Origin of the sequence: Sphingobium cloacae (assembly GCF_002355855.1) — a bacterium.
Taxonomy (GTDB): domain Bacteria; phylum Pseudomonadota; class Alphaproteobacteria; order Sphingomonadales; family Sphingomonadaceae; genus Sphingobium; species Sphingobium cloacae.
Window position 1 is genome coordinate 1881321 of the sequence record NZ_AP017655.1, and the last position, 106485, is coordinate 1987805.

A 106485-nucleotide genomic window follows, 5' to 3' on the forward strand; every position below is an offset into this window, starting at 1 on the left:
TGGCGGCGCTCATCACCGATCCGGCGGCGCTCGCCACCAGGTCGGCGGACGGCACGCTCAACGGCAATCTCCTCACCGTGCAGTCGACCCTGCGCGGCAATGGCAGCGTCGAGCAGAACTGGACCGCGCTGATCGCGACCCAGGCCAATCTGCTGACCGCGACCAAGGCGGAACAGACCACGGCGCAGGGCCGCGTCGATCAGGCCGTCGCCGCGCGCGAAGCGGTGAGCGGCGTCGACCTCGACATGGAAGCGGCCGACCTGCTGCGCCTTCAGCAAGCCTATGCGGCTTCCGCGAAGATTCTTCAGGTCGCCAAGCAGACCGTCGATTCCATCCTCCAGATCATCTGACCGGAAAGGACTGACCGATGGTCGGCATCACCAACAAGACCCTGACCGCCGAAATCCGCCGCCAGCAGCAGCTGTCGCAGAGCATCATCGCAGGTCAGACCGCCATTTCCTCTGGCGTGACGCTGACCAAACCGTCCGACAACGCATTGGCCTGGGTGCAGGTGTCCGACATCGGCCGCGCTCAGGCGCAGCAGGCCGCATGGCAGGCCAATGTCAGCTATGGCACGACCCGCGCGAGCAATGCCGAATCCAATCTGGACGAAATCAACAATCTGCTGATCCGGGCGCAGGATCTGGTGACATCCGCCCGCAACGGATCGCTGAACGACACGAGCCGCGGCGCGATCGTCGAGGAACTCAAGACCATCCGCACCACGGTCGGCGAACTGCTTAACCAGAAGGATTATCAGGGTGTGCCCGTCTTCGACGACGGGCAGAGCACGCTTGTCCCGGTCGGCCGGGGCCTCAACCTCGCCGTCGTCGGCACGCGCCAGCAAGTGTCCGAAGGCATTGACGTGGGCGGCACGGCGATGTCGCTCGACGGCATCCTGGGCCAGAGCATCACCGCCGTTTCCAGCGGCACGGATGCCGACATCGGCAGCGCGCTGAACGGCATCCAGGCGGGGCAAAGCCATATCGTCGTCGAACTGGCGAAGCAGGGCGTCCGCTCCGACCGCCTTGAGGTCGTGGGCACGCGCCTCACCAATGTCGACCTTGATCTCACGGAACGCCGTCAGACCCTCGAATCGACCAATCTCGCCGAAGTCATCTCCTCGGTTCAGGCCAAGCTGCTGCAACTGAACGCCGCCCAATCGGCCTTCGCGCGCATCAACAAGCAGACTTTGTTCGATCTGATCGGCTGATCGGAAAAAAGGGCGATCGTCCTAAACCGAACGCTAACCAGTCCGTATTAACCAAAGAAGCGGCGACCTGCGGGACGCGAACGGGCTTGGCGCCTTCGGGCAGAATTTTCGGGGATTTTCATGTTCGCAATTATCGGCCTCGTCGTCCTGCTCGTGATGGTTTTCGGTGGGTTCATCTTCACCGGCGGCGACATCGGCCCGGTCCTGCATGCGCTGCCCCATGAAATGCTCATCATCGGCGGCGCGGCCGTCGGCGCGCTCATCATCGGCAACAGCGGCGCGGACCTGAAGGCATTGGCCGGGGGCCTGGGCAAGGTGTTCAAGGGGCCGAAATACAAGAAGCAGGATTTCCTCGACTGCATCTTCCTCGTCAGCCGCCTCATGAAGACGCTCCGCGTCGAAGGGCCGGTGGCGCTGGAACCGCATATCGAGGATCCGGGCAGCTCCACCATCTTCACCGAATATCCCCGCCTGATGGGAGACAAGACGCTGATCCACCTCATCAGCGACACGCTGCGCCTTGTGGTCGTGTCGTCCGGAACGCTCGACCCGCACGCGGTCGAGGAGGTCATGGACAACAGCCTCAAGACCCATCATCACGAAGCGCTGAAGCCTGCCGACAATCTTCAGGGCCTCGCCGACGCGCTCCCCGCGCTCGGCATCGTCGCGGCGGTGCTGGGCGTCGTGAAGACCATGGGCGCGATCGACCAGCCGCCCGCCATCCTGGGCGCGATGATCGGGTCGGCGCTGGTCGGCACCTTCCTCGGCGTGTTGCTGGCCTATGGCATGGTGAACCCCTTCGCCAACCGCTGCCGCTCCGTGATCGAGGCGGACGGCGCCATGTATCATGTGGTCAAGCAGATCATCATCGCCTCGCTCCACGGCCATCCGCAGCCGCTGGTGATCGAGGCGGCGCGCTCCAGCCTCACCCATGCGAACCAGCCGGCCTTCGCCGAAGTGTTCGACGGCATGCGGGGCAAATAAGCCATGGCCGAAAAGAAGCGCGGCGCGAACGAGCCCGAACCAAGGCCGATCATCGTCAAGAAGATCATCGTCGATGGTCATGGCGGCCATCATGGCGGCGCGTGGAAGGTCGCCTATGCCGATTTCGTGACGGCGATGATGGCCTTCTTCCTGCTGATGTGGCTGCTGGGCGCGACCACCGAGAAGCAGCGCAAGGCGCTGGCCGACTATTTCACGCCGACGCTGGTCGAACTGAAGATGGGCTCGGCGGGTGCGACCGGGCTGCTCGGCGGCGACAGCATATTGGGCAAGGAAAATTATCCGACCACCGGCGGTCAGGGCAAGATGGCGATCACCATTCCCCGCGACGCGACCGGGACGAAGGATCAGGGCGGCAAGGCCATGAAGGCGGCCGACCGCGTGAAATTCGAATCCATCAAGAAAGAGCTCGAAGCCCGCATGGCGCGCCGGGGCATGCAGAATCTCCGCAAGAATGTGCGCTTCACAGAAACGCGCGAAGGGCTTCGCATCGACCTGATCGACGAGGCGGATTTCGCGATGTTCTCCATGGGGACCGACCGCCTGCTGCCGCAGGCCCGCGCGCTGGTGGGCGAAGTCGCCCGGGTGCTGGAGACGATGCCCAATCCACTGATCGTCCGCGGCCATACCGATGGCCTGCCCTATGCGGCGGGCCGGACGATGAACAACTGGATGCTCTCCTCCGCCCGCGCCGAAGCCACCCGCAAGGCGCTGTCGGACGAGGGCATCGGCAATGCCCGCTTCGCCCGTATCGAGGGCGTGGCCGACCGCGAGCCGTTCGTGAAGGGCGACGCCTATGACCCGCGCAACCGCCGCATGTCGATCGTGCTGGGCTGGACGCGGGGCGGCGGAACGCCCGACGCCGACGAAGAAACGGACGCGGAGACCAAGGCCGCTATCGAGGAACGCGACAATCCCCTGCGCGTCGCCCGCGAGGAAGCCCTGCGCCTCAATATGGGCGGCACGGGGCTGCCTTCAGGCGCGCAGATTATCAATCCGGCGACGGCGGGCACATCCGGCAAGCCCGGCAAGCATTGAGCGCGGAATAGCAGTGGGGGTGGATTGGCGACGGTCCACTTTCCTCATTCCGTTCGCCCTGAGCGAAGTCGAAGGGCACGGCCGACCGTAGGGAGGCCACTTAGCTCCGCTCAGTGGAAGGCTTCGACTTCGCTCAGCCCGAACGGAGATTGGATGTCCGCTCCTGCCCGAAACCCGCCACCGACATCCACACAGGGCCACCCCATCAGGCAGGCAGGATCAAGCTCGCCTCCAGCCCGCCTTCCGCCCGGTTGGCGAGGCGCAAGGAGCCGCCATGCTCCGCCATGATCGCCCGCACCAGCGCCAGCCCCAGGCCCGCGCCGCCGGTGTCGCGGTTGCGCGACCCTTCCAGCCGGGTGAAAGGCTCCATCATCTCCTCCATGCGGTCCTCGGCGATGCCGGGGCCTTCATCCGCCACGATCAGATGGATGGCTCCATCCCTGCGCGCCACCGAAACATGCGCCCGCTCGCCATAGACGATGGCGTTTTCGATCAAGTTGCGGAGCGCCCGGCGAATCTGTTGCGGACGCACATGGGCGACCGCGCGGTCGCTGTCGGCCATGTCGACCGGCGACCCCAGCTCCAGGAAATCCTCCACCACCGCATCCGCCAGCGCCGAAAGATCGACCTTTTGCGTGGGTGCGCTGCTCCGCCCGGCACGGGCGAGGGACAGGATATCCTCCAGCATCCGGTTCATCTCGTCGATGGTCTCGGACATGCGGGCGCGCTCGCTTTCGTCCTCCACCGATTCGGCACGGACGCGCAGCGAGGCGAGCGGCGTGCGCAGGTCATGTCCGATCGCACCCAGCATCCGGTCCTTTTCGTCCAGCATCAGAAATATCCGCGCGCGCATCGCGTTGAACGCGGTCGTGAGCTGGCGCACGTCGCCCGGTCCGCTTTCGTCCACCGGATCGGCCACGCCCGTGCGCGCGAATTGCTCGGCCGCTCCCGTCAGTTGCCGCAACGGACGCGCCAGACGACGCCCGACCCACAGGAGCGGCAACAGCACGATCACATAAAGGATGGCCGTCTGCCCCACCAGCCAGCCGGCAAAACGCTGCGGCCGCTCGCCGGTGCGGGTCTGGGTCACGACCCACTTGCCGGGCTCATATTCAACCGCCATCACCAGACGCCCGGCATGGCGCAACGCCGGCCCTCCGCCCGCCCGCCCGCGCAGCCGCTCCCAGCGGCGCATGGGCGGCCTTTCCTGATCCTGCACCACGCGGATGGAGCCTATCTGCAATCCCATATCCTCGAACATGGCCGCCGCCCGCTTTTCGACATCGGGGCGCCGGTCACCGGTCACGGCGGGCGGCGCGTCCAGGAAGCGCGCGCGCACCGGCCGGTCGTCATCCCGCCGTTCGCCCCGGCTGTCGAGCGCGTCGACGATGCGGTAGACGCCGGGCGCGGTCTGCCCGGTCAGTTCCAGCCGGTTCCTTTCCCGCAGCAGCAGCATGAAGTTGATCGCCTGCGCCACGAACAGCGCGACGGCGACGATCAGGATGATCTGGCCCACCAGGCTTTGAGGCCACAGCCGCAACCGCTTCACAGCTTCCGTACCTCGGCGGACAAGGTATAGCCGCCGCCCCAGACCGTCTTGATGAGGGTGGGGTTCTTCGGGTCGGGCTCGATCTTCTTGCGCAGGCGGCTGATCTGGTTGTCGATGGCGCGGTCGAAGGCATTGGCTTCGCGCCCCTGCGTGATGTCGAGCAACTGGTCGCGGCTCAGCACCTGGTTGGGCCGCGTGGCGAAGGCCAGCATCAGATTATACTCCGCGGTCGAAAGCGGCAGGCTCACGCCCTCGCTGTCCACCAGCACCCGCTCCTGGGTCTTGAGCAGCCATCCCGCGAAGGCATAGGTCGCGCCGTCCGGGGCCGTCACCCGCTGGCCGCCGGTCGCGACGCGGCGGAAGATCACCTTGATCCGCGCCACCAGTTCACGTGGGGAAAAGGGTTTCAGCACATAATCGTCCGCCCCCATTTCCAGCCCGACAATGCGATCCGTCTCCTCCGATTTCGCGGTCAGCAGGATGACGGGAATCTCGCTCGTCTCGCGGATATGGCGGCATAGCGACAGCCCGTCCTCGCCCGGCATCATGATGTCGAGCACCACCAGATCGATGGCGTTGGCGTTCAGGCGCACCCGCGCCTCCGCCGCGCTTTCGACGGCAGTGACGCGAAAGCCGTTGCGCGACAGATATTGCGCCAGCGGCTCGCGGATCGAACGCTCGTCGTCGACGAGCAGAAGATGGGGTCGTTCGCTCATGTCCTGAACTTCTGTCATGGCCGGGAAGGAAGGGGAAGGGCGAAGGCCGTCGCCTCCCCCTTCCCTGAAGCGAAGATCAGTTGGCAGGCGCGGCCGGCGTCGTGCCCTTCCGGTCCTGCCACGCCTTGCGCATGGCCTGATGCCCCGCCTTCATCTCCTCGGCGGTGACGGTGCCGTCCTTGTTGGCGTCGAGCCGGTCGAACCTTTCCAGGCCGCGGGCGACGAACTGTTCTCGCGTGATCGTCCCATCGCCAGCGCCCTGTCCGCGCCCGTCCACCATGTCCTTGCCGAAGCCGCGATGATGGCGGCCACCCCAATGACGTCCATCCTGTCCATCCGGCTTGCCCGCACCCGCGCGGCGATCATGACCGGCGGTGAACTCGGCCTTGCTGATCTGACCGTTCTTGTCGGTGTCGAGCTGCGCGAAGCGGGCTTCCTGCCTTTGCTGGCGGCGAAGCTCCCGATCTTCCTTGGTCAGCTTGCCATCCTTGTTGACGTCCATCTTCGCGAAGCGCGCCTCCAGGGAAGCGGTCATTTCGGCCTTGGTGAGATTACCGTCCTTGTTGGCGTCGGCCATCATCATCATGCCGCCACGCGGGCCGCCGCGACCGGGACCATCCTGCGCCGAAGCGATGGCGGGAGCGGCAAGGCCGCCCGTCAACAGCGCGCCAGCGGCCACCGTCATCATGAATTTGCGGATCATATCGTCTTTCCTCCAATGTCTGTCACGAACGGCATCGGCCGTCCCTGGAGACGCTTATCGGCAAGACTTGTCCCGCAACTATGTCATGTCACGGGATAAAATGTCGCAAACTGTAACGGCGCGGCTCAGCGGTCCCGCCGGCCCAGCAACCGCAAACGCAGCGCGTTGAGCTTGATGAAGCCCGCCGCGTCGCGCTGGTCATAGGCGCCCGCATCGTCCTCGAACGTCACGACCTTCTCGCTGTAGAGCGAGTAAGGCGACTTGCGGCCGACGACATGGACGCCGCCCTTGTAGAGCTTCAGCCGGACGGTGCCCGTCACCTTCTCCTGGCTGTGGTCGATGGCGGCCTGCAACATCTCGCGCTCCGGCGAGAACCAGAAGCCGTTATAGATCAGCTCGGCATATTTGGGCGCGAGTTCGTCCTTGAGGTGCGCCGCGCCGCGATCCAGCGTCAGTTGCTCGATGCCGCGATGGGCAAGGTGATAGATGGTGCCGCCCGGCGTTTCATACATGCCGCGCGACTTCATGCCGACGAAACGGTTCTCGACCAGATCGAGCCGCCCGATGCCGTGCTTGCGGCCATATTCGTTCAGCGTCTCCAGCAGCGTCGCGGGCGACATGCCGACACCGTCGATCGCCACGCCGTCGCCGCGCTCGAAATCGATGGTGATATATTCCGGCGCGTCAGGCGCATCCTCCGGATTGACGGTGCGCGAATAGACGAAATCAGGGGTTTCCTCCCACGGGTCTTCCAGCACCTTGCCCTCCGAAGAGGTGTGCAGCATATTCGCGTCGGTCGAGAAAGGCGCTTCGCCCCGCTTGTCGCGCGGGATCGGGATCTGATGCTGCTCTGCAAACTCGATCAGCTTGGTGCGGCTAGTCAGGTCCCATTCGCGCCACGGCGCGATGACCTTGATATCGGGCGACAGGGCATAATAGCCCAGTTCGAAGCGGACCTGATCGTTGCCCTTGCCGGTCGCGCCATGGGACACGGCGTCCGCGTTCACCTGTCTGGCGATCTCGATCTGGCGCTTGGCGATCAGCGGGCGCGCGATCGACGTGCCCAGCAGATACAGTCCCTCATACAGCGCATTGGCGCGCATCATCGGGAAGACATAATCCTTCACGAACTCCTCGCGCAGGTCGTCGATGAAGATATGCTCTTCCTTGACGCCCATCAGCCGCGCCTTGGCCCGCGCGGGTTCCAGTTCCTCGCCCTGCCCCAGATCGGCGGTGAAGGTCACGACCTCGCATTGATAGGTCTGTTGCAGCCATTTCAGGATCACGCTGGTGTCGAGGCCACCCGAAAAGGCCAGGACGATGCGGTTGATCTGGTCGGAATGGGAAGCGGACATGGGCGAAACGACCTTCCTTCAGGACTGGCGCGGATATTGGGCGCGCCGGTATCAGGCACGGGCGTTCAGCGCAACCGCATCCATGCGGCGACGGGATATAAGTGGGTTGGCTCTCCCGCCTGCGCAGCCCTATGACGCGCTTCGGAAATCAGGGCGCGTCCGGCTCGTCCCTTTCCCGCATCGCGCCGTCCAAGGCGCGGCCCAGTCGGGCTTCCTCGGCCTTCGCCTCCAGCCGCTCGGCCTTGCTGCGCCCGAATTTGGCGCGATTGGCGGCCGCCAGCCGCTCCTTCTCGCCCCGCGCCTTCGCCTTGCGCGCCTGCCGCAGATTGATGACGTGGCTCATCCGATTCGCCACTCCCTCAGCATTCCGGCAAGGCCCAGTCGATCGCGCCGCGCCCCTTTTCTTCCAGAAAGGCGTTGGCGCGCGAAAAATGGCGGCAGCCCAGAAAGCCATTATGCGCCGACAGCGGCGAAGGATGCGCGGCCTTCAGCACCAGATGCCGGGACGGGTCGACGAACGCCGCCTTGCGCTGGGCATAGGCGCCCCACAGCAGGAAGACGACCGGCTCATCCTTCTGGTTGACCAGCCGGATGATGGCGTCGGTGAACTGTTCCCAGCCCTTGCCCTGATGCGATGCGGCGCGGCTCATCTCCACGGTCAGCACGCTGTTGAGCAGCAGCACGCCCTGCTTCGCCCAATGCTCCAGAAATCCGTGGCGCGGCGGCGCGATGCCGAGGTCGCTGTTCAGTTCCTTGTAGATATTGACCAGCGAAGGGGGCGTCCGCACACCCGGCCTTACGCTGAAGCAAAGCCCATGCGCCTGTCCTTCGCCATGATAGGGGTCCTGCCCCAGGATCACGACCTTCACCTTGTCCAGCGGCGTCAGGTCCAGCGCGCGGAAATATTCCGAGCCCTTGGGAAAGACGCGCTTCCCATTGGCCTTCTCTCCCTCCAGAAAACGCTTGAGCGCCTGCATATAGGGACTCTGGAATTCGCCCAGCAGCGGCTCCCGCCAACTTTCGTGCAGCTTGATGCTATCGCTCATGAGATCATGAAATGAACCAGCGGGCGAACGCCTGTCAACCGCGCCCGGCCAAAGCCTCTTGCCTCGGGCGGCGGGATGAGGGAGAGAATGGCCATGCCGCTTTTCCGCACCTTTGGCGCTGTCGCTGCCGCCCTCGGCCTGTTCCTTGCCCCGCTCCCCACGGCGGATGCCTTCGGCCCGGTCAAGAGCGTCAAGCAGCAGAGCGCCGAAGCGCGGCTTCTCGCCCAGTTCGAAAGCCTCGCGGCGCTGAGCGACGGCACGGTCGGCATCGCCGTGCAGGACCTTTCCACCGGGGAGGAGCAATCGCTGAACGGCGACACGCTGTTCCCCATGGCCAGCACCTACAAGGTCGCCGTCGCGGGCAAGATATTGGCGATGGCCGATGCGGGCGCGCTCAGCTTGCAGGATCAGGTGCCGCTCGATCCGGCGCAGCCCGCCAGGCTGCGCTCCCTCCACGACCTCATCGACCTGATGCTGACCCATAGCGACAATGACGCGACCGACGCACTGGTCGCGCGCGCGGGCGGCCCCGCCACGATCCACCAATGGGTCGCGGCGTTGGGGGTCAAGGGGCTGCGGGTGGACAGCGACACGGCCCATCTGCTCTATCGCGCCATGGGGATCAGCCCCGCCGCGGGCAGCTTCCGCCGCAATGTGGCGGCGGCGCTGGAAGCGGATTCCTCCTTGCGGCAACGCGACGCGCGCGACCTGCCGAATATCGCATTCACGCTCGATCCGCGCGACACCTCGACGCCGCGCGCGATGAACGCGCTGCTGGCCGCGATCCAGCTCGGACAGGCGCTGAAGCCCGCCAGCACCGTCTATCTGCTGGAGATGATGGAACGGTGCCATACCGGCAAGGCGCGGCTGAAGGCTATGCTGCCCCCCGGCGCGCGGATCGCGCACAAGACCGGATCGCTGAACGGCTATGGCGGCGATGTCGGGATCGTCACCCTGCCCGACGGGCGGATGTTCGCCGTCTCCGTCTTCGTGATGAAGGATTATAAGGGCCGGGCGACGCGGGACAGCATCATGGCGCATGCCGCCCGCGCCGCCTACGACTATTTCCTCTTCGCTCCCGCCCGGCGCACGGCCTGACGCATCGGGCTTAACATCCTGGCGGGCGCCTGCTACTCCTGAGCGGGAGAGGTGCGTCGTGAACAGGTTCACCTGCTTTCGGGAATTCTGGCCCTATTATCTTCAGGAACATGCGCGTCCCGGCACGCGGGCGATGCATTATGTCGGCACGACACTGGTGGTCGCGCTGGCGGCAGGCGCGCTCCTGATGGCGGAACGGTGGTGGCTGCTGGCGGCCATTCCCTTCGCCGGTTACGGCTTCGCCTGGCTGGGCCATGGCCTGATCGAGCGGAACCGGCCCGCGACCTTCCATTATCCTTTCTGGTCCCTGCGCGCCGATTTCCGCATGTGGTATCGCTTCCTCACGGGGCGCATGGGACATGATCTGACGGTGGCGGGTGTGCGGGCGGATGGATCGATCGATCCCGGACGACGGCTTCATCCTTGATATGATCCTATCCGCTTGACCCCCGCCGGGCCTTTGCCACAAGGGAAGGCATGGCCCTTCGCGCGCATTTTTCCCGCCTTCCCGACCGAACGACGCTCGAAGCGCGCTGGCGGACGCTGGAAGCCCGGTCCGACGCATCCTTTTTCCTTGGCTGGACATGGATCGGCGCATGGCTGGAGGCTTATGGCGCGCAGCCCGAACTGCTCGCCGTCACCGATGAGGAAGGGCAGGACGCGGCGCTGGCGCTCGTCGGCCATGCGATGACGCCGCGCCTGTTGGGCAAGGCCGCCACGCTCTGCCTCCATCAGGCGGGCGATGCGGACAGGGATCGCCCGTTCATCGAATATAACGGCCTGCTCGCCCTCACCGGACAGGAACAGCCGGCCGTCCAAGCCGCCCTTGCCGCGATAGGCGAACGCCGCGACTGGCGGCTGGTGCATCTGGCGGGCGTCAGACCGGACTCTCCGCTGCTGGACCTGCCGGTCCATCGCAGGACCAAGCTGGACGATTCCCCCGTCTATCAGGTCGATCTCGACGCCGTTCGCGCCGCGCAGGGCAACTATCTTTCCCTGCTCAGCAGCAACAGCCGCAGCCAGATCCGCCGCGCGATGAAGGAACATGGCGATGCCCTTCCGCATATCGCCAAAGCCCGTCCCGCCGACATCGAAGCCTGGCTGGAGGAGATGCGCACGCTCAATCAGGGACGCCATGCGGACAATGCATGGGACAGCGCCACCTTCCGCCATTTCGTCGCCACCATCGCCCGGCACGGGCTGGAGCAGGGCCATGTCGAACTGCTCCGCTTCACGGACGATCGGGGCCCGTTGGGGCTGCTCCTCAATTTCCTCCATCGCGGCGTGGCGATGAATTATCAGTCCGCCTTCGCCGCGCCGCGCTCGGCCAGGGACAAGCCCGGCCTCCTCTGCCATGCGGCCGCCGTCGCCGATTATGCGGCGCGGACCTTCCGTCTCTATTCCCTGCTGGCGGGCAAGGACCGCTACAAGCAGAGCCTCGCCACCTGCGAGGATCGCCTCGAATGGTGGGCGCTCGAACGCTTTTCCCCGCGGCTGGAGGCCGAAGCCCTGTTGCGGCGCGTGCTCAGGCGCCCAATTTCCGCATGACGCGATAGACGAAGCGCCGCGCCATCTGCCTTTCCGGCCGCGCCGTGACTGTCCCGACCGGCATCTTCCAGCGCCGCAACAGCGCGTTGAAACTGTGCAGCTCCCCCTCGGCAACGCTCCGCTCGGACCGCCATGTGACCGACAGGCTGACCGAAACGGCGGGCCCGTTCCGTACGAAATGCGGCGCCTTCACCGGCACATGGATGGCATCGCCCGGCTCCAGCGGAACGGGAACGCCCCGCGCCATGAAGTCATCCCGCCACGACAGGTTGCGATGGCCGCCATTGTGGAAATCCTCGCTCTTGCGGGCGGGCACCAGTTCCTCGTCGCGCGCCGGAAAGACCGTCATCGTCTTGCTGCCACGGATCTGAAGCAGGATATTATGCTCCGGGTCCATGTGAAAGGGCGTGACGCTGCCGGGGGAGGTCAGGAAGATGAAGGCTTCCCGATGCAGCATCGCCCCGGTCCGCCGCGCGACCAGCGGCTCCAGTTCCACCAGCGCCTGCTCCAGCAGCGCGCCATAGGTCGGGTCGCGCTCGACATTCTTGAGCACGGCCCAGCTTCCGTTCGTCTCGATGGTGCGGATCGTCTCGCCCAGCGTCAGGCCGTTGGCAGGCATATCGGCCGGGTCCACGCCCAGCGGCAAGGCGCCCAGATTATATTCCACCCTTTCGGCAGGCATCCGCTCCGCCAGATCGGCCAGCGCCTCCAGCGACAGCAGCGGATGACCGGCAAGGCCGTGCGTGAGCGCCACCGCCTGATCGGGATAGGCGGCAGTGAAAGCGACGCGCGCGCTGTCCGGGAATATCCGGGTCATGGTCTCCCGACCCGGCGCGATCGAACCATGGGCGGTCATGCCTGTCCTTTCATCATCTGGCTGATATGTTCGGCGCCATTGGCCAGCGCGAAGGCAGCCCCCCGCGCCAGACGCCGCGCGCCTCGCCCGCGCAGGGCGATGCGATACTGGACGATGGTCCGCCGCTCCGCCCACAGGCTGTCGATCATGGGATGATCCGCGGCGGCGCAGCTGTCCATCCAGGCTATGCCGGACTCGCCCTGTACCGCACGGAGGTTGGCGATCTCGATCAGCACGCCGGGCGAAAAGCGCCCCAACGCCTCATCGAAGGCGATCTTGAAGGAGAAAGCCCCGTCGCCATGGCGGAAATTGACCAGCATGGCGATGGCGCGCCCGTCCATGTCCATCCGCAGGAAATGCAGCCGCCCTCCTTCCAGGGCGGCGGCGCAGGATGCGCGGAAAAAAGCCTCATCCTCCCGCTTGCAGACCAGCGCGGTTCCGTTCCGGCCCTTCCAGCCCGCGGCCTCCAGCGTCAGGAAATCCTGACACCAGCCCGGCAGGTCCGCCGCATCGACCAGCAGCCGCGTCTCTATCCGCCCCAGTTCCGCCAGCCGCTTTTGCAGACGCCGCAATTCCTTGCGCTTCTTGGCGCGCACATGACTTTCCCAATATTCGTCGGCGGAAAGGTCCGATCGCAGCATGGCGCGGTCGTAGCGATGGATTTCCCGCCGTCCGCGCCGCTGCTCGACGCACAGCGCCTCCAGGGCGGCGGCATTGGCCCCGGCCGCGTCCAGACATTCCACATGCAGGAAACCCGGCGCCCAGTCGGCGCCGTCGAGTTGCGCCAGAAAACCGCGCCACGCGGCCAGTTCATGCCCGCGCCGGATCAGCGGCGCGCCGAAAAAGCAATGGTCGTGCATCCAGTTGACGACGCAGGACACAGGCAGCCGGCCATGGCTGGATGAAACGGCCACCGGCAAGAGGCCGATGGAGCGCCCCTCCTCCTGCACCTCGATCAGCCGCACGCCCCGGTGCGCCGCCAGATGGTCCAGCGCCGCCTCCAGCATGTCGGGCGCGAAAAAGGCATTCGCCTCCGCCGCCGCCGCCGCCAGATCGGCCCAACGCGCGTGACGCAAGGACGCATCGGGATAAGCCGCCGGCACGGAAGGATGCATTGCCATATCCATCTTCATGCCCATAGGCGGCAAAGATTAGGGAATAGCTAAGCCGTGCTCGCCATGGGCCTTCCCATGGACGATATTGGGCGCAAGACCCTTTACATCGGGAACAATGTCGTCTTGACCGGAACGCAGGGAGTCAGCTTCATGCCACGGAATTTCGGCCCATTGCAGCATCGGACATTCGCATGACCATTCTCGTCACCGGCGCGGCCGGCTTCATCGGCATGCAGGTCGCCGACCGCCTGTTGCGGGATGGGCGCGCGGTCATCGGCATCGACAATATGAACGATTATTATGCGGTGTCGCTCAAGCGTGATCGCGTCGCCGCCCTGTCGGAGCGCCACGGCAAGCTGTTCACCTTCGCCGAACTCGATTTTGCCGACATGGCCGCGCTTCAGGCGATGCTGGCCGATCATCCGGTGGAAGCGATCATCCATCTGGGCGCGCAGGCCGGGGTCCGCTATTCGCTGGTCAATCCCCACGCCTATGTGCGTTCCAATCTAGCGGGCCATGTCAACATGCTGGAACTGGCGCGCGAGCGGCGGGTGCGCCACCTCGTCTATGCCTCGTCATCCTCCGTCTATGGCGGCAATGACAGCCTGCCCTTCCGGGTCGAGGACCGGGCCGACCATCCCGTCTCGCTCTATGCCGCCACCAAGCGCGCGGACGAGTTGATGAGCGAGACCTACGCCCATCTCTTCCGCATACCGATGACGGGCCTGCGCTTCTTTACCGTCTATGGCCCGTGGGGCAGGCCCGACATGGCGATGTGGATTTTCACGTCGAAGATCCTGGCCGGCGAACCGATCCCCGTGTTCAACCATGGCCGGATGCAGCGCGACTTCACCTATATCGACGACATCGTCGCCGGCGTCATCGCCTGCCTCGACAATGCGCCGCCCGATGACGGCGCGCTGAAGGCAGGGGGCAGCCGCGCGCCGCATCGCCTTTACAATATCGGCAACAACCGGCCCGAAGAACTGATGCATCTGATCGCCGTGCTCGAAGAAGCCTGCGGCCGGAAGGCGGAGATGGATTTCCAACCCATGCAGCCGGGCGACGTCCCCGCCACCTATGCGGACATCAGCGCCATCGCGGGCGACGTCGGCTTCGCGCCGACGACCGGCATCGAGGCGGGCGTGCCGCGATTCGTCTCCTGGTATCGCGACTATCACCGCGGCCGCGGGTGAACGGCACGCGCGCGGCGGCAAAAGGTTCCGCAGCTTGCCCCGCTTTGGCGGCGTTTGACCGGACTTCGCCCAAAGACGATCCGGATCGGTCCTATCTCCCAAGAGTATAATAGATTGCCATAAGTCACCAAAATGTCGTAAGTCATCTTCTCCCGGCGGGAGATGAGGGCCGGGGAAAAACAAGATAACAGGCGATCCATGCAAAGTGGTCGTCAGCGTGTTTCGTCAACCGGATGGGGCCGGAGCGATACGCGAAAAGGGACGAATGCGTGTCGACAGTAGCCAATATTGTGCCATTCAAATCAGGCGGGCACATCATCGAAACCGCCTGCCGCAGTCTAGCCGTCGCCGCCAGCGGGCTTCATGCATTGGAGGCGCGGTTCTCGGAACGCGACTTCGCAGCGACTTTCCTTCGTCTGGCCGGGATGGTCATGAACGTGCGCGGCCGCGTAATCGTCACCGGCATCGGCAAGAGCGGCATCGTCGCGCGGAAGATGACGGCGACGCTGACTTCCACGGGCACGCCCGCGATCTTCCTGCACCCGGCGGATGCCGGTCATGGCGATCTGGGCATGGTCACACCCGCAGACCTCGTGCTGATGCTCTCCCATTCGGGCGAATCCACGGAACTTGGCCCGATCATCCAATATTGCAAGCGCTTCGCCATACCCCTCGCCGCCATGACGGCGCAGCCGGACAGCACCGTCGCGCAGGCGGCCGACATCTGCATCCTGATGCCTCCTGTGCGCGAAGCCTGCCCCAATTCGCTCGCCCCGACCACCTCGACCACGGTCCAGATGGCTTTCGGCGATGCCCTCGCCGTTTCCCTGATGGAAATGCGCGGTTTTTCCGCCGACGATTTTCATAAGTTCCACCCCAATGGCAGTCTGGGCGCGCAACTGGTCAAGGTACGCGAATTGATGGCCTCGGGCGATGACGTTCCCAAGGTGCGGGAAGACGCTACGCTGCTGGAAGCCACGATCGAAATGACGCGGGGCCGGCTCGGCGGCACGGCCATCGTCGACAGCCGCGACCGGCTGATCGGCGTCTTCACCGACGGGGATTTGCGCCGCAGCCTCACGGCCGGGCAGGAATTGACCACATCCATCGGACAATTCATGACGACCACGCCCCTGTCGGTGGGTCCGGACGAACTGGCATCGGAAGCCTTGCGCCGGATGCACGACAGCAGCGTCATGCTCTTCTTCGTGTGCGAGGAGGAACGTCTGGTAGGCGCGGTCCACATGCACGATCTGCTCGAAGCCGGGGTCGCCTGACCATATTGGTCGTCATTCCGGCGCGGGCAGGATCATCCCGCCTTCCGCGCAAGCCCCTGCGCATGATCGCGGGGCGCAGCCTGCTGCATCGGACCATCGCCATGGCGCGCGCCGCCATGGGGAGCCTGCCGGACATCGATCTCGTGGTAGCGACCGATGATGACGGGATCGCCGGCCACGCCCGCACGGCAGGCTGCGAGGCGGTGATGACGGACAGCGCCATCGCCACGGGATCGGGACGGGCGCTGGCCGCAGCGCTGGCCAGGCCCGTCCCGCCCCGCTTCGTCGTCAACCTGCAAGGCGATTCCCCCTTCCAGCCGGAGGGCGCCCTGTCCGCCGTCATCTCGTCCCTGCGGGCAGGAGCACGGGTGGCCACGCCCGTGATCGCGCTGGATTGGGACGCGCTTGATGCGCTGCGGGGCCATAAGAGCCGTTCGCCCTTCAGCGGCACGATCTGCGCGCGCGCTGCGGATGGCCGGGCGCTCTGGTTTTCCAAGATGATCATTCCCGCCATCCGCGATGAAGCGGCCTTGCGCCGGACGGAGCCGCTTTCTCCGGTCTGGCGCCATGTCGGCCTCTATGGCTATGCGATGGAGGCACTGACACGGTTCGAACAAGCGGCCCCGACCGAACTGGAAAGGCTGGAAGGACTGGAGCAGTTGCGGCTGCTTGAATTGGGCATTGCCGTCACGACCGTTCCGGTCGCCTCTCCCCTTTTCGACAGTTCGGGCATCGATACCGAAGAGGACATCGCCCGCGTCGAAGCGCTGATCGCCATCCACGGCGATCCAACGCCTCCTTTGCCATGACCCTTTGTCCATGACCCGCCGCATCTTCATCGTCCGGCACGGCAATACGTTCGAAAGCGGCGCCCAAGCCCGCCGTATTGGCGCAGGGACGGACATTCCGCTCGTGGCCTCGGGCCGGGTGCAGGCCGATCGGCTGGGCGCATGGTTTGCCGGCCAGTCCATAGCGATCCGGCATATTTTTTCGGGACCGCTCCAGCGCGCGAGGGAAACGGCGGAACGGATAGGCGGCACGCTGGGCAAATCCGTCGATGCCTTCCTGCCATGGCTCAATGAGATCGATCATGGTCCGGATGAAGGGCTTCCCGAAACAGAGGTGCTGGCCCGGATCGGCGCGGACGCCATTGCCGCATGGGACGAGCAGGCCATCGCGCCCAGACACTGGCGTGTCGATGCCGAAGAGCGCATCGCTGCATGGCGGACCTATTTCGCCGAGGAAGGGGAAGGCGCGGATATCCTGGTCACCAGCAACGGCGCGGCACGCTTCGCGCTCGTCGCCCTTGGCCTTCCGCTCGCTTCGTTGAAATTGCGGACGGGCGCTTTCGGCGAACTGACGATCGAAGCGGGAGGACAGATTGACCTGCGACGATGGGATTTCCGTCCTTGATACAAGCAGGTGGCGCGCCATAGGGCAGCTATCGCGCCGACAAGCATGATTTGATTGCCAGAAACAATCTATCGATTAAGTAGAGATGGCTCACGCGGCACGGTTGGTCATCGTGCCGGATGGAAAACATCGGCAGTGGACCCGCGGCTTTTGATCGGGATGCAGCTTGCTCCGCGTCACCAACGGCTAAAGCGCACGATGCCAGGGCGATAACGCCAGTGTCGTGTTCCCCCCACCATGATTGGGGATGATATGATGCGCGATACCATGACAACCGAATAGAGAACCGGTTCACCCGGACTTCCAGCCACATCACCCGGCCGGTACTATCCGCCTCTGGCGCAAGCCATGGGACGGCATTTCCACAGGCCATGCATTCACGCCGTTCCGGCTGACCATCGTCGCCGGGAAAGGATATATCATGCACGATAAATATCGTTCGGGCCATCAGGCCCAGCCCACCTATTCCGTTTCCCTGCTTCAAGCCGCCGCCGCCCTTTACGGCATCGAAGCCGCGGAATTGACCGGGGCTGCCCACAAGGCCGTCAAGGCAGATAAAAAATACGGGAACTAGGCGTTCCATGCCCGGAGCGGCCTTCCCGCTCCGGGCATCCTCCCCTCAAGGGTGGCGGGCGATCTGGAAACCGGCGAAGGATTGGCTGACCGGCATCAGTTCAATGGCATTGATGTTGAGATGGGCCGGCTGTGACGCCACCCACAAAAGCGTTTCCGCAATATCCTCACCCGTCATGGGCGAGGTGCCGTCATATAGCCTTTCGGAGGCGGCTTGGCTTCCAGTACGGATCAGGGTGAACTCGGTTTCCACCATGCCCGGCTCGATGGATGTGACGCGGACCCCCGTTCCATGCAGATCGGATCGCAGGTCCAGGCTGAACTGCCGGACGAACGCCTTGGTCCCGCCATAGACATTCCCCCCCCTATAGGGATAGGTCGCCGCGACCGAACTCAGATTGATGATCCCGCCCCTGCGGGCGATGAGCGTAGGCAACAGCTTGTGGGTGATGGTCACCAGGCCCGTCACATTGGTGTCGATCATCTGTCGCCATTGCGCCAGGTCGGCCTGCTGGGCGGGCGCCGTTCCCAACGCCAGACCGGCATTGTTGATCAGAAGATCGATGCCGGCAAAGGCCGGAGGCAAAGTAGAGACGGCAAGATCGATCGCGGCATCGTCGCGCATGTCGAAGGCGATGGCATGGACCTTGTCCGCGCCCAGTTCCGTCACCAGCGCTTCCAGGCGATCTGCGCGGCGGCCCGTCACGACCACCTTCCAGCCTGCCGCCACGAAACGCCGGGCCGAAGCAGCCCCGATGCCCGCTGTCGCGCCCGTGATGAATGCGGTGCCCGTCATATCTCCACCCTCCTGAACTTGCCCGGCCTATGTCGAAGGACAGGAAAGCTTCATGACGCCGATCACCGGGCCGCGCCATCGAAATATTCGGGGGGCCCGCACAGGACTGGAGGGAGGGAGGGGAAAGGAAGCCGCTTCCTTCCCCTGTCATGCCAAGCTAGTCGGCCTTGCGCGCAGCGGTCTTTCGCGGCGCGCGGGCCTTGGACGGCGCTTTCGCGGCCTTGGGCTGCTTGACGGCCGGCGCGGGGGCCACCGGCGCGGTGGTGTCGACGGATACCGGCACAGTGCGCGGCTTACTGGGTGCCGCCTTGCCTCCATTGACGGATTTCGTCTTTTCCTTCGTGGCTCCAGCCGCCGGCATGCTTTCGGCCCGCCTCTGGCCCAGACCGACTTCCTTCGCAACGGCGCGCCGCCGTTCCGAATAGCTGGGCGCGACCATAGGATAGGTCTTGGGCAAACCGAATTTGGTCCGATATTCGTCCGGGGTCATGCCATGCGTCGCAAGATGACGCTTCAAGGTCTTATAGGGTTTGCCATCGATCATACTGAGAATATGGTCGGCGGAAGCAAGGCTCTTGCGAACCGATACGGCGGCGACCGGCGGCTGTTCGGCAGGCGGCGCCGCTTCCTTCACCGGCTCATCCAATGCGGCACGTGTCGAACGGATGAGTTCCACCAGATCTTCTCGCGGCACTGTATTATTGGCGACATAAGCGCTCAAAAGCTGAACCGCGAGCATGTTGAGGTCAGAATTCACGCCGTCAGTCATAATATGCCGCCTTCTCCATCGAATCGGATGACCTCATGTATTGGAGTTTTCTTGGGCAGAAGTAAATCTACGCGTTGATGCAAATATAATTCGGGGCGCCGCGCGATCCGAATAGGATCAGGGTTCCGCCCTTCAGCGCGATTTCATTCCGCCTTGTCGATCAATTCCATGAAGTTCCGCGCCGCGTCGCGATCCGCGGAATCCGCAAAAGCCGCATCGATGTCCGGCGCGTCCCCCAACAGGAACAGCAGCGACCAGAGAGCGAAACGTCGACTCCGATCCGTTTCCAGACCGAAGTCGACGCGCATTTTTTCGACGCCAGCCGCCATGGCTTCAGGAGTCAGACCGTCCAGTCGCGCGCTTCCGAAATAACGGTGAAGCTGGTCGTCGAAATTCATTTACCGGATCAACCGTTCAACTTGTCCTTCACCGCCTTGGCAGGCGCGAAGCTCAGCTTCTTGGAAGCGGCGATCTGAATGGTAGCCCCGGTGGCGGGATTGCGGCCTTCGCGGGCGGGCGTGTCCTTCACCTTGAACTTGCCGAAACCGTTGAGCGACACTTCCTCTCCCTTGGCCGCCGCATCGGCGATCGCGGCGAACACGCCGTCGACAACCTTGCGCGCATCGGCCTTCGACAGGCCGTTTGCGGCCGCAATGCTGTCGGCCAGATCGCTGTTATTCATTACGATTCCTTTCATGTGCGATTGATGCCCCTCTGCGCATAGCCAGACGCGAAGCCGCGGTCCATATCCCTCCGCGATCCGTGCATTTTCCTGGCTATGTTATTTAGGCCCTGTTTCGGCACCGGACACCCGCTCGCCCGCCTCGACCAACGCCCCGGCCTTGCGCGCGATATGATCCAGAATATCGCGGAAACGGGCCAGCTCCTCCTCTGACAGCGAGGAAAAGACCTGGTCTTCCAGTTCCAGGGCCTTGGGCGCGATCCGTCGATAAAGCGCACGTCCCTCCCTGCTCAGAAAAAGCCTGCGAGACCGCCCGTCGCGAGGATTGGGCGAACGGACGATCAATCCGCGCCGTGCCAGCGCGAGAGCGGCGCGGCTGACCGTCACCTTGTCCATGACGGTTTTCTGGCCGAGTTCGTTCTGCGTGGCCCCTTCGCTTTCGGCCAGCACGGCGATCAGCCGCCATTGCGGAATGCTGAGCGCAAAAAGCCTTTCATAGGCGCCGGCGACCGCATCGCTCACGCGATTGGCCGCGACCGACAGGCGATAAGGCAGAAACTGATCGAGCCGCAGCGTCTTTCGAACCATGGCGAAACGGTATCATTTGACACTATATTGCGCCAGGCGTAAATTGGTTTCAATTGATACCGGTTACAGCGCGGAACCGCGCGAGGAGAGGGTCATGGCCCCGCCATTCAGGATCAGCCGAATCCATCATGCCGCCTATCGTTGCCGCGACGCGAAAGAGACCGTGGAGTGGTATCAACGGGTGCTGGGCATGACCTACACCACCGCTTTTGCCGAAGATCATGTTCCGTCCACCGGGGCTTACGATCCCTATATGCATGTGTTCCTGGATTGCGGCGGCGGCAATGTGCTGGCTTTCTTCGAACTGCCGAACCAGCCCGAAATGGGCCGCGATCCCCATACGCCCGCCTGGGTCCAGCACATCGCCTTCGAAGTGCCCGACATGGATGCGCTGCTCGCGGCGAGGGCGCATATCGAGGCGCAGGGCATCGAGGTGCTCGGCCCCACCTGGCACGGCATTTTCAGGTCCATCTATTTTTTCGATCCCAACGGCCATCGCATCGAGCTGGCCTGCAATATCGGGACGGAGGCGCAATATGCCGAACTGGCGCGCGTGGCGCCCTTGATGCTGGAGGAATGGTCCCGGACCAAAAGAGCCCCCCGCCACGCGGATTGGCTGCACAAGGAAAAGGAGGACGACGTTTGACCCGCTGCACCGATTTCACGCACGATCCCGCCGCCCGCAGCTGGGTCGGGAGCGCGAACGGCCATGGCGACTTCCCGGTCCAGAACCTTCCCCTGGGGATATTCGCGCCGCCCTCCGGCCCGCCGCGCGGCGGCGTCGCCATCGGCTCGGAAATTCTCGACATCGCGGCTATCGCCGCCCTCTTGCCGGACGACGCGCGCGGCGTTGCGCCTTTGGCCGATCGAGCCACGCTCAACGATCTGCTGGGCGTGGGCAACGATGCCCTGCGCGCCCTCCGCCATGGCCTGTTCCGCCTGCTCACCGATCCGGCATCGGAAGAAGCCGTCCGTCCGGCGCTGCATTCCATGACGCGGTGCAGCCTGCATCTGCCCGCCCATGTCGGCGACTATACGGATTTCTATACCGGCATCCATCATGCCGAAAATGTCGGCAAATTATTGCGGCCCGACAGTCCACTGCTTCCCAATTATAAATATGTCCCGATCGGCTATCATGGCCGCGCCTCCTCCATCCGGCTTTCGGGCGAGGATGTGATCCGGCCCAACGGGCAAACCTTGCCGCCAGGAACGCAGACCCCGATATTCGGCCCCAGCAAGAGGGTGGATCATGAACTGGAAATGGCGATCTGGGTCGGACGCGGAAACGCGCTGGGCCAACCCATCCCGATCGCCGGCGCGCGGGAGCATATCGCGGGCCTTTCGATCCTGAACGACTGGTCTGCGCGGGACATACAGGCATGGGAATATCAGCCGCTCGGTCCCTTCCTCGCCAAGAATTTCCACAGCAGCGTGTCGCCCTGGATCGTCACCATGGATGCGCTGGCCCCCTATCGCGTGGCGCAGCCTCCCCGGCCGAAAGGCGATCCCGCGCCGCTTCCCTATCTGCTCGATCCCGCCGACCAGGAAAGCGGCGCGCTGGACGTGACGATGGAGGTCCATCTGTCCACCGCGCGGATGCGCGCCGAGGATCGCCCCCCCCATCGCCTGAGCTGCAGTTCGATGACGGCGATGTACTGGACCGCCGCCCAACTCATCACCCATCATAGCGTCAATGGATGCAATCTTGCCCCCGGCGACCTGCTGGGCACGGGCACCCTGTCGGGCGCTTCGGACGAAAGCAAAGCCTGTCTTCTCGAACTCACCCAGGGGGGCAGGGAGCCTCTTCATCTGCCCGGTGGAGAAAGCCGCGCTTTCCTGGAGGACGGCGACGAAATCATCATCACCGCCTTTGCGGAGGCCCCCGGCTTCGCGCGGATCGGCTTCGGCGAATGCCGCGCCCGCATAGCGCCCGCCCCCGGGCTGGAGCCGTGACATGGCCGGCCTCGTCCTTCACGGCTATTGGCGGTCGGGCACCAGCTACCGGACCCGCATCGCGCTGAACGTCAAGGGGCTGGACTATCGCCAGACGCCCGTCGACCTGCTGAACGGCGAGCAGCGCTCCGCCGCCTACCGGGCGCTCAACCCCCAGGCCCTCGTGCCCGCGCTGGAGGCGGACGGCAGGATATTCACCCAAAGCAGCGCCATCATCGAATGGCTGGAGGAACGCTATCCCGCCCCGCCCCTGCTGCCGGCCAACGCCGATGATCGCGCGATCGTGCGCGCCATGGCGATGATCGTGGCCTGCGACATTCATCCGCTCAACAATGCGCGGGTGCTGAACGCGCTCACCGGCGATCTGGGCGCGGACGACACGGCACGGCAGGCATGGGTCGGGCGATGGATCGCAAGTGGCTTCGCGGCGCTGGAGGAGATGATCCTTCGCCACGGCGGTCTCTATGCCTTCGGCGACGACCTCACCATGGCTGACTGCCACCTCGTCCCGCAGGCCTATGCGGCGGAACGCTTCGCGGTGCCGCTGGACGGCTATCCCGCCCTGATGACGGCCGTCCGCCATGCCCTCGACCATCCGGCGGTCAAGGCCGCGCATCCCGATCTTTCGCCGGGACATCCATGATCTCCCCCGGGCGGTTCTCGGAAAATATCATGGGGCAAGGGGTCGCGGCTCTTGACCGTCGGCCTGCGCGAGGCATAGCCTCAGCCTATATCTTCGGTGCGCCATGGATTCCAACTGCCGACCTGCATGATGATGCGCGATCTGCCCTCGCTGGACTTGCGACAGCTTTATTATTTCCTGACGGTGGCGGAGCAGGGGTCGATCTCCGGCGCCGCGTCGGCGCTGGAAATAGCCCAGCCGTCTCTTTCGGCGAATCTGGGCCGGCTCGAACGCAAGTTGCAGGTCCAGCTCGTCATCCGCACGAGCAAGGGAATCCGGTTGACCCAGGCGGGCCGCCTTCTGAGCGAACACAGCCGCAGGATCGTCGGGGCGGCCGCGCAGGCGATCGATGAGATCCGCCAGACCGATGGCGAGACGCGCGATACGGTTTCCATCGGCCTGCCGCCCTCGCTCGGCCTGCTGCTCAGCGTTCCGCTGGCGGAAACCATCCAGAACGAATGTCCGCACATCCGCCTTCGGATCACGGAAGCCATGTCGGGGGACATATTGGAATGGATGGTATCAGAAAGGCTGGATCTGGGATGCGCCTATGAAGTGCATGACAGCCTTCCCCTCTCCTTCCATCCCCTTTTGACCGAGCAGCTTTTCCTCGTCACGGCCAGCGACAACCTGCCGCCGGGGCTCGAACGCGATGCGGCCGGCATTCCGGTGATCTCCGCCGCGGCGCTGCCATCCCTGCCCCTCGCCTTGCCCGGCGCGTCCCATGGCGCACGCAAGGTCGTGGAGCGTTTCGCCCGTTCGCGCGGATTGCAACTCAACGTGGTGCTGGAAATCGATTCCCTGCCCCAGATCGTCACCATGACGGCGCGGGCGAGCGCCTATACGATCCTTCCCCATGCGGCGGTGATCGATGAAGTCGCGGCGGGGACGCTTTCCCTCGTCAGGATCGTGGAGCCGTCCATGATCCGCACCGCCTACCTCGTCCGCAAGCGAACCCGCCCCGCCGGCCCGGCCATATCCTCGGTCGAGCAGGCGGTGAAGATGATCCTGCGCGAAATGGTCGACCGCTTCCAGCTGGAAGCCGCCGTGCCGTCGGCGGCATCAAGCGATCAACCCGTTTCCCCATAGAGACTGGAACTTCCATGGCTTCACAAGATCGGTCGAAATTCCTGCCCCATGCCGATCCGGCGGCTTTCCCGGACAGCAGCTATGTGCTGGGCGATCTGCTGGCGGAGCGGTTCACCTGCCGCGCCTACCGGCCCGAACCGGTGGAGGAGGCCGTGATCGGGCGGATGCTGGAACTGGCGCAGATGTCGGCGTCCTGGTGCAACACGCAGCCCTGGAACGTCATCGTCACGCAGGGAGAAGCGACGGAGCGGTTCCGCGCCGCGCTGTTCGCCGAAGCGTCGTCGGACGGCCATGAGGGGCAGCCCGGCATCGACTATCCGCGATCCTTTCCCGGCGTCCATGGCGAGCGGCGGCGGGAGGTCGGCTGGCAGCTTTACGACAGCGTCGGCGTGCGGAAGGGCGACAGGGCGGCGTCGAGGGAACAGGCGCTGGAGAATTTCCGGCTGTTCGGCGCGCCGCATGTGGCGCTGATCTGCTGCGAGCGGGAACTGGGGGCTTATGGCGCGATCGATTGCGGCGTTTATCTGGGGACGCTGCTGCTGGCGGCGCAGAGCCTGGGGCTGGGGATGACGCCGCAGGCCGCGCTGGCGGAACATTCGGCCCTGATCCGGCGGCACTTCGCGGTGCCGGACAATCTGATGTTCGTGGTGGGCGCGTCGTTCGGCCATGCGGACCAGGATCATGCCGCCAACAGCTTCCGGTCGCGGCGGGCGCCGGTGGGGGAGAATGCGCGGCTGGTGAAGGCGTGACGGCAAAACCATGAAGGAGATGGCGAAGCGCCGGGGTTTTGGGATGTTTCCTATTTCCTGCCGCGAGCCGGAAATAGGAAAGGGACCGGGACCAAGCCATGCGAACGGGATCGCGCCATCGCCTTCCGCCCGATCCACCGACCGGTCCGCCGATCACCATAGGATCATCCTATGTCCGGGACAGGATCGGCAAGCCCGGCCCTTTTCCCGCGCGCATAAAAAATGCATCGGGGTAGAGAAAACGCCACCAGAGAGGAGTGAGTGAGTCAGTCCCAAGCCCGCCCGTCAGACCGGCCTTCCCCGCGGCGGGATGGCCGATGCGGAGCCGCCCGCGCACGCGCCACTTCCCGCCTGTTTCCGTCCAGCCCTTCAGGGAACCGACCGATGATCCTCAGTCCTTTCGACAATGACGAACATGCCGAAATCCGCGAAGGCGTCCGCCGCCTGTGCGCCGGTTTCCCCGGCGAATATTGGCGCGATCTGGACGCGAAGCGCGCCTATCCGACCGCGTTCGTCCAGGCGCTGACCGAGGCGGGCTATCTGTCGGTCCTGATCCCCGAGGAATATGGCGGATCGGGCCTGGGCCTGGGCGCGGCGGCGGCGATCCTGGAGACGATCCAGGCGGAAGGCTGCAACGGCGGCGCCTGCCATGCGCAGATGTACACCATGGGCACCATCCTGCGCCACGGTTCGGAAGAGCAGAAGCAGCACTATCTGCCCAGGATCGCGACCGGCGAACTGCGCCTCCAGGCGTTCGGCGTGACCGAGCCGGCCAGCGGCACCGACACCACGGCGCTGCGCACCTTCGCCCGGCGCGAGGGCGACGAATATGTCGTCAACGGCCAGAAGATCTGGACCAGCCGCGCCGAGCATAGCGACCTGATGCTGCTGCTGGCCCGCACCACGCCGCGCGATCAGGCGGCGAAGAAGACCGAAGGGCTTTCGACCTTCATCGTCGACATGAAGAAGGCGCTGGCCGACGGATCGCTGACCATCCGCCCGATCCGCACGATGATGAACCATGCGACCACCGAAGTCTTCTTCGACAATATGCGGATTCCCGCCGCGAACCTGCTGGGCGAGGAAGGCAAGGGTTTCCGCTACATCCTGTCGGGCATGAATGCCGAGCGCGTGCTGATCGCCGCCGAATGCGTGGGCGACGCCAAATGGTTCACCAGGAAATCGGTCGATTATGCCAGGGAGCGGCAGGTGTTCGGCAAGGCCATCGGCGGCAATCAGGGCGTGTCCTTCCCCATCGCCCGCGCCTACGCCAATATGCGCGCCGCCGAGCTGATGGTGCATGAAGCCGCCCGCCTGTATGAAAAGGGCATCCCCAACGGGGCCGAGGCGAACATGGCCAAGCTGCTGGCCGCCGACGCGTCGGTCGAGGCGGGCAATGTCTGCATCCAGACCCATGGCGGCTTCGGGTTCGCCGAGGAATATGACGTGGAGCGCAAGTTCCGCGAGACGCGCCTCTATCAGGTCGCGCCGATCTCCACCAACCTCATCATGTCCTTCCTGGCGGAGCATGTGCTGGGGATGCCGAGGAGCTATTGATGCGGAGCGAAGCGGGGATCGCGGCATCGCGGCGCGGCCCCCGGCATGCAAGAAGGAAGGCATGGAGATGGACGATCCGCCCGAAGGCATGAACGCCTTCCCCTATATATGCTGTCCGGGCGGGGCTGGAACAGCGAGGTCCGCAAGCGGCCTGCCTCCTGCGACACCTGCGCCCATTTGCGGGAAATCCTGACGCCGCTCGCCAGCGCGGCGTTCCAGACCATGACCGGCATGAACGGCCCCAGGCGCGACATCAGGGACGCCGATGGCCGCCCCGCCCGGATCGACAGCTGCCACGCCCATGGCGCTTCACGCGAACCGGTGAGGCAGCCCTGGCCGGGATTTCACGAATCCTGGCCCCGACCGCCGCGCCCGGCCTGCGGGCCGATCGGGTTGCGGGGGAGGGAACCGGCGGCGATGCTGCCGTCCACGATCTTCCTGACGGCCGTCTTCCAGCGGTCATTTTCCCGCAGCGTCGTGCGCTGGAACCGCAGCTTGCCGCAACCGGGCAAGGCCCTGATCGCGGACTTGATGCTCTGGAACAGGTTCTCCGGCATCCAGGGGCTGGCGCTGATGCCCTTGATCCAGGCGCGGTCGATGGGAACGTCCAGACGCTGCGCTGCCGGATCGTCGCTTTCGCAGAGCAGGCGGAATTCCCGTTCGTCCCGGAACGCATGGCGCTTGAGGAAAGGCAGGTCGTAGACGTTGATCGCCTCCAGCGCGTCGAGCTGGTCCAGCGTCTTGTACTGCACGTCGTTCCAGACGAAGCAGGGCCGGTCGCGCAGGCTGGTGAGCAGGGCGCGCTTGTCGAGATCGACGCGGACGCCCTCCATGCCCCGGGCGAACACGCCCCAATGGTGGAACGTCTCGGGCGCCTGGGTGAAGCACATCGCGAAGACATGGCGAACGCCGCGCCTCGCCCGATAGGCTTCGAGGAAGGCGATGTCGTTGCGATCCTCCCACGTCGCCGGGCTGAGCAGCGTCAGCCGTTCCGACACCAGCATGTCGAGCGCCACGGCCAGGCTGGTGAAGCGTTTGAGCGTGTTGCTGGTCCATTCCGCCATGGCCGTCTTCCCGTCCCCATGCGAAGCGCCCGCCCGGTGCTGCGGGACGCACGGCCTCTTCATGGACCTGCATGCCCTGCGCCTCCTGCCCGCGCAAGTGCGATCCTCCCGGCCATCGGGCGGCAAAGCGTCATTTTCCAGGAAGTTGACGGTGGAGCGGGTAGCGGGGATCGAACCCGCATCACAAGCTTGGAAGGCTAGTGCTCTACCATTGAGCTATACCCGCCCGTCAGGGGAAGCGCCCTGCCATCATTCGGGGTGTTTCGTCAATATCGCATCGACGGCTTTCCCCAACTTCCCGCTTAACCCGGCGGGGGCTTTGCTTTACACCCCGGTCATGGCCAATCCCTCCCTGCGCCAACTGGACCTTTTCGCGCAGATGGTGGCGGCGGGCAGCATCGCGCGCTGCGCCGGCGACCTGGGCATCGGCGCGGACGAGGTGGCGCGCGGGATCGCCGCGCTGGAGATGCGGCTGGGCTACAGGCTGTTCGACGACCTGCATGGCGCGGCGCGGCTGACGCAGGCCGGGCACAGGACCGCGCAGGCCATGACGCTGCTGGGCGAGGATGACCCCGAACAGGCGCTGGCCGCGCGCGAAGCTGCGGAGGAGGCCGCGCCCCCTCCCCCTCCCCCGCGCTCGCCGCCTGCCGGAGCGGCGCGGCGGCTGGTCGCGCTGGGCGCGCCGCCGCCGGTCTTCGGGCATTTCCAGGAGGCGCTCGCCGCGTTCGAGGAAGCCAATGAGGATGTGGCGATCACGCTGGACCTGCACATATTGCTGGCCGGGCAGGCGCGCGAGGCGCTGGAGCGGGGCAAGGTCGACATCGCCTATTTCTATGCACTGGGGGAAGCGGAGGGGCTGCCGTCGCGCTATGGCTGGTCGGAACCGCTCAGCCTCTATGCGGGGAGCGCGCACCCGCTGGCGGCGCAGGAGACGGTGACGCTGCGCGAGGTGGAGGCCGCGCCGATGCTGGCGATGGAGCCGCGCAACGGGCTGCGCCGGATCAGCGAGGATGCCCTGCAACGCGGCGGCATCAGGCCGGGCCCGCCCGCGCTGGAATCGGACAATCTGTTCGAGATCATGACCGCGCTGCGCAAGGGCGATGGCTGGTTCGCCGCCTTCGGCCCGATGGCGCGGGACATGGGCCGGGTCGAGGGGATCAAGCGGCTGGCGCTGGAGACGCCGCTCCCCGCGATCGAGGTGCGGCAGGCGGTGAGCGCGCGGGCGGCGGAAATGCCGGCGGTGGAGGCGCTGGCGGATTATCTGTTCATGTGAGAGGGCGGATCACCGTCATAACTCACCATGCTCCCGCGAAGGCAGCAGCATGGGACGTCCATCCATGGGCCAGCGCAACGATTGACATTCATTCCGCCGCGATGCCCGCCGACTTGAACATGTCGGGGTCGCTCGCTTCGTCGCTGTTGGCGGGGTCGCCATTCTTGAGCTTCTTGCGGCGGTCGAAGGCGTCCCACACCTCGTTCCACTGGCCGCGCGTCGCGCCCTTGCTATATTCGGTCGCGCGGGTTTCGAAGAAGTTGGCATGCTCCACGCCGTTCAGCAGCGGGGTCAGCCAGGGCAGCGGATGCTCGTCGATCATGTAGATGGGCTTGAGGCCGAGTTGCCCCAGCCGCCAGTCGGCGATGTAGCGGACGTAACGCTTGATGTCCTTGGGCGTCATGCCGGGCACCGGCCCCATTTCGAACACCAGGTCGATGAACGCGTCCTCGATCCGCACCGTCTTGTGGCACATGTCGATGATGTCGTCCTTGACCGAGGGGGTCAGGCAGTCGCGTTCCTTCACGAAGGTGTGGAACAGCTTGATGATGCCTTCGCAATGCAGCGTCTCGTCCCGGACCGACCAGGTGACGATCTGCCCCATGCCCTTCATCTTGTTGAAGCGCGGGAAGTTCATCAGCATCGCGAAGCTGGCGAACAGTTGCAGCCCTTCGGTGAAGCCGCCGAACATGGCCAGCGTCTTGGCGATGTCCTCGTCCGAATCCACGCCGAACTGGGCGAGATAGTCGTGCTTGTCCTTCATCTCCTTATATTGGAGGAAGGCCGAATATTCGGTTTCGGGCATCCCGATCGTGTCGAGCAGGTGCGAATAGGCGGCGATGTGGACCGTCTCCATGTTGCTGAACGCGGTCAGCATCATCTTGATTTCGGTCGGCTTGAACACGCGGCCATATTTTTCGTGATAGCAGTCCTGCACCTCCACGTCCGCCTGGGTGAAGAAGCGGAAGATCTGCGTCAGCAGGTTGCGCTCATGGTCGGAGAGCTTCTGCGCCCAGTCGCGGCAATCCTCGCCCAGCGGCACTTCCTCCGGCAGCCAGTGGAGCTGCTGCTGGCGCTTCCAGAACTCATAGGCCCAGGGATATTCGAAGGGCTTGTAGACCTTGCTGGCTTGGAGAAGGGACATGGCGGTTATCCTTGGGCCTTGAAGAGCGGGTTTTGAGACGGACGGCGGACGGAGCCCGCGACCGGATGGCGTTTCATGCGTTGGGAGCGGACCAACCAAGGAGAAGCATCATGGCTGACCTGTCCCAAGTGAAGGAACATATGAATGTCGTCGGCGCGGACGGCGTGCATCTGGGCACTGTCGATCATGTCGACGGAGACCGCATCAAGCTGACCAAGGCCGACAGCCCGCAGGGGCCGGGCGGCGAAGGGGCGAAGCATCATTATTTCGACGGCGGCCTGATCGCGTCGGTCGAAGGCGACACGGTGCGCCTGTCCGCGACGGCGGCGAACGCGGCCGACCTGTTCGAAGAAACGGACTAGGCGCCGTGTCCCACCCTCTCTCCATGGGGAGAGGGTCTGGGACCGTCCCTTACTGGCAGGCAAGGCACTCGTCATAGTCGGTGCTCCCGCCAGCCAGTTCGAATTTCGGCGCGTCGATGGTGTTGTCCGCTTCCACGCCGCCCGCGAAACCGGCGCGCTGCACCGATTTGGAACGGAGATAGTAAAGCGACTTGATGCCCAGTTCCCAGGCGCGGAAGTGGAGCATGAGCAAGTCCCACTTCTCCACGTCCGCCGGGATGAACAGGTTCAGCGACTGGGCCTGGTCGATATAGGGCGTGCGGTCGGCCGCGAGTTCGAGCAGCCAGCGCTGGTCGATCTCGAAGCTGGTCTTGAACGTGTCCTTTTCCTCCTGGCTGAGGAAGTCGAGATGCTGGACCGATCCGCCGCGTTCGAGGATCGTGTTCCAGACGTTCGTGCTGTCCTTCGACTTTTCGCGCAGGATCTTTTCCAGATAGGGGTTCTTGACCACGAAGCTGCCGGACAGCGTCTTGTGGGTGTAGATATTGGCCGGGATCGGCTCGATGCAGGCCGATGTGCCGCCGCAGATGATGCTGATCGACGCGGTGGGCGCGATCGCCATCTTGCAGGAGAAACGCTCCATCACGCCCATGTCGGCGGCGTCCGGGCATGGGCCGCGCTCGACCGCGAGCTGCATGGACGCTTCGTTCACCTTCTCGTTGATATGCTTGAAGATGCGCAGATTCCACGACTTCGCCATCGCGCCCTCGAAGGGGAGGCCGCGCGCCTGGAGGAAGCTGTGGAAGCCCATGACGCCCAGACCCACGGAGCGTTCGCGCGAGGCGCTGTATTTGGCGCGGGCCATCTCGTCGGGCGCGCGGTCGATATAGTCCTGCAACACATTGTCGAGGAAGCGCATGACATCCTCGATGAACTGTCTGTCTTCCTTCCACTCATCCCATGTTTCGAGATTGAGGGAAGAAAGACAGCAGACCGCCGTGCGGTCATTGCCGAGATGGTCGCGACCCGTCGGCAAGGTGATTTCCGAACACAGGTTGGAGGTGGAGACCTTCAGCCCCAGCTCGCGATGATGCTTGGGCATCGTCCCGTTCACCGTGTCGGAAAAGACGATATAGGGTTCGCCGGTCGCGAGGCGGGTTTCGACCAGCTTCTGGAACAAGGCGCGCGCGTCCACCTTGCCCCGGACGGAGCCGTCCTTGGGCGATTTGAGGGCGAATTCCGCCCCGTCGCGCACCGCTTCCATGAACTCGTCGGTCAGCAGCACGCCATGATGGAGGTTGAGCGCCTTGCGGTTGAAGTCGCCCGAAGGCTTGCGGATTTCGAGGAACTCCTCGATCTCCGGGTGCGAGATGTCGAGATAGCAGGCGGCCGATCCGCGGCGCAGCGAGCCCTGCGAAATGGCGAGCGTCAGGCTGTCCATCACGCGGACGAAGGGGATGATGCCGCTGGTCTTGCCATTGAGGCCCACCGGCTCGCCGATGCCGCGCACGCTGCCCCAATAGGTGCCGATGCCGCCGCCGCGCGAGGCGAGCCAGACATTTTCGTTCCAGGTGTTGACGATGCCTTCCAGGCTGTCGTCCACGCTGTTGAGATAGCAGCTGATGGGCAGGCCGCGCCCGGTGCCGCCGTTGGAGAGCACCGGCGTCGCGGGCATGAACCACAGGCGCGAGATATAGTCGTAGACGCGCTGGGCATGGCCCTGGTCGTCGGCATAGGCCGCCGCCACGCGGGCGAACAGGTCCTGATAGCTTTCGCCAGGCAGGAGGTAGCGGTCCTTCAGCGTATCCTTGCCGAATTCCGTCAGCAGCGCGTCGCGCGACGGATCGGTCACGACATCGAAGCGCCGGTCCAATATCTTGGACGAGGAAATCGCTTCCTTCTCCTTCACGGGCGCGGGGCTGGTCGCCTTTTCCGCCGCCTGCGTTTCCACCAGATCATCCATCACGGTTGCCACGTCGCCAATACCTTGTGCGCTATCCCGAAAATCCATGCGAGCCCCCGAATGTTCCTGTTCCGTTCGATTCGGTCAAGCATGGTCCGGCGAAACCCAGAACATAGCATGATCCCCATCGCGGCGGGACGGAAATGGGCCCAACCGACCGGATCGCAAGGGCAAAAGCAGCCCCGACGCTGAAAATCATCCAGCGAAGCAATCACAATCTGTTGGGTGACCCCCGTTATCCCGATACAAGGGATAGTGCCATACCCTCCGTCAGGCGCAAGAGGGTAAATGACAGATTGAGGACTCGGCTCATCGCCCCTCTGAGTCGGTTCGTCGCGCCCATGGGGCGGTTGGTCGGCGCGACGCACGGACTTCCCTAGGCTCCGCAAAAGACAAGGGGGTTCATGCATCCGTAAAAATAAATTTGCCTTGCCACGCAAATGCGCGCGTCGGGAAAATCATCCCTCTCAAGGGCTTGGGCTATGGCAACAGGCATAGGGTGGTAAATGGAGCCGTCGCGATCCCGGAAGGCTGTTTCCCATGATTCTCTATTATCATCCGCTGTCCTCCTATTGCTGGAAGGTGCTGATCCCGCTCTATGAGAATGCGACGCCCTTCACGCCGCGCCTGCTGTCACAGGATGAAGCGGCGGCGGAGTGGATGGCGCTGTGGCCGATGGGGAAGTTCCCGGTGCTGCGGGACGAGGCGCGCGGGCGGACGGTGGCCGAAGCGAGCATCATCGTCGAATATCTGGATGCCCATGCGCAGGGGCCATTCCGCGCGATTCCCGCCGATCCCGACGCGGCGCTGGAGGCGCGGCTGATGGACCGGCTGTTCGACAATTATGTGATGGGGCCGATGCAGGCCATCGTCGCGGACCGCCTGCGCCCGCAGGATGCGCGCGATCCGCATGGCGTCGAACAGGCCCGGCGGACGCTGCGCAAAAGCTATGCGCTGCTGGAGGAGCGGATGGCGGGGCGGACATGGGCGGCGGGGGAGGATGTCTCGCTGGCCGATTGCGCGGCGGCCCCTTCCCTCTTCTATGCCGACAGGGTGGAGCCGATGCGCGCCGCCCATCCGGTCCTTGCCGCCTATCTCGACCGGCTGGAGGCGCGGGAGAGTTTCGCCCGCGTGCTGGTGGAGAAGGAGCCTTATTGGCCGATGTTCCCCTATGCCGACGGATAGCCGCTAGCCGCGCCATCTGGACTCATCCCGCCAAAGTCCTATAGCCGCCCTGCTTATGCATCCGCCCCAAGGCGGAGCGTCAGAAGGGACATGGGTAATGACTGTCATCAAGACCGCCGATCTGATCGAGAGCGTCGCCGACGCGCTCCAGTTCATCAGCTATTATCATCCGATGGATTATATCCGCGCGCTGGGCAAAGCCTATGAGGCGGAGGCCAATCCGGCGGCCAAGGACGCCATCGCCCAGATCCTGACCAACAGCCGCATGTGCGCCGAAGGGCATCGCCCGATCTGCCAGGACACCGGCATCGTCAACGTCTTCGTCAAATGGGGCATGGACTGCCGCCTGGACGACAACAGCCGATCCATGCAGGAGGTCGTCGACGAGGGCGTGCGCCGCGCCTACCTCAATCCCGAAAACCGGCTGCGCGCCTCGATCCTGCGCGACCCGGCATTCAGCCGCCAGAACACCAAGGACAACACGCCCTGCGTGCTGAATGTCGAGATGGTGCCGGGCGACAAGGTGATCGTGGACGTCGCGGCCAAGGGCGGCGGATCGGAAAACAAGACCAAGTTCAAGATGATGAACCCCAGCGACAATATCGTCGACTGGGTGCTGGAGATGATCCCGCAGATGGGCGCGGGCTGGTGCCCGCCGGGGATGCTGGGCATCGGCATCGGCGGCACGGCGGAAAAGGCGGTCGCGCTCGCCAAGGAAAGCCTGATGGAACCGATCGACATGGGTGAGTTGAAAGCCCGTGGCCCGCGGAACGATATCGAGCGGATGCGGATCGAGATTTTCGACAAGGTGAACGCGCTCGGCATCGGGGCGCAGGGACTGGGCGGCCTGTCGACCATCCTCGACGTCAAGATCTACGACTATCCCTGCCATGCCGCTGGCAAGCCCGTCGCGATGATCCCCAATTGCGCCGCCACGCGCCATGCGCATTTCACGCTGGACGGCTCGGGCCCCGCTTATCTGGAGGCGCCGAAGATTTCCGAATGGCCGCAGGTCGACTGGAAGCCCAGCAAGGAAGCGATCCGCGTCGACCTCGACACGCTGACGCCGCAAGTCGTGCAGAGCTGGAAGCATGGCGACCGGCTGCTCCTGAACGGCAAGATGCTGACCGGGCGCGACGCCGCGCACAAGCGCATCCAGGACATGCTGGCCAAGGGCGAGGAGTTGCCTGTCGATTTCAAGGGCCGCGTCATCTATTATGTCGGCCCGGTCGATCCGGTGCGCGACGAGGTGGTCGGCCCGGCCGGTCCCACGACCGCGACCCGCATGGACAAGTTCATGGACATGATGCTGGAACAGGGCCTCGCCGCCTGCGTCGGCAAGGCCGAGCGCGGCCCGGCGGCGACGGACAGCATCGCCCGGCACAAGAGCGCCTATCTGATGGCGGTCGGCGGCGCGGCCTATCTGGTCGCGCGCGCGATCAAGGGCGCGAAGGTCGTGGGCTTCGAGGACCTGGGCATGGAGGCGATCTACGAGTTCGAGGTCCAGGACATGCCCGTCACCGTCGCGGTCGATGCGGAAGGGCAGAATGTCCACCGCCTCGCCCCGCTGGTGTGGCAGGAGAAGATCCGGAAAGAGCATCTGCTCGAAGGGGTGTGAGACCTTCCTGCGGGGGAGGATTGTGGGGACGGTTCGGGTGGATAGCGGACAGTCCGCTTTCCTCATTCCGTTCGCCCTGAGCGAAGCCGAAGGGCACGGCCCGAACGGGGTGAAGGAACGGCAACAACTGCCCGAAAACGGCCGCGCGAACACATGGGATTTGCGCTGCTTCTTCCGAATCTCGCTGATCGAAATCAAGGCGGCGGCCGTGGAGGGAACCGCGTGGCCGCCGCGGCATTGTTTCCGGCATCTCTCGCCGGAGTTTTTCCATGTCCTTCACGCAACTCGATCCGCCGCTTCCCATCGATGTCCAGGGCAAGGGCAAGGGCTATGCCTTCGCCGTGATCGACTATGGGCCGGAGCATAATCTGATCTGGGTGACCGGGCTCAACGACAGCGGCGAAATCTGGTGCGCGCCCAATCCCCTCGTGCGGTTGCAGACCAACTGGACCATGGGCCGCCTGCCGCTGGCCGATCCTGGCGCGGCCGCCAATGACTGGCATCATCATGGCGGATCGGCCGCCAACGGCGGCGTCAAGCCGAGTTGAACCGCCGGCGACCGGCCAGGAAACCGGCCATGAAAAGCGGCCATGAAAAGCGGAAGGTGACGCGCGGCGCTTTTCGGCTATAGGCCGCGCATGATCTCATCCCCTATCTGGTTGCCCGCCACGTTGATGGCGGGCGGGCTACAGGCGTGGCGGACCGCCGTGCAGCGGCGCGTGGGCAAGACGCTGTCGATCAACGGCGCGGGGCTGGTCCGCTATCTTTACGGCCTGCCCTTCGCGCTGCTGATGCTGCTGATCTATCGGTGGCTGTTTCCGGCACCCCTGCCATCCATCGGCGGGCCGTTCCTGCTGTTCTGCCTGGCCGGGGGACTGGCGCAGGTCATCGCCACCAACCTGTTGCTGATGGCGTTCCATCATCGCAATTTCGTGACCGGCACCGCCTATTCCAAGACGGAGGCGGTGCAGAGCGCGATCCTGTCCTTCCTGCTGATGGGGGAAAGGCTGAGCGCGCTCAGCCTGTGCGGCATCGGGTGCGGCGTGGGCGGCATCATGCTGCTGTCGACGGGCGGGCAGCGCATGGGGCCGCTGGCCTTCCTGAAGGCGCTGGGACAGCCCGCCGCGCTCTACGGCATCGCTTCGGGCTTCTTCTTCGCGCTGACCGCCATCGGCATCCGCCGCGCCACGCAGGAAGTGGGCGGCGGCGATCCGATCCACGCCGCGCTGATCGCGCTGGCGGTGACGGTCGCCTTGCAGACCATGATGCAGGGCGGCTATCTGCTGCTGCGCGAGCCAGGCGAGATGCGGCGGGTCTTCGCGAGCTGGCGGGTGTCGGGACAGGTCGGGTTCCTCTCGGCGGCGGGGTCGGCCTGCTGGTTCACGGGCTTCGCGACCGCGCCCGTGGCGCTGGTGCGGATCGTCGGACAGGTCGAGGTCGCCTTCACCATGGCCTTCGGGCACTTCTATCTGGGCGAGCGGATGAAGGGCAGCGAGGCGGCGGGGCTGATGCTGGTGGCGCTGGGCGTGATCCTGGCGCTGGCGGGGGCGCTTTGACAGGGATGCGGGACTTGCCGCGCCGCCAATCCGCGCTATGTCCCTGGCGATCAAAGGACGGGGAGCGCGCATGGGACGCCAGTTGAGGAAGATCGCCGCCGGGCTGGGCGCCGCGCTGCTGTTTCTGGTCGTCGCGCTCTGCCTGGCCGTCACCATCGTGCCGCCTTTCCTCGACCGCCTCTATTATCAGGGGCCGGTCAGCCGCCATTTCGACGGCGCGCATTTCTTCAATCCGGACGGGGCGGATGTCTTCCCGGCGCGCAGCCATGGCCTGCACAACGCCATCGCCCACTATCTGCTGGGCCGGGACGAGCGGCGCCCCGAATGGCCCGACGCCATCGCGGTGAAGCCGACGCGCCCCGCCCCCTTCGCCGCGCCGCGCGGCATGACGGCGACATGGGTCGGCCATGCGACGGTGCTGGTGCAGGCGGCGGGGATCAACATATTGACCGATCCGATCTGGTCCGACCGGGCCGGGCCGTTCAACCTGATCGGGCCGAAGCGCATCGCGCAGCCCGGCGTGCGCTTCGACGACCTGCCGAAGATCGACCTGATCCTCATCAGCCACAATCACTACGATCATCTGGACATCCCGACATTGAAGAGGCTCTGGGCGCGCGACCGGCCCAGGATCGTCACCAGCCTCGGCAACGACGCCATCCTGAAGGCGGCGGGCATCCCCGCCACGGCGCTGGACTGGGGGCAGTCGATCAGCGGCGCGGCGCTGGGCGGCCTTGGCGCGGACACGGTGATCCAGTGCGAGAATTACGAGCATTGCCCCGACTATCGCGTCCATGTGACGCGCAACCATCATTGGAGCACGCGCTGGGCGACGGACCGCAACCGGGCGCTCTGGTCCAGCTTCGTGATCGAGACGCGGGCGGGGAACATCTTCTTCGCGGGCGACACCGGCGCGGGCGACATGATGTGGCCGCAGGAAGCGGCGCGGCTGGGGCCGATCCGCCTCGCCATCCTGCCGATCGGCGCTTTCCGGTTCGAGAAGGGACAGATGGATGCGGGCCCGCATATCGGCCCGGAACAGGCCGTGCAGGTCTTCGAGCGGCTGGGCGCGTCGACCGCGATCCCCGTGCACTGGGGCACGTTCCGCCTGTCCTATGAGCAATGGGACACCCCGCCCCGGATGCTGGAGCTGTTCCTGCAATGCGAAGGGATCGAACGCAAGCGCTTCGCCCCGTTGCGGATCGGGCAGTCGATCATGGTGCCCGGCTACACGGCCGTCCCGCGCGGGCCGAAGCGCTGCGACCGGCGGGCGATCGCGGCGCTGGAATAGCGGTTGCGGGTGGGGAGCGGGCTGGCGGCTTAGACATAGCCGTGCTCCTGCGAAGGCACTCGATCGAGCAAGTGGCTCGTGAGAGCGCAGTTCTACCGTCTGAGCCGTGCTCCTGCCTTCGCAGGGGCACGGTGCACTTCCATTTTGACTGATTGCAATACTCATCCCCGTTCACCCTGAGCGCCTGCCTTGGCAGGCAGTCGAAGGGGCCCCACCTGAGCGAAGTCGAAGGCTCTGCACCTCACTTCGTTCGGTGGAAGGCCCTTCGGCAAGCTCAGGACAGACTTCGACTTCGCTCAGCCCGAACGGAGGAAGGAATGTCCACTCCTGCCCGAACAGGACCGGCGCGGGATCATGCCGCCCGTCCCTAGGCCTTCGGACATTCCCCGGCGCGCTTGCCATTGACGTCATGCGTGGTGCGCAGCACGGGCTGGCCGCCCACCGTCTTCGTCATGGTGCTGCCCAGCGTCAGCGTGTCGGCGGTATAATTGCCTTCCAACGCGATTTCCGACGTGCCCGTGCCCGCCTTGCAGGACAGGGTGGCGATCAGCCGGCCCTTGCGGAGCAGCTTGTCCTTGTAGGTGCAATCCTGGCCTTCCGCCCCGGCAAGGGCATTGGCGTCCGGCACGCCCGCCGCGTCGACCGTGACGCACACCTTGTCTTCCTTCACCTCCTTGAGCGCCGCCTGATATTCGGCGGGCGTCACCGTGGGCGTGTTGTAGCCGGTGGTCTTGCGGGTCAGCGCCCATTCGCCCGCCTGCATCACGATGGGCGCTTCCTCGGCTTCGGGTTCGGGCGCCGAAGCGCTGCCGCACCCTGTCAGGCCAAGAGTCATCACAAGCGGCATCGCCGCCACAACAGCATAACGCATCATCCTCTCCCCCGTTCTCTTGCGGAACGGCGGGAGCCTCCCTCTTCCCGTTGCAAAGTGCAAGCGAAAATGCTGGCGCCTTCAATGTCTTCGCCGGGTGGGCGCATGGAAATCCGGCGGCTTGTCCGCGATCCAGCCCAGGAATCGGGCGATGGCGGGGTGCGCGCGCAGGCGATCGGCATCCCGATGGCCGCGCGCCAGTTCGGCGTTGGAAAGGGTCGCGTGGATGGTGCGGTGGCAGATCGGATGCAGCGGCACCACGTCCCGCCCGCCCCGGCTTTTGGGCAGGGGATGATGCCATTCGACCCGATCCCCCAGCGGACGGCGGCAAAGCCAGCAGGCGGTCATGGCGAGGCTGGGCGGGACATGTTTTGCGGGGGGGCCAGGTGGTTAGCGGACGATCTGCTTTCCTCATTCCGTTCGCCCTGAGCGAAATCGAAGGACACGGCCGGCCGTAGGGACGCCACTTCGCTCAGCCCGAACGGAGGAATGAGTGTCCGCCCCGGCCCGATACCCCCCATTGCACCGTGCCTCCTCCCCGCCGGATCAGGAACAGGTCGCGCCGGTCCACTTGCCCGTCGTCCGCGCCTTCATCGCCATGGCCATGCCCTTGGGGCCGCCCTCCATCTTCATGTCCATGTGCATCTCATAGCTTTCGGGCGCATAGCTGCCCGTCATCACGGCGTTCATCCTGCCATTTTCGCCCTGGCACGACACCTGCCCCTTCACCGATCCGCCGCTCGCGTCGAAGCCGCCATAGGTGCAGTCCTTGTTCTCCTGGCCGGAAAACATCCTGCCGCTGGGATGGGCGGCTTCTTCGGGCGTGACGCAATATTTGATGGAGGACTGGCTCATCATCTTCTTCATCTGGTCCTTCATCTGCGGGGACGCGCCGGGCATGTCGGACAGGTCGATATCCTCCAGCGTGAAGCTGCCTTCCCACTGGCCGGGCTTGAGCTGCACCTTGTCGACCTCGGCCTGCACCTCTTCCCGGCTCATGCCGTCGGTGGCGGCGATGTCGCCCGCCTTGTCGGCTTTCTCCCCCGCCTTCTCGCCGCATCCCGCGAGCAGCAGCAACAGGGAGGCGAAGGCGGCGGTCGCGGGGGTCTTCTTCATGGCATATGTTCCCTGTTCGATCTCGACGGTTGCGGCCCGTCCTTCCGAGGACCATATCAAGCGGCGATGACAATTCAAATCCGCACATCCCTCGCCGAGCCGGAGACGGGCGAAGATTTCGTCCCGCACCGCCCCGCGCGCCCGGAAAAGACGGAGGGCGGCAAGCCCTTCAGGCTGGTGTCCGACTATGAACCGTCGGGCGACCAGCCGACCGCCATCGCCGAACTGGTGGCGACCGCGCGGGAGGGGGAGAAGGACCAGGTGCTGCTGGGCGTCACCGGCTCCGGCAAGACCTTCACCATGGCCAAGGTGATCGAGGCGTTGCAGCGCCCCGCCCTGGTGCTCGCCCCCAACAAGATCCTCGCGGCGCAGCTTTACGGGGAGTTCAAGAGCTTCTTCCCGGAAAATGCGGTCGAATATTTCGTCAGCTATTACGATTATTACCAGCCCGAAGCCTATGTCCCCCGCTCCGACACCTATATCGAGAAGGAGTCGAGCGTGAACGAGGCCATCGACCGGATGCGCCATTCCGCCACCCGCGCGCTGCTGGAGCGGGACGACGTGCTGATCGTGGCGTCCGTGTCGTGCCTCTACGGCATCGGTTCGGTCGAAACCTATTCGGCCATGACCTTCGCCATGAAGAAGGGCGGGATCGAGGACCAGCGGGAGATCATCCGCAAGCTCGTCGCGCTCCAGTACAAGCGCAACGACGCCGCCTTCGCGCGGGGCAATTTCCGGGTGAAGGGCGACAATCTGGAAATCTTCCCCTCGCACTATGAGGATACGGCGTGGCGCGTCAGCTTCTTCGGCAATGAGATCGAGGAGATCGTCGAGTTCGATCCGCTGACGGGGAAGAAGATCGCATCGCTGGACTATGTGAAGGTCTTTCCCAATTCGCACCACGTCACGCCCGGCCCGACGCTCAAGCAGGCGATGGAGGCGATCCGGCACGAACTGGCCGAGCGGCTCAAGGAATTGCAGGGCGAGGGCAAGCTGCTGGAAGCGCAGCGGCTGGAGCAGCGCACGAACTTCGACCTGGAGATGATCGCGGCCACCGGCTCCTGCGCGGAGATCGAGAATTATTCCCGCTTCCTGACGGGGCGCCTGCCGGGCGAACCGCCGCCGACGCTGTTCGAATATCTCCCCGAAAACGCCCTGCTGTTCGTGGACGAAAGCCACCAGACCGTGCCGCAGATCGGCGCGATGGCACGGGGCGACCACCGGCGCAAGATCACGCTGGCCGAATATGGCTTCCGCCTGCCCAGCTGCATCGACAACCGCCCCCTGCGCTTCAACGAATGGGACGCGATGCGGCCGCAGACGGTCAGCGTCTCGGCCACCCCCGGCCCGTGGGAGATGGAGCGGACCGGCGGCGTGTTCAGCGAACAGGTGATCCGCCCCACCGGCCTCATCGACCCGCCGGTCGAGATCAAGCCGGTGGAGGACCAGGTGGACGACCTGATCCACGAAGCCCGCGAGACGGCGAGGAAGGGCTACCGCACCCTTGTCACCACCCTCACCAAGCGCATGGCCGAAGACCTGACCGAGTTCATGCATGAAGCGGGGATCAAGGTCCGCTACATGCACAGCGATGTGGAGACGCTGGAACGCATCGAACTGATCCGCGACCTGCGGCTGGGCGTCTATGACGTGCTGGTCGGCATCAACCTGCTGCGCGAGGGACTGGACATTCCGGAATGCGGATTGGTCGCGATCCTCGACGCGGACAAGGAAGGCTTCCTGCGTTCCGAAACCTCGCTGATCCAGACCATCGGCCGCGCGGCGCGCAATGTGGACGGGCGCGTCATCCTCTATGCCGACCGGATCACCGGCAGCATGGAGCGGGCGCTCAACGAAACGTCGCGCCGCCGCGAAAAGCAGACGGCCTATAATCTGGAGCACGGCATCACGCCGACCACGATCAAGCGCCAGATCGGCGACATCATCGCCCATGTGGCGAGCAAGGATCAGGTCACGGTGGATACCGGGCTGGAGGACCGGCCGCACCTCGTCGGCCATAATCTGCGCGCCTATATCGAGGATCTGGAAAAGAAGATGCGCGCCGCCGCCGCCGATCTGGAGTTCGAGGAAGCCGGCCGCATCCGCGACGAGATCCGCAAGCTGGAGGCGGAGGAACTGGGCCTGCCATCCGATGAGCAGGTCGCCGCGCCCAGGGGCCGCGCCACGGAGGGCAAGCCGGGCACGCGCAAGCTGCGCTACGGCAAGACGCAGCGCAAGTTCGGACGGTAGGGCATGGGGAAGGCGGCATGAGCGGACGGATCAGGGTCGGGATCGGCGGCTGGACCTTCGAGCCATGGCGCGGCGCCTTCTATCCCGAAGGACTGCGGCAGAAGGACGAACTGGCCTATGCCGGCGCGCATCTGACCGCGACGGAAATCAACGCGACCTATTACAGCACGCAAAAGCCCGCGACCTTCGCCCATTGGGCCGGGGCGGTGCCGGACGGCTTCCGATTCGCCGTCAAGGCGTCGCGTTTCTGCACCAACCGGCGCGTGCTGGCCGAAGCGGGCGAATCGGTCGCGAAGTTCGTCCATCAAGGATTGGTGGAGCTGGGCGACCGGCTGGGGCCGATCCTCTGGCAGTTCATGCCGACGAAAAAATTCGATGCCGATGATTTCGGCGCCTTCCTGAAGCTCCTGCCCGATCGGGTCGACGGCGTGCCTCTGCGGCACGCGCTGGAAGTGCGGCATGAAAGCTTCGACGACCCGGCCTTTCTGACGCTGGCGCGGGATGCGGGCGCGGCGGTGGTGCTGGCCGACCATCCGGAATATCCGGCGATCCACGGCCATGATGTCGGCTTTTCCTATCTGCGGCTGATGCGGAGCCGGGAGGAGGAAGCGACGGGATATGGCCCGGCGGATCTGGAACGATGGACAAGCGTCCTGCGCGACCGGGCGAAGGCGGGCGATGTGTTCGCCTTCTTCATCAGCGGCGCAAAGATACGCAATCCGGCCGCGGCCATGGCGATGATAGAGCGCCTCGGCGCCTGAAGACCGCCCTGTGACGCTCACGCAACAGGCTGTTGCATTTGCTGCAACTGCGAAGGCGTGCTTTGCGATTGTGACAAGGCCGTGACAGAGCCATAGACGCGCCACCGGCCCCTGGAGGGCCTTAAAACACAAGATGTTCGAAGGAAGATAATATGCGTCCCGCTTTTCACGGCGTTGCGCTGGTAGTTGCGGTCAGCGCCCAGCTGGTCACTTTCTACTCGGTGCTTTTCGCCTGAGCGCCATCTGTGCGCTCTCATCCTTCCCGATCCGCGTCGGGATTCAAAAAGGCCGCCCCGGGCATTTGCCAAGGGCGGCTTTTTTCTTGTCCGTTACTGGCGGCGGGCGGAGATTCGTCCCGCGCGCCGGTCAGCCTTCGGCCAGCCAGCCCGCCAGCAGATAGGCGACCACGCCCACCGGCCCCAGCACGCAGAGCGTCAGCAGCACGGCGGCGACGCGGATCAGCGTGACATCCATGCCGGTGCGGTTGGCAAGGCCCGCGCACACGCCCATGATCTTTCCGTTGCCACGGTCCAGGGTGAAGCTGTCGTTCATGAATCCGGCCTTCTTGAATATGCTGTCATGGTCCATGCGGAACGGCGATCAGGCGAGCGATACGACCGGGCCGACCGCCGCGCCGACGAAGACGCTGGCGAACAGGAGAGCGCCGGCGAGGGCGAAGGCGATGTTCTGGAACCGGGCGATGGACATGATGGTGACTCCCTTGGCTTGTGGCGGCCGGACCATCCGGCCTTGTGCCCACTGGATAGCAGGAGCCGTGCCAATTGCCGGTTCTGGCCGGGAAACCGGGTTTCGGCGGGGATGTCACGCCAAAATCGGCGCGTGAAATTCCGTCAATTGGTAATATTCGCGGATTATCGGTGAAATTTCCGGCGATCTTTGCCGTCGAGTCCCCGACCGGCCATGGTTGCGCCCCGGCGCATCCGCGCTACTCTGCGATCCGGGCGGCGCAAGGAGGAGACGAGGTCATGAGCGAACATCCCGATCACCGGATCGAGCGCCTGCCGGAGAACCGCAACTGGATCGGATCGGCGGGGCTGGACCGGCGCCGCCTGCTGGTCGGCGGCGCCTTCGCGGCGGGGTTCGCCGCCGCCTGCCGCCCCGTGTCGGGCAGCGCGATCCAGACCTCCGCCGAAGGACTGGCGGAGGACAATGTGACGATTCCCGCCCATGACGGTTTCGCCATGCCCGCCTTCGTCGCCCGCCCCGCAGCGGGGAAGGACGCGCCCGTCATCTGCGTGGTGCACGAGATTTTCGGCGTCCATGAATGGATTCGCGACATGTGCCGCCGCTTCGCCAGGGCGGGCTATCATGCCATCGCGCCCGACCTTTTCGCGCGGCACGGCGATGCGACGAAGATCGCGGATTTCCAGAAGCTGATCGACACCATCGTGTCCAAAGCGCCCGACGCACAGGTGCTGGCGGACATCGATTCGGCCTATGGCTGGGCGGGCCGCCATGGCGGGGACGGGTCGCGGCGCGGCATCACCGGCTTCTGCTGGGGCGGGCGGATCGTCTGGCTCTATGCGGCGCACAGCGCCGAGCTGGATGCCGGGGTCGCCTTCTATGGCAGCCTCGCCCGCGAGAAGACCGCGCTCCAGCCGCTCAGCCCGATCGAGGAGGCGGCGAAGCTCAAGGCCCCGGTGCTGGGCCAATATGGCGCGCTCGACAAGGGGATACCGCTGGCGGACGTGGACGCCATGCGCGCCGCGCTCCAGCAGGCGGGCAAGACGCCGCCCGACGAGATCACCGTCTATCCGGACGCGGACCATGGCTTCATGGCGGACTATCGGCCCAGCTATCACGAAGCCTCCGCGAAGGCGGCGTGGACCGCGACGCTGGGCTGGTTCGACCGCTATGTGAAGACGGGCCCGTGATTATCGGCCCGTCATCGCCTTCACCGCCGCCAGCGTGCTTTTCACATGGCCGGCATAGTTCAACTCGCTATGCACGAAGGCGATGCGGCCCGACGGCGCGATGACATAGGAGGTGCGGTCGGTCATCCCCGGCCGCATCTTGAGCGCCACGTCATAGCCCTGCACGATGCCCGGCCCCGCCGACGCCACCGCGAACTTGCCCGCGCATTCCTTGGTGGAAAAGGCGACCAGATCGTCGACCGGATCGGCGGACATGCCGATGACGGTCGCGCCCGCCTTCTTGAAATCCTCGATATGCTCGGCGAACTCGCGCGCTTCGGCGGAGCAGCCGGGGGTGAACGCCTTGGGGAAGAAATAGAGGACGACCGGCCCGCGCTTCAACTGGTGCGACAGGGTGAGCGTGAAGGTCTTGCCCGCCATCGCGCCGCGCGTGGTGAAGTCGGGCGCCTTCGCGCCGACGGCCAGCGCCGCCATCGCGCCGGGCGCGCAGAGGGTTGCCGCCGCGGCGAGCGATAGGGCCGCGATCCGGGCGAGGGAATGGCTTGGCATGGTCAACTGTCCTTGTCTGGCGATGCGGGCAGGATGGCCGCGATCCCGGCGCCGCGCAAGCGGCGAGGGAAACGTGTCGGATGGAAAGGCCCGTCGCTGCCTGCCCGGCAGCGGAACTCTTGGCCCCGTCGCTGGTTCCTTCCGGATGCGTTTCTATCTGCCTCTGGGGCTCCCGCTTCTGCTTCTCGCCTGCGATGGCGGCCATGACCGGCAATCGGGCATGAACGCCAATATCGAAAATGCGACTCCGCCCGAGGAGCCGGTGGAGGAATTTCCGGCCAATAACGCCGCCGCGCCGCCCGGCAATGACACCGCGCCAGGCGGGGAGGAAAGCGGTTCGCTGATCCCGGCATCCTTGCAGGGCCGCTGGACCGGCATCGGCGAGGATTGCCAGGACAGGAGCGCCGAACTGCGGCTGTCCATCACGCCCAAAACGCTGGTGTTCCTGGAGAGCGTCGGCACGGTGACGGGCGTCGAGCGGCAGGCGGACGGACGGCTGAAGATCGACGCATCCTTCACCGGCGAGGGACAAAGCTGGACCCGCAGCCTGATCCTGAAGCCCTCCGCCAAAGGGCAGGAACTCACCATGGTGAATGACGGCGTGGCCGTGACGCGCAAGCGTTGCAGCTGAACCACCGCGCCGAGCGCGCTTCCTAAACCGCGCCCGTCCCGCTAGAGCGGCCGGATGATCGGCCGACTGACCCTGAGCGATTTCCGCAATCATGCGGATGCGCTGATCGTGCCCGATCAAGCCTTCATCCTGCTGACCGGCGAAAATGGCGCGGGCAAGACGAACATATTGGAAGCCGTGTCGATGCTGGCGCCCGGACGCGGCCTGCGCGGGGCGGCGCTGCGCGACATGGTGCGGCAGGAGGGGGCGCGGCAGGGCGGCGCGGGCGGCTTCGGCATCGCGGCGGAGGTGGACGGCGTGATGCTGGGCACCGGCGTCGCGGCGGGCGCGCCCGACCGGCGGCAGGTGCGGATCGGCGGGGTCGCTTCTTCCGCCAATGCGCTGGCCGATCATCTGGCGATCGTGTGGCTGACCCCGGCCATGGACCGGCTGTTCATGGACAGCCCCGGCGGGCGGCGGCGCTTTCTCGACCGCCTGACGCTGGCGCTTCATCCCGGCCATGCGGCGCACAGCGCCCGCTATGAAGCGGCGATGCGGGCGCGCAACCGGCTGCTGGGCGACCTGCGCGGCGCCGACCCGCTCTGGCTGGACGCGCTGGAAACGCAGATGGGGGAGCATGGCGCGGCGCTGGCCGCCGCGCGCGCCGATCTGACGGCGCGCCTGAACGCGGTGCTGGCCGACCAGCCCGACGCGCCCTTCGCCCGGCCCCTGCTGGCGCTCGAATCGGAGAAAGCGGAGAGCGACGAGCCGCTCGCCCCCCGCCTCGCCCGCGAACGCAGGCGGGACGCGGCGGCGGGGCGCACCCTGTCGGGACCGCACCGGCAGGATCTGGCCGTCACCCATGTCGCCAAGGGACAGGCCGCAGCGCTCTGTTCGACAGGGGAGCAGAAGGCGCTGCTGCTCTCCATCCTGCTTGCCCATGCCGCCCTGGTGACGGCGGAGCGGGGACAGCCGCCGGTGCTGCTGCTCGACGAAGTGGCGGCGCATCTCGACCCCTCGCGGCGGGGCGCGCTGTTCGACCGGCTGCGCGGCATGGGCGCGCAGGTATGGATGACGGGCACCGAAAGCGCGCTTTTTGAGAATATAGGGGCCGCGACGCGCCTGACGGTCACGTCCGGACAGGTCTTTCGTTCCGCCAGCTAACGCGCGGGCGCAACGATTCGTCGCCCGGCGCTTTTCAACCCGTCCCGCCTCTGCCCTAAGGCCGTCACGGGGATGAAACGTCTTTGGGAAGTCGGGGGTTGCAACGCATGATCGGTGGTTTTCGCGCGCTTTTCGCGGCAATGATGCTTGCGCTCGGCGCCCTGACCGTGACCCCTGCCACCGCCGGCGTTCTCCAGTGCGTTCCCTTCGCCCGGCAGGTTTCCGGCATCGATCTTTACGGCAATGCGAACAGCTGGTGGGGCCAGGCCGAGGGCCGTTACGACCGCGGGCATGAACCGCGCGTCGGCGCCGTCCTCGCCTTTTCCGCCAGCCGCGCCATGCCCGTCGGCCATGTCGCGATGGTGAGCAAGGTCGTCAGCGACCGCGAAGTGCTGCTGACCCATGCCAACTGGTCCTATCGCGGCGGGATCGAGCGCAATGTTCGCGCCATCGACGTGTCGCCGAACAATGACTGGACCGACGTGCGCGTCTGGTACGGCCCGATCGGCAAGCTGGGCACGCGTTCCAACCCGGCGCGCGGCTTCATCTACGCCAACGCGCCGCGCGACGAGGCGCAGGTGCAGTTCGCGTCGGCCGACCGCGCCACCGCCGGTTCCGACGCGGCGCGCGGTGCCTATTGAGCGTTTAACCACTTCCTAAAGGTCGCGGCCTAGGATCGTCCCCGGTGGGGCGATTCTCTGTTTGAGGTCGCAAGATGTTTCGATGGTTTCGCTGGGCGGCGGCGCTGCTGTTGTCCGGCGCGATGGCCGCGCCCGTGCTGGGCGCGACGGCGCTGCAATGCGTTCCCTATGCGCGGATCGTGTCCGGGGTCCAGATCTACGGCGACGCGCTGACCTGGTGGGACCAGGCGGAAAACCGTTATCAGCGCGGGCATGAACCGCGCAAGGGCGCCGTCCTGGCCTTTCGCCCGGCAGGCCCCATGACGCTGGGCCATGTCGCGGTGGTCAGTGAGATATTGGGCGACCGCCGCATCCTGATCCGCCATGCCAACTGGTCCGCCCCCGGCGCGATCGAGGAAGATGTGATGGCGGTGGACGTGTCTCCCGCCGGGGACTGGAGCGAGGTGCGCGTGTGGCACAGCCCGACCGGCCGGATGGGCGCGCGGGTCAACCCGACCTTCGGCTTCATCTATGGCGGGAAAGCGAAGCTCAATCCCTTCACCCCCGATCCGGGTCTGGGCGCCAGCATGCGCTTCGCCAGCCGGACGCAATGGGACGATGCGCGCGTCGCGGTCCGCGCGGCCGCTTCGGACGACGCGCCACTGCGCCGGGCGGTGTTCGCGGACGCGCGGGACCAGCGCAAGCCCGCCCGCGGCCCCCGGCTGGAGAGCGATCCGCGCGTCTTCGAATATGCCGATGCATCGGTCGCCTCGCGCTCGCTGCATGACATCATCAGCGACGTGAAGCAGGAAGCGCGGCTGCGCTGAGGTCTATGCGCCGGATTCGGCCTGCGCGTCCTCGGCGGGATTTTCGAACCAGGCTTCGACCGGGCCGGACAGCTTGATCGTCAGCGGATTGCCGTGGCGGTCGCGGGTCTTGCCCGCCGCGACGCGAATCCAGCCTTCGGAAATGCAATATTCCTCGACATCCTTGCGCTCGCGCTCCTTGAAGCGGATGCCCACGCCGCGTTGCAGGACCTCCATGTCGAAATGGGGGCTGCGCGGGTTGGTCGAAAGACGATCCGGGGGCGTGTCGCTCATATATCCAAATTCCTGTGGTCCGTGCGGCGCGCCTAGCCCGTCACCCCGCCGCGCGTCAACCACGGCGCGGCGGGGAAAGTGGAAGGAGGGGAACGCGAGGGAGAAGCGTCCCCCTCCCCGCGCCGGTCAGCGGCAGATGCGGACGCGGACGCGCCGGTCCCGATAATAGTCGTAGCGCCATTCGTTCCAGCAACGCTGGCGATGGCCGCGCCAGTGCGAACGGTAATGGCGCCCATCATGCCGCCGCCAGTCGCGCCGGTCGCCGCGCCAGTGGCGGCGGTCTTCGCGCCAATGCCGACGGTCGTTCCAGCGATGATCGCGGTCGCCGCGCCAGCCGTCGCGATAGCCATGGTCCCGCGCCTGGGCGGGCATTGCGGTCGCGCTCAGCCCGGCGATCGCCAGCCCCAGCGCGGCCACGCCTTTCCACAAAAGGGTCATGATGCCTTCTCCTCAAAAGCCGTCCCGCCGCTGCACCGGGCGGGCATTGCAGGCGGAGGATGGCCGACGGCGACTGAACCGTCCGGGAACGCATCTGTCAGTTTCGGTTCAGGCTCCTTCAGCGTCCGCGCAGGGCCGCTTCCGCCTGCGCCATATAGTCGCGGGTGATCGGCAGGGTGCGCCGGTCGCGGACATACTGGATCTGGAAATTCACCATGCTGCCATGCTCGAACACGGTCGCGGCCCCCGCCAGATAGAAGGTCCACAGACGGAAGAAGCGCTCGTCATAGAGGGCGACGATCTCGTCCCTGTGCGCCATCGTCCGCTTGTACCATTCGCGCAGCGTCAGCCCGTAATGGATGCGCAGCACCTCCACGTCGGTCACCATCAGGCGCGTGCCTTCGCTGCCCCGCGCCATTTCCGACAGGGCGGGGATATAGCCGCCGGGGAAGATATATTTCTGGGTGAAGGCGTCGGTGATGCCCGGCCCGTCCACGCGGCCGATGGTGTGGACCAGCATCACCCCGTCCGGCGTCAGCAGGTCGCGGCACTTGTTGAAGAAGGTGCGGTAATGCGCCGTCCCCACATGTTCGAACATGCCCACCGACACGATGCGGTCGAACGGTCCGGCCATGTCGCGATAGTCGATCAGTTCGAAGCGGACATGATCGGCGACGCCCGCCTCCTGCGCCCGCTGGCGCGCGACCTTGAGCTGCTCTTCCGACAGGGTGATGCCGGTCACGTCCACGCCGCAGGCGCGGTGGAGGTAAAGCGCCATGCCGCCCCAGCCGCAGCCGATGTCCAGCACCTTCATCCCCGGCTTCAGGGCCAGCTTGGCGGCGATATGCGCCTTCTTGTCCTCCTGCGCCTGTTCCAGCGTGATGCCGGCATGGTTGTCCGCATCGGGCCAGTAGGCGCAGCTATATTGCCGGTCCTCGTCGAGGAAGAGCGCGTAAAGCGCGCCCGACAGGTCGTAATGATGCGCCACATTGGCTTTCGCGCGGGATCGATGGTTGGCGCGCCAGAGCGTCTGGCGCAGCGCGTTGAACCCGCGCTTGATCGGCCCCCTGGCGCTGATGGACCTGCCCTTTTCCCAGGCGTTGTTCATGCGGATCAGGGAGATCAGCTCCATGATGCCGCCGCCCTCGATCAGGACACGCCCGTCCATATAGGCTTCCGCCATGCCGAGCCGCGGGTCCTTCATGATGTCGATGGGCACCCGCGCATCGAGGAATTTAAGCGTCACCGATGGGAAGGCCGGATCGGGCGTTCCCACCGTGGCGCTGGAGCCGTCATGATAAATCACCGTGAGCTGGCCCTGGGAAACCAGCCGCTTGAGTACCCGATCGAATATTTTCATGCGCGCCAACCTGCCCTGTCGCGGCGCGGGCGTCAAATGCCTGCTTGTCCGTTTTCGGCCGTGCCGGGATCACCGACGCCCCGGACGTCGCGCAATGCTATACTGTTACTATTATGCATCAGTCGGGGCAAAATGGCCGATCCTGACGGCGATGACAGAATCCGTTCATGTGGCATCCATCTGGCGGAGGCATAAGCGCCATGCCGTTGCCGATGAGTGCGACGGTATTCGAAGTGACTACGGAATGACATCCCGAATTTTCAAGAGGGTATGGATCAAAATAAATATCAATAAGTCCCTTTTCAAAACTGATTGAGTAACTAGATAGCGCTCATCCCGGTTCAGGGTGTCAAAATACATATGAGGAATATCATGAAGACTGCGATTTTCGCGGCGATTGCTGCTGCCTCCGTTGCCGTTCCTGCCTTTGCTCAGGACGCTGCTCCCTTTACTGGGCCGCGCGTCGGCGCGATCCTGGGTTATGACAATATCCAGGGCAGCGATGGCTTCACCTATGGCGCTTCGGCCGGTTACGACATCGCGATCGCGCCGCGCATCACGGTCGGCCCGGAAGTGTCGTTCAGCGATTCCACCACCAAGGACGCGGGCGTCCATGCCAGCCGCGACCTCGCGGCTTCGCTGCGCCTGGGCTATGCCGTGAATCCGCGGGTTCTGGCGTTCGGCAAGGTCGGCTACGCCAACACCCGCTTCGAATTCGCGGGCGCGCACCAGTCGCTGGAAGGCGTGCGTTTCGGCGGCGGCCTGGAATATGCGGTGACCCCGCGCACCTATATCTCGGCCGAATATCAGCGCAGCGAATATGAGGATGATTTCGGCGGCCGCAATGCGGGCCTCGTCGGTATCGGTTTCCGCTTCTGACAGCGGCAACCCGTTGCATGGAAGGGCGGCTCCCCCGCGGGGCCGCCCTTTTTTGCGTGCCGGTCAGGGCAGAAGGGAAAGACTGTTGCGCAAAAGCATCAATCTGGAATAATGTTTATGGCGATGTTGCAACCCGATTCAGGGCAACGCATATGCGCCGCACCGCGGACGAACATCCGTGGATCGTGAAATGGGCAAGGACTGCTTTCCGCAGTTCCGACAAGGTGATGAAGAAGAACAAACGCAACGCCATCCCATGAATACATGGCGGATATTGCCATTCCGGCAATGAGGACCGCCTCCAAGACAAGAGGGTTTTATGAAGACTGTGATTTTCGCAGCCGCTGCTGCTGCCGCATTTGCCGTGTCCGCGCCTGCTTCCGCCCAGGAAGCGGCTCCCTTCACCGGCGCCCATGCGGAAGTGCTGGCCGGCTACGACTCGCTCGACACCAACGGCGCGATCGGCAAGCCCGACGGCCTGCTCTATGGCCTGGGTCTGGGCTATGACTTCCAGGCGGGCAACGCCGTCCTGGGCATCGAGGGCGAAATCGCCGATTCCACCGCCAGCCGCAAGTTCGTCGGCGGCGAAGTCGACGCGGCCCGCGACCTCTACATCGGCGCGCGCGCCGGTTTCCTGATCGGCGAGCAGGCCCTAGCCTATGTGAAGGCCGGCTACACCAACGCCCGCATCGAAGCCACCGGCCTGGGCGGCGACAATGGCGACGGCGTGCGCGTCGGCGCGGGCCTGGAATATAAGCTGGGCGGCCAGCTCTTCCTGAAGGGCGAGTATCGCTATTCCAACTATGAAGCCGACGTCGAGCGCCATCAGGTCGTCGCCGGTCTCGGCATGCGTTTCTGATCCTCCCTCTCGGACAGGAACAGGAAAGGGCGGTCCCGATGGGGCCGCCCTTTTCCCGTTGGAGGGATGGCGCGGCGGATTTGGGTGGGGAGCGGACATAGGTTTATCCCTCGCCCCGAGGGGGATGCGGTGCCAGAAGGGCGTGGCCACTTCGCCTCTACCCCCTCATCCAACTGCGCGCTCCTCGTCCACGGCGGGTCTTCATTGTGTATTCAGCGGCGGCGTGGCACAGTGGCGGCGATGCCTTTTCCCCCGCCCCCGCCCGGTCACGCATCATGACGGGCCGGTTCCTCCGCTCGTTTGCCGTGCTGCTGGCCGCCTTCGCGTTGCTGGCGCGGCCCGCGCTGGCGCAGCAGATTCTGCGCGACGCGGAGACGGAAGCCTTCATGGCCGACATGTCCGCGCCGCTGGTCAAGGCGGCGGGCATGGAGCCCCGCAATGTGCAGGTCTTCGTCATCAACGACCCGGAAATCAATGCCTTCGTCGCGGGCGGGCAATATGTGTGGGTGCATAGCGGCCTCATCGCGCAGGCCGACAATGTGAACCAGTTGCAGGGCGTGGTCGCGCATGAACTGGGCCATATCGAGGGTGGCCACATCATCCGATCGGCCGAAGGGATCAAGGAAGCGACCGGCATCACGCTCCTGAGCCTGGTGCTCGGCGCGGCGGCCATGGCGGCGGGCGGCGCGGAGGCGGGCATGGGCATCATGGGCGCGGGGCAGCAGGCGGCGATGGGCAAGTTCCTCGCCTTTTCCCGCGCGCAGGAAAGCTCCGCCGACCTTGCGGGGGCACGCTATCTCAGCAAGGCGGGCGTTTCGGGCAAGGGCAGCCTGGAGTTTTTCAAGAAGCTCCAGAACCTCGAATATCGTCTCGCCATCCCGCAGGACGACAGCTATGGCCGCACCCATCCGCTGTCGGGCGAGCGCATCAATGTGCTGCGCGAAGTCTATACGGTCGATCCGGCTTGGAACAAACCGCCCGACCCGCAGTTGGAAGCGCGGTTCGAAAGGATCAAGGCGAAGCTGGTCGGCTTCGTGTCCGAACCCAATCAGACGCTCATCAAATATCCCGAAAGCGACCAGACCATCCCGGCCCATTATGCGCGGGCCTATGCCTGGCACAAAAGCGCCTATCCGCAAAAGGCGCTGGCGGAGGCGGATGCGCTGTTGGCGGCCATGCCGCACGATCCCTATTTCCTCGAACTGAAGGGGCAGATCCTGCTGGAAAGCGGCAGGCCCAAAGACGCCATTGCGCCATTGCGCGAAGCGGTGAAGCTCACCAACCAGCCGCTGATCGCGACGCTGCTGGGCCACGCGCTGATCGCGACGGAGGACGATGCCAACTTCGCGGAAGCCGAGCAGGTGCTGCGCAACGCCGTGGCGCGGGATCAGGAAAACCCCTTCGCCTGGTATCAGCTGGGCGTGGTTTACGAGCGGCGCGGGGACAGTCCGCGCGCGGCGCTGGCGACGGCGGAACGCTATTCGATGACCGGGCAGGACGGGCTGGCGGTGCGCAGCGCGGATGCCGCCATGCAGGGGTTGAAGCCCGGCACGGTTGACTATCTGCGCGCGCAGGATATCGCGATGACATCGCGCGCCGCGGTGGAGCAGAAACGGAAGAAAAAATGACGGACTCCAACCGGCCGGGCTTTCGCGCGGCCCTTTCCAACAGGACCATGCAGATGACCCTTGGCATCTTCGCCTTTGCCGCCGCCGCCACCGGCACCGCCCTCGCCATGCAGGCGGGGGGCAGCGTGAGCACGGGCGATAAAGCCGCGATCGAGCAGATCGTGCGCGACTATATCCTCGAACATCCCGAAATCATCCCGCAGGCGATCGAAAAGCTGCAATCCAGGCGGATGGAGAGCATCATAGAGGCCAGCCGAGGCGCGCTGGAAACGCCCTATGCGGGTGCGTGGGAAGGCGCGGCGAAGGGGGATGTCACCATCGTCGAGTTCTTCGATTATGCCTGTGGCTATTGTAGGGCTTCGCTGCCCGATCTGACGAAGCTGGTCAGCCAGGACGGGAATCTGAAGATCGTCTATCGCGAACTGCCGATCCTGTCGGAGGAAAGCAGCGTTGCGGCCAAGGTGTCGCTGCTGGCGGCGGAGCGCGGGCAATATATGCCGTTCCACCGCGCGCTTTACGATGCGGGACGGGTGACGCGGGACACGATCATCGCTTCGGCCGCGAAGGTGGGGATCGGCAAGGCCGATGCGGAAGCGGCCATCGCGTCGAAGAAATATGATGCCGAAATCGCCTCCAACATCGCGCTCGCGCAGAAATTGCAGGCCAGCGGCACCCCGACCTTCGTGATCGGAAAGCAGGTGCTGAACGGCGCGGTCGGGCATGAGGCGCTGAAGGAGGCGGTCGCGGCGGCGCGGGGGAAATAAGGATGCTGGAGTTTGCGTGGCGGTTTCGGCCATTTCCAGACGTCCAATCTCCGTTCGGGCTGAGCTTGTCGAAGCCCTGCTCTTCCTTCCAAGGCACCGCGCTCAAGGAAGAAGAGTAGCCGTTGGCTTCGCCGGCCTTCGGCTCGACAAGCTCAGGGCGAACGGGGTGGGTGTCTGGTCAAGTGCACCGTGCTCCTGCGCAGGCAGGAGCCCAGTTCCGCCGTCTGATCTGGCTCCTGCCTGCGCAGGAGCACGGCGGAATCCAAGCAGCCGGTCTGCTTCCCACCCATAGCCGCCATGGCGATGAACAGGCGCGGAACGAGCGGAAGCCTCTCCTTCCTCCATTGACTTCATCGCCCCTTTTGCCTATCGGCACCCTCCTGACATGCGGCCGCCCATCGGCGGCCCTTTTTTGTCGCCCGATTCTTGATCTGTTTTTTTGAGGAATGAACGATGAAGCGCACCTATCAGCCGAGCAATCTGGTTCGGAAGCGCCGTCACGGTTTCCGCGCCCGCATGGCGACCCCCGGCGGCCGCAACGTGCTGCGCGCGCGTCGTGCCCGCGGCCGCAAGAGCCTGAGCGCCTGAACCCGGCATCACGCGAATCGGCGCCGGTTCCTGCGCCTGCCGTGATGGGCAGGCGCGCGGATTTCCTGGCGGCGAATCGCGGACGGCGCGCGCCGATGCCGGGCTTCGTCCTGCTGGTGCGTGAGCGAGGGGACGGCGATCCGGCGATGCGCTATGGCATCACGGTGACCAAGAAGATTGGCGGCGCTGTCGTCCGGAACCGGATGAAGCGCCGTTTTCGCGTTCTGGCGCGGGAAATGCTGCCGCTGCATGGCGTGTCCGGCGCGGACCATGTGTTGATCGGCCGTTCGGACGGCGTGGAACGCGACTTCACCGCATTGCGGCGGGAACTGGAGAAGGCGCTGCGGAAAATAGCCAAGGCCGGCAATCCGGAAGACGGAGCGCCACGCAGCAGGCAAGAACCCGGCCGGGACGGCGCGACGATGCGGGGACGCGGAACCGGGCGCCTGCCCGCGCGGGAACGCGCAACGCCATGATGGCCCGCATCCTCATCCTCATCGCGCGCGGCTGGCAGCTGGGTCCTTCGCGGATTTTGCCGCCTTCCTGCCGCTATGCTCCTTCCTGTTCCGAATATGCGATCCAGGCGATCGGCAAATATGGGCCGATCAAGGGTAGCTGGCTGGCGGCGAAGCGGCTAATGCGGTGCCACCCATGGGGCGGATCGGGCTATGACCCCGTCCCCTGACCCATCAGAATAACGATTACGGCGGAGCCGAGATAAGTGGACGACAAGAAGAACATCGTGCTGGCGGTCATCCTGACCGCGCTGATCCTGTTCGGCTGGCCCTATATCGCCAATCATTTCTTCCCGACGGCCAATCCGCCCGCGACCAGGGTGGAAGGCGGCAAGGAAACCCCCGTCGCGCAGACGGGCGCCGATCCCGCGGCGGATACGCCGGGCGCGATCCGCGACCGCGCGCTGGTGCTGAAGGAAGGGCCGCGCATTCCTATCCGCACGCCCAAGCTGACCGGCTCCATCAACCTCAAGGGCGCGCGCATCGACGACATCGTGCTGCCGACCTACAGCGAAACCATCGCCAAGGATTCGCCGGCCATCCGGCTTTTCTCGCCCAGCGGAACGCAGGACGCCTTCTTCGCCGGATTCGGCTGGCAGGGCGAAGGCCTGAAGACGCCGGACAACAATACGGTCTGGACGGCGCAAGGCACGGAACTGACGCCGACCAGCCCGGTCACGCTGCGTTGGGACAATGGCGTGGGCCAGACGTTCGAGATCCGCTATTCGGTCGATCAGAATTACATGATCACCGCGCAGCAGAAGCTGTCGAACAGCGGCGCAGGCGCGGTCGGCGTCAAGAGCTATGGCTATGTCAACCGCACCGGCATCCCGAAGGACCCCGATACCTGGACCATCCATATCGGGCCGATGGGCGTGTTCAACGGCGCGGCCAATTACGACGTCAATTACAAGGATCTGGACAAGGGCCCTTCGACCCAGAGCTTCCAGTCCACCGGCGGCTGGCTGGGCTTCACCGACAAATATTGGCTGTCCGCGCTGGTCCCCGACCAGAAGGAAGCCTTTGCGGGCCAGTTCCGCAAGGGCGCCGGCACGCAATATCAGGCGGACTACAGCCTCAATCCCGTGATGCTAGCTCCGGGCAAGGCGATCACCCAGACCGCACGCCTGTTCGTCGGCGCGAAGGAAGTGAAGACGCTGGAAGCCTATCAGGACGCGGGCATTCCCTTGTTCGACCGGGCGATCGACTGGGGCTGGTTCTACTGGTTCGAAAAGCCGATCTTCGCGCTGCTCCACTGGCTGTTCGAGCATATCGGCAATTTCGGCGTGGCGATCATCTGCCTGACCTTCGTGGTCCGGGCGCTGATGTTCCCGGTCGCCCAGCGCCAGTTCGCCAGCATGGCCGCGATGCGCGCCGTGCAGCCGAAGATGAAGGCGTTGCAGGAGAAGTATAAGGACGACAAGCCGAAGCTCCAGCAGGAGATGATGGAGCTCTACAAGCGGGAGAAGGTCAATCCGCTGGCCGGGTGCCTGCCGATCTTCATCCAGATCCCGATCTTCTTCGCGCTCTACAAGGTGTTGCAGCTCACCATCGAAATGCGGCACCAGCCCTTCGTGCTGTGGATCAAGGATCTTTCCGCGCCCGATCCGCTGCATATCCTGAACCTCTTCGGCCTGCTGCCGTTCACGCCCCCGGCTTTCCTGGGCATCGGCGTGCTGGCGCTGCTGCTGGGCATCAGCATGTATTTCCAGTTCAAGCTGAACCCGGCCCAGATGGACCCGATGCAGCAGCAGGTGTTCGCGATCATGCCCTGGGTCATGATGTTCATCATGGCGCCGTTCGCGGCGGGGCTGCTGGTCTACTGGATCACCAACAACTGCCTGTCGATGGCGCAGCAATGGTGGCTCTACAAGCGCCACCCGCAGCTGAGCGCGGCGGAAGCGAAATAGGCTGCCCGGCGTGAATGAACAGGACAGCACCGGGCAGGATCGGGCCGATCTGATCGAGGAAGCGCGCAAGGTCTTTGCCGGACCGATCATCTTCCTCAAATCCGCGCCGGACCTCAAATTCCTGCCCGACATGGCGGTGAACGAGGTGGCGTTCGCGGGGCGGTCCAATGTCGGGAAGTCGTCGCTGCTGAACGCGCTGACCGGGCGCAACGGGCTGGCGCGCACGTCCAATACACCGGGACGGACGCAGGAGTTGAACTTCTTCGACGTGGGGGAGCCGCTGCGCTTCCGCCTCGTCGACATGCCGGGCTATGGCTATGCGCGCGCGCCCAAGGATATGGTGCGCCGATGGCGCTTCCTCGTGAACGACTATCTGCGGGGGCGGGCCAAGCTCAAGCGGACGCTGGTGCTGATCGACAGCCGCCATGGCATCAAGGAGGCCGATAGCGACATGCTGGACATGCTGGATGCCGCCGCGGTCAGCTATCGCATCGTCCTTACCAAGGCGGACAAGGTGAAGGCCAGTCATCTGGCCGAGGTCATGGACAAGACGGCGCAGGCGATCCGCAAACGCCCCGCTGCTCATCCCGATATCATCGCCACGTCCAGCGAAAAGGGCATGGGCTTGCCGGAACTGCGCGCGGCGGTGCTGGAAAGCGTCACGCAAGGATAAGGGACAAATCGCATGAGCGACGATGAGTATGTTTATGACGAAGCCAGCGGCGAATGGATCAGCGCGGCGGAATCGGCGGCAAAGCGGCAGGACGCCGATACGGTGGAAGTGCGCGACGCGGTCGGCAATCTGCTGGCGGACGGCGATCAGGTGACGCTCATCAAGGATCTGACGGTCAAGGGCGCGGGACAGACGTTGAAGCGCGGGACGCTTATCAAGGCGATCCGGCTGACGGGCGATCCGCAGGAGATCGATTGCCGCTATGACGGCATCAAGGGCCTGGTGCTGCGCGCCGAATTCGTTCGCAAGCGATAGCGCGGCCGTCAGAACAGGCTGAGTTGCGCCCCGCCCTTGAGCGGCCATCGGCCCAGCTCTTCATGCCGGGTGCGGCCCACATGGCTGCAAATCAACGCGAAATCCTCGACGCACCAGCCAAAGCCTTCCACGGGTCGATGCCCGACAGGGCCGGCGCGGTAGAAAAGCGTCTGGTGCGGGCTGAAGCGCCAGCCGGTGCGAAGCATCACGCCCGCCTCCTCAATCGCGCGGACAAGGGCGCGTTGCAGCGCGTTCAGCCCCTGCACGGCGCGGGACGGCCGAAGCGCCGCGGATCGGGTGGAAAAGCTCAAGCGATCGAGCCGGAGGTGGAAGGGGGCGGCCATGATCGTCTCGGCGGCCTGGAGCAATCGGCATGCCGCCTCTCGGGGATAGGCCGCGTGATCGCCGGTGATGGCAAGGGTGATATGCTGATGTTCCGTCCGGATGCGAGGGACGCCTTCAGCCAGCGCCGCCGCAAGATGATCGGTCCGGCGCGCCACGCCATGCGGCGGCTTGAGCGCAAAGAACAGGCGGTATCGCAGACATGGGCTGGCGGGCGTTTGCATCATATCCGACTCGCGTTACATATGTTCATGATATGTTCCAATCCGAATGCGGGCGATAGAAGTTTTCGGTAGGGAGGAGCGGACATGCGTGCTTCTAACATGCACCTTGCTCCCGCGAGGGCAGGAGCCCGGATCGGACGGCAGAACCGGGCTTTCACGAGCCACTTGTTTCGATCGAGTGCCTTTGCAGGAGCACGTCTCGCTTAACGGCAAAGTCTGCCCGGAAACAACCGTAACTCCATTCCGCCTATGCCTTGCGGGGCCTTCCGAAAGCGGCGCGCAGTTCGTCCTTGGCCTGCTCCAGTATCTGGCGCTGATGGGTGTCGAGTTCCTTGCCGGCCCGGTTGATGTAGAAGGTCAACATCGACATGGCCGAGCGGAACGGCCCGCTCTTGCGGCGATGGCTGGCTTCCGCAGAGCGTTTCAGGGAAGCCGCGATCCTGCGCGGATCGCGCAGGGTGAAGACATCGCGCCTGAGGTCCAGGGCATCGCTCCCCTCCGTCACCTGCTGCGACCATTTACGCTTCTTCGGCATTTGTCCGTCCTCCATGCAAGAGAAGATCGACGGAACAACGGAACATCGCGCGAAAAGGTTCGCCCATGGCGTGCAAGAGACGATTGTCTTTCGATCACGCGCCCTTACTGTGCGGCCAATCCAAGAAGCGGACGAGCAAGAGAGAGCGATGGCGCGGCACATTCCCTGGATATTGATCGCGATCATGGGCGCGGTATCGTTGAGCGTGGTGGCCGTGTCACGGGGCGAGGCGGTGAATGCGCTCTGGATCGTGGTGGCGGCGGTCAGCAGCTTCCTCGTCGCCTATCGCTATTATGCGCTCTACATCGCGCGGCATGTGATGCGGCTCGATCCGGCGCGGCCGACGCCCGCGATCCGGCGCGCCGACGGCATGGATTATGTCGCGACCGACCGGACGGTGCTGTTCGGCCACCATTTCGCGGCCATTGCGGGCGCGGGACCGCTGGTGGGACCGGTGCTGGCGGCGCAGATGGGCTATCTGCCCGGAACGCTGTGGATCATCGCGGGCGTGGTGCTGGCGGGCGCGGTGCAGGACTTCATGGTCCTGTTCATCTCGATGCGGCGGGACGGCAAGTCGCTGGGCGAACTGATCCGCATGGAAATGGGACAGGTCGCGGGGACCATCGCGCTGTTCGGCGCCTTCATGATCATGGTCATCATCCTTGCGGTGCTGGCGCTGATCGTCGTGAAGGCGCTGGCGGAAAGCCCGTGGGGCATGTTCACCGTGGCGGCGACGGTGCCGCTCGCCATCTTCATGGGCGTCTATACGCGCTGGATCAGGCCGGGGCGGATCGGTGAAGTGTCGCTGCTGGGGCTGGTCGGGTTGCTGGCCGCGATCGTCTATGGACAGACCATCGCCCAGTCGCCGGTCTGGGGCCCGGCCTTCACCTTCACGCCGGTGCAATTGTGCTGGATATTGATCAGCTATGGCGCGGTGGCGTCGGTGCTGCCGGTGTGGCTGCTGCTCGCGCCGCGCGACTATCTGTCGACCTTCCTCAAGATCGGGGCCATCGCGGCGCTCGCCATCGGCATCGTCATCATGGCGCCGCCGCTCAGGATGCACGCGGTCACGCCATTCGTGAACGGCGGCGGGCCGGTCTGGTCGGGCGGACTGTTCCCCTTCCTCTTCATCACCATCGCCTGCGGGGCGGTGTCGGGCTTCCACGCGCTGATCGCGAGCGGAACCACGCCCAAGCTGATCGCGAGCGAGGCCGACGCGCCCATCATCGGCTATGGCGCCATGCTGATGGAGGCGTTCGTCGCGATCATGGCGCTGGTGGGGGCGTCGATCCTCGATCCGGGCATCTATTTCACGATGAACAGCCCCGCCGCCGTCATCGGCACGGACGCGGCGAGCGCGGCGGCGGCGGTGACGGCCATGGGATTCCCGATCGAACCGGGCCTGATCCTCCAGACGGCGAAGGATGTGGGCGAGCACAGCATCATATCCCGCGCGGGGGGCGCGCCGACGCTGGCCGTGGCGATGGCGGAGATATTCTCCCATGTCGTGGGCGGTCCGGCGATGAAGGCCTTCTGGTATCATTTCGCGATCCTGTTCGAGGCGCTGTTCATCCTGACCGCCGTGGATGCGGGTACGCGCGCGGGCCGCTTCATGTTGCAGGACCTGATCGGGCTGGCGGCGCCGGGCTTCAAGGATACGTCCAGCCCCCTGCCCGGCATCGTCGCCACGGGATTGTGCGTGGCGGCATGGGGTTTCTTCCTGCACCAGGGGGTGACCGATCCGCTGGGCGGGGTGAACACGCTCTGGCCCGTGTTCGGCATTTCCAACCAGATGCTCGCCGCCATCGCGCTGATGCTGGGGACGGCGGTGCTGTTCCGCATGAAGCGGGACCGCTATGCCTGGGTAACGATGGCTCCGACGGCGTGGCTGCTGGTCTGCACGGTGAGCGCGGGATGGCTGAAGCTGTTTTCCGGCGATCCGGCCATCGGCTTCCTCGCCCATGCGGCGAAATTTTCCGGAGCCGCCGCGCGGGGCGAGGTGCTGGCGCCCGCCAAGTCCATGGCGGAAATGGAGAAGATCGTCTTCAACGACCGGATCGATGCGGCCTTGTGCGCGATTTTCCTGGCGGTGGTGCTGTCGCTGCTCTTCTTCACCATCCGTACCTGCATCGCGGCGCGGCGGGCCGATCGGCCGACCGCGACGGAAATTCCCGCAGCGATGGCGGCGGCGGAATGAGCGGTTTCCTCACCCGCCTGCGGCAGATTGCGCGAGCCATGGTCGGCGCGCCCGATTATGACGCCTATCTGCGCCATATGCGGGAGCATCATCCCGGCATCCCGCCATTGAGCGAAGCGCAACTGTTCCGCGAGCGGCAGGATGCGCGCTATGGCGGCAAGAATGGCGGGAAATGCTGCTGATCAGCGTTGGGCGTTCATGCCTGCCTTGATGAAAAGGCCGGCTTCCGCCGTTCGCGCCGCGCCGATCCACGGGGTGATATAACCGCCGCCGGTGCAGGCTGCGCATCCTCCATCCCTCGGCTGGCGGATCACCGATTCATTCCGATCATCCTTCGGGTCCATGTCGCGATTTCGGACCCGCTGATCAGACGAGCCTGCGCCCCGTCCACACGACGCGCCCGACGATATCGACCAGCGCCGGATCAATATCGATCCAGCCGGGATAATGGGCGTTGTCGCTGAGCACGCTGATCGCGTTTCGACGCATCCCCAGCGCCACCCGCTTCACCATCAGCACGCCGTCGAGCCGCAGCACATAAACGCCGTCGCGCAACCGCTCCGCGCCGTCATCATGGTCCACCATGATTTCATCGCCGTCGCTGAGCGTCGGGGCCATCGATTCGCCATCGACGCGGATGATCGAAACGCGCTGCGGACGGACGCCGATATGACGCAGCCAGCTCGCGTCGAAAGCCATGACGCCCGCTGCCCGTTCATCATCGTCCAACGTTCCCGATCCCGCCGACGCCCCCAGCGCCAGGCGCGGCACCGCCACGATGGCGGGAATGGAGCGCGAACGCGAAGACGCGCCCGATACAGCCGGGACACGGCCGCCCAGCACGTCCTCCGGAACGCCGAAGTAGCGGGCGAGCACGCGCCGATCCTCCTCATCCAGCTTGCGGGGCGTCCCGCGCTTGATGAACTGCTGGATATAGGCCGGGTTGCGTTTGAGCAGGCGCGAAAGATCGGCATAATTTTCCCCCCGCTCGGCGATCAGCCGATCCAGCACGTCCCGGGGATCTTCTCCATTACCGATCATGTTTCATCCATACTGAAAGGATTTTTCCTAGACAAGTAGGAAATACCGAATGAGATAGGAATATACCTACCGACTTGCGAGGGGCGAGTCGGGCCGGAGGAGGAGACTGATGCCGATGATCCTGCGCGCCATCGAAAATTTCCTGCGCGAACATGATATTCCGCCCACCCGTTTCGGACGCGAATGCGCGCGCGATCCGCGGTTGGTATTCGATCTGCGCAGAGGCCGCGAACCGGGCCGACGGGTAACGCGAAGAATAGAACATTTCATGAACACATATCGCAGGAGCGCGGACATATGACAAGCATCGCGGTGCGGAATTTGGTCCGAAATCGAGTAAATGGAAATCGCGCGCACGATCCCCTGCCGCGCCTTCTGGCGCAACTGCTGGAACGCGCCGGGGGGAATGTCGCCGCCTTGCGCGCGACCAGCCGCCCATGGGCGAGCGCGCTGTTCCAGGGGAGGCGGCATGTCATCGTCCTGGCGCTCGAGGGCGCGGACGCGTCGTGGAGGGCCGCCCGTTTCGTGGACGGCATTGAAGAGGCGCAATGGCAACTCAACCGTCATTTCGTCGCCGACATCGCCATAGACGACCGGCGCGTGACGGAGAAAGGCGTCGAAATCGAGCTTTCGGCGCTGACGATCGAGGATTGGTGAACGGCGGCGGGCCGTTAGCGCGCCCGCCCCGCCATCGTCCGCAATGTTCCAAGCGCGTCGCGCAACGCCACATCGATATCCTCCACCACGGCCTCGCGCACGGGCACGGCGGCAGCGACCGGCATATCCGCGATGACCGAGGGCGGCCCGGCCGCCCCCTTGGCACGAGCTCGCTCCGCAAGGCCCCGTTCCAGCCGGGCCGTCAGTTCCGCGATGGATTGACGTTCCGTGGAAGAGATGGACGGCCTTCCCATCGGACAGGAGGCCGCTTCTTCCCGCGCTTCGGGATGGGCGGCTTCTTCGGCCGGCGCTTCGGAAATATCCGTTTCTTCCGGGAGGGCCGCGCCGGAAAGCGGCATGCCGCCCGCCGATTCAAGCAATTCCTCCTCCGACAGCGGGTGGGGCGCGTTCGGCAATGTCAGGCCGAGAGACATGGCCTCCTGCGCCACAGCCTCGACTTCCTGCCCTTCAGCCTGTCCGGATGCCTTGTTCCGCCCGAAAATGTCGAGACCGTCGAAATCGCGGCTGGCAAAGATCGGCGCGCGTGCCGGCGCGTCGGGATGCGCGTCGGCGCGACGCAGCACAGGCTCGCCGAAGCGGTCCGAAGGATGTCCCCTCCTCCGCGCGAAAGCCGTCAATCTGGACAATGCAAAACCCATTTTACCTGCTCCTCGGACGCGATCGGCGCGTCCTTCCTGTTCCAGGGCCAGAAAGCGACCTTCCCGACGCATAGCCCCTATGATTCCCATCGCCATGAGCGCCGCGAACAGCGCCAGCGCCAACCGGGCCGTCATGCCCAAGGGAGGCGCGGCAGCCGGCAGGATTTCCGAAACGCCGGTGGACGCGATCAGCGTTTCCACCAGCCCGACCGGCATCGACAGCATGGCAAGCGCCGCCCCGGCAGCGCCCAGCGCCGCCAGCGCCACGGCATTGTTCCGCTTCCCGCGCCGAGCCATCGTTCAGCCGCCTCCGGTCACGCCGCCGCACGCGCATCGGGCGCGGCGGCCAGCAGGCGCTGATAAACGGGTTCGTAGCGCAGGATATTCGACGCCCAGTTGCGTTCCCGCTCGACAAAGGCGCGCGCGGCCGCCCGCCGCTCGTCCCAGAATTGCCGGTCGGCGAACATGCCCGCGAGCGCGGCGGCGAGCGCGGCCGGATCATCAGGCGCGAACAGGGTGCCGGTGACGCCATGCTCGATCAGTTCACGATGACCGCCGACGCTGGACGCGGCCACCAGCCTGCCTTGCGCCATCGCCTCCAGCGGCTTGAGCGGCGTCACAAGGTCAGTGAGGCGCATCGCCTTGCGCGGATAGGCGAGAATGTCGACCTGCGCGTAATAATCCTCGACCCGGCTGTGCGGCACGCGGCCCACGAAGACGATATGATCGGCGAAGGGCGATGCCGTCGCCCGGTCGCGCAGCGCCTGTTCGCAAGGCCCTCCCCCCACGAGCAGCAGCTTTGCGCTCGGCCGCGCCCGCACGAGGCGGGGCATGGCCGCGATCAGGTCGTCCAGCCCTTCATAATCATAGAAGCTGCCGATGAAACCGACCACATCCGCGCCTTCGAGGCCCAGCTTCGCGGTGAGGACAGGATCGCGGGCCACGGGCTCCCCGAACTGCTCCATGTCGACGCCGTTGGGCGACACGATGATCTTTCCGGCGTCGATCCCCCGCGCGACCAGGTCCGATCGTAGCCCTTCGCAGATCACGGCGACCGCATCGGCGCTCCGCACGGCATGGGTTTCGAGCTGGCGCGTCAGCCAATAGCGGGGGCTGCCTTCCGTGCCCGTGCCGTTGCCGACCGCCGCGTCCTCCCAAAAGGCGCGAATCTCATAAACGAGGGGAATGCCGTGCCGCCGCGCGATTCGCTGGGCGGCGATGGCGTTGAGCACCGGGGAATGGGCATGGATGATGTCGGGATGCCAATGCCGCACCAGCGATTCGATCGCATCGGCATGGGCGGAAATATCCCGCCATTCGCGCAGCAGGGGGTTGCCGGTCGAAGGCTCGCCGGGCGTGCGATGAAAGCGCAGCCCGTCCACGACCTGTTCCTGCGGCCCCGGCGCCGTGTGGCGGTGGCCGGTGATTCCCCGCACATCCCATCCCTTCGCCGCCTGCGCCCGTAAAATGGCGCGTGTGCGGAAGGTGTAGCCGCTCTGCATGGGCAGGCTGTGGTCGAGCACATGGAGGATACGTGTCGTCATGGATGCCATGTCTGGCAGAAATTGTTTAACGGCCCGTCAACTCTGTCGCGTTAGGAGGGACCCGTGCGTAGCGGAGCCTCCAGCGAATTATGATCGATGCCCTGACCCTGCTGATCAGCCACGGCGCGATCATGCTCGCGGCTTTCCGGCTGTTGTCGCGTCCCGACCTGGACCGCGATCCCGAAACGGAAGGCCCGCCGCGGGATGCGTGATCTTTTCTTCCTTGGCTTTCTGGGGCTTTTCTTCCTGCTGGGTTTCCGGCGGCCATTCCTGCTGGTCGCGGTCTATGCCTATATCGACATCGTTTCGCCCCAGCGGCTCAGCTATTTCCTGCTGAACAGCATCCCCATTTCAGCCATCGCCTTCCTCCTCGCGACGGGGGCGTGGCTGCTGACGGACGACAAGAAGGATTGCCGATTCTCCTTCCGGCAGGTGCTGCTGCTGATCCTGCTTGGCTGGTGCGCCTATACGACCGCGACGGCGGATTTCCCGATAGAAGCGGCGCATAAATGGTCATGGGTCTGGAAGGCGCTGATCTTCGCGATATTCCTGCCGGTGACGCTCCGCACGAAGCTTCGGATCGAGGCGCTGGCGCTGTTCATGGTGCTGTGCGCCAGCGCGATCATCATCAATGGCGGCATGAAGACGGCGCTGTCGGGCGGCGGCTATGGCGTGCTGAACCTGATGGTCGACAATAATAGCGGCCTGTATGAAGGCAGCATCATTTCCTGCGTCGCCATATCGCTGATCCCCGTCATCCTTTGGCTTTCGCGGCATGGCACCGTGTTTCCGTCCGACTGGCGGGTGAAGGGTTTCGCCTATGCGCTTTGCTTCGCCTGCCTGCTGATGCCGGTCGGCACGGAAGCGCGCACGGGCCTCATCTGCATCGCCGCCCTCGCGGGGATGATGCTGATGCGGTCGAAACGGAAATTCATCTATGGTCCGTTGATGCTGGTCGCCGCGCTGGCCTCCATTCCGTTCCTGCCCGACAGCTTCACGCAGCGCATGTCGACGATCGAGAACCACCAGAGCGACGAAAGCGCAGCGACGCGGATCGCCGTATGGAAATGGACGATCGACTATGTGAAGGAGCATCCGGGCGGCGGCGGTTTCGAAAATTATCTTCAGAACAGCTTCACCTATGTGTCCCGGGGCATCGTTTCCGACAGCGGTGGAAGCCGCGTCGAGACGCGCATCGTCACCGACCGGGGCCGCGCCTATCACAGCGCCTATTTCGAATTGCTGGGCGAGCAGGGCTATTTCGGCTTCTTCATCTGGGCGTTGATCCATATCGTGACGTTCGTCCGTACCGAGATGATCCGGCGCGCCTTTCGCGGCCGCGAAGGGACGGGCGAGGCATGGATCGCGCCGCTCGCGCTGGCCCTGCAACAGGGGCATGTCGTCTACATGATCGGATCGCTGTTCGTCGGCATCGCCTATCAGCCGTTCATCTTCATGATGCTGGCCTTGCAGATCGGCCTCGATACCTATCTGACCCGCAAGCGCCGCGATGCCGCCCGCCGTCCGATGATCGCGCGGCCGGTCCTCGCCACGGGGCACGCCGCATGAAAGGCGAGCTGCGCGCGCTGGGCATGGTTCATGGCCTGCTCCTCGGCCTCGTGCTGGCAGCGCCCTGGGTCGGCGCGCAGGTCATGCACTGGGGCGTCGAGGCGCTTTTCATCATGGGCGCATTCCAGCTTCGGCTCGCGGATCGCCGCTTTGCGTTGCGGCCGGGGTGGCGGGGCTGGATCAGCCATATCCGGATGGCGCCACAAAGACTGGCCGCGTGGGCCGCGCTCGCCATAGCCGGGCTGATCGCCCTTCCCCATGAGCCAGGCGTTTCGGCCGCGATCCTGTTCGCGGCACTGCTGGGCGAGTTGCTTCTCTATCCGGCTTGCGTCTGGCTGCTGCCTCGTTTTTCGCGCAGGCAACTCGGCCTGTTCCTTGCCCTCATGCTCCTGTCGGGCCCGATCCTGGACATGGACATGCTTCGCCTGCCCCTTCTGTTCGTCACGGGCATGAGCGCCTGCCTTTTCTGGCTGCGCGGGCCGGACGGAGATGTCCGCGCCTTCGCCGTCGCACTGGCTGGCGGAGGCGCGGCGGCGCTTGCCGCGCTCTTGTGGCCGATGACGGGGCCGCTCTGCGTTCCCTTCGCAACGGTCGCGGGCACCGTCGCGCTCGCGCATCTGTCGGTGATGCGCCGCCATCCCCATCATTGGCGATTGGACGGTCAGGCAAGCGGCTTCAGGCTGTCGCTCCCGCGCCTTCCGTCACGGCCTTTCTGAATGCCGCGACAAAGGCCGGGATGTCCTCCGGCTTGCGGCTGCTGATGAGATTGCCGTCGATCACCACTTCATGATCCACCACCTGCGCCCCGGCATTGGCAAGGTCGGTGCGGACCGAAGGCCAGGAGGTCACCGTCCGGCCGGATACCACATCCGCCTCCACCAGCAGCCAGGGGCCATGGCATATGGCCGCGACCGGCTTGCCCGACTGGACGAAGGCGCGGACCAGTTCGACGGCCTTGCCGTTGGTGCGCAGCGTATCGGGATTGGCGACGCCGCCGGGCAGGATAAGGCCGTCATGATCCTCTATCCTGACTTCATCGAGTGTCAGGTCGGGCGTGATGGTATCGCCTTTTTCATCATGGACCATGCCCTGTATGGGCTTCTTTTCGGGCGAGGCCAGCTTCACGGCGGCGCCCGCCTCGATAAGCCGGTCGCGCGGGTCGAACAGTTCCGATTGCTCGAAGCCGTCCGTTGCGATGATGAGGATGCGGGTCTGGTCTATGGCGGGCATGGGTCGATCCTTTCCGGAGGGGGATGGAACCACAACGAGCCCCTCGCCCGTCCGTTGCGGAACGAAGCGATGAACGGCGGGTTTGAGGGGATGAGAAGGAAAGCCATCCCGTTCCATGCCCGGACAAGCCATCATCCATTCCGACGACAGCCAGCCGGGCATCACGCGACGCAGGCTCAAGCGGGGCTGGGCCTATTATGATGCGGACGGGATCCGCATCGCCGACCGGGACGAGATCGACCGGCTGAACGCCATCGCCATGCCGCCAGCCTATGCCGATTGCTGGTTCTGCCCCTCGCCCAACGGCCATATCCAGGCGACCGGACAGGATGCCCGCGGCCGCAAGCAATATCGCTATCATCCCGATTTCCGGGCGGAGCGCGAAGCGGAGAAATATGCCGGATGCCTTGCCTTCGGCCTGGCCCTGCCCCGATTGCGCGCCCGGCTGGACGCCGATCTTTCCGGCCGGGGACTGCGCAAGGAAAGGACCATCGCGGCGGTCGTGCGCCTGCTCGACCTCGCCAAGCTGCGCATCGGAAACGAGCATTACGCCACCACCAACAAGAGCTTCGGCGCGACCACCCTGCGCCGGCGCCATGTGGACATGGCGGGCCATTCGCTGCGGCTGCGCTACCGCTCCAAATCGGGCCTGCTCCGGGAGATGACGGTCACGGACCGGAGGCTGGCACGCTTCGTGCGCAAGCTGCACGACCTGCCGGGCCAGCATCTGTTCCAATATGTCGATGAAGCGGGCGAGGCCCGGCCGATCACCTCCAGCGACGTCAACGCCTATATCGCCGAAACGATGGGCGGCGCCTTCACCGCCAAGCATTTCCGCACATGGGGCGCCTCCACCATCGCCTTCGCCGCGCTGTGCGAAGGGCCGGTGTCGCTCAAGCAGATGATCGCGCCGGTCGCCGAAGCGCTGGGCAATACGCCCGCCATCAGCCGGAAAAGCTATATCCATCCGGCACTGGTCGATCTGTGCAGAAATGGGCAGGAAACGTGGCGAGAGGGGCTTCGCTTGCCGCGCCGGACACGCTATCTCTCCCGGCATGAGCGCGGACTGATCGCGCTGTTGGATATGCGGACGGAGGAGGAGGAGAAGCTGCCTGCGGCCGCTTGATCCTTCCATCGGAGAACAAGGGACAGGCATGGCGGACAAGACGGATGCAACCATCACCGGGCTGGACGGCCGGCCGCTGAACCTGCGCCGGGACTGGGATCTGCTGACCAACTGGATTTCCGATCATGCGATCCAGATCCTGATCGCGGTGGGCGCGGCCGTCATTATCTACCTGCTGCTGGCCGCGTTGCGATCCTTCGGCACGCGGATCAAGGGCAAGTCCGGCGATCATCTGGGCCTGTCCAACGTGTTGGGCCGCGCCTTCGCCCGGACGACCCAGTTTTTCATGGTGATGGTGTCGGCGCGGCTGGTGGCCGGTTACGCCGACCCGCCCGCCGCGCTTTACAAGACGATCGTCTTCCTCTTCACCATCGCCGCCGTATTCCAGGCCGCCATCTGGCTGCGCGAGGTCATTCTGGGCCTGATCGAACGCAAGGCTTCGGAAGACGGCCACGCCGATACGCTCAGCAATGCCATGGCGCTGATCCGGGTGCTGGTCACGGTGACCCTGTTCGCCATCGCGAGCGTGGTCGTGCTTGACAATCTGGGCGTCAACGTAACCGGGCTGGTCGCGGGTCTCGGCATCGGCGGCATCGCCATCGGCCTCGCCGCGCAGGGCATATTTTCCGATCTGTTCGCCGCGCTTTCCATCATCTTCGACAAGCCTTTCCGCCGGGGCGAGATCATCACCTATGACCAGACCACCGCCCGGGTGGATCGCATCGGCCTCAAAAGCACGCGGCTGCGCGCGGTGACGGGCGAGAAGAAGGTCATTTCCAACGCCAATCTGCTCCAGAAGGAAATCACCAGCCTGCAAAGGCTGACGCAGCGGCGCGTCAGCTTCGCCATCGGCGTCATCTATCAAACGCCGGAGGAGAAGGCCGATGCGATTCCCGGCATGCTGAAGGAGATCGTCGAAAAGGAAGGCCATCTCTTCGTCAATGCCGGACTCGTCAGCTTTGGCGCGAGTTCGCTGGATTTCGAGCTGAATTTCGACGTGCCCGACCCGGACAGGCACGATTACTTCCAGTCGCGGCACAGGGTCGGCCTCGCCATCTGGAAGCGGTTCAATGCGGAGGGGATCGAGTTCGCCTATCCCACCCAGACCAGCTTCACTGCCGCGCCGGACGGCACGGCCATCATGCCCTATCCCGACGTCCAGCCGGTAATGCGCGTCGACGACCGGACCTGATCCCGCGGATTCGGCCTGCCGCGAACCGGACTCGCCCTGTCCCCAAGGCGTTGCGCGGAAACAGCGGCCAAATCTAGGGCTCTGCGCATGCATCAGATGCGGGAGCCTGAAATGAACTTCGCGAAAATCCTGACGGGCGCGGCGGCCCTCACCATCGCCGCCCTGACGCCTGCCGCCCATGCCGACGGGCTGGGCGCGGAAGTGAATTACGGGCGCGCGGACGGCCATTGGGGGGCGGAAATCGGCGCCGGCTATGCCATGGGTATCGGCGGTTTCACCCTGACGCCGGGGGCGGGCGTCTATCTGCGCAATGGCGACGAACGGCTCTATGGCCGGGTGGAGGCAGCCTATACGCTCCCCGCATCGGCCACCATCGGCATCGGCGCGCGCTTCAGCAGTGCCCATACCCGCCCCTATGCGACGCTGGCCATGCCGCTGCTTCCCAAGCTGAGGGTCAAGGGCAATGTCGGTCCCAAATATTATGCGGTCGGACTGACGCTGGGCTACTGACCGGTCCCCCACAGCGTGCCGGGATGCAGCAGGCCATCCTTGACGGCAAGGCCCCCTTCCCGATCCTCCGCCAGCAGCAGCGCGCCGTCCAGGTCGACCCAATCCGCCCCCTGCGCCACCAGCGTGGCGGGCGCGATCCCGAGCGACGTGCCGAGCATGCAGCCCACCATGATCCGGAAACCGCGCGCGCGCGCTTCGGTGGCCAGCGCCAACGCTTCGGTCAGCCCGCCCGCCTTGTCCAGCTTGATGTTGACCGCGTCGAAATCGCCGAGCCGGTCGAGGTCGGCTCTGGTGTGACAGCTTTCGTCGGCGCAGAGCGGCAGGGGCGCATGGACGCCTGACAGCCGGCTTTCCTGCCCATGCAGCACGGGTTGCTCCACCAGCTCCACGCCCAGTTCGGCCAAGGCCCGCGCTTCGACCGCGATGTCGAGCCTGTGCCAGCTTTCATTGGCGTCCACGATCAGGCGCGCGGAGGGGGCTCCGCTTCGGACGGCGGCGATCCGGGCGCGATCGCCCTCGCCGGTCAGCTTGCATTTGAGCAGGGAAAAACCCCGCGCGGCGGCGGCGCGGGCATCGGCCTCCATGCGATCCGGATCGTTCAGGCTGATCGTGAAGGCGGTGACGAGCGGCGCGGGCGGGGCCAGCCCCGCCAGCTTCCACACCGGCGTGGCCGTCCGCTTCGCCTCCAGATCCCAGAGCGCGCAGTCCAGCGCATTGCGGGCCGCCCCGCGCGACATGGTTTCCAGCAACACATGCCGGTCGAGCGGCCCGTCATAGGCACGGAGGGCCGCCGCGCAGTTCTCTGCGCTCTCGCCTTCATAATAGATCGCCGTGCCTTCCCCGCGCCCGACCAGCCCATCCTCCTCGACGGTGCAGACGACCACATCCACCACCGTCTTCGCTCCCCGGCTGATGATGAAGGCTCCCGCCACCGGCCAGCGTTCGACGGTTGCGGATGCGATGCGGATCATGGCGTATTCCTGCGTGATGAGGGACAGCGCGAACGGCCGACCGCCTTCTTCATAGAAACATGCCCGCGCTTGTCCAATCCCATCGGGACGGCACCTCCACCTGTCCTCCTTCATGAACGGATTTCCCTCCCGGACGCCATTGAGGGGGGCGGGCGGGACTGCTAAGCGCGCATCATGGACGACAGAAAACGCTCATCCCCTCGCGCCAATGAGCGCCCGCCGCTCAGCAGCCTCGGGATGGTGTGGAGTTTTGCCCGCCGCTACCCCGCGCGCATTGCCGGCGCGATGCTGGCCCTGCTGGTTTCTTCCGCCGCGACGCTGGCCATTCCGGCCGGCTTTCGGCTGGTGATAGACAGGGGCTTCATGGGCGGCGGCGATATCGGGCGCTGGTTCCAGTATCTTTTCCTGATCGTCACCGTTCTGGCCATCGCCACGGCGGTGCGATATTATTTCGTGGCCTGGCTGGGCGAACGGGTGGTCGCGGACATACGATCCGCCACCCAGGCCAATCTGCTGCGGCAGGCGCCCCGTTTCTTCGAGGAGAACCGACCTTCCGAGATCGCGTCGCGCATGACGTCGGATACCGCGATCATCGACCAGGTCGTCGGCTCCACCGTATCGGTGGCGCTCCGCAATGTCGTCACGGGCATCGGCGGACTTGTCTATCTGTTCGCCCTGGCGCCCAAGCTCGCTGCCTTGCTGCTGCTGGGCATTCCGGTGATCGTCCTGGCCATGGTCAGCCTGGGCCGCCGGGTCCGCAAGCTGTCGCGAAGCAGCCAGGACAGGCTGGCCGATGTAGGCAGCATCACCTCCGAAGTGCTCGGCGCGATGAAGATCGTGCAGGCTTTCGGTCAGGAACAGCGTGAGGCGGCGCGGTTCGACAGCACTGTCGAGGCCGGCTTTTCGACCGCGCGCCGCCGCATCCTGCTGCGGGCGCTCATGACGGCGGTGGTGATCGCCCTCGTCTTCGGATCGATCACGGCCGTGATGTGGCAGGGCGCGGTCGATGTCGCCGCAGGCCGGCTCTCGGGCGGCAGCATCGCCGCGTTCGTGCTGACAGGCGGCCTGGTGGCGGGCGCTTTCGGTGCGCTGTCGGAAACCTGGGGCGATCTCCTGCGCGGCGCGGGCGCGGCCAGCCGTCTGCATGAACTGATGATCGCCGTGCCCCAGATTTCGCCACCGGCCCAGCCCAAGGCTCTTCCTCGCCTGCCCTCGGGCGCACGGCTGGAGTTCGACAAGGTGCATTTCCGCTATCCGACCCGGCCCGGTCAGGCTGCGCTCAACGGCGTCTCGCTGGACATCGCGCCCGGCCAGACCGTGGCCGTCGTCGGTCCCTCGGGCGCGGGCAAGTCGACCCTGATCCAGCTGGCGCTGCGCTTTTACGATCCGGACGCTGGCGAAATCCGCCTGAACGGCATTCCCTTGCGGGAGCTCGATCCGGCGGACCTGCGCGGCATGATGGCGATGGTGCCGCAGGAAAGCATCATCTTTGCCGCCTCCGCCCGCGACAATCTGCGCTATGGCCGATGGGACGCCACGGACGAGGAAATCTGGGCGGCAGCGCGATCCGCCAATGCGGAATCCTTTTTGCGCGCCCTGCCTGAAGGATTGGACAGCCATCTGGGCGAAGGCGGTTCGCGCCTGTCGGGCGGCCAGCGCCAGCGCGTGTCGATTGCTCGCGCCCTTTTGCGCGATGCGCCGATTTTGCTGCTGGACGAGGCCACTTCCGCGCTGGATGCCGAATCGGAGGAATTGGTCAAGGACGCGCTCGAACGATTGATGCGGAACCGGACGACCATCGTCATAGCCCATCGGCTGGCGACGGTCCGCGCGGCGGATCGCATCGCGGTGCTGGATCAGGGCACGGTCGTCGAACAAGGCGATCATACCGCCCTGGTGGCCGAAGGAGGCCTTTACGCCCGTCTGGCGCGTCTGCAATTCCAGGACGGCGTGGCGGCCTGAGCAACAGGCAGCATCCCCTGCCTATCAATTCACAGGGCTGTGGCGCGCCTGCTTGATGACATGATCGAGGATGGCGGGATGCAGCGGCTTGTCGAAAACGCATCCGGCTTCATGCGCCTGCGTCCACAGGACAACCGCGCGGCGTCCTTCGAAGCCCGGCAGGGCGACCCATAATTCCTTGCCGGGGCTCAGCTTTGCAAAGCTTTGGAGACGAAAGCCGGTCAGCGACAAGTTGGTGATCCGGCTGGTGAACCAGTTTTCGCCTGGCCGGCGAACCTTCACGGCGATGGACACGGATTGCCGCACCGCCCCGCGTTCCTTCCGATCCGGCCCTGCCGGCCGTTCGGCATCGATGGTCCGATATTTCATCATACCACGCCTTGCTATGCGCCTTCATCGTAAGGAACAGGTTAACGTCCGTCCGCGCAAGCAAGCCCGGAACGAAAAAAGGGCCGCCGAAGCGGCCCTCTCACAGGCGGGATCGATCTCCCGGCGCGTGGAGAAATGGACTTACCTCTTTCCCATCGCGCCGAACGGATCAGAAGCTGCCATATTGCTCATTGCCGACGAAGCCCAGCTTCGTCACGCCGGCGCGCTTGATTTCCGCCAACACCTCATCGACCACGACATAGCGGGTCTGGGCATTGGGCTGGAACTGAAGCTCCGGCTCGACGGGCAGACGCAGCGACTGTTGCAGATATTGACGCAACGTCAGCAGGTCGATCGGCGAGCCATTCCAGGTGATGACACCGCTGGGATCGATCGCGACCTTGTTCTTCACAGGGTCGATCACGCTATCGGTCGGCGGCGCGTTCTGCGGCAGGTCGATCTTGACCGCGTGGGTCTGGATCGGGATGGTGATGATGAACATGATGAGGAGAACGAGCATGACGTCGATCAACGGCGTCGTGTTCATTTCCATCATCGGCTCGCCATCGTCTTTTCCGGCACTCATAGCCATCGGGCGATACTCCTAGAACTTTTACAGCCGGTGCGTGGTCGTGCCCGGTTCGGGTTCGGAGATGAAACCGACCTTCGGGAAACCAGCGCGTTGCATCGTATAGATCGTGCCACCGATGCAGCGGTACGGGACGTTGATGTCGCCGCGAATATGCACTTCGGGCAGATCTTCAGGGGTCAGGTTTTCGACACCGCCCGCCTTCTTGATATCCGCTTCCAGCTTCGCGACCGCACGATTGAGCAGTTCATCGGAGGAAACCCGGGTCAGGTTCCAATATACCGCACAACTGCCGTCCGAACCGGACGTGACTGACAGGGAAACATTTTCCGGCTTCGTCGTCGTCGGCTCGAACGCCACCTTGGGGAGCTGCAGCTGAACCGTCTGGACGACGACCGGGACCGCGATGAGGAAGATGATGAGCAACACCAGCATGACGTCGACGAGCGGCGTCGTGTTGATGTCGGACATCGGCGTGTCTTCACCGCCGTCGGAGCCAACACTCATTGCCATTGATAATATCCTAACATGCGTCTCTATGGCGCCCCGCCGGGCGAGGCCCACGGCCGGACGGGAACCGGACGGTCGCAGCCGCCCGCCGGTTCCCGCACCGGCTTTTCAAGCGATCAGGCCTTGGTCGGCGCAGCGGCCGGCTTGGCAGCCGAAGCCGCAGGAGCAGCCGCCACCGACGGACGGACGGCGCCGTTCGAAACCAGATAGGCCAGCAGATCGACGGTGAAGCTGTTCAGCTGCTCTGCGATCGACTTGTTGCGGCGCTGCAGGAAGTTGTATGCCAGCACCGCGGGAACGGCCACGGCCAGACCCAGGGCGGTCATGATGAGCGCCTCACCGACCGGACCGGCGACCGCGTCGATCGACGCCTGACCGGCGGCGCCGATCTTGATGAGCGCGCGGTAGATGCCGATAACCGTACCGAACAGACCGATGAACGGCGAAGTCGCGCCGACGGTCGCAAGGAAGGCCAGACCACCGCCAAGGCTGGAATTGATCTGCGCTTCCGACCGCGCGAGCGAGCCGTGCAGCCAGTCGTGCGCCTCGACCGGATCGGTCAGCTTGGTGTGTTCTTCCTGCGCCTTGATGCCGTCATCGACGATCTGCTTGTAGGCGGAGTTCTTCTCCAGCTTCGCCGCGCCTTCCTTCAGGCTGGGCGCGCGCCAGAAGGTCGCGCGGACCTTCTTGCCCTGGCTGATGACCTTTTGCTGTTCGATCAGCTTGGTAAACAGGATGTAGAAGGTGCCGACCGACATGGCGCAAAGGATGATGAAGACGGTCCAGGCGATGACGCCGCCCTGCTCGAGGGCTTCCATCAGGCCGTAGGGATTGGCCGCCTTTGGGGCAGCGGCCGCTGCGATAGACATCAACATGTTCAAGACTTCCCTCTCAAATAGATCGTAAGAAAGGGAAGGCGGCGCAGGACGCCAGCCTCCCCGTCACTGGATTATTCCGGCAGCCGCCACGTGATGCGGCCGGTATAGGTGTCGGCCATCGGCTGACCGTCGCTTCCCTTCGCCGGCTTGAAGCGCGCACGCTTCGGCAGCAGGCGGCAGGTCGCCTCGTCGAGATCGGGATGTCCGGTCGAAGAGGTGATCGTGCAGCTGGTCACACGGCCATCGCCATCGATTTCCAGTTTGAAACCGGCGGTGCCCGCCCGTTCCTCGCGCTGGGCGCGGCTGGGATAGTCGGCATCGCTGAGCCAGCTGCCCGGCGACGATCTGGGCGACGCACGCGTGGCGGCGACAGGCGGCGCGGGCGGAGGCGGCGGTGGGGGAGCCGCGACCGGAACCGGGTTGAAGATGGGAGGAGGCGTCCGCACGGTCTGAATCGGCGGCGCGGGGGCCGGCGTCTGCACGATCGGCGGGGGAGCGACGACCGGCGGCGGTTCGACCGGCTGCTCCGGCGGCGGCGGCGGCGGCTCCTCATCTGGTGGCGGCGGTTCCTCTTTCACGTCGATCACGTTCAGCTGTTCCGCCGCCTTTTTGACATATTTCATGCCAAGACCGGTGACGAAGGCATAGCCGAGAACAGCGTGAATCAGGGCGACGATAATGATCGAGATCGTGCGACTCGATCCTTGCGAGTGGTCAGCATAGGCCATTCGGCAACGACACTCCTTAACTCAGCTTAGTTGTTATTGTGCAAATCAGTCAAAACGACCCAGGACGTCCGGGGCCTCCCGGTCATCCTTGGCCCATATCCTTCTCATTTGCTACCCTTCAAATTCCTATCGCGGCATCTTCCGCCACGCAAACGTTTTATCGCTTTACCTGGTTGCGTTTACAAACAATCCTAGCATAGCGCTATGGAATGGCTTGCGTGTGACAATGATGCAACGGGTTGGCAGCATATGACAAACTTGACAGAAAAATATACCGGCCAGTGGAAAAGACTTCTTTGGGCCTGCCTCATTTTTGCCCCGAATCCCCTGATTTGGGGAGGTCCCATTGCGTATGCGACCCCTCAATCCGGGCAGTCCTCCGCCCCCCTGGCGCTGTCCTATGCGGATATCGTGGATCTTGCCGATGCCGCGCCGGTCATCGTCCAGGTGCGCATCCGCAACAGCATCCCGCTCTCCGCCGAACGGGCGGGAAATGTGCCGCCGGGCCATCGCCGGGTCTATATCGAGGCCGATGTAACCGCCCTGATTCGTGGCGAGGGAGGCATCAGCCCGGCTGTCACCTATCTGTATGACGCGCCAGCGGACGCCCGCGGAAAGATAGCCAAGCTGAAAAAGGCGCAGATGCTGCTGTTCGCGAAGCAGGGCTCGCGGCCGGGAGAAATCCAGCTGGTGGCGCGGGACGCCCAGATTCCCGCCACTCCGGCTGAAATGGAGCGGGTGAAGGGCATCGTTTCCACGCTGGTGTCACCCGGCGCGCCGCCCCGCATCAAGGGACCGGGCGATGCCTTCCACGTGTCAGGCACCATTGCGGGCGAAGGGGAAACGCAGATATTCCTGCGGACGGAAAATGGAGAGCCAGTATCCCTTTCCATCATCAGGCGGCCCGGTCAGGAACCGCGATGGGCCGTGGCGCTGGGCGAGATCGTCGATGAGGCCGCCCGCCCGCCCCAGCCGGGAAGCCTCCTCTGGTATCGGCTCGCCTGCGCCCTTCCCCCCGTCCTTCCGGCCCAGTCGGTCCGGACCTTGCCTCTGCCCGACGCGGAAGCGGCGCGCGCTGACTATCAGCTGGTGATGCAGGCCCTTGGGCCATGCGAAAGAACGAGGCAGCTTCGTTAGGGGGCCTGCTTTTCCTTGGACTATGGCGTTGGTGCCGCTATCAGCGCGGCCCTGACCTGCTGGAAGGATAAGGATAGGCCATGACTGATCTGCACCGCCATGCCCCGCTGCGCGTCGCGCTCGTCGGCCTGGGAACAGTGGGCGGCGGCGTCATTCGGCTGCTCCAGACCAACGGAGACCTGATCGCCCGCCGCGCCGGCTGTCCCATCCAGGTGGTCGCGATTTCCGCGCGCGACCGCAACAAGGACCGGGGCGTCGACCTGTCTCCCTATGAATGGGTGGACGACATGACGACGCTGGCGGCGCGGGACGATATCGATGTCGTGGTCGAACTGATCGGCGGCGCCGACGGGCCGGCGCTGACGCTCGCGCGGCAATGCCTTGCCGCCGGCAAGCCCTTCGTCACGGCGAACAAGGCCATGCTGGCGCATCATGGACTGGATCTGGCCGCGCTGGCGGAAAAGGCCGGGATCGCGCTAAAATATGAAGCGGCCGTCGCGGGCGGCATCCCGGTCATCAAGGGAATGCGGGAAGGCGCCGCCGCCAATGAGATCAGCCGCGTCTACGGCATCCTCAACGGCACCTGCAACTACATCCTGACCACCATGGAGAAGGAAGGACGCGGGTTCGACGAAGTGCTGAAGGAAGCACAGGAACTGGGCTATGCCGAGGCCGATCCCAGTTTCGACATCGACGGCGTGGACGCCGCGCACAAGCTGACCATTCTCGCCAGCCTGGCATTCGGCACCGAACTGGATTTCGACCATGTCGCGGTCACGGGCATCCGCCATGTGATTGCCGCCGACATCGCCGAAGCCGCCGTGCTGGGATATCGCATCCGCCTCGTCGGCATGGCGGAGAATGGGCCGGATGGCCTGTTCCAGCGTGTCCACCCGATGCTGGTGCCTACCGATCATCCGCTGGCCCATGTCGATGGATCGCTGAACGCGGTGGTGGTGGAAGGCAATTTCGTGGGACGGCTGTTCTTCGAAGGGCGGGGAGCTGGCGAAGGCCCCACGGCTTCGGCTGTCGTGGCGGATCTGATCGACGTCGCCCGCGATGAATATGGCGACGCCTTCGCCATGCCGGTCGCCGCGCTCGCCCCGCAGAAAACGGCCGACGCCGGACATCGCATCGGACGCAGCTATCTGCGCTTCAAGGTGCAGGACCGGCCCGGCGTGCTGGCGGAGATCGCCGCTGCGACCCGCGATGCGGGCGTTTCCATCGAAAGCATGATCCAGCGCGGCGCGAATCAGGAGGACGGCGTGCTGGTGGCGATCGTCACCCATGCCGGCGAGGAACGCTGCATCCAGGAGACGCTCGATCGTCTCGCCGGATCGGACAGCCTGCTCCAGACGCCGATGGTCATGCACATTCTCGACTGATCGGGCTCGACTGATCGGGATTCAGCGCAGCCCGAAAGCCTGCAACAAACTGTCCTCCACGGGCTGCCCCAGCCGCAGCAGTGTGCGGTTGGCACGCTTGGGGCAATCCAGATTGCCGATGATGCGGCATGGACGGGCATCGAAGCGGTAGGCGCTCATCTTGTTGTCCACGCCCGGATTCGCCCCGTCGGCTATGCGCAGCGAATCGTCCCGCCGGGGCTTCAGGCACAAGGTCGGCACCGCCTGACAGGGCGCGGCGCGCGGCGCGGCGTGGACGGATACCGGCGTGGGCGATCCGGCAATGAGACTGACGGCGATCAACGAAGCAATCATGGATGATCCTGCCTCTTTTCCACGCCACCAACGCCGGAAGCGTCCATCTGTTGCATCGCGCCGCCAAAAGGAGGCCTTCGGTCGATAGACATGGCTCGACAAGGCAAAGCCGACCCCGTATCGCCCTCGTCCAATACCGCTCAAAAGAGGAATGAACATGGTGCAGGCTAGCTCGATTCTCGATCGCGTTCTGGTGCTGGAAATGGTGCGCGTGACCGAGGCTGCGGCCATCGCGGCGTCGAAGCTGATCGGCCGGGGCGATGAAAAGGCCGCCGATGCGGCCGCCGTCGAAGCGATGCGCATGGCCTTCAACGATCTCTACATGGATGGCACCGTCGTGATCGGCGAGGGCGAGCGGGACGAAGCGCCGATGCTCTACATCGGCGAGAAGGTCGGCAACGCCATCGGCAAGGGCCCGAAAATCGATATCGCGCTCGATCCGCTGGAGGGCACCACCATCACGGCGAAGGCCGGTCCCAATGCGCTCGCCGTGCTCGCCATCTCGGAGGAAGGCGGCCTGCTCAACGCGCCCGACGTCTATATGGAAAAGCTGGCGGTCGGTCCCGGTTATCCCGAAGACGTCATCGACCTCAACAAATCGGTGAAAGAAAATGTCGAGGCGGTGGCGAAGGCCAAGGGCGTCGAACCGGGCGAGATCATCGTGTGCGTACTGGATCGCCCGCGCCATGAAAAGCTGATCGCGGAATTGCGGGGAATCGGCTGCGGCATCATGCTGATCCCCGATGGGGACGTCGCCGGCGTGATCGCCACCACCGACCCCGAAACGACCATCGACATCTATATGGGGTCGGGCGGTGCGCCCGAGGGCGTCCTCGCCTGCGCCGCGCTGCGCTGCGTCGGCGGGCAGTTCAAGGGCAAGCTGCTGTTCCGCAACGATGACGAGCGCGCCCGCGCGCGCAAATGGGGCATCACCGATCTGGACAAGGTCTATGACCTCAAGGAACTGGCGAAGGGAGATTGCATCTTCGCCGCCACGGGAGTGACGGACGGGTCGCTGCTGGACGGCGTCAAGCGGCTGCCGGGCGGCCGTCTCACGACCGAAAGCGTCGTCATGCGCGCCAGCACCGGCACCGTCCGCTGGGTGCAGGGCGAGCACAGGCTGGACCGCAAGGATAGCTGAAAACGGTAGATCGGGATGGGGGGTGGTCGTTATCGACTTCCCCCTTTCTTCCGAAGAGACAATCGCCCCGGAAGAATCGCCGCGCGAACCCGCGTTCGAGCACCGCTTGCCCGCCGCTAGCGGCCCGCACGATGATTGAGGTCGTGGCCGAGCGCCAGAATGCCTACGCCCAGCAAGGTATAGGCGCTTTCCTGCCATCCATGATCCATGGTCAGCGCCCCCGCCATGATGCCAAGGCCCAGGGAACCGATCGCGGCGGGCATCATGAAGCCGTGCACTATGGCGCCATGCCCCAGCGCCAATGCTCCAAGCAGAATCGCCAGCGCCAGCCCCGTTTCATGGAAAAGGGGGCTTTCGAAGAGACCGCCCGCCGATGCCAGCAGGCCCAGAAGCACAGCCGTCGCGAAGCAATGCGCGACGCAAAGCCCTGACAGGCCCATGGCGATCCGGTCGATCCGGCCTGTAGTCAGGGCTTGGCGAAGGCTGAACTGCATGGTGTCCGCGATATAGACCATGGGCCAAAAGGTTACAACATATCATTACAATATTTTTACCTGGCAGCACGTCCAAAAAAACCCCGTGTGAAGCCGCCCAAGAGCTTTTGGAGCGCGAGACAAGAGGTTTTGTAGCACCAAACCCCGCTCTCTCCCGCCTTTGAGAAGCGCCTGAGAGGCCGCTCAATAGTCCTTTACCAACTCCCCCGACCATGTCTTCCGCAAGCCCCGCTCTAAGTGGCCGTCCCTATAGTTGATCTCCAAAGCTGGCTGGCATGACGGCTTTCCCGTCCATGGATTGATGGGTGGGTCGTCTCGGCCGACCCCGAAGGGCAGCTGATCCCGATAGAGAAAACACAGTTCCTCCAGAACCAGCTGGGCGTTCTGGTGAAACGGCTCTAGCGGCCGTCGGCGATCCAAATTGACCAGCGTATCGACATGGCCGCGATAGGGCATCGCTTCGGCATGTTGGCAGCCCTTGAGCAGTTCGATCACCTTCCGCCGCTCGACGGTGAAGGCGGGAAGCTCGGCCGGTGGCTCACGGCGCACCCTGATGCGGGGTTCGCCGAACGGATCGGGCACGTATCCTTCCCGCCAGCGTCGGCGGCCTTCCTCAAGCCATCGTTCCGCCTGGGCGATGATGGCTCTGACCTGTTTGGGATCATCGCTCGACGCCCAAACGAAATACGACAGCTTCATCCTGAATGAGGAAGAGAAGCCGTCTCCTTCGTGATAATCGTCGATGATCTCGCACATAGCGTGCAGCGCCTCGTAAACGGGTGCTCCCGCTTTAGCCAACGCCGCCGCTTCGGCCCAACTACGAAGGCGGCTCTTGCTGTTCCACTTCGGCCGCTTTTTCCGGCCGTCCGGTGCCTCCGACATTCGCGTTCCTCAGATGAGCAGCCTTGAGAGTGCGCCACGCGATCGCCGCAGCCAGACTGCAAACCCCGTTACCGGCTCCTCTGGTGCGGTCCACCCGATCGGCCACCCCATCAGATGTTCGTAAAAGCGCGGGTTGGAGATCAGGCCGACAAGCGATGAGGTCGGCCCATGCTTGAAGCTCACCCGGACCGGGGGCGAAGACGGGCACGTCCCAGACATCGAAAGCCCCAGCCCTCGGATCACGAGGAACAGGTTCGTCCAGACGCGGGCGGCGTTCGCCAGCGAGAACTGGCCGCAACTCCCCTGCGCTATAAGCGCCATCGCCGTCGATTTCGACGTCCGTGACGGTCCAGTTGGGCAAGTAAAGCAGATTGGACATTAACTCGCAGCTACTCGGTCTCTCGCCCCGGCTGCGAAGCTGCTATCATACGAAGTCTCAATTTTGCGTAGAACGAGTGCTCATTTGTCCCCTCGGTTTGGGCCATCATGCGCTCCGCCCAAGCCATGTCACCCATCGACGGTGATCGCCGATTGAGGCGCTCCATCAGGCCTTCAGGCTCCCTCATCTTGACTCCTTTCAACGCTAAATTCCGATTTTGAAGACAGCAGATGGTTGACCGTTTTCAACAGTCAAATCCGAATAGCCGAAAATTCGGCCCACTTCCATCGGCGGCAATGACGGTGCGTCATATCGTGGAAGAAGGCGTCAAGCGCGCCCGATCGCAGCAGGCGACGACCCTAGGGTCTTCCTCGGCCGACCAGTTGGCGATCATGGCGGATATGCTTGATCGGGGCCTTGTCAGCCGTGAAGAATTCGAAGCCGAGAAATCCAAAATCTTAAGGCAGGCCTAGAGGTCAGGGCGCCATTTCCATCTTCAGGTCGGTTCCGAAGCCGCCGCCCTTGTCCAGCCGGTGCGTCACTTCGGTGATGAGCCAAGTCGCCGCGTCGATCTCCGGTTTGAAGCCGGTCACGGTCACGCGGGCTTCGGGATAGGCGTCGGGCCGCCCCAGTGCCAGTTTCATGTCCAGCGTGGCGGGCGCGCGCTTCAGCCGGTCAAGCCCAACCGCCGGGGTGCCCGGTGGCGGGGATCGACTGCGCCTGATCGACGCTGAGATGCAGGGTTCCCTCCTGCGGTTGAGGGGCGTTGGCGCGCCCCTTGCCCCCCGCCTGATCGGCGGGTCGCGAATCCCCTTTCTAGTTTTCCGGCTCCGGCTGGGCCGGTGCCGCCCAGGGCGGCGTCAGGATCGCCACGGGTGGATCGGCCATCTCCGCCACCATGGCGTCCAGGCGCGCCTTCAGGACGTCCAGATCGTCGCCCATTTGCGCCTCGACCCACGCCTGCACCTGTTCCCGCGTCAGGCTGTCGAAATCGGTGAATATGTCGGGGTCCGGCCCGGCCATGCCCACGCGGCCAGCGAGCGAGGCGCTATGGCCTTCCCCGTCGCGGGCTGTCAGCATCCAGTCCACATCGGTGACGACATTGCTCTGTCCGTCGACGCTCCGCGCGACGTGCAGCGCGGGGAAATCCCACGAATAGGTCATGTGTAATACTCCAGGATGATAAGGCCCGCGCCGCCCGCGCCGCCGTACGTGCCGCCGCCGCCGCCGTAGCTGCCGCCGGGGCCGCCGACGCCGCCGCCAAGGCCGTTGCTGCGACCGCCGCCGCCGCCGGGGCCGTAGGAAACTCCACCGGGATCGGTGACATGCATGATAGCCATGCCGCCTTTGCCACCATTGATGGAGCCTTTTCCGCCGCCGCCGCCGTTTGTGCCGTCGCCGCCGTTCGATCCACCCGCGCTGCCGCCGCCTGTCCCGAATGGCCCGTTGCCCCCGTTCTCTCCACTACCAGCGGGGGAGCTTCCCCCGCCAGCGCCGCCGCCGCCGCCGCCGCCGCCGCCATCCTTGCCATCCCCCAGCGGCCCCGCCGCGCCTCCACCACCACCACCGGAGCCACCCGCACCGCCGCTATATTTCCGGTCGCCCACGCATTGGGCTGCATCGCCGCGCGCGCCACCGAAGACACTCCCGCCATTGCCGCCCGCCTTGGCCCGAACGGCAGGGCCGCCGCCGAACCATGTATCATTGCCCGAACCGCCCGCGCCGATCCCATAGGACACGCTGCTCCCCGGCGTGACGCCGATGGTTTCCTTGAAGGCATAGGCTCCGCCGCCGCCGCCCCCGCCGTTGCCGCTGTAGCCGTTTCCGCCCGGCCCATAGCAATGCACATCGACCGCATAGACGCCTGCCGGAACGGTCCAGCTTGTCCCGGAAGTCAGCGCGACGGTGACCTTCTTGCCCCGGCTGCTTCCCAGCATCATGTGCATCATGCCGGACATCAGGACACGCCCGGCCCCGACACGAACCAGTAATCCGTCTCGACCTTCTTCAGCGTGGCGATCCCGCCCGGAACGATCGTCCTGTTTCCCGTCGATGCGGTCCCGGCCAGGCGCAGCGTAACGCCGGACCCCTGGGCGAGCGTGATATTGTTCGTGCCGTTGTTCACGATGGACAGGACGGTGTTGAGCGCGAAGGCCACGCCGCTGTTGGGCGGGACCGTCACCGTCTGCGCCGCCGTATTCTTCGAATAGACCGCCTCGCCCAGATGGGAGAGGGCGAGCGTGAAATTGCCGTTTTGCGACGTCTGCGGAATGCCGCGATAGGGCGCAAGGGCGGTCACCTCTCCCGACAGGGCGGAAAGGCCCGCGTCCAGACCGCCGACATCCCCTTGCAGCGCGGCGATGGCGGCGTTCAGGACGCTCAGCACGGCCGGATTGACCGAAAGCGCGATCATCCAGCTATCGAACGTCCCCGCCCCCGTCACCGCAGCGACGTTGACCACCAATGCGCCCGTCTCCGCGTCATAGCTGGTGACGGTGCCCAGCATGGCGTTGGCCGGATCGGCCACGCTGGCGACCGACACATATTGCCCCGCCCGCAACAGGCTGCCGGTCGAGGCCGCGAAGCTCTTCGCCCCGGTGCCAATCGTGACGCTGCTGCCCGACGTGGCGCTGTAGTTGGTCGCCTGCGCGATCTCCTGAAGCACCTCTACGAAGGCGTTATACTCGGCCGCCATGGTCGGCAGCCAGCCCAGCAGGGCGTCGGCGCGGACGATGAAGGTGGGCGGAGCGTCCGACCGGCTCGGCGGCGTGGGCGGGGGCGTCATGACAGGCAGGGCCATCAAGTCAGTCCTTCGATATCGAGGGTGCAGATGTCTTCGGTCGGATAGGAAATCTCGACGTTGAACTCGCTGAAGAAGCCATACAGCGCGGTGACGGTCCTGCTCTCCGCGCCGATCCACACGACCGGCGTCGCGACATAATCGCTCATCAGGGCCATCAGGGCATCGGTCTGGGCTTTGGGCACCCAGATGGTGAAGCGACCGTTGCGCGAGTTGGAGCGCGGCACCAGCTTGTAGTTGCCGAAATCGTCCGCGTCCTTCTTGGAAAAGTCCCTGATGCCCAGCCGCGCGCCGAACTGGATATCGCCCAGGTCGCGCGTCGCGCCGACCACCATGGTCCCGCAGGACACTTCCGAACCCGGATCGCTCAGCGTCACGGTGACGGTGGGATTCGCGTAGAAGGGCAGGTTCACGCGGATCAGGTCGCGGCGGCGGATGATCTCTTCGAAGAAATAGGCGAACCAGTCGGTGATGCCGCTGTCCGACGCCATATTGATCGTCTCGTCATGGATGACGCCGTCTTCCACGGTCGCAACCATGATCCGGACGGTGGCGGCCGACAGGTTGAAAAGCGAGACGCTGTCGACGCGGCCCGCAAGGTCGATGGAAACGGTCAGGCTGTCGCGCGCCCGCGTCACGGTGCCGTTGACCTGGTCGAACATGGCCCAGCGGTTGGACGGCAGCGGATACCACCAGGCCGGATCGCTCAGCGGGTGATTGAGATTGCCGTCCTGAAGGCTGACATATTCGAGATGATCGGCCGCATCGAGCGCGCGATGGTCCTTCGCATAGGTCGTTCCGCCGTCCCATGCGAGCCATGTCGTGGCGACCTCGCGCCACCAGTCGGGCGAGGATGCGGGATCGTTCCCGACATTTCCCGCCGCAAGGCTCTCATGGACGACCGCCTGCGGTCCCGTGACGATGCTGGCGCGATCTCCCGCCCCATAGACCGTGCCGCCCGCCCACGCGGCAGGCGCGGTTTCAGGCACGGAACTGGTGAGCGCCGCATCCGTCACCTTGAAGGGGCGGACCATCTTCATGCCGCTTCCACCGTGACCGCCTGCGTGGTGCCCCGGTCGTGGCGCCGGGCGATCCGCGCGCTTTCGCCGGTGTTGCTGGCGATGGCGATCAGCGCGGCCTGCATTTCGGCTCGCAGCGCCGCGATCAGGTCCTTGGTGTCGGCCTGCGTCGCGTTCAGCCGCGCGATGACATCGCCGATGTCTGTGAGGTTGACATTGACCTCCGCCAGCGCGGGAACCGGGTTGGTCAGCAGTTCCATTTCCGCCTGCGCGGCATCGGCCTCCGCCTGCGCCTTCTTCAGGTCGGCTAGCGCCTGCGACACGGACGTCACATTGTCGTTGAGGTCGATCAGCCCCTTCACGCTGGCCGCCATCTGGGCAAGCTGGCGGTCCGCCATGGAGGCGACGCCGTTAGCACCGGCCTGCGCCTGGTCGGCCGCGCGCGCCACGCGGGCGACGTCCCGCGCATAGTCGAGCGCGGACCCGGCCTGGTTGCGGGCGGCGTCCAGATAGGACTGCGCGTCCCCGGTGAACGCGCCGAGGCTTGCTTCATTGCCCAGCCGCGCGAGGCTCGCCGTCTTGTCGAAGCGCGCCCGCGCCATGCCATAAACGTCGACGCCGGGCACGTCCGCGAAGAGGCTGGCGCGAAACTCGCCGATGGCGCGGGCGAAGTCGCGGAACCTGTCGGCCGTCGACCGGATGCTGGCGCTCTCGCGGTCATAGGCCGCCGAAAGGGCGTCCTTGGCCGCGCTCACCTTGCCCGCCGCGTCCTGATAATACCAGATCGCCCGCTGCAATGGACGCAGGCTTGCGTCCAGCGCGGCCAGTTCGGCCTGACGGCGCAGGGTGAGGGCTTCGGTCTTCCTGCCCATGGCGTCCAGCAGCGTGATCTCCATGGACCGGCGCTGGCCCGCCAGTTCCTCGGCCTGCACCTGTTGCATCAGCTGCTTGAGTTCGTCCTTGGTCTGCGACAGTTCGATCTCGCGCTGCGCGTTGGCGGCCTCCGCCACCTTGCCTTGCGCGGTCAGCAGGCGGATTTCCAGTTCCCGCCGCTCGTTGAGCTTGTCCAGCGCATCCTTCGACGCCTGATCGAGAATGTCCTTGCGCTGCATGTCGAGCAGCTTTTCCAGATCGGCATATTCCTCGACCGACGCCCCGGCTTCTTCGAACAGCTTCTTCAGGCTGGCGGTCTTCTTGCCCAGTTCCTCCAGCGCATAGGCGGTGGGATCGGTGCGCTGTTTCAGTTCGGCGAAAACGCCTTCGAACCGGATCGCCTTCTGCAACTGGCCTTCGATATCGTCGCCCTTCTGGATCAGCACCTGCGTCGAGGCGCGCAGGCCCAGCAGCGCCCCGTCCTTGACCGCATCGGCGATGGCGAACTTGATGGCGTCTTCCGCGCCTTCCTTGCCGAAGTCGGTGACATCGGCATATTTCCCCTTGAGCTTCCCGCTGCGGCCGGTGCTGGAAACGCGCCATTTGCCCTTATACTGGCCGATCGACACATTATATCCGCCGACATCGGCCCCCAGCTGGTCGGCGATGGACTGCAATCCGCTCTGGATCGACGTCCCGGCCAGATCGGCATTGGACCGATAGGCGGCCTTGTTGCCGCCCACCGCCACATCGTCCGATCCCTGCCCGGTGACGACCGACGTGCCCCACCTCGTCTTTTTGAGGAGGCCGCCCATAATCCCGCCGACCAGTCCGCCCGCGATGGAGCCGATCGGTCCGGCGAAAGAACCGAGCCCCTTGGGGAGCTTCTCAAAGCCCTTTTCAAGGAACTTCTCGCCCAGCTTCCCGCCCATCGCGCCACCGATCGACGCGCCGATCGCGCTGCCGTTCCGGCCGAGCAGGGCGTCGCTCGCCAGCGATCCGACGCCCGCATGTTGCAGCGCGCCCGCCAGCGTCTGCGCGAACTTGCCGGACACGCCGAAAATGCCTTCGATATGCTTCGCGATGATCTTGCCCTGCTCGGCATAGGCATCGCGCCCGCCCTTGGTCATCAGTCCCAGCAGGCTGCCGACGCCGCCCATGCCCAGCATCGCGCCGATCGGATCGCGCGACGTCAGCACCCCGGTGATGTCGCCCAGAATACCGCCGCCGCCCCGCAGCCCCGCCAGCGCGGCCGAGAGCGCGCCGACCCGGTCGAGCAGGATCGCGGCCGTCTCCGCGTCCTTCTCCATCGTGGACTTCTGGTTGATCCCGGCCGTGCGCAGATGGCGCCAGTTCTCAGCCATCTCTTCCGCCGCAACGGCATCTGCGCCAAGCGCAAGCGCGGTCTTGCGGCCTTTTTCGATCTCCTGATTAAGATTGGCGAACGCGAGGGCCGGGCCGGACAGCCCGATGGTCTGCAACTCCTCCCAAGCCGCCTGGACTTGGCTCGCCAGCCCCTCCAGGCCCTTGCCCCAGTCCTGCTGTTGTTTCTGCGCCTCCTGCGCGAGCTTCCCCACATTGCCCTGCGCTGCGGCGCGGGTGTCGGCGACCCATTTCATCGCCTTGACGATTTCGGCGGCGGCTTCCCGCTCCGCCTTGGCATGGGCCGTAGCGGCGGAGGAGGAGGATTTCCGCGCCTCGTTATCGGCCTTCTGGGCGTTGGTATAGGCGACGGTCGCGGCGGTGAGGTCGTTCCTATATTGGAGCAGGGCGGCGTCCTTGGCCGCGCCCTCCGCCATCTTGTCGATGCTGGCCGCCCGCGCCTTCACGTCGTTGAGATGGGCCTGCGCCCGCGCGGAGGCGGTCGCGGCGGTGGCGAGCGCGACTTCGCGGTCGATGACGGCGGTGAGGCCCCGCGTCGCCTTGGGCGCTTGCAGGACGATGCCCTTCTCGACGGACGTGGCGACGCCGTCCAGCGTCTTGCGCGCCGCGTCCAGTTTCTCGATATTCTGCCCTTCGACGGCGAAGTTGGCGACCGCCGCCGCTGCCTTGGCGAAGGCGGTGTCCGTCAGCGCACCGGCCTTGTTGAACTTCTCCAGCGTCTGGATCGCCAGATCGGGAGACATGCCGCCTTTCTCGACCGCGCCCATGATGCTGCCGATGCTGTTCCCGGCCATCTTCTTGGCCCAGTAGGTGTTGGGCGTGAACGTTCCCCGCAGGCTCGCTTCGATCCAGCCCATCTGGCCGGTGTCCCGCATCTGGCTGCGGGCTTCGGCCTGCCTGCTCCGGGCCTGGGCGTTGGCGGCGATCAGCTGGGCGCGCGCCAGGGCGATCAGCGCGTTGTTCTGCGTGTTGATCTTGCCGGTGGTCAAATCCATGACCCCGCCCAAAATCTTCTGCGCATTGCCCAGTTCGTCGGCGGCGAACTTGACGCTGTCGAGACCTTCCTCCGCGTCGGCCAGGCTCGCGATATAATCGGTCATCAGGGCGACGCCCGCCGTGATGGCCAGGCCCAGCACCCCGCCCAGCGCGCCCGCCAGCAAACCGGCATGGTCCTTCATCAGGCCGAGGGACTTGACGTTCTGGAGCGTCTGCTGGTCCAGCCCCGACAGCGCGCTGACGCCGTCGAGGACCGCCCCGCTGAGGTTGCCCAGTCCGCCCGTCAGCTGCGCGGACTGCCCGACCATCTGCTGGGAGGATTTGCCCAGCGCCCCGATCGCGGCGTCCAGTTGCTGCGCGGCCGGTGCCGTACCCTTGGCGCTGTTGCCCAGCTGCTCCACGCTGGAGCGCAGGGCATCGACCTCGGCCTTGGCGACCTTGCCGTCGCCCGTGATGATGAGCGATGTCTTGAACGTCATCGCGCCATCACCCGCGATAGCCGTTCAGCGCCGAAGCGGCTGCGTTTTCCATGACCTGAAGGTCCGCCCATTGCGAGGGCGTGAGCGCGATGTCCGCTTGCGCCAGCCCGGCGCGGACGTCCGCATAGCGCAGCCCCTGCCAGTAGAAGCGGCCGGTGGCGAGGGAAACGACGCGCCACTGGCTGGCGACAGCCATGAACGCTTTGACGATTCCCACATTTTCCGGCCACAACGAAACACCTGCCTTGTTGCTGTCGAGCTTCGCGATGATCGCGGCGGGAAGGCCGAACCGTTCCGCGTCCTTCGCCGCCTCTGTCCTGTCGTCGGAGCCGCCCAGTGCCCAGCGCCGGGCGGCGGCCTTCAGTTTCCCGCTCGCGCCCCGGCAACGCCTTCGAAATAGACCCGCGCCAGTGCGATACGGACGTAGGGAAGATCGAAAAGCGCATCACGCACCGCGTGGTTGAAGGAGAGCGGATTGCCCTCCGCGTCCACGATATCGTCCAGGCCGATGACCGTGCGCGTCAGGAACGCCTGCGAAGATTGCGATTCGTCCAGATCGAACCCTTCCAGTTCGCTGGCCGGGACAACCGAATATGTGGCCTTCAGCGTTTCCTCGCGAAAGCCGCCATCGACCGGCACCTTGACCTTGACCGTGTGCGTGAACGTGGGATTGGGATCGACTTTGAACATGGGGACTCCTTGGCAAAATGGGCGGCCCGTTCGTCATGGCGGGCCGTTGGTCATGGGCTGGGCGGGCCGATCCAGACATCAGGGGCCGCCATCACCGCCCTCCGGTTATTGGGGTCAGGTGAGCGTGATCTTCCACTGGTCGTCGCCTGCGTCCGGCAGGGGTGAGAAGGTCAGCGGCCATTCCTCGACGCCCTGGTTCTCGGTGCCCCCCGTGAAGCGGCGCTGGACGGCCCTGGCCGCCGCGATCTTGACGCGGCGACCCGCCGCCGTGCCGTGCTGAAGCACGATCGGCTGGCGCGGCGCGGGCGACAGGGACCGCTGCACCGGATTGTAGGTGGAAAAGGGCACCGCCTCGATCTGGGTGCTGATCGTCTCGGCCTTGTCGACGATGACGATCCGCTCCACCCCGACCAGCATCCGCGCCTGCACGTCGCAGCCGAGGTTGAGGCTGAAATTGCGCATGGCGAAGGAAATCGCGTCGATAGTGAAGACGGGCGTGTTCGCCTTGCTCGCGACCTGCGGCGTTTCGAAGGCGGACAGGTCCACCGTCGGCCGCGCCTGGACGCTGGGCACCGTGAACAGGCCGGTGATGGTCCAGGCCGCGACCGGAATGCCCAGCGCGTTGACGGAGATTTCCGCCGATCCGCGCGCGCCCAGCATGACATAGCAGTTCGGCCCGATATGAAAATGAACGGCGACGCTTTCATGGCCGGTGCTGACCGGCGAATATTCGACGGTGCCGTCGCCGGGAGCGTCATCGGGGGTGACGACCTCCGCGACACCGCAGGCCCGCATCAATGGCGACCAGGCGGGCGCGACTCCTGTTTCGCCGCTGCCGACCAGTTCGGACGAACCGGACAGCACCATGTAGAGGCCGACCGGCACTTCCTCCTGCGCGCCCATGAAGGCGCGTTCCAGATTGCGGTTGACGTCCTGGCCCTCCATCGGCTGGAGCGTCACGTTGGTGAGCAGCATGGCGTTGGCCCCGCCAGTCGGAACCGGATCGACGCCATAATCGACCTCCTCTTTCACCAGGACGATCTTGCTTTTCCATTTGATCGGTTCGAGCGCCATTTACGCCTCCTTCCGCACGAGCTTGCCGTTGACCCGGATGAAACTGCCGCCCGACAGCGGACGCTCATGGCCGTCCTTGTCGGTGGCGACGGTCGGCGCGGGAATCGCGGGCGGATCGGTTTCGGGGACGGCGGGGACCGCCCCCGTTTCGGGATTGTCAGGGGTGGGATTCCCCGGAGCCAGTTCGGTGGCGTCGTCGCCTTTCACGGTCTTTCGAAAACCCATTTTCAAATCCTCAATTGGTCATCGACAGCAAAATCGAGTTGGTAGATCAGCAGCCCGGCCGACAGGCTGACCATCTCCCCACGGGAAAGGGTGAAGACGCCGACCGTATCGTCCGCCAGCCAGTCGGAGGGCGGTGCCCATCCGACGATCCGGCGGATCACCTCATTGCGGATCGGCGTGAGCGCGTCGGCGCTCTTGCCGCCCTTGGCGTCCCCGGCCGAACGCAGGAACAGCACCACGCCCAGCGCTTCGGTGATCGGCTGGCGGACGATCCCCGTCGCCACCTCGCCCCGTCCGCCGCGCAGGCCGAGCGGGAGGATGAAGGCGGCGGGCGTCACCTGCGGCGCCTGGTTGCGCCGCATCAGTTCCGAAAGGCTGGCGGCCGGTTCGATCCGCCCGCCCAGCGCCGCGATGTCTTCCAGCCGTTCCTTGACCGCCCCGAACATCAAACCGGCCCCATCAGATGAAGCCGTGCAGATTTTCAGGGGTCAGCGGCCGTTCCCGGTCGATGAACCGGACGCCGTTGGCCCCTGAAGAGGCAGGCTCCACCCCCGCCGCGTCCAGCTTCGCCACGCCGTCGCTGATATCCTTCAGCGTCTTCAAGGCGCGTTCGTAATCGTCCTTGATCTTCTGATCGGGCGCGAAGACGTGCAGCTTGTAGATCGCGATCGACAGCGCGAGGTCGGCGACCATGTCGGGCAGCGGGTTGAGCGGCAGGCGGTAGCGGTTGCCCACATAGCCGTTGATGACGGCGTCCGTGTTCCCCAGTTCCTGGTCGACGATCGACCCGTCGATCTCCCCGGCCGGGGGATCGGCGCGATCGGTCAGCTGGATCAGCGTCTGTTCGCCGAACCGTTTCACCAGCATGGGGAGCGTGGCGTAGGTCATTCCGGCTTCTCGTCGCCGGGAAGCCATTGGACATCGTACTCCTCCGCTGTCACGCCGTCGGACCATTCGCCGCCGAAAACGCTTGCGGCCTTGAGCGGCCCGAACTCGTCTTCGGTGACGAACACCAGCGCGTCAGGTTCATGGATCGCGCCGTCCAGATGCAGGTGCATCAGAGCGACGTGTCCGCGAACTTCGTCCGCGACATCATGCGCATCCAGCGCGCCGGGATCGCCATCCTTCAGAGCTTCCAAGATGGCTTGCTTCACGGCTGACGCGGCATCCGAATATTCGTTGCCGGTGGTGAACGCTGCCACCGTCGCCTGACCCAATGCCTGCTCTGTCAGGTGGGAGGCGGAGTCAGTCACGGCCGGAGCGCCGCTATCCGCCTCCCTCGCGCCATCCTGTTCCGACTGGGTTGTTTCGCCAGCAGGGGGCGCGATCGCTTTCGTTTTCTCCGCAGGGGCGGGCTTGCCCGCTGCGGGCTTCCTGGGCGCGGCCATGGTCAGGCAACCGCGTTCTGGATGAGATAGCCCACGTCCTGGGCGGCGATCACTTCCTTGACGCGCTCGCCGGTTCGGATGCGGACGCCGCCTTCCAGACCTACGTCCGTGTCCAGGATGCGGCCCGCGATGCGGGTGCCATACTGAGCGGTGTAGCCGAACGTCACGCCGCCGCCTTCCGGGTTGGCGACCGGGTTGAGGTGATACATGGCGATGTGCTTGCCCCATGCGCGGGACAGCGCCACCGGCTGGCCGGGCTTGGCGGTGTTATACCAGCTGTCGCCGACAACGACCTTCTGGATGCCCTCGCCGCGCAGCAGTTCGGTGAACTGCTCGATCGTGACGATGCCGCTGTCCGCGACATTACCCTTCACCGCGTTCACAACCTTGGGATGCGAACTTAGCTTCGACCAGACGGCACGGCCCATCACCATCGTGTTGGGGCGCAACACCAGTGTCGCGTCCATGCCCGTCTTGATGACGCCGATCGGATCGGAATTGGCATAGTCGGAAAACTGGCTGTTGCCTGCCAGCGTGACCTTGCGCCCAGCGGCATAGGTGGCGGGATTGTGGACGATCCCGGCCGCGCGAACCTCGCGCACATTGAGCAGCGTATCGGTCAGCATCATGACCGCATGGCCTTCCGGGTCGAAGGTCGAAACGCCGCGATTGCGCGCCTCGCGGGCGGCATCGATGTCGCTGTTCGGGATAGGGCTTTCGAAACCGAAATCTTCGGTCGAACTGGTTTTCTCGGACCCGCCGAACTCCAGCTGCTGCACCCGGCCCCGACGCCCGACGCGCCCGTCAGGCACGTTGAAGGCTTCCTCAAGCGGATATTCGGTCCACTTGAACTTCTCGGCGCTGACCGACATGCGCGGCAGCGCGATGTCAGCGATATAGGCGCTGGCCGGGTTCTTGTAGCCAATGGAAATGGCGGTCAGAACCGCGTCTACGACAAAGGGACGATCCATGCGTCAAGCTCCTCAGAACACGCCGGGTGCGGCGAAATAGTCGATGATGTCGTCGGCCACGCCCGGCTGTTCGGCGCGCCCGATGACATGATTGCCCACTGTCGTGGTGGCGATGGCCTTGCCGTTGGCGTCGCTGGTCAGCCAGTCGCCCGCACTGACGGAGCCGCCCAGCTGGACCGGGTTGATCCCGGCGCGGAACACATCGACCATCACGCCAGCCGCACTGGCCCCGACCTTGCCGGTGGTGCCGATCAGCGGCTGACCTGCGGCGGCACCGGCCGCGACCTTCGAGGAATTGGCGGTGTCGGAGAACCGGACGACGCGAAAGGCGGCGATGGCGGCAGCGGCCTCATAGGACCGGATGAAAGTGGGGATGCTCATTTGTGGCGGCCCTCCTGCACGGCTGCAACTGCCGCAGCGAAATCGATGGTGATGCCCGCGTCCGCCTGCTTTTTCTGGTAGACGGCCGCATGGGCGGCGATCTGGACGGGATCGTCGCTTGTGTCGGCGGCGGAAGCTCCGGGCGAAGTGGTCAGCGTCGCGCCGCCCTTGACGATCGGCATGGCGTTGATCTGCTTTTCCGTGCGCTCGGGGTTCTCCATGTGAAGGGAGACGTAGTCGTCGCGCAGGGGCTTGATGCCGACGCGGCCCGCCGCGATCGCGGCGTCCACGAAGCCTTCCGCCTTGTCGCGGGCGCGTTCGTCGCGAAGGCCGTTCAGCTGCCCGACGACGCCCGCCAGTTCCGACTGGAGCGCGACGACGCGGCCATCCGCGCCGCCATCCTCTTTCAGCTTCTCGACGCCCGCCAGAACGGCCGTGGCGTCGGCGGTGGCGGCAAGCCCGACCGCCATCGCGATCGGCCCCAACGCCGACTGAAGCGCAACCTTGTCGTCGTCGCCCTTCTTCTCCAGCTTTGCCGTGAGCGCCGCGATGATCGCGGCGTCATCGGCCTCGCTGTCGAGGCCCAGCGCCTCGATCAGCTTTGCACGAAAGTCCATGTGCTTCTCCTGATGAAGGGCCGTCAGACCCTGAAAATTCGGCTGGTTGACGAGGCTGGCGCGCAGGATGTGCGTGACCGTGCCGTCCTTGCGGTGGCCGATGACCGGCGAAACGCCGCGATATTCCTTGCCCTTGACCTTCTGCCGTCCGGCCTCGGTCCATTCGACCCGTCCCCAGACGCCATCGGCGCGCTGCTGAAGCTCGACGATCCAGCCGCGCGCCGGGGCTTCCTCGCCGCGCGGCGCGGCCAGATCGGTGGCGTGGTTTTCGTCCAGGACCAGCTTGTCGCCGTCGCGCAGGGAATTGGCCATCAGCGCGACCATGTCGGTCACGCGATAGGGACCGCGCCCGTCATGCGTGCGGATTTCCGCGCCGGGGATGAGGTGTATCCATTCCGGCGCATCGGCGGCGTCAGCCAGCGCGATCGCGGAACACAGCGCAATGGAAGTGGACGGCTTCGTCATGCCGACCGTTGTGCCCCTCGATCGGGGGGCAAAACATGGCCGTGGGCACGGCCATCCAGCGGTATGAGGGGGATCGGCGTCAGGAAGCGGCGCTGGCGATCAACTTGCCACCGCCCGCCGCCGAAATCAAACCGGCAATGTCAGAGGCGGGCGGTATTGAAGCCGCGCTTTTCGAATGCCTCGGCCAGATATTCGTCCGCAATGTCGATGATCTCGCTTTCGTCTTCCTCCGACAGGCCCAGCCAGACGCGGGCCGGGATATCGCCCCACGGGATCGGATTGCCCCGGCTGTTCGTGCCGAACGCGCCCTTTCGCACACCATCCTGCATCGCACCGGAATATTCGAGCGAAGACCCGATCTCCACGCTGTCGGGCGAGGCGATCCGCTGGATTTCCGAAGACAGACGCCTGGAAGGCCCGATCAGCGGATCGGGACGGTCGCCGTCGCCCCGCGCGAGATAGGCGGCGAGCGTCGCGGCGCTTTTGGGAGCCCATGGCGTCCCGTCCGGCGCGATCCCCTTGCGGAAGCGTTCCTTCGTCGTTTCGAGGACATATTCGCCGATGTCCTCATGAACGGGCGTCATGTCGTCCAGGCGCGCCGACAGTTCGCGCAGCGCTTCGGCCACGTCCTCATATTTGAACTGGACGCCGATCATCGCTATATTCCTTTTCGAGACGCGCGCATCGTGGCGTTGGGTTCATAGCCCTGAACGGTTCCGGACGTTGGCGCGGGGGCGCGTCTCATTTCCCCTTCCGCACGAAAAACGTCTTCAGGCCCAGGGTCCGCTGTTTGTTGCGGACGGCGAAGCGCGCGATGAACTGCTCGCCGTTGATCGTCTTCACGAAGCTGAGCAGCGGTTCGCCCGCCCTGGACCGCCCGGCCTGCTCCACGCGGTCCGGCTGGTTCAGGATCAGCGGCAGCAACGCATAATCCTCCGCCGTGATCGCGCGCTGGCCGCGCAGTTCCTCGCTGCTGTCGCCATGGCCCTTGACGATGTGCAGGATATCGTCCCGCGCCATGGAGAAATCATAGAGATCGACCGGACGCAACGGATCGCCCGTCCATGTATCGGCGATAATGTCCGCCTGTTGCGGCCCGACCAGGCCGAGCGTCCGGAGCGGCTCGATATCGCCATCGATGTCGCCCAGGACGCGTCGGGCATAGCCGCGCGCGTCGTCCGCCACGGAAGGCAGCGAGCGATAGCTGGCCGCCAGCGAATCGCGCATCGCTTCGGGCACTCCCTCCATGAAGCCCTTGGCGATGCGATAGTCCCAGTGACGGATTTTCTCGGCCGTCGCCCGGACGACCGGCGCGACCGATGCGCCGGGAGCATAGTCCCAGTTGCGGCCCGCGCCATGGGGCGCGCCCGTGCGCGGGTCGATGCGATCCCATCCCTCCGGCAGCGTCTTGTCGGGATCGCCGCCCAGCCGTCGCGCGCCCCGTTCGCTCCTCGCGCCCAGGACGTAGCAGCTGCATCCCCAGTCGGACGGCGGATAGAAGATCGTCCAGAAATCATGGCTGGGCGGCAGGTAAAGCCCGTCGAAGCCCAGATGCTCCAGGCGCGGTTCCTTCGATCCGCCATGGCGGTAGACCCACAACGGGAAGTCGCCCGCGACCAGCTGGGCATAGCGCCCGGCGCTGTAGCTGGTCGAAGCGTTGGCGCGGTAGATCGTCCGCGTCCGCCACGCCCGGCCGCCCTTCGTGTCCTCGCCGGTCCAGCCATGCCAGCCATGGCGTTCGACGATGGCGCGGAAGTCCTTTCGGAAACTTTCGAGCCCCTTGCCCTCCGCGATCGTGCGATCGACGGCGGCGGCCAGATCGCTCAGCAGGTCTGCCTTGGCCGCCCCGGCGACCATGAAGCCGGTGTCATGCTGCTCGCGCTCCAGATCGTCCCATCGTTCGGTCGGAACGAGGTTGCCGAGCTTGCCCCGGAAGAAGGCGACCTGTTCGGTGAAGGGGCGGCGCAGGACGCCGGAAGCGGCGCTGGGCTGGTCAGGCATCAAAGATCACCGCAAAGCCACGCGGCAATCGCCCAGCCGAGCGGAAGTCCGGCGACGACGCCCAGCAGCATCAGCAGCGTCAGGGCGGGATCAGGCATCGGCCTCTTCCTCCACGTCGAAGCGCCCGGCCGCATGGGCGGCGGTCAGGCCCTTGCCGATCTTCGCGGCGAGGCGCTGCGCGTCCAGCCGGGGGAAGGCGCTGCGCAGCATCTCGGCGAACTCGCCCAGATCGTTTGCCGCAGACAGCATCGCCTCGATCTGCTCCAGCCATTCGCCGATATCGGCGTCCGCGTCGTCGGCCAGCCGGTCGCCGATCGCGTCGGCCGGGAATGTTGCGGCCGGAGCCTGTGCCGCCTGGAGAGCGCGGATCAGCTGCTGGCTGGGCTGGGCGATGCTGGACGGCGAAGCGGGCGCGCGCAGCAGTTCCGCGCCCGCGTCCGGATCGGACAGGCCGAGCTTGTCGCGGATCTCGCTCGCCTGCACCCGCATCCCCATCGGCACCAGCGTCTGGAGCGCGGAGACGAGTCCCGAAACATCCTCCGCCTTGGGCCGGGCGATGCGAAGGCGCGGATATTTGCGCTGCGGCCCGTACTCCAGATCGACCCATGGCCGGATCAGATCGCGGTTGAGGGTCGCGGACAGCCCTTTGCAGTCGGCGGTTTCGATATCCTCCTGCACAAGGCGATGCTCCTTCGCCACGGCATGACCGCCCGACACGGCATCGGTTGTCGTCGTCTGCCCCAGCACGGCCTTGCTGGTCTGCCGGTCGAGCCAGTCGGCGCGCTTCTCATAGAGATCGGAGCCGGGGCCGACATTGCGCGACTCCTTGAAGTCGATGTCCATGCCGTCGGGAATGATCGCCGCGCAATCGCCCGCGATATTGGCGACCGCGCGGAACAGCGTGTCTTTGTCTTCGTCGCTCGCCCCGGACCGGAACTTGCCGATGCGGACCGGCTGGCCATAGGTCTGGACGAAGATCGCCCAGTCGCGCTGCGTGAACGCCTTGAACATCCATCCCCATGCCGCGATGCGGGCGATGCCGGATCGCACCGGCAGGCCGGACTTGGCCTTGACCTGGTGACGGATGAACTTGAACGGCGGCAACGGGCTGTCCGCGCCGCCCCCTTCCTCGCCGCCGCGCAGGAGCGGCGTCCGCCCGTCGCGCGGATCATAGGTGAACCAGCGCGGATCGCGCCATTCCAGCCGGGCCGGTTGCCACTGGCCGCTGCTGCTGTCCCAGACGATTTCCGTAAAGCTGTCGCCCTTGCCGATCGCGTCGAGGATATCGAAGGTTTCGTCGGCCAGTTCGTCCCGGTCGATCCATTCGCGAATCCTGTCGGCGATCGCGACGTCGCCCGCGTCGTCGCTGGCCGCGTCCACGGTCGCGTCGATCTGCGCGACCGAACGCTTGCGCGTCCCCAACACCCCCACATAATGCGGGTCGCGTTCCTCGATCTGCTCGGCCAGTTCGAAATAGGCGAGCGGATCGCCCATGTCGGCCGCGCGCAGGATGCGGGCCAGCTTCACCGGGTTCAGCCCGTCGCCCGGATAGCCCGTCATGGGCGACCGGACGCCGCCGATCCTCGGCCCGGCCACTTCCCGCGTCAGCACCTCGCGGCGCAGCGGTTGCCCGCGATGATCGATCAGTCCCGTCATGCGGTGCGCTCCCTTCGGTTCAGGATCAAATTAAGAGGGTCTAAGAGGCCCCTCACAGCCCTTCTAAGGGTGCTGGGGTATCTTGGGCGCGCCGCGCCATCCGAAGCGCCTGTGCGGCTTCCTGCGGGTGCGATCATATGAACCCCCGCAGGCCCGATCCCAGCGGCGGCTTCCACCAGTCGCGGACAGCCCCATCGCCAGCGTCATCGTCGCCCAGCCAGCCGTCGCGATCGCCGCCGTCGAGCGCGCGGGGGACGGCGGGAACCGGCTGATAGCCATAGTCGGCCGCGCCCTGCCGCGACGCATACCAGGCGAGGATGCCGCCGATCGCGGTGTCGCCATGGCGCTCCAGTCCGTCCGCGCCCTTGTAGCGCATGTCGTCGGGAACCTTGATGATGCCGTTCACGAACTGGAGCGCCTGATGGTCGCGGATGATGTCGTCATCCCCGGCGACGACGATGGACCCGTCGCCAAAGGCTTCGACATAGGGCGGCGAGTTGACGCGATACCATTCCTGGCTGAGCTTCACTTCGCTGATCCGCTCGCCCCATTTCTGGCGCGAGACTTCCGCGAGATACGCGCCGTTGCCGGTGGCGTCGAAAGCGCCATGGCCGAAACGGGGCAGGGCGTCGCCGACATGGAAGACGACGTCGCGTTGCGTCTCATAAGGGACGTTGCGAAGCTCGATCACCAGACGGCCGCGCCGGATCAGGTCCTGGCTGAGTTCATTGACGATCAGCGCCGACCCGTCGCCGGTCCGCGCGAAGTCCATGCCGAAATCATGGCGGCGCGTCGGATCGAGCCGGTCCAGATGCGGCCGGACCTTTTCGCGCAGAAAGGTTTCCGTCAGCCGCTTGCGTTCGTCGGCCGGGGCGCTCTTGAAGCTGTCGGGCAGTTCCCAGCGGATGACGGGAATGGAGCGGTCGGAGCAATTCTCGATCACGACGCGGGGCAGTGCGGACCCTTGCGCGTCGGCCGGGATCGCGTCCAGTTCCTGCTGCATCTGCGCGGTGCGGACGCCATAGGCTCCCCGGATGCGCGCTTCCCATTCGTCCTGCGCCTCCTGCGACCATGGCTTGCCGCGCGTCAGGCAGACGCGCTTGAAGAGCCCGTTATCCACCGCCTTCTGGAACGGGATGAAATGCAGGCTGAAGGGAACCTTGCCGTCCTTCGCCTCGCGGATCAGGTCGTTGAAGGGATTGAGGACGCCGTTATGCGTGGAGATCACGCGGATGCGGCCTTCCCAGATCAGCAGCGCGTTGACCGCATCCAGCACGGCGCGCACGTCCTTGTGGAACGCGGCTTCGTCGATGACGACGACGCCCTGAAGGCCGCGAATATTCTCCGGCCTGGACGACAGCGCCTCGACCCGGAAGCCCGACGCGAACTTGACACGGTAAGCGCTGATGAACTGGGACGTTCCGTCCTCACGCTCATCCTCGAAAAGGAACTCCTCGACCTCGACCAGCTCTTTCGCGACGACGCGCGCGAAATGGGCGACATAGCCGATGAACTCGCGGCCCTTGTCCTTCGTGTCGCCGATGTAGAAGACATTGTCGCCACCGGCCGACCGCGCCGACGACGCGATGATCGTGTCGTCCAGCGCCTCGGCATAGGTGATGCCCGTGCGCCGTCCCTTTTCCCCCAGCTTCAGGACCGACTGATCTTCCAGCCATTCCTTCTGATGGTCCATGAGGATGCCATCGGCGAGCGGATCGTGGTCGTCGGGCAGTTCGAAGCCGCGCGGCAGTTCGGGCGGCAGCTTCGCCGCATCGCGCGACAGCACCGGCTCCAGCGGCACGGGCTGGAACGCGGTGGCCGGTTGCCCGGTGAGCGCTCCCGCCAGCGCCGCGCCAGCCATGAACATGGACTTGCCCTTGCGCGGCGGGATCATGCGGACGTCTCCGCTTCAGCCCATGGGTTCGGTTCCGTGCCCGCAACGATCCGTTCCAGCAAGGCGATGGCAGTTTCGTAAGTGCCGTCGTCGGCCCAGTGATCGTCCATGGCCCAGGCGACGTGGTCGGCATCGCCCCATGCTTGCACGGCCTGGGCGCGCAGCGCGTCATAGACAGCCTGGCGCTTGATGCGATCCACCGATGCCTGCGTCTGGAACGACAACTCGATGCGGAAGCGCCACAGGCCGAGCCTGACATTGTGCATGAACACGACCGTTCGATCCATGTCGGTCGCGCAGGAATATTGCAGCGGACCCCATTTCCATGGCTTGGGGACAGGATTGCTCATTTCACCACTGCGAGAATAAGGGCGTCCGGTGAGAGCTTGGCCAGGACGTCGCTCAACTGAGCTTTGGGAATGGCGCCATTTGCTTCTGCCCAGAGGCTGTCAGGGTCGGCAAATTCGTGCGTGTAAACTGGACGACCGAGAAGCGCGGTGACGCCTTCATGTGCCTTTTCCCATGGCATACAGAGACGATCCTGCCGCAACTGGAGCAGACCGCGTTCTGACGGCGAGAGCGATGACCACTTGCCTTCCTCCGCAAAGGCAACGGCCTCTTCCTTGGTAAATTGCCTTGCGGCCAATCGCTGTTCCATAGGACTTCCTCCCGTCATATCCGCAGCCCCAGCACTTCGCGCCTGATCTGGGCGGCGCGCTCGGCCGTCAGGCCCGCTTCGGTGGCGACCTTCTCGACCTTGTCCGCCGCCTGCTCCATCTGGGCGGCGACGCGCTCTTCCAGCTTGCGGCGATGCTCGGTCGATGTCTTCTGCGCCGACACGACAGAGGTGAGCGCGCGGGCCATCTCCATGACGCCCTTGCTGTCGGCCGTGCCCTTCTCCAGCAATTCGTAGATCGCGACCTTCAGCATCTCGGCCACAGCGACCGTCACCTGGTCCGCGCCGTCCGTGCCAAGGTCCGTGACGATCTCCGCCGTGATGTGGCGCACTTCGTCCAGCTTGCGGAACTGGATGGCCTTGCGCACCGCCCACCGGCTGAAGGCGGACTTGCTGACGCCCGCGATTCCCCGGTCGGCCAGCCGCTTGTTGAACTCGCCGACGATGGCGGTCTGCGGCATGGCCCGCCCGCGCAGCTGCTCCAGCGCCCAGACGATATCTCCGTCGGCTTCGTCCGGCAGCATGTCGATCGACGACAGGCGGCCCCGGCCTTCGCGGCGGTCGGCGTCGATATCGCTCATCCTGCCGCGCTCCCCTTTGCAGGGTCGCCCAGCGATACGGCGACGTCATAGTGAACGCCATCCATGTCGAAGCCCCAACGGGCCTGTGCGCCGGTCACAACCTTGTTCATGTCGCGCAGACGGTCGGCCATCTCCACGATCTTCATGCCGATATTCACGGCATCGTCCTGGCTCACGAGACGGTCGGTCATCCGGTCACCTTCAGGCGCAGGCTTTGCGTCAGCGAGAAGCTGCCATCGACGCGGATGCGCAGATCGGCGCGCCAGCCATCGGCATAGCGGGCGATGACGCGCCGAGGCGCGCCGGACCTGTCCAGATAGCCATAGACGATTTCCGGCTCGCCTTCCGGCACCAGCACGCCCGCTTCCCTCAACAGCGGCAAGGCGCGAGCCGGAACCAGCGTCACCTTGCGCAGGCCCCGCCGCTTGCGCTGCGGCCTAGACATCGTCGGACGGCCGGGACACGCCGTCGATGATCTCGCGGCGTTCGACATGATTGCGGCCCAGCGTCGTGATCTTCGCGATCAGGACCGTGCCCATCTCGCTGAGGCGGACGGCTTCCAGTTCGGCGAGCTTGCGCATCTGGGTCCGCACCCATTCCCGCGAACGGGTGATGGCGAAGGCGTCCAGCACACGGCCCAGCGCCACTTCGTTCAGCCGTCCGTCCACCTGGGCGGCGAGTTCCTTCAGGATGACCAGACGGCCATCTTCCGCGACCTTGTCGTCGTAGCTCATGCCTTCTCTCGCAGATAATCGTCGATGCGGTTCACCACGCGGCCCATGCTCGTGATCTCGCTTTCCTGACGGCCGATCATGCCGAGCACGGTTTCCAGCTGGATGCGCAACGCGCCCACGTCTTCCTTGGTGGGCAGATGCTTGAACTCGCCTTCCAGGCTCAGTTGGCGCGCTTCCAGCCGATCGAGATTGTCCTCGATCTTCTGCACCCGATCCGTGGCGGCGGACTGCGACTTGGTGTGCCAGGTCCAAAGGATATTCGCGATGCTGGCCAGCAACGCGATCATGGCCGGAAATACGCCAGAACTCACAATTCCCCCCGTTTCTTCAGGCGCTGAAAACATGGTGCGATGCCCTTCATTGCAGCCCGTTGATGTCGATCCGGGCGATGCGGTCCCACGCGGCGTTCAGCGCTTCGAGCGTCACGGTATTGGCCGTGCAGATGGCGAGGTCGGCTTCATCCACGATGGCCGCTTCACCGGGCCGCAAAGGTCCGCTGGACAGGACGGGAACGCCGGACAGGTCCGCTGCTCCGCCGCCACCGGCAGCGCTGGCCGCACCCGATCGCGTTCGCGCGTCCCGCAGCCGGTCAGCAAGATCGGCGCGAGCAGCAGCCAGATCGGCTTGATGGTCATTCTTCACCTCCTGAAGGATTGCAGCCCCTTCGCGCCCGACGCGCGCGGCATTCTCGCGGTCCTTGCGCGCTGCCTCGGCCCGCGCATCGCGGACCATGCCGACGAACTTCTGCATCTCGGCTTTCTGGTCGCGGAACTTGCCCTGCCACGCCGCCGCCTGGACGCGGCGCGCCTCGGCCAGATCACGCGCGCTCCTCGCCTGCCCGTGCAGCCAGAGGCACAGCAGCGCGAGGATCAGCATCGCCAGCCGCCACGGGCGCGCCAGCAGCCAGCGGACGCCATCGCCCAGCAGGCCCGCCAGTTCGATGCCGACATGGGCGATCGCGTCGAAGAGCCATCTCATATCCGCACCTTGACGGTCAGCGTGACTTCGGGCGTCAGGTTGGTGAAGCAGGCGCGCATTTCGTCATTGCGCCGGTTGACGATGCCGGTGACGACAACGCCGCCCGCCTTGTTCCAGAGCGCGAACGCCTGACAGGCGGAGAACCAGTCTCCTGCCTTGAACTGCCGCGCCATGGTGGACCCGCAATAGGCCGCGACCCCGATATGATAGGCGACGCTGATCGCCGCGCCCAGCTGGTAGACGGCGTTCTGAAGCTGCGGGGTGCAGCTGAGGACGCCCTTGCCGAAATCGCTCCGGATCGCGGTGCGGAGGAAGGCGCGGCATTCGGTCGGGGTGTAGACGCGCATCGGCACCCGCGTCTCGCCGGTGCAGACGGTCCATTTGCCGATCATGTCGCGATAGGGGACCGTCTTCGTCCCCTCCCATTTCTCGATAAGGCCGGTGGCGACCTGCGCGGCGGGATCGCTGACGGCGACGCCAACGGGCGCGGCCACAAGGGCGGTCGCGACGATGGCGGCGATCGGACGATTGCTCGCGTCAGCCATGGCGGCTAACTCGCTGTCGGGTAGGGGAATGCGTCTGGGCCATGACCCAGATGTGCGGGTTTCAGCTGCGGAAGTTCATGGCCGTGCCCACGGCCATCCGTCAGAAAAGGGAGAATTGCCGTTCGGGCTCGCTGCCCTTGACGGGCGGGCTGTCCATGCGGGCAAACATGTGGTTGACGCCCGTTTCCGTCATGCCCAGCTTCGTGGCGATCGCGCCATTGCTGAAACCGGCCGCGCGATAATGGCGCGCGCGAACCTCGCGGGCAAGAGGGACGCGCAGATAGTCGGGCGACTTGCGCCGGGACAGCAGCCGCGCGGCATCGAGACCTATGGCCTTGGCGATCTCGCCGTCGCTGTCGACCTTGGTCGGCACATAAAGACGGCGGCCACCGAACGCCTCGGCGAGCGCGATAAACCCGCGTTCGCCGAGCAGCTTCGTCAGTTCGGTGGCGAGCCGCTCGCTCATCAGAAGAGCACGGCTCCCAGCAGCAGCCCGGCCGCAAAGATGGTGAAGAGGGTCGCCAGCGGAACGCGGCGGCGCGGCCGGGTCGACCGCAGCAGCGGCTGCGTTTCCCATTCCGCGTGGACGTGGCCGCCCCGCGCGGCATG

At 65.2% G+C, this 106485-nt stretch carries 128 protein-coding genes and 1 tRNA gene (2 of these 129 running past the window's edge); 58 read left to right on the forward strand and 71 right to left on the reverse strand.

What is annotated here, in order from left to right; translation table 11 throughout:
• The 4 genes from flgK to SCLO_RS09265 form a co-directional block, all read left to right on the forward strand.
• A protein-coding gene (gene flgK / locus SCLO_RS09250) for a flagellar hook-associated protein FlgK (RefSeq protein ID WP_066514934.1) crosses the window boundary here: on the forward strand, positions 1 to 350 show its 3' end. Its footprint begins 994 nt before the window's first position; only the last 350 of its 1344 coding nucleotides appear in the window; its start codon lies beyond the left edge, outside the window; it ends in the stop codon at positions 348 to 350.
• A gap of 17 nt (positions 351 to 367) precedes the next feature.
• Positions 368 to 1213, forward strand: a complete 846-nt coding sequence (locus tag SCLO_RS09255) for a flagellin (protein ID WP_066514937.1) — start codon at positions 368 to 370, stop codon at positions 1211 to 1213.
• Between the two features lie 120 nt (positions 1214 to 1333).
• A complete protein-coding gene (gene motA, locus SCLO_RS09260; protein ID WP_066514940.1) occupies positions 1334 to 2197 on the forward strand; it encodes a flagellar motor stator protein MotA in 864 nt (287 codons plus the stop codon).
• 3 nt (positions 2198 to 2200) lie between these two features.
• The gene (locus tag SCLO_RS09265) at positions 2201 to 3253 is read left to right on the forward strand and encodes a flagellar motor protein MotB (RefSeq protein WP_066514943.1); all 1053 of its coding nucleotides are present in this window, start codon (positions 2201 to 2203) and stop codon (positions 3251 to 3253) included.
• Between the two features lie 205 nt (positions 3254 to 3458).
• Here SCLO_RS09265 and SCLO_RS09270 read toward each other — a convergent pair whose 3' ends face one another.
• The 6 genes from SCLO_RS09270 to ung form a co-directional block, all read right to left on the reverse strand.
• Entirely contained in the window at positions 3459 to 4802 is a 1344-nt protein-coding gene (locus SCLO_RS09270) for a sensor histidine kinase (protein ID WP_066514946.1), read from the reverse strand.
• Complete coding sequence (locus SCLO_RS09275) at positions 4799 to 5518, reverse strand: response regulator (RefSeq protein WP_066514948.1); 720 nt, start codon at positions 5516 to 5518, stop codon at positions 4799 to 4801. Before SCLO_RS09275 ends, SCLO_RS09270 begins: the two co-directional genes overlap by 4 nt.
• A gap of 76 nt (positions 5519 to 5594) precedes the next feature.
• The gene (locus SCLO_RS09280; protein ID WP_066514950.1) at positions 5595 to 6221 is read right to left on the reverse strand and encodes an EF-hand domain-containing protein; all 627 of its coding nucleotides are present in this window, start codon (positions 6219 to 6221) and stop codon (positions 5595 to 5597) included.
• Between the two features lie 125 nt (positions 6222 to 6346).
• Positions 6347 to 7576, reverse strand: a complete 1230-nt coding sequence (locus SCLO_RS09285) for an argininosuccinate synthase (RefSeq protein ID WP_066514952.1) — start codon at positions 7574 to 7576, stop codon at positions 6347 to 6349.
• A gap of 148 nt (positions 7577 to 7724) precedes the next feature.
• Entirely contained in the window at positions 7725 to 7919 is a 195-nt protein-coding gene (locus SCLO_RS09290; RefSeq protein WP_066514954.1) for a DUF4169 family protein, read from the reverse strand.
• 16 nt (positions 7920 to 7935) lie between these two features.
• Positions 7936 to 8622, reverse strand: coding sequence for a uracil-DNA glycosylase (gene ung, locus SCLO_RS09295; RefSeq protein ID WP_066514956.1), 687 nt, complete (start codon positions 8620 to 8622; stop codon positions 7936 to 7938).
• 93 nt (positions 8623 to 8715) lie between these two features.
• On the opposite strand from ung, the gene SCLO_RS09300 reads away from it, so the two are divergent.
• The 3 genes from SCLO_RS09300 to SCLO_RS09310 are packed head-to-tail and all read left to right on the forward strand — an operon-like array spanning position 8716 to position 11268.
• Positions 8716 to 9720 (forward strand): serine hydrolase, encoded by a 1005-nt coding sequence (locus SCLO_RS09300; RefSeq protein ID WP_066515160.1) that lies wholly within the window; start codon positions 8716 to 8718, stop codon positions 9718 to 9720.
• Between the two features lie 58 nt (positions 9721 to 9778).
• Positions 9779 to 10147 (forward strand): DUF962 domain-containing protein, encoded by a 369-nt coding sequence (locus tag SCLO_RS09305; protein ID WP_066514964.1) that lies wholly within the window; start codon positions 9779 to 9781, stop codon positions 10145 to 10147.
• Positions 10148 to 10197: 50 nt separating this feature from the next.
• Positions 10198 to 11268, forward strand: a complete 1071-nt coding sequence (locus tag SCLO_RS09310; RefSeq protein WP_066514965.1) for a GNAT family N-acetyltransferase — start codon at positions 10198 to 10200, stop codon at positions 11266 to 11268.
• Here SCLO_RS09310 and SCLO_RS09315 read toward each other — a convergent pair.
• On the reverse strand, positions 11246 to 12124 hold the full coding sequence (locus SCLO_RS09315; protein WP_066514967.1) for a cupin-like domain-containing protein: 879 nt from the start codon (positions 12122 to 12124) through the stop codon (positions 11246 to 11248). The genes SCLO_RS09310 and SCLO_RS09315 overlap by 23 nt on opposite strands.
• Entirely contained in the window at positions 12121 to 13251 is a 1131-nt protein-coding gene (locus SCLO_RS09320) for a GNAT family N-acetyltransferase (RefSeq protein WP_066514969.1), read from the reverse strand. Before SCLO_RS09320 ends, SCLO_RS09315 begins: the two co-directional genes overlap by 4 nt.
• Before the next feature lie 179 nt (positions 13252 to 13430).
• Here SCLO_RS09320 and SCLO_RS09325 point away from each other — a divergent pair, with 179 nt between their 5' ends.
• From SCLO_RS09325 to SCLO_RS23315, 5 genes are all read left to right on the forward strand, one after another.
• Positions 13431 to 14435, forward strand: a complete 1005-nt coding sequence (locus SCLO_RS09325) for an NAD-dependent epimerase/dehydratase family protein (protein ID WP_066514972.1) — start codon at positions 13431 to 13433, stop codon at positions 14433 to 14435.
• 269 nt (positions 14436 to 14704) lie between these two features.
• Entirely contained in the window at positions 14705 to 15712 is a 1008-nt protein-coding gene (locus SCLO_RS09330; protein WP_066515166.1) for a KpsF/GutQ family sugar-phosphate isomerase, read from the forward strand.
• Positions 15713 to 15717: 5 nt separating this feature from the next.
• Positions 15718 to 16521 (forward strand): 3-deoxy-manno-octulosonate cytidylyltransferase, encoded by an 804-nt coding sequence (kdsB, locus tag SCLO_RS09335; protein WP_083948988.1) that lies wholly within the window; start codon positions 15718 to 15720, stop codon positions 16519 to 16521.
• 10 nt (positions 16522 to 16531) lie between these two features.
• The gene (locus tag SCLO_RS09340) at positions 16532 to 17125 is read left to right on the forward strand and encodes a histidine phosphatase family protein (RefSeq protein WP_066514973.1); all 594 of its coding nucleotides are present in this window, start codon (positions 16532 to 16534) and stop codon (positions 17123 to 17125) included.
• Positions 17126 to 17546: 421 nt separating this feature from the next.
• Positions 17547 to 17699 (forward strand): hypothetical protein, encoded by a 153-nt coding sequence (locus SCLO_RS23315; protein ID WP_169800538.1) that lies wholly within the window; start codon positions 17547 to 17549, stop codon positions 17697 to 17699.
• A 45-nt stretch (positions 17700 to 17744) separates the two neighbouring features.
• On the opposite strand, the gene SCLO_RS09345 is transcribed toward SCLO_RS23315, so the two are convergent.
• The 5 genes from SCLO_RS09345 to SCLO_RS09365 form a co-directional block, all read right to left on the reverse strand.
• Positions 17745 to 18494 carry an SDR family NAD(P)-dependent oxidoreductase gene (locus SCLO_RS09345; RefSeq protein ID WP_066514974.1) on the reverse strand — a complete coding sequence of 250 codons (750 nt, stop codon included), beginning with the start codon at positions 18492 to 18494 and terminating at the stop codon, positions 17745 to 17747.
• 157 nt (positions 18495 to 18651) lie between these two features.
• A complete protein-coding gene (locus tag SCLO_RS09350; protein WP_066514984.1) occupies positions 18652 to 19263 on the reverse strand; it encodes a MucR family transcriptional regulator in 612 nt (203 codons plus the stop codon).
• 143 nt (positions 19264 to 19406) lie between these two features.
• Positions 19407 to 19661 (reverse strand): hypothetical protein, encoded by a 255-nt coding sequence (locus tag SCLO_RS09355; RefSeq protein WP_066514989.1) that lies wholly within the window; start codon positions 19659 to 19661, stop codon positions 19407 to 19409.
• An 8-nt stretch (positions 19662 to 19669) separates the two neighbouring features.
• Complete coding sequence (locus SCLO_RS09360) at positions 19670 to 19945, reverse strand: HU family DNA-binding protein (protein WP_066514991.1); 276 nt, start codon at positions 19943 to 19945, stop codon at positions 19670 to 19672.
• A 99-nt stretch (positions 19946 to 20044) separates the two neighbouring features.
• The gene (locus SCLO_RS09365; RefSeq protein ID WP_066514994.1) at positions 20045 to 20533 is read right to left on the reverse strand and encodes a MarR family winged helix-turn-helix transcriptional regulator; all 489 of its coding nucleotides are present in this window, start codon (positions 20531 to 20533) and stop codon (positions 20045 to 20047) included.
• A gap of 94 nt (positions 20534 to 20627) precedes the next feature.
• Between SCLO_RS09365 and SCLO_RS09370 the strand changes: the two genes are divergently transcribed.
• The 6 genes from SCLO_RS09370 (at position 20628) to SCLO_RS09395 (ending at position 26566) form a co-directional block, all read left to right on the forward strand.
• Positions 20628 to 21179 (forward strand): VOC family protein, encoded by a 552-nt coding sequence (locus SCLO_RS09370; RefSeq protein WP_066514995.1) that lies wholly within the window; start codon positions 20628 to 20630, stop codon positions 21177 to 21179.
• Positions 21176 to 22489 (forward strand): fumarylacetoacetase, encoded by a 1314-nt coding sequence (gene fahA, locus SCLO_RS09375; protein WP_066514998.1) that lies wholly within the window; start codon positions 21176 to 21178, stop codon positions 22487 to 22489. Before SCLO_RS09370 ends, fahA begins: the two co-directional genes overlap by 4 nt.
• A gap of 1 nt (position 22490) precedes the next feature.
• Positions 22491 to 23132 carry a maleylacetoacetate isomerase gene (maiA, locus tag SCLO_RS09380; RefSeq protein WP_066515000.1) on the forward strand — a complete coding sequence of 214 codons (642 nt, stop codon included), beginning with the start codon at positions 22491 to 22493 and terminating at the stop codon, positions 23130 to 23132.
• A 126-nt stretch (positions 23133 to 23258) separates the two neighbouring features.
• Positions 23259 to 24260, forward strand: coding sequence for a LysR family transcriptional regulator (locus SCLO_RS09385; RefSeq protein ID WP_066515006.1), 1002 nt, complete (start codon positions 23259 to 23261; stop codon positions 24258 to 24260).
• Positions 24261 to 24274: 14 nt separating this feature from the next.
• The gene (locus SCLO_RS09390; protein ID WP_066515009.1) at positions 24275 to 25009 is read left to right on the forward strand and encodes a nitroreductase; all 735 of its coding nucleotides are present in this window, start codon (positions 24275 to 24277) and stop codon (positions 25007 to 25009) included.
• A gap of 384 nt (positions 25010 to 25393) precedes the next feature.
• On the forward strand, positions 25394 to 26566 hold the full coding sequence (locus SCLO_RS09395) for an acyl-CoA dehydrogenase family protein (RefSeq protein WP_066515013.1): 1173 nt from the start codon (positions 25394 to 25396) through the stop codon (positions 26564 to 26566).
• Positions 26567 to 26910: 344 nt separating this feature from the next.
• Here the strand turns inward: SCLO_RS09395 and SCLO_RS23850 are convergent, their stop codons facing one another.
• Entirely contained in the window at positions 26911 to 27630 is a 720-nt protein-coding gene (locus tag SCLO_RS23850; protein WP_066515016.1) for a hypothetical protein, read from the reverse strand.
• Between the two features lie 152 nt (positions 27631 to 27782).
• Positions 27783 to 27856: transfer RNA gene (locus SCLO_RS09405), tRNA-Gly, on the reverse strand.
• Between the two features lie 111 nt (positions 27857 to 27967).
• Here SCLO_RS09405 and SCLO_RS09410 point away from each other — a divergent pair.
• Entirely contained in the window at positions 27968 to 28903 is a 936-nt protein-coding gene (locus SCLO_RS09410) for a LysR family transcriptional regulator (RefSeq protein ID WP_066515018.1), read from the forward strand.
• 88 nt (positions 28904 to 28991) lie between these two features.
• Here the strand turns inward: SCLO_RS09410 and SCLO_RS09415 are convergent, their stop codons facing one another.
• The gene (locus SCLO_RS09415) at positions 28992 to 30047 is read right to left on the reverse strand and encodes a ribonucleotide-diphosphate reductase subunit beta (protein ID WP_066515019.1); all 1056 of its coding nucleotides are present in this window, start codon (positions 30045 to 30047) and stop codon (positions 28992 to 28994) included.
• Between the two features lie 110 nt (positions 30048 to 30157).
• Here SCLO_RS09415 and SCLO_RS09420 point away from each other — a divergent pair, with 110 nt between their 5' ends.
• Positions 30158 to 30409 carry a DUF2171 domain-containing protein gene (locus tag SCLO_RS09420; protein ID WP_066515020.1) on the forward strand — a complete coding sequence of 84 codons (252 nt, stop codon included), beginning with the start codon at positions 30158 to 30160 and terminating at the stop codon, positions 30407 to 30409.
• 49 nt (positions 30410 to 30458) lie between these two features.
• On the opposite strand, the gene SCLO_RS09425 is transcribed toward SCLO_RS09420, so the two are convergent.
• On the reverse strand, positions 30459 to 32399 hold the full coding sequence (locus SCLO_RS09425) for a ribonucleoside-diphosphate reductase subunit alpha (RefSeq protein ID WP_096362117.1): 1941 nt from the start codon (positions 32397 to 32399) through the stop codon (positions 30459 to 30461).
• A 492-nt stretch (positions 32400 to 32891) separates the two neighbouring features.
• On the opposite strand from SCLO_RS09425, the gene SCLO_RS09430 reads away from it, so the two are divergent.
• From SCLO_RS09430 to SCLO_RS09450, 5 genes are all read left to right on the forward strand, one after another.
• Positions 32892 to 33536, forward strand: coding sequence for a glutathione S-transferase family protein (locus SCLO_RS09430; RefSeq protein WP_066515022.1), 645 nt, complete (start codon positions 32892 to 32894; stop codon positions 33534 to 33536).
• A gap of 97 nt (positions 33537 to 33633) precedes the next feature.
• A complete protein-coding gene (locus SCLO_RS09435) occupies positions 33634 to 35154 on the forward strand; it encodes a fumarate hydratase (protein ID WP_066515026.1) in 1521 nt (506 codons plus the stop codon).
• Between the two features lie 269 nt (positions 35155 to 35423).
• Complete coding sequence (locus tag SCLO_RS09440) at positions 35424 to 35702, forward strand: hypothetical protein (RefSeq protein WP_231923205.1); 279 nt, start codon at positions 35424 to 35426, stop codon at positions 35700 to 35702.
• A gap of 90 nt (positions 35703 to 35792) precedes the next feature.
• Positions 35793 to 36710: a DMT family transporter gene (locus SCLO_RS09445; RefSeq protein ID WP_066515035.1), complete on the forward strand. Its 918-nt coding sequence runs from the start codon at positions 35793 to 35795 to the stop codon at positions 36708 to 36710.
• Positions 36711 to 36780: 70 nt separating this feature from the next.
• A complete protein-coding gene (locus SCLO_RS09450; RefSeq protein ID WP_066515178.1) occupies positions 36781 to 38001 on the forward strand; it encodes an MBL fold metallo-hydrolase in 1221 nt (406 codons plus the stop codon).
• A gap of 367 nt (positions 38002 to 38368) precedes the next feature.
• On the opposite strand, the gene SCLO_RS09455 is transcribed toward SCLO_RS09450, so the two are convergent.
• The 3 genes from SCLO_RS09455 to SCLO_RS09465 form a co-directional block, all read right to left on the reverse strand.
• The gene (locus SCLO_RS09455) at positions 38369 to 38872 is read right to left on the reverse strand and encodes a DUF3617 domain-containing protein (RefSeq protein ID WP_066515179.1); all 504 of its coding nucleotides are present in this window, start codon (positions 38870 to 38872) and stop codon (positions 38369 to 38371) included.
• Between the two features lie 81 nt (positions 38873 to 38953).
• Positions 38954 to 39220: an HNH endonuclease gene (locus SCLO_RS09460; protein WP_066515041.1), complete on the reverse strand. Its 267-nt coding sequence runs from the start codon at positions 39218 to 39220 to the stop codon at positions 38954 to 38956.
• A 198-nt stretch (positions 39221 to 39418) separates the two neighbouring features.
• Positions 39419 to 39988, reverse strand: coding sequence for a DUF3617 domain-containing protein (locus SCLO_RS09465; protein WP_083948995.1), 570 nt, complete (start codon positions 39986 to 39988; stop codon positions 39419 to 39421).
• A gap of 66 nt (positions 39989 to 40054) precedes the next feature.
• On the opposite strand from SCLO_RS09465, the gene uvrB reads away from it, so the two are divergent.
• The gene (gene uvrB / locus SCLO_RS09470) at positions 40055 to 42238 is read left to right on the forward strand and encodes an excinuclease ABC subunit UvrB (protein WP_066515044.1); all 2184 of its coding nucleotides are present in this window, start codon (positions 40055 to 40057) and stop codon (positions 42236 to 42238) included.
• Between the two features lie 17 nt (positions 42239 to 42255).
• Entirely contained in the window at positions 42256 to 42999 is a 744-nt protein-coding gene (locus SCLO_RS09475; protein ID WP_066515046.1) for a DUF72 domain-containing protein, read from the forward strand.
• Between the two features lie 366 nt (positions 43000 to 43365).
• On the opposite strand, the gene SCLO_RS09480 is transcribed toward SCLO_RS09475, so the two are convergent.
• Positions 43366 to 43551 (reverse strand): PspC domain-containing protein, encoded by a 186-nt coding sequence (locus SCLO_RS09480; protein WP_066515182.1) that lies wholly within the window; start codon positions 43549 to 43551, stop codon positions 43366 to 43368.
• Positions 43552 to 43985: 434 nt separating this feature from the next.
• Between SCLO_RS09480 and SCLO_RS09485 the strand changes: the two genes are divergently transcribed.
• Complete coding sequence (locus SCLO_RS09485) at positions 43986 to 44894, forward strand: dienelactone hydrolase family protein (RefSeq protein ID WP_066515052.1); 909 nt, start codon at positions 43986 to 43988, stop codon at positions 44892 to 44894.
• Here the strand turns inward: SCLO_RS09485 and SCLO_RS09490 are convergent, their stop codons facing one another.
• Positions 44895 to 45443: a peroxiredoxin gene (locus tag SCLO_RS09490; protein WP_066515054.1), complete on the reverse strand. Its 549-nt coding sequence runs from the start codon at positions 45441 to 45443 to the stop codon at positions 44895 to 44897.
• 145 nt (positions 45444 to 45588) lie between these two features.
• On the opposite strand from SCLO_RS09490, the gene SCLO_RS09495 reads away from it, so the two are divergent.
• The 4 genes from SCLO_RS09495 (at position 45589) to SCLO_RS09510 (ending at position 48664) form a co-directional block, all read left to right on the forward strand.
• Positions 45589 to 46074 (forward strand): hypothetical protein, encoded by a 486-nt coding sequence (locus SCLO_RS09495; protein WP_066515057.1) that lies wholly within the window; start codon positions 45589 to 45591, stop codon positions 46072 to 46074.
• A gap of 54 nt (positions 46075 to 46128) precedes the next feature.
• Entirely contained in the window at positions 46129 to 47217 is a 1089-nt protein-coding gene (recF, locus tag SCLO_RS09500) for a DNA replication/repair protein RecF (RefSeq protein ID WP_066515059.1), read from the forward strand.
• Between the two features lie 107 nt (positions 47218 to 47324).
• The gene (locus SCLO_RS09505; protein ID WP_066515061.1) at positions 47325 to 47858 is read left to right on the forward strand and encodes a CHAP domain-containing protein; all 534 of its coding nucleotides are present in this window, start codon (positions 47325 to 47327) and stop codon (positions 47856 to 47858) included.
• A gap of 74 nt (positions 47859 to 47932) precedes the next feature.
• Complete coding sequence (locus SCLO_RS09510) at positions 47933 to 48664, forward strand: CHAP domain-containing protein (RefSeq protein WP_066515063.1); 732 nt, start codon at positions 47933 to 47935, stop codon at positions 48662 to 48664.
• Between the two features lie 3 nt (positions 48665 to 48667).
• Here the strand turns inward: SCLO_RS09510 and SCLO_RS09515 are convergent, their stop codons facing one another.
• From SCLO_RS09515 to SCLO_RS09525, 3 genes are all read right to left on the reverse strand, one after another.
• The gene (locus tag SCLO_RS09515) at positions 48668 to 48937 is read right to left on the reverse strand and encodes a DUF3297 family protein (protein ID WP_066515066.1); all 270 of its coding nucleotides are present in this window, start codon (positions 48935 to 48937) and stop codon (positions 48668 to 48670) included.
• 126 nt (positions 48938 to 49063) lie between these two features.
• Positions 49064 to 49375, reverse strand: a complete 312-nt coding sequence (locus tag SCLO_RS09520) for a hypothetical protein (RefSeq protein ID WP_066515069.1) — start codon at positions 49373 to 49375, stop codon at positions 49064 to 49066.
• Between the two features lie 118 nt (positions 49376 to 49493).
• Entirely contained in the window at positions 49494 to 50735 is a 1242-nt protein-coding gene (locus SCLO_RS09525; protein ID WP_066515185.1) for an SAM-dependent methyltransferase, read from the reverse strand.
• Positions 50736 to 51107: 372 nt separating this feature from the next.
• Here SCLO_RS09525 and SCLO_RS09530 point away from each other — a divergent pair, with 372 nt between their 5' ends.
• The 11 genes from SCLO_RS09530 (at position 51108) to SCLO_RS09575 (ending at position 58866) form a co-directional block, all read left to right on the forward strand.
• Positions 51108 to 51614 carry an outer membrane protein gene (locus tag SCLO_RS09530; RefSeq protein WP_066515187.1) on the forward strand — a complete coding sequence of 169 codons (507 nt, stop codon included), beginning with the start codon at positions 51108 to 51110 and terminating at the stop codon, positions 51612 to 51614.
• 17 nt (positions 51615 to 51631) lie between these two features.
• On the forward strand, positions 51632 to 51874 hold the full coding sequence (locus SCLO_RS23855) for a hypothetical protein (protein WP_123905469.1): 243 nt from the start codon (positions 51632 to 51634) through the stop codon (positions 51872 to 51874).
• Positions 51875 to 51933: 59 nt separating this feature from the next.
• A complete protein-coding gene (locus SCLO_RS09535) occupies positions 51934 to 52473 on the forward strand; it encodes an outer membrane protein (protein WP_066515070.1) in 540 nt (179 codons plus the stop codon).
• A 275-nt stretch (positions 52474 to 52748) separates the two neighbouring features.
• Positions 52749 to 54101, forward strand: coding sequence for a M48 family metalloprotease (locus tag SCLO_RS09540; RefSeq protein WP_066515072.1), 1353 nt, complete (start codon positions 52749 to 52751; stop codon positions 54099 to 54101).
• The gene (locus SCLO_RS09545) at positions 54098 to 54865 is read left to right on the forward strand and encodes a DsbA family protein (protein WP_066515075.1); all 768 of its coding nucleotides are present in this window, start codon (positions 54098 to 54100) and stop codon (positions 54863 to 54865) included. The genes SCLO_RS09540 and SCLO_RS09545 overlap by 4 nt, the downstream gene beginning before the upstream one ends.
• 453 nt (positions 54866 to 55318) lie before the next feature.
• Positions 55319 to 55453 carry a 50S ribosomal protein L34 gene (gene rpmH / locus SCLO_RS09550; protein ID WP_007683189.1) on the forward strand — a complete coding sequence of 45 codons (135 nt, stop codon included), beginning with the start codon at positions 55319 to 55321 and terminating at the stop codon, positions 55451 to 55453.
• A 44-nt stretch (positions 55454 to 55497) separates the two neighbouring features.
• The gene (gene rnpA, locus SCLO_RS09555) at positions 55498 to 55929 is read left to right on the forward strand and encodes a ribonuclease P protein component (RefSeq protein WP_066515077.1); all 432 of its coding nucleotides are present in this window, start codon (positions 55498 to 55500) and stop codon (positions 55927 to 55929) included.
• The gene (gene yidD / locus SCLO_RS09560; RefSeq protein ID WP_066515079.1) at positions 55926 to 56138 is read left to right on the forward strand and encodes a membrane protein insertion efficiency factor YidD; all 213 of its coding nucleotides are present in this window, start codon (positions 55926 to 55928) and stop codon (positions 56136 to 56138) included. Before rnpA ends, yidD begins: the two co-directional genes overlap by 4 nt.
• Before the next feature lie 36 nt (positions 56139 to 56174).
• Complete coding sequence (gene yidC, locus SCLO_RS09565) at positions 56175 to 57878, forward strand: membrane protein insertase YidC (protein WP_066515084.1); 1704 nt, start codon at positions 56175 to 56177, stop codon at positions 57876 to 57878.
• A gap of 10 nt (positions 57879 to 57888) precedes the next feature.
• Positions 57889 to 58551 (forward strand): ribosome biogenesis GTP-binding protein YihA/YsxC, encoded by a 663-nt coding sequence (gene yihA, locus SCLO_RS09570; RefSeq protein WP_066515087.1) that lies wholly within the window; start codon positions 57889 to 57891, stop codon positions 58549 to 58551.
• Between the two features lie 12 nt (positions 58552 to 58563).
• Positions 58564 to 58866 (forward strand): alkylphosphonate utilization protein, encoded by a 303-nt coding sequence (locus SCLO_RS09575; protein WP_066515096.1) that lies wholly within the window; start codon positions 58564 to 58566, stop codon positions 58864 to 58866.
• Between the two features lie 8 nt (positions 58867 to 58874).
• Here the strand turns inward: SCLO_RS09575 and SCLO_RS09580 are convergent, their stop codons facing one another.
• Both SCLO_RS09580 and SCLO_RS09585 read right to left on the reverse strand, forming a co-directional pair.
• Positions 58875 to 59435: a 2'-5' RNA ligase family protein gene (locus tag SCLO_RS09580; RefSeq protein WP_231923206.1), complete on the reverse strand. Its 561-nt coding sequence runs from the start codon at positions 59433 to 59435 to the stop codon at positions 58875 to 58877.
• Between the two features lie 244 nt (positions 59436 to 59679).
• Positions 59680 to 59967: a DUF3175 domain-containing protein gene (locus SCLO_RS09585; protein WP_066515097.1), complete on the reverse strand. Its 288-nt coding sequence runs from the start codon at positions 59965 to 59967 to the stop codon at positions 59680 to 59682.
• A gap of 148 nt (positions 59968 to 60115) precedes the next feature.
• Here SCLO_RS09585 and SCLO_RS09590 point away from each other — a divergent pair, with 148 nt between their 5' ends.
• Together SCLO_RS09590 and SCLO_RS09595 are read left to right on the forward strand one after the other, a co-directional pair.
• Positions 60116 to 62164, forward strand: coding sequence for a carbon starvation CstA family protein (locus SCLO_RS09590; protein ID WP_066515098.1), 2049 nt, complete (start codon positions 60116 to 60118; stop codon positions 62162 to 62164).
• On the forward strand, positions 62161 to 62346 hold the full coding sequence (locus SCLO_RS09595; RefSeq protein WP_066515100.1) for a YbdD/YjiX family protein: 186 nt from the start codon (positions 62161 to 62163) through the stop codon (positions 62344 to 62346). The genes SCLO_RS09590 and SCLO_RS09595 overlap by 4 nt, the downstream gene beginning before the upstream one ends.
• 184 nt (positions 62347 to 62530) lie before the next feature.
• On the opposite strand, the gene SCLO_RS09600 is transcribed toward SCLO_RS09595, so the two are convergent.
• Positions 62531 to 63205, reverse strand: a complete 675-nt coding sequence (locus SCLO_RS09600) for a S24 family peptidase (RefSeq protein ID WP_066515101.1) — start codon at positions 63203 to 63205, stop codon at positions 62531 to 62533.
• Between the two features lie 115 nt (positions 63206 to 63320).
• Between SCLO_RS09600 and SCLO_RS09605 the strand changes: the two genes are divergently transcribed.
• Positions 63321 to 63506 (forward strand): hypothetical protein, encoded by a 186-nt coding sequence (locus SCLO_RS09605; protein WP_066515199.1) that lies wholly within the window; start codon positions 63321 to 63323, stop codon positions 63504 to 63506.
• Complete coding sequence (locus tag SCLO_RS09610; RefSeq protein ID WP_066515103.1) at positions 63503 to 63862, forward strand: hypothetical protein; 360 nt, start codon at positions 63503 to 63505, stop codon at positions 63860 to 63862. Before SCLO_RS09605 ends, SCLO_RS09610 begins: the two co-directional genes overlap by 4 nt.
• 14 nt (positions 63863 to 63876) lie before the next feature.
• On the opposite strand, the gene SCLO_RS09615 is transcribed toward SCLO_RS09610, so the two are convergent.
• Both SCLO_RS09615 and SCLO_RS09620 read right to left on the reverse strand, forming a co-directional pair.
• The gene (locus tag SCLO_RS09615; protein ID WP_231923207.1) at positions 63877 to 64818 is read right to left on the reverse strand and encodes a hypothetical protein; all 942 of its coding nucleotides are present in this window, start codon (positions 64816 to 64818) and stop codon (positions 63877 to 63879) included.
• A gap of 17 nt (positions 64819 to 64835) precedes the next feature.
• Positions 64836 to 66074, reverse strand: a complete 1239-nt coding sequence (locus SCLO_RS09620) for a TIGR04063 family PEP-CTERM/XrtA system glycosyltransferase (RefSeq protein WP_083948991.1) — start codon at positions 66072 to 66074, stop codon at positions 64836 to 64838.
• Positions 66075 to 66154: 80 nt separating this feature from the next.
• Between SCLO_RS09620 and SCLO_RS24185 the strand changes: the two genes are divergently transcribed.
• From SCLO_RS24185 to SCLO_RS09630, 3 genes are read left to right on the forward strand one after another with little or no spacing between them, the layout of a single operon-like run.
• A complete protein-coding gene (locus SCLO_RS24185; protein WP_255210213.1) occupies positions 66155 to 66277 on the forward strand; it encodes a hypothetical protein in 123 nt (40 codons plus the stop codon).
• Positions 66270 to 67634, forward strand: a complete 1365-nt coding sequence (locus SCLO_RS09625; RefSeq protein ID WP_066515107.1) for a putative O-glycosylation ligase, exosortase A system-associated — start codon at positions 66270 to 66272, stop codon at positions 67632 to 67634. The genes SCLO_RS24185 and SCLO_RS09625 overlap by 8 nt, the downstream gene beginning before the upstream one ends.
• Positions 67631 to 68350 carry a hypothetical protein gene (locus SCLO_RS09630; protein ID WP_066515110.1) on the forward strand — a complete coding sequence of 240 codons (720 nt, stop codon included), beginning with the start codon at positions 67631 to 67633 and terminating at the stop codon, positions 68348 to 68350. The genes SCLO_RS09625 and SCLO_RS09630 overlap by 4 nt, the downstream gene beginning before the upstream one ends.
• On the opposite strand, the gene SCLO_RS09635 is transcribed toward SCLO_RS09630, so the two are convergent.
• Positions 68310 to 68864 carry a type 1 glutamine amidotransferase domain-containing protein gene (locus SCLO_RS09635; RefSeq protein WP_066515112.1) on the reverse strand — a complete coding sequence of 185 codons (555 nt, stop codon included), beginning with the start codon at positions 68862 to 68864 and terminating at the stop codon, positions 68310 to 68312. The two genes, SCLO_RS09630 and SCLO_RS09635, sit on opposite strands and share 41 nt — an antisense overlap.
• Before the next feature lie 115 nt (positions 68865 to 68979).
• Between SCLO_RS09635 and SCLO_RS09640 the strand changes: the two genes are divergently transcribed.
• The 3 genes from SCLO_RS09640 (at position 68980) to SCLO_RS09650 (ending at position 71692) form a co-directional block, all read left to right on the forward strand.
• Entirely contained in the window at positions 68980 to 69990 is a 1011-nt protein-coding gene (locus tag SCLO_RS09640) for a DNA topoisomerase IB (protein WP_066515117.1), read from the forward strand.
• Positions 69991 to 70018: 28 nt separating this feature from the next.
• The gene (locus tag SCLO_RS09645) at positions 70019 to 71182 is read left to right on the forward strand and encodes a mechanosensitive ion channel family protein (RefSeq protein WP_066515119.1); all 1164 of its coding nucleotides are present in this window, start codon (positions 70019 to 70021) and stop codon (positions 71180 to 71182) included.
• A 111-nt stretch (positions 71183 to 71293) separates the two neighbouring features.
• On the forward strand, positions 71294 to 71692 hold the full coding sequence (locus tag SCLO_RS09650) for a hypothetical protein (protein ID WP_066515205.1): 399 nt from the start codon (positions 71294 to 71296) through the stop codon (positions 71690 to 71692).
• On the opposite strand, the gene dgcA is transcribed toward SCLO_RS09650, so the two are convergent.
• Positions 71686 to 72663 (reverse strand): N-acetyl-D-Glu racemase DgcA, encoded by a 978-nt coding sequence (dgcA, locus tag SCLO_RS09655; protein WP_066515208.1) that lies wholly within the window; start codon positions 72661 to 72663, stop codon positions 71686 to 71688. The genes SCLO_RS09650 and dgcA overlap by 7 nt on opposite strands.
• Before the next feature lie 174 nt (positions 72664 to 72837).
• Here dgcA and SCLO_RS09660 point away from each other — a divergent pair, with 174 nt between their 5' ends.
• Positions 72838 to 74625 (forward strand): ABC transporter transmembrane domain-containing protein, encoded by a 1788-nt coding sequence (locus SCLO_RS09660; protein ID WP_066515126.1) that lies wholly within the window; start codon positions 72838 to 72840, stop codon positions 74623 to 74625.
• Between the two features lie 24 nt (positions 74626 to 74649).
• Here SCLO_RS09660 and SCLO_RS09665 read toward each other — a convergent pair whose 3' ends face one another.
• The 5 genes from SCLO_RS09665 to SCLO_RS09685 all read right to left on the reverse strand — a co-directional run bounded on the left by SCLO_RS09665 (position 74650) and on the right by SCLO_RS09685 (position 77699).
• A complete protein-coding gene (locus tag SCLO_RS09665; RefSeq protein ID WP_096362215.1) occupies positions 74650 to 74994 on the reverse strand; it encodes a PilZ domain-containing protein in 345 nt (114 codons plus the stop codon).
• Between the two features lie 169 nt (positions 74995 to 75163).
• Positions 75164 to 75586 (reverse strand): ExbD/TolR family protein, encoded by a 423-nt coding sequence (locus tag SCLO_RS09670; RefSeq protein WP_066515127.1) that lies wholly within the window; start codon positions 75584 to 75586, stop codon positions 75164 to 75166.
• A gap of 21 nt (positions 75587 to 75607) precedes the next feature.
• A complete protein-coding gene (locus SCLO_RS09675) occupies positions 75608 to 76096 on the reverse strand; it encodes an ExbD/TolR family protein (protein ID WP_066515129.1) in 489 nt (162 codons plus the stop codon).
• Positions 76097 to 76209: 113 nt separating this feature from the next.
• The gene (locus SCLO_RS09680; protein ID WP_407695303.1) at positions 76210 to 76962 is read right to left on the reverse strand and encodes a MotA/TolQ/ExbB proton channel family protein; all 753 of its coding nucleotides are present in this window, start codon (positions 76960 to 76962) and stop codon (positions 76210 to 76212) included.
• Between the two features lie 80 nt (positions 76963 to 77042).
• Positions 77043 to 77699: an energy transducer TonB gene (locus SCLO_RS09685; RefSeq protein WP_096362118.1), complete on the reverse strand. Its 657-nt coding sequence runs from the start codon at positions 77697 to 77699 to the stop codon at positions 77043 to 77045.
• Between the two features lie 258 nt (positions 77700 to 77957).
• On the opposite strand from SCLO_RS09685, the gene SCLO_RS09690 reads away from it, so the two are divergent.
• Both SCLO_RS09690 and SCLO_RS09695 read left to right on the forward strand, forming a co-directional pair.
• Positions 77958 to 78836, forward strand: coding sequence for a hypothetical protein (locus SCLO_RS09690; protein WP_407695330.1), 879 nt, complete (start codon positions 77958 to 77960; stop codon positions 78834 to 78836).
• Between the two features lie 80 nt (positions 78837 to 78916).
• Positions 78917 to 80221, forward strand: coding sequence for a homoserine dehydrogenase (locus tag SCLO_RS09695; RefSeq protein WP_066515136.1), 1305 nt, complete (start codon positions 78917 to 78919; stop codon positions 80219 to 80221).
• A gap of 21 nt (positions 80222 to 80242) precedes the next feature.
• On the opposite strand, the gene SCLO_RS09700 is transcribed toward SCLO_RS09695, so the two are convergent.
• Complete coding sequence (locus SCLO_RS09700; RefSeq protein WP_066515139.1) at positions 80243 to 80554, reverse strand: hypothetical protein; 312 nt, start codon at positions 80552 to 80554, stop codon at positions 80243 to 80245.
• Between the two features lie 157 nt (positions 80555 to 80711).
• Between SCLO_RS09700 and glpX the strand changes: the two genes are divergently transcribed.
• A complete protein-coding gene (gene glpX / locus SCLO_RS09705; RefSeq protein ID WP_066515218.1) occupies positions 80712 to 81695 on the forward strand; it encodes a class II fructose-bisphosphatase in 984 nt (327 codons plus the stop codon).
• Between the two features lie 116 nt (positions 81696 to 81811).
• On the opposite strand, the gene SCLO_RS09710 is transcribed toward glpX, so the two are convergent.
• Positions 81812 to 82189: a MerC domain-containing protein gene (locus SCLO_RS09710; protein ID WP_066515220.1), complete on the reverse strand. Its 378-nt coding sequence runs from the start codon at positions 82187 to 82189 to the stop codon at positions 81812 to 81814.
• A 183-nt stretch (positions 82190 to 82372) separates the two neighbouring features.
• Positions 82373 to 83071 carry a hypothetical protein gene (locus SCLO_RS09715; protein WP_123905470.1) on the reverse strand — a complete coding sequence of 233 codons (699 nt, stop codon included), beginning with the start codon at positions 83069 to 83071 and terminating at the stop codon, positions 82373 to 82375.
• Positions 83072 to 83680: 609 nt separating this feature from the next.
• Here SCLO_RS09715 and SCLO_RS09725 point away from each other — a divergent pair.
• Positions 83681 to 83923, forward strand: coding sequence for an SHOCT domain-containing protein (locus SCLO_RS09725; protein ID WP_083948992.1), 243 nt, complete (start codon positions 83681 to 83683; stop codon positions 83921 to 83923).
• Between the two features lie 3 nt (positions 83924 to 83926).
• Here SCLO_RS09725 and SCLO_RS09730 read toward each other — a convergent pair whose 3' ends face one another.
• The 31 genes from SCLO_RS09730 to SCLO_RS23335 all read right to left on the reverse strand — a co-directional run.
• Entirely contained in the window at positions 83927 to 84094 is a 168-nt protein-coding gene (locus SCLO_RS09730) for a hypothetical protein (RefSeq protein WP_231923209.1), read from the reverse strand.
• Positions 84095 to 84266: 172 nt separating this feature from the next.
• Complete coding sequence (locus tag SCLO_RS09735) at positions 84267 to 84614, reverse strand: DUF7936 family protein (RefSeq protein WP_066517759.1); 348 nt, start codon at positions 84612 to 84614, stop codon at positions 84267 to 84269.
• Positions 84611 to 85408 carry a hypothetical protein gene (locus tag SCLO_RS23325; protein WP_066517757.1) on the reverse strand — a complete coding sequence of 266 codons (798 nt, stop codon included), beginning with the start codon at positions 85406 to 85408 and terminating at the stop codon, positions 84611 to 84613. Before SCLO_RS23325 ends, SCLO_RS09735 begins: the two co-directional genes overlap by 4 nt.
• The gene (locus SCLO_RS09745; protein ID WP_066517752.1) at positions 85408 to 86250 is read right to left on the reverse strand and encodes a hypothetical protein; all 843 of its coding nucleotides are present in this window, start codon (positions 86248 to 86250) and stop codon (positions 85408 to 85410) included. The genes SCLO_RS23325 and SCLO_RS09745 overlap by 1 nt, the downstream gene beginning before the upstream one ends.
• Positions 86250 to 87290, reverse strand: a complete 1041-nt coding sequence (locus SCLO_RS09750) for a hypothetical protein (RefSeq protein ID WP_123905472.1) — start codon at positions 87288 to 87290, stop codon at positions 86250 to 86252. Before SCLO_RS09750 ends, SCLO_RS09745 begins: the two co-directional genes overlap by 1 nt.
• Positions 87287 to 91000 (reverse strand): coiled-coil domain-containing protein, encoded by a 3714-nt coding sequence (locus SCLO_RS09755; RefSeq protein ID WP_066517746.1) that lies wholly within the window; start codon positions 90998 to 91000, stop codon positions 87287 to 87289. The genes SCLO_RS09750 and SCLO_RS09755 overlap by 4 nt, the downstream gene beginning before the upstream one ends.
• Positions 91001 to 91007: 7 nt before the next feature.
• Positions 91008 to 91196, reverse strand: coding sequence for a hypothetical protein (locus SCLO_RS23330; protein ID WP_231923210.1), 189 nt, complete (start codon positions 91194 to 91196; stop codon positions 91008 to 91010).
• Between the two features lie 164 nt (positions 91197 to 91360).
• Entirely contained in the window at positions 91361 to 91690 is a 330-nt protein-coding gene (locus tag SCLO_RS09765) for a hypothetical protein (RefSeq protein ID WP_066517742.1), read from the reverse strand.
• A gap of 114 nt (positions 91691 to 91804) precedes the next feature.
• Positions 91805 to 92764 carry a hypothetical protein gene (locus tag SCLO_RS09770; RefSeq protein ID WP_066517735.1) on the reverse strand — a complete coding sequence of 320 codons (960 nt, stop codon included), beginning with the start codon at positions 92762 to 92764 and terminating at the stop codon, positions 91805 to 91807.
• On the reverse strand, positions 92765 to 92989 hold the full coding sequence (locus SCLO_RS09775) for a hypothetical protein (protein ID WP_066517732.1): 225 nt from the start codon (positions 92987 to 92989) through the stop codon (positions 92765 to 92767).
• A gap of 2 nt (positions 92990 to 92991) precedes the next feature.
• Positions 92992 to 93435 carry a phage tail terminator protein gene (locus SCLO_RS09780; protein WP_066517729.1) on the reverse strand — a complete coding sequence of 148 codons (444 nt, stop codon included), beginning with the start codon at positions 93433 to 93435 and terminating at the stop codon, positions 92992 to 92994.
• A 13-nt stretch (positions 93436 to 93448) separates the two neighbouring features.
• Positions 93449 to 93877, reverse strand: a complete 429-nt coding sequence (locus SCLO_RS09785) for a gp436 family protein (protein ID WP_066517727.1) — start codon at positions 93875 to 93877, stop codon at positions 93449 to 93451.
• Complete coding sequence (locus tag SCLO_RS09790; RefSeq protein ID WP_123905473.1) at positions 93874 to 94206, reverse strand: hypothetical protein; 333 nt, start codon at positions 94204 to 94206, stop codon at positions 93874 to 93876. Before SCLO_RS09790 ends, SCLO_RS09785 begins: the two co-directional genes overlap by 4 nt.
• 173 nt (positions 94207 to 94379) lie before the next feature.
• Entirely contained in the window at positions 94380 to 95348 is a 969-nt protein-coding gene (locus SCLO_RS09795) for a capsid protein (RefSeq protein WP_066517714.1), read from the reverse strand.
• 12 nt (positions 95349 to 95360) lie between these two features.
• Positions 95361 to 95729, reverse strand: coding sequence for a DUF2190 family protein (locus SCLO_RS09800; RefSeq protein WP_066517712.1), 369 nt, complete (start codon positions 95727 to 95729; stop codon positions 95361 to 95363).
• The gene (locus SCLO_RS09805; protein ID WP_066517711.1) at positions 95726 to 96811 is read right to left on the reverse strand and encodes a phage protease; all 1086 of its coding nucleotides are present in this window, start codon (positions 96809 to 96811) and stop codon (positions 95726 to 95728) included. Before SCLO_RS09805 ends, SCLO_RS09800 begins: the two co-directional genes overlap by 4 nt.
• Before the next feature lie 140 nt (positions 96812 to 96951).
• The gene (locus SCLO_RS09810; protein WP_066517710.1) at positions 96952 to 97467 is read right to left on the reverse strand and encodes a phage virion morphogenesis protein; all 516 of its coding nucleotides are present in this window, start codon (positions 97465 to 97467) and stop codon (positions 96952 to 96954) included.
• Between the two features lie 85 nt (positions 97468 to 97552).
• The gene (locus tag SCLO_RS09815; protein ID WP_066517706.1) at positions 97553 to 98812 is read right to left on the reverse strand and encodes a PBECR3 domain-containing polyvalent protein; all 1260 of its coding nucleotides are present in this window, start codon (positions 98810 to 98812) and stop codon (positions 97553 to 97555) included.
• Between the two features lie 90 nt (positions 98813 to 98902).
• Positions 98903 to 100468 (reverse strand): DUF935 domain-containing protein, encoded by a 1566-nt coding sequence (locus SCLO_RS09820; RefSeq protein ID WP_066517701.1) that lies wholly within the window; start codon positions 100466 to 100468, stop codon positions 98903 to 98905.
• 133 nt (positions 100469 to 100601) lie between these two features.
• Positions 100602 to 102362: a hypothetical protein gene (locus SCLO_RS09825; protein ID WP_066517698.1), complete on the reverse strand. Its 1761-nt coding sequence runs from the start codon at positions 102360 to 102362 to the stop codon at positions 100602 to 100604.
• A complete protein-coding gene (locus SCLO_RS09830; RefSeq protein WP_066517697.1) occupies positions 102359 to 102712 on the reverse strand; it encodes a hypothetical protein in 354 nt (117 codons plus the stop codon). The genes SCLO_RS09825 and SCLO_RS09830 overlap by 4 nt, the downstream gene beginning before the upstream one ends.
• Complete coding sequence (locus tag SCLO_RS09835) at positions 102709 to 103020, reverse strand: DUF7736 domain-containing protein (RefSeq protein ID WP_066517693.1); 312 nt, start codon at positions 103018 to 103020, stop codon at positions 102709 to 102711. Before SCLO_RS09835 ends, SCLO_RS09830 begins: the two co-directional genes overlap by 4 nt.
• A gap of 14 nt (positions 103021 to 103034) precedes the next feature.
• Positions 103035 to 103619, reverse strand: coding sequence for a DUF3486 family protein (locus SCLO_RS09840; protein ID WP_066517690.1), 585 nt, complete (start codon positions 103617 to 103619; stop codon positions 103035 to 103037).
• Positions 103616 to 103810, reverse strand: a complete 195-nt coding sequence (locus SCLO_RS09845; RefSeq protein WP_066517687.1) for a hypothetical protein — start codon at positions 103808 to 103810, stop codon at positions 103616 to 103618. The genes SCLO_RS09840 and SCLO_RS09845 overlap by 4 nt, the downstream gene beginning before the upstream one ends.
• Positions 103807 to 104064, reverse strand: a complete 258-nt coding sequence (locus SCLO_RS09850; RefSeq protein ID WP_066517686.1) for a hypothetical protein — start codon at positions 104062 to 104064, stop codon at positions 103807 to 103809. Before SCLO_RS09850 ends, SCLO_RS09845 begins: the two co-directional genes overlap by 4 nt.
• Complete coding sequence (locus tag SCLO_RS09855; protein ID WP_066517685.1) at positions 104057 to 104353, reverse strand: VpaChn25_0724 family phage protein; 297 nt, start codon at positions 104351 to 104353, stop codon at positions 104057 to 104059. The genes SCLO_RS09850 and SCLO_RS09855 overlap by 8 nt, the downstream gene beginning before the upstream one ends.
• Positions 104350 to 104640 (reverse strand): DUF2730 family protein, encoded by a 291-nt coding sequence (locus tag SCLO_RS09860; RefSeq protein WP_066517683.1) that lies wholly within the window; start codon positions 104638 to 104640, stop codon positions 104350 to 104352. Before SCLO_RS09860 ends, SCLO_RS09855 begins: the two co-directional genes overlap by 4 nt.
• Positions 104641 to 104710: 70 nt before the next feature.
• A complete protein-coding gene (locus SCLO_RS09865) occupies positions 104711 to 105331 on the reverse strand; it encodes a hypothetical protein (RefSeq protein ID WP_066517675.1) in 621 nt (206 codons plus the stop codon).
• Entirely contained in the window at positions 105328 to 105876 is a 549-nt protein-coding gene (locus SCLO_RS09870; protein WP_066517673.1) for a lysozyme, read from the reverse strand. Before SCLO_RS09870 ends, SCLO_RS09865 begins: the two co-directional genes overlap by 4 nt.
• Positions 105877 to 105976: 100 nt before the next feature.
• Positions 105977 to 106342 carry a hypothetical protein gene (locus tag SCLO_RS09875; RefSeq protein WP_066517671.1) on the reverse strand — a complete coding sequence of 122 codons (366 nt, stop codon included), beginning with the start codon at positions 106340 to 106342 and terminating at the stop codon, positions 105977 to 105979.
• Positions 106342 to 106485: the 3' portion of a hypothetical protein gene (locus tag SCLO_RS23335; protein ID WP_157080313.1), read on the reverse strand. Its footprint extends 15 nt past the window's final position; 144 of the gene's 159 nt are visible here — the last part of the coding sequence; its start codon lies beyond the right edge, outside the window — the gene reads right to left on this strand; it ends in the stop codon at positions 106342 to 106344. The genes SCLO_RS09875 and SCLO_RS23335 overlap by 1 nt, the downstream gene beginning before the upstream one ends.

Bases quoted from the DNA above. Each gene is read 5' to 3' on its own strand.
- uvrB (WP_066515044.1), top strand. From the start codon at position 40,055: ATGACAATTCAAATCCGCACATCCCTCGCCGAGCCGGAGACGGGCGAA.
- SCLO_RS23315 (WP_169800538.1), top strand. From the start codon at position 17,547: ATGCACGATAAATATCGTTCGGGCCATCAGGCCCAGCCCACCTATTCC.
- SCLO_RS09385 (WP_066515006.1), top strand. From the start codon at position 23,259: ATGATGATGCGCGATCTGCCCTCGCTGGACTTGCGACAGCTTTATTAT.
- SCLO_RS09750 (WP_123905472.1), bottom strand. From the start codon at position 87,290: ATGAAGATGGTCCGCCCCTTCAAGGTGACGGATGCGGCGCTCACCAGT.
- SCLO_RS09680 (WP_407695303.1), bottom strand. From the start codon at position 76,962: ATGTCTATCGCAGCGGCCGCTGCCCCAAAGGCGGCCAATCCCTACGGC.
- SCLO_RS09745 (WP_066517752.1), bottom strand. From the start codon at position 86,250: ATGGCCCTGCCTGTCATGACGCCCCCGCCCACGCCGCCGAGCCGGTCG.
- SCLO_RS09735 (WP_066517759.1), bottom strand. From the start codon at position 84,614: ATGACCTATTCGTGGGATTTCCCCGCGCTGCACGTCGCGCGGAGCGTC.
- SCLO_RS09320 (WP_066514969.1), bottom strand. From the start codon at position 13,251: ATGGATATGGCAATGCATCCTTCCGTGCCGGCGGCTTATCCCGATGCG.
- SCLO_RS09290 (WP_066514954.1), bottom strand. From the start codon at position 7,919: ATGAGCCACGTCATCAATCTGCGGCAGGCGCGCAAGGCGAAGGCGCGG.
- glpX (WP_066515218.1), top strand. From the start codon at position 80,712: ATGGTGCAGGCTAGCTCGATTCTCGATCGCGTTCTGGTGCTGGAAATG.
- SCLO_RS09715 (WP_123905470.1), bottom strand. From the start codon at position 83,071: ATGTCGGAGGCACCGGACGGCCGGAAAAAGCGGCCGAAGTGGAACAGC.
- SCLO_RS09730 (WP_231923209.1), bottom strand. From the start codon at position 84,094: ATGAAACTGGCACTGGGGCGGCCCGACGCCTATCCCGAAGCCCGCGTG.
- yidD (WP_066515079.1), top strand. From the start codon at position 55,926: ATGATGGCCCGCATCCTCATCCTCATCGCGCGCGGCTGGCAGCTGGGT.
- rpmH (WP_007683189.1), top strand. From the start codon at position 55,319: ATGAAGCGCACCTATCAGCCGAGCAATCTGGTTCGGAAGCGCCGTCAC.
- SCLO_RS09525 (WP_066515185.1), bottom strand. From the start codon at position 50,735: ATGAAAATATTCGATCGGGTACTCAAGCGGCTGGTTTCCCAGGGCCAG.
- SCLO_RS09620 (WP_083948991.1), bottom strand. From the start codon at position 66,074: ATGGCATCCATGACGACACGTATCCTCCATGTGCTCGACCACAGCCTG.
- SCLO_RS09785 (WP_066517727.1), bottom strand. From the start codon at position 93,877: ATGACCTACGCCACGCTCCCCATGCTGGTGAAACGGTTCGGCGAACAG.
- SCLO_RS09340 (WP_066514973.1), top strand. From the start codon at position 16,532: ATGACCCGCCGCATCTTCATCGTCCGGCACGGCAATACGTTCGAAAGC.
- SCLO_RS09765 (WP_066517742.1), bottom strand. From the start codon at position 91,690: ATGTTCAAAGTCGATCCCAATCCCACGTTCACGCACACGGTCAAGGTC.
- SCLO_RS09835 (WP_066517693.1), bottom strand. From the start codon at position 103,020: ATGGAACAGCGATTGGCCGCAAGGCAATTTACCAAGGAAGAGGCCGTT.
- SCLO_RS09845 (WP_066517687.1), bottom strand. From the start codon at position 103,810: ATGACCGACCGTCTCGTGAGCCAGGACGATGCCGTGAATATCGGCATG.
- SCLO_RS09685 (WP_096362118.1), bottom strand. From the start codon at position 77,699: ATGGCCTATGCTGACCACTCGCAAGGATCGAGTCGCACGATCTCGATC.
- SCLO_RS09430 (WP_066515022.1), top strand. From the start codon at position 32,892: ATGATTCTCTATTATCATCCGCTGTCCTCCTATTGCTGGAAGGTGCTG.
- SCLO_RS09800 (WP_066517712.1), bottom strand. From the start codon at position 95,729: ATGAGCATCCCCACTTTCATCCGGTCCTATGAGGCCGCTGCCGCCATC.
- SCLO_RS09265 (WP_066514943.1), top strand. From the start codon at position 2,201: ATGGCCGAAAAGAAGCGCGGCGCGAACGAGCCCGAACCAAGGCCGATC.
- SCLO_RS09590 (WP_066515098.1), top strand. From the start codon at position 60,116: ATGGCGCGGCACATTCCCTGGATATTGATCGCGATCATGGGCGCGGTA.
- SCLO_RS09660 (WP_066515126.1), top strand. From the start codon at position 72,838: ATGGACGACAGAAAACGCTCATCCCCTCGCGCCAATGAGCGCCCGCCG.
- SCLO_RS09595 (WP_066515100.1), top strand. From the start codon at position 62,161: ATGAGCGGTTTCCTCACCCGCCTGCGGCAGATTGCGCGAGCCATGGTC.
- SCLO_RS09280 (WP_066514950.1), bottom strand. From the start codon at position 6,221: ATGATCCGCAAATTCATGATGACGGTGGCCGCTGGCGCGCTGTTGACG.
- SCLO_RS23325 (WP_066517757.1), bottom strand. From the start codon at position 85,408: ATGTCCGGCATGATGCACATGATGCTGGGAAGCAGCCGGGGCAAGAAG.
- SCLO_RS09850 (WP_066517686.1), bottom strand. From the start codon at position 104,064: ATGTCTAGGCCGCAGCGCAAGCGGCGGGGCCTGCGCAAGGTGACGCTG.
- SCLO_RS09410 (WP_066515018.1), top strand. From the start codon at position 27,968: ATGGCCAATCCCTCCCTGCGCCAACTGGACCTTTTCGCGCAGATGGTG.
- SCLO_RS09445 (WP_066515035.1), top strand. From the start codon at position 35,793: ATGATCTCATCCCCTATCTGGTTGCCCGCCACGTTGATGGCGGGCGGG.
- SCLO_RS24185 (WP_255210213.1), top strand. From the start codon at position 66,155: ATGATCGATGCCCTGACCCTGCTGATCAGCCACGGCGCGATCATGCTC.
- SCLO_RS09840 (WP_066517690.1), bottom strand. From the start codon at position 103,619: ATGAGCGATATCGACGCCGACCGCCGCGAAGGCCGGGGCCGCCTGTCG.
- SCLO_RS09875 (WP_066517671.1), bottom strand. From the start codon at position 106,342: ATGAGCGAGCGGCTCGCCACCGAACTGACGAAGCTGCTCGGCGAACGC.
- SCLO_RS09810 (WP_066517710.1), bottom strand. From the start codon at position 97,467: ATGATCGGCGTCCAGTTCAAATATGAGGACGTGGCCGAAGCGCTGCGC.
- SCLO_RS09415 (WP_066515019.1), bottom strand. From the start codon at position 30,047: ATGTCCCTTCTCCAAGCCAGCAAGGTCTACAAGCCCTTCGAATATCCC.
- SCLO_RS09530 (WP_066515187.1), top strand. From the start codon at position 51,108: ATGAAGACTGCGATTTTCGCGGCGATTGCTGCTGCCTCCGTTGCCGTT.
- SCLO_RS09825 (WP_066517698.1), bottom strand. From the start codon at position 102,362: ATGATCCCGCCGCGCAAGGGCAAGTCCATGTTCATGGCTGGCGCGGCG.
- SCLO_RS09535 (WP_066515070.1), top strand. From the start codon at position 51,934: ATGAAGACTGTGATTTTCGCAGCCGCTGCTGCTGCCGCATTTGCCGTG.
- SCLO_RS09300 (WP_066515160.1), top strand. From the start codon at position 8,716: ATGCCGCTTTTCCGCACCTTTGGCGCTGTCGCTGCCGCCCTCGGCCTG.
- SCLO_RS23855 (WP_123905469.1), top strand. From the start codon at position 51,632: ATGGAAGGGCGGCTCCCCCGCGGGGCCGCCCTTTTTTGCGTGCCGGTC.
- SCLO_RS09425 (WP_096362117.1), bottom strand. From the start codon at position 32,399: ATGGATTTTCGGGATAGCGCACAAGGTATTGGCGACGTGGCAACCGTG.
- SCLO_RS09490 (WP_066515054.1), bottom strand. From the start codon at position 45,443: ATGCCAAGCCATTCCCTCGCCCGGATCGCGGCCCTATCGCTCGCCGCG.
- SCLO_RS09865 (WP_066517675.1), bottom strand. From the start codon at position 105,331: ATGAGATGGCTCTTCGACGCGATCGCCCATGTCGGCATCGAACTGGCG.
- SCLO_RS09820 (WP_066517701.1), bottom strand. From the start codon at position 100,468: ATGACGGGACTGATCGATCATCGCGGGCAACCGCTGCGCCGCGAGGTG.
- recF (WP_066515059.1), top strand. From the start codon at position 46,129: ATGATCGGCCGACTGACCCTGAGCGATTTCCGCAATCATGCGGATGCG.
- ung (WP_066514956.1), bottom strand. From the start codon at position 8,622: ATGAGCGATAGCATCAAGCTGCACGAAAGTTGGCGGGAGCCGCTGCTG.
- SCLO_RS09460 (WP_066515041.1), bottom strand. From the start codon at position 39,220: ATGACCGCCTGCTGGCTTTGCCGCCGTCCGCTGGGGGATCGGGTCGAA.
- SCLO_RS09420 (WP_066515020.1), top strand. From the start codon at position 30,158: ATGGCTGACCTGTCCCAAGTGAAGGAACATATGAATGTCGTCGGCGCG.
- SCLO_RS09675 (WP_066515129.1), bottom strand. From the start codon at position 76,096: ATGGCAATGAGTGTTGGCTCCGACGGCGGTGAAGACACGCCGATGTCC.
- SCLO_RS09575 (WP_066515096.1), top strand. From the start codon at position 58,564: ATGAGCGACGATGAGTATGTTTATGACGAAGCCAGCGGCGAATGGATC.
- SCLO_RS09640 (WP_066515117.1), top strand. From the start codon at position 68,980: ATGCCCGGACAAGCCATCATCCATTCCGACGACAGCCAGCCGGGCATC.
- SCLO_RS09755 (WP_066517746.1), bottom strand. From the start codon at position 91,000: ATGACGTTCAAGACATCGCTCATCATCACGGGCGACGGCAAGGTCGCC.
- SCLO_RS09600 (WP_066515101.1), bottom strand. From the start codon at position 63,205: ATGATCGGTAATGGAGAAGATCCCCGGGACGTGCTGGATCGGCTGATC.
- SCLO_RS09365 (WP_066514994.1), bottom strand. From the start codon at position 20,533: ATGGTTCGAAAGACGCTGCGGCTCGATCAGTTTCTGCCTTATCGCCTG.
- motA (WP_066514940.1), top strand. From the start codon at position 1,334: ATGTTCGCAATTATCGGCCTCGTCGTCCTGCTCGTGATGGTTTTCGGT.
- dgcA (WP_066515208.1), bottom strand. From the start codon at position 72,663: ATGATCCGCATCGCATCCGCAACCGTCGAACGCTGGCCGGTGGCGGGA.
- maiA (WP_066515000.1), top strand. From the start codon at position 22,491: ATGGCCGGCCTCGTCCTTCACGGCTATTGGCGGTCGGGCACCAGCTAC.
- SCLO_RS23850 (WP_066515016.1), bottom strand. From the start codon at position 27,630: ATGGCGGAATGGACCAGCAACACGCTCAAACGCTTCACCAGCCTGGCC.
- SCLO_RS09255 (WP_066514937.1), top strand. From the start codon at position 368: ATGGTCGGCATCACCAACAAGACCCTGACCGCCGAAATCCGCCGCCAG.
- SCLO_RS09390 (WP_066515009.1), top strand. From the start codon at position 24,275: ATGGCTTCACAAGATCGGTCGAAATTCCTGCCCCATGCCGATCCGGCG.
- SCLO_RS09795 (WP_066517714.1), bottom strand. From the start codon at position 95,348: ATGGATCGTCCCTTTGTCGTAGACGCGGTTCTGACCGCCATTTCCATT.
- SCLO_RS09805 (WP_066517711.1), bottom strand. From the start codon at position 96,811: ATGACGAAGCCGTCCACTTCCATTGCGCTGTGTTCCGCGATCGCGCTG.
- SCLO_RS09545 (WP_066515075.1), top strand. From the start codon at position 54,098: ATGACGGACTCCAACCGGCCGGGCTTTCGCGCGGCCCTTTCCAACAGG.
- SCLO_RS09605 (WP_066515199.1), top strand. From the start codon at position 63,321: ATGATCCTGCGCGCCATCGAAAATTTCCTGCGCGAACATGATATTCCG.
- SCLO_RS09700 (WP_066515139.1), bottom strand. From the start codon at position 80,554: ATGATTGCTTCGTTGATCGCCGTCAGTCTCATTGCCGGATCGCCCACG.
- SCLO_RS09275 (WP_066514948.1), bottom strand. From the start codon at position 5,518: ATGAGCGAACGACCCCATCTTCTGCTCGTCGACGACGAGCGTTCGATC.
- SCLO_RS09870 (WP_066517673.1), bottom strand. From the start codon at position 105,876: ATGGCTGACGCGAGCAATCGTCCGATCGCCGCCATCGTCGCGACCGCC.
- SCLO_RS09485 (WP_066515052.1), top strand. From the start codon at position 43,986: ATGAGCGAACATCCCGATCACCGGATCGAGCGCCTGCCGGAGAACCGC.
- SCLO_RS09350 (WP_066514984.1), bottom strand. From the start codon at position 19,263: ATGACTGACGGCGTGAATTCTGACCTCAACATGCTCGCGGTTCAGCTT.
- SCLO_RS09635 (WP_066515112.1), bottom strand. From the start codon at position 68,864: ATGCCCGCCATAGACCAGACCCGCATCCTCATCATCGCAACGGACGGC.
- SCLO_RS09345 (WP_066514974.1), bottom strand. From the start codon at position 18,494: ATGACGGGCACCGCATTCATCACGGGCGCGACAGCGGGCATCGGGGCT.
- SCLO_RS09465 (WP_083948995.1), bottom strand. From the start codon at position 39,988: ATGAAGAAGACCCCCGCGACCGCCGCCTTCGCCTCCCTGTTGCTGCTG.
- SCLO_RS09650 (WP_066515205.1), top strand. From the start codon at position 71,294: ATGAACTTCGCGAAAATCCTGACGGGCGCGGCGGCCCTCACCATCGCC.
- SCLO_RS09285 (WP_066514952.1), bottom strand. From the start codon at position 7,576: ATGTCCGCTTCCCATTCCGACCAGATCAACCGCATCGTCCTGGCCTTT.
- SCLO_RS09645 (WP_066515119.1), top strand. From the start codon at position 70,019: ATGGCGGACAAGACGGATGCAACCATCACCGGGCTGGACGGCCGGCCG.
- SCLO_RS09860 (WP_066517683.1), bottom strand. From the start codon at position 104,640: ATGATCGCGTTGCTGGCCAGCATCGCGAATATCCTTTGGACCTGGCAC.
- SCLO_RS09855 (WP_066517685.1), bottom strand. From the start codon at position 104,353: ATGAGCTACGACGACAAGGTCGCGGAAGATGGCCGTCTGGTCATCCTG.
- SCLO_RS09695 (WP_066515136.1), top strand. From the start codon at position 78,917: ATGACTGATCTGCACCGCCATGCCCCGCTGCGCGTCGCGCTCGTCGGC.
- SCLO_RS09710 (WP_066515220.1), bottom strand. From the start codon at position 82,189: ATGCAGTTCAGCCTTCGCCAAGCCCTGACTACAGGCCGGATCGACCGG.
- rnpA (WP_066515077.1), top strand. From the start codon at position 55,498: ATGGGCAGGCGCGCGGATTTCCTGGCGGCGAATCGCGGACGGCGCGCG.
- SCLO_RS09770 (WP_066517735.1), bottom strand. From the start codon at position 92,764: ATGGCGCTCGAACCGATCAAATGGAAAAGCAAGATCGTCCTGGTGAAA.
- SCLO_RS09495 (WP_066515057.1), top strand. From the start codon at position 45,589: ATGCGTTTCTATCTGCCTCTGGGGCTCCCGCTTCTGCTTCTCGCCTGC.
- SCLO_RS09725 (WP_083948992.1), top strand. From the start codon at position 83,681: ATGGTTGACCGTTTTCAACAGTCAAATCCGAATAGCCGAAAATTCGGC.
- SCLO_RS09315 (WP_066514967.1), bottom strand. From the start codon at position 12,124: ATGACCGCCCATGGTTCGATCGCGCCGGGTCGGGAGACCATGACCCGG.
- SCLO_RS09630 (WP_066515110.1), top strand. From the start codon at position 67,631: ATGAAAGGCGAGCTGCGCGCGCTGGGCATGGTTCATGGCCTGCTCCTC.
- SCLO_RS09815 (WP_066517706.1), bottom strand. From the start codon at position 98,812: ATGCCTGACCAGCCCAGCGCCGCTTCCGGCGTCCTGCGCCGCCCCTTC.
- SCLO_RS09540 (WP_066515072.1), top strand. From the start codon at position 52,749: ATGACGGGCCGGTTCCTCCGCTCGTTTGCCGTGCTGCTGGCCGCCTTC.
- SCLO_RS09665 (WP_096362215.1), bottom strand. From the start codon at position 74,994: ATGAAATATCGGACCATCGATGCCGAACGGCCGGCAGGGCCGGATCGG.
- SCLO_RS09325 (WP_066514972.1), top strand. From the start codon at position 13,431: ATGACCATTCTCGTCACCGGCGCGGCCGGCTTCATCGGCATGCAGGTC.
- SCLO_RS09610 (WP_066515103.1), top strand. From the start codon at position 63,503: ATGACAAGCATCGCGGTGCGGAATTTGGTCCGAAATCGAGTAAATGGA.
- SCLO_RS09355 (WP_066514989.1), bottom strand. From the start codon at position 19,661: ATGAATTTCGACGACCAGCTTCACCGTTATTTCGGAAGCGCGCGACTG.
- SCLO_RS09515 (WP_066515066.1), bottom strand. From the start codon at position 48,937: ATGAGCGACACGCCCCCGGATCGTCTTTCGACCAACCCGCGCAGCCCC.
- SCLO_RS09780 (WP_066517729.1), bottom strand. From the start codon at position 93,435: ATGTTCGGGGCGGTCAAGGAACGGCTGGAAGACATCGCGGCGCTGGGC.
- SCLO_RS09830 (WP_066517697.1), bottom strand. From the start codon at position 102,712: ATGAGCAATCCTGTCCCCAAGCCATGGAAATGGGGTCCGCTGCAATAT.
- SCLO_RS09360 (WP_066514991.1), bottom strand. From the start codon at position 19,945: ATGAATAACAGCGATCTGGCCGACAGCATTGCGGCCGCAAACGGCCTG.
- SCLO_RS09625 (WP_066515107.1), top strand. From the start codon at position 66,270: ATGCGTGATCTTTTCTTCCTTGGCTTTCTGGGGCTTTTCTTCCTGCTG.
- SCLO_RS09450 (WP_066515178.1), top strand. From the start codon at position 36,781: ATGGGACGCCAGTTGAGGAAGATCGCCGCCGGGCTGGGCGCCGCGCTG.
- SCLO_RS09435 (WP_066515026.1), top strand. From the start codon at position 33,634: ATGACTGTCATCAAGACCGCCGATCTGATCGAGAGCGTCGCCGACGCG.
- SCLO_RS09520 (WP_066515069.1), bottom strand. From the start codon at position 49,375: ATGACCCTTTTGTGGAAAGGCGTGGCCGCGCTGGGGCTGGCGATCGCC.
- SCLO_RS09670 (WP_066515127.1), bottom strand. From the start codon at position 75,586: ATGGCTATGAGTGCCGGAAAAGACGATGGCGAGCCGATGATGGAAATG.
- SCLO_RS09480 (WP_066515182.1), bottom strand. From the start codon at position 43,551: ATGAACGACAGCTTCACCCTGGACCGTGGCAACGGAAAGATCATGGGC.
- SCLO_RS09505 (WP_066515061.1), top strand. From the start codon at position 47,325: ATGATCGGTGGTTTTCGCGCGCTTTTCGCGGCAATGATGCTTGCGCTC.
- SCLO_RS09440 (WP_231923205.1), top strand. From the start codon at position 35,424: ATGTCCTTCACGCAACTCGATCCGCCGCTTCCCATCGATGTCCAGGGC.
- SCLO_RS09370 (WP_066514995.1), top strand. From the start codon at position 20,628: ATGGCCCCGCCATTCAGGATCAGCCGAATCCATCATGCCGCCTATCGT.
- SCLO_RS09775 (WP_066517732.1), bottom strand. From the start codon at position 92,989: ATGGGTTTTCGAAAGACCGTGAAAGGCGACGACGCCACCGAACTGGCT.
- SCLO_RS09395 (WP_066515013.1), top strand. From the start codon at position 25,394: ATGATCCTCAGTCCTTTCGACAATGACGAACATGCCGAAATCCGCGAA.
- SCLO_RS23330 (WP_231923210.1), bottom strand. From the start codon at position 91,196: ATGGCTGTCGCCAGCCAGTGGCGCGTCGTTTCCCTCGCCACCGGCCGC.
- SCLO_RS09615 (WP_231923207.1), bottom strand. From the start codon at position 64,818: ATGGCTCGGCGCGGGAAGCGGAACAATGCCGTGGCGCTGGCGGCGCTG.
- SCLO_RS09580 (WP_231923206.1), bottom strand. From the start codon at position 59,435: ATGATGCAAACGCCCGCCAGCCCATGTCTGCGATACCGCCTGTTCTTT.
- SCLO_RS09585 (WP_066515097.1), bottom strand. From the start codon at position 59,967: ATGCCGAAGAAGCGTAAATGGTCGCAGCAGGTGACGGAGGGGAGCGAT.
- SCLO_RS09510 (WP_066515063.1), top strand. From the start codon at position 47,933: ATGTTTCGATGGTTTCGCTGGGCGGCGGCGCTGCTGTTGTCCGGCGCG.
- SCLO_RS09475 (WP_066515046.1), top strand. From the start codon at position 42,256: ATGAGCGGACGGATCAGGGTCGGGATCGGCGGCTGGACCTTCGAGCCA.
- SCLO_RS09310 (WP_066514965.1), top strand. From the start codon at position 10,198: ATGGCCCTTCGCGCGCATTTTTCCCGCCTTCCCGACCGAACGACGCTC.
- SCLO_RS09455 (WP_066515179.1), bottom strand. From the start codon at position 38,872: ATGCGTTATGCTGTTGTGGCGGCGATGCCGCTTGTGATGACTCTTGGC.